Annotated in this window: 104 protein-coding genes (2 of these 104 cut by a window edge); 47 read left to right on the forward strand and 57 right to left on the reverse strand. The window is 68.9% G+C overall.

What is annotated here, in order from left to right; all coding sequences use genetic code 11:
* From ACO2Q1_RS05760 to coxB, 5 genes are all read right to left on the reverse strand, one after another.
* On the reverse strand, window positions 1-257 hold the 5' portion of the coding sequence (locus tag ACO2Q1_RS05760; protein WP_423328586.1) for a cytochrome c oxidase assembly protein. It extends 301 nt beyond the left edge of the window; the window shows 257 of its 558 coding nt (coding positions 1-257); the start codon lies at window positions 255-257; its stop codon lies beyond the left edge, outside the window.
* Complete coding sequence (locus ACO2Q1_RS05765) at window positions 254-484, reverse strand: hypothetical protein (protein WP_423328587.1); 231 nt, start codon at window positions 482-484, stop codon at window positions 254-256. The genes ACO2Q1_RS05760 and ACO2Q1_RS05765 overlap by 4 nt, the downstream gene beginning before the upstream one ends.
* A gap of 9 nt (window positions 485-493) precedes the next feature.
* Complete coding sequence (gene cyoE / locus ACO2Q1_RS05770; RefSeq protein WP_423328588.1) at window positions 494-1,465, reverse strand: heme o synthase; 972 nt, start codon at window positions 1,463-1,465, stop codon at window positions 494-496.
* Window positions 1,466-1,533: 68 nt separating this feature from the next.
* Window positions 1,534-3,222 carry a cytochrome c oxidase subunit I gene (gene ctaD, locus ACO2Q1_RS05775; RefSeq protein WP_423328589.1) on the reverse strand — a complete coding sequence of 563 codons (1,689 nt, stop codon included), beginning with the start codon at window positions 3,220-3,222 and terminating at the stop codon, window positions 1,534-1,536.
* Between the two features lie 17 nt (window positions 3,223-3,239).
* Window positions 3,240-4,220 (reverse strand): cytochrome c oxidase subunit II, encoded by a 981-nt coding sequence (coxB, locus tag ACO2Q1_RS05780; protein WP_423328590.1) that lies wholly within the window; start codon window positions 4,218-4,220, stop codon window positions 3,240-3,242.
* Between the two features lie 242 nt (window positions 4,221-4,462).
* Between coxB and ACO2Q1_RS05785 the strand changes: the two genes are divergently transcribed.
* From ACO2Q1_RS05785 to recQ, 5 genes are all read left to right on the forward strand, one after another.
* Entirely contained in the window at window positions 4,463-4,852 is a 390-nt protein-coding gene (locus ACO2Q1_RS05785; protein WP_423328591.1) for a PadR family transcriptional regulator, read from the forward strand.
* Window positions 4,849-5,460: a DUF1700 domain-containing protein gene (locus tag ACO2Q1_RS05790; RefSeq protein ID WP_423328592.1), complete on the forward strand. Its 612-nt coding sequence runs from the start codon at window positions 4,849-4,851 to the stop codon at window positions 5,458-5,460. Before ACO2Q1_RS05785 ends, ACO2Q1_RS05790 begins: the two co-directional genes overlap by 4 nt.
* Window positions 5,457-6,242 (forward strand): GIN domain-containing protein, encoded by a 786-nt coding sequence (locus ACO2Q1_RS05795; protein ID WP_423328593.1) that lies wholly within the window; start codon window positions 5,457-5,459, stop codon window positions 6,240-6,242. Before ACO2Q1_RS05790 ends, ACO2Q1_RS05795 begins: the two co-directional genes overlap by 4 nt.
* 178 nt (window positions 6,243-6,420) lie before the next feature.
* A complete protein-coding gene (locus ACO2Q1_RS05800; protein ID WP_423328594.1) occupies window positions 6,421-8,832 on the forward strand; it encodes a DNA translocase FtsK 4TM domain-containing protein in 2,412 nt (803 codons plus the stop codon).
* A 46-nt stretch (window positions 8,833-8,878) separates the two neighbouring features.
* A complete protein-coding gene (gene recQ / locus ACO2Q1_RS05805) occupies window positions 8,879-10,783 on the forward strand; it encodes a DNA helicase RecQ (RefSeq protein ID WP_423328595.1) in 1,905 nt (634 codons plus the stop codon).
* On the opposite strand, the gene ACO2Q1_RS05810 is transcribed toward recQ, so the two are convergent.
* Entirely contained in the window at window positions 10,780-11,256 is a 477-nt protein-coding gene (locus ACO2Q1_RS05810; protein ID WP_423328596.1) for a hypothetical protein, read from the reverse strand. The two genes, recQ and ACO2Q1_RS05810, sit on opposite strands and share 4 nt — an antisense overlap.
* A 101-nt stretch (window positions 11,257-11,357) precedes the next feature.
* On the opposite strand from ACO2Q1_RS05810, the gene pgi reads away from it, so the two are divergent.
* Window positions 11,358-12,971: a glucose-6-phosphate isomerase gene (gene pgi, locus ACO2Q1_RS05815; RefSeq protein ID WP_423328597.1), complete on the forward strand. Its 1,614-nt coding sequence runs from the start codon at window positions 11,358-11,360 to the stop codon at window positions 12,969-12,971.
* 58 nt (window positions 12,972-13,029) lie between these two features.
* On the opposite strand, the gene ACO2Q1_RS05820 is transcribed toward pgi, so the two are convergent.
* Entirely contained in the window at window positions 13,030-13,473 is a 444-nt protein-coding gene (locus tag ACO2Q1_RS05820; RefSeq protein ID WP_423328598.1) for a hypothetical protein, read from the reverse strand.
* Window positions 13,474-13,638: 165 nt separating this feature from the next.
* Here ACO2Q1_RS05820 and ACO2Q1_RS05825 point away from each other — a divergent pair, with 165 nt between their 5' ends.
* On the forward strand, window positions 13,639-15,078 hold the full coding sequence (locus ACO2Q1_RS05825) for a tetratricopeptide repeat protein (RefSeq protein ID WP_423328599.1): 1,440 nt from the start codon (window positions 13,639-13,641) through the stop codon (window positions 15,076-15,078).
* On the opposite strand, the gene ACO2Q1_RS05830 is transcribed toward ACO2Q1_RS05825, so the two are convergent.
* Window positions 15,047-15,484: a DUF2141 domain-containing protein gene (locus ACO2Q1_RS05830; RefSeq protein WP_423328600.1), complete on the reverse strand. Its 438-nt coding sequence runs from the start codon at window positions 15,482-15,484 to the stop codon at window positions 15,047-15,049. The genes ACO2Q1_RS05825 and ACO2Q1_RS05830 overlap by 32 nt on opposite strands.
* Window positions 15,485-15,689: 205 nt before the next feature.
* Here ACO2Q1_RS05830 and ACO2Q1_RS05835 point away from each other — a divergent pair, with 205 nt between their 5' ends.
* The 4 genes from ACO2Q1_RS05835 to xth all read left to right on the forward strand — a co-directional run bounded on the left by ACO2Q1_RS05835 (window position 15,690) and on the right by xth (window position 19,647).
* Entirely contained in the window at window positions 15,690-15,977 is a 288-nt protein-coding gene (locus tag ACO2Q1_RS05835; RefSeq protein WP_423328601.1) for a co-chaperone GroES, read from the forward strand.
* 100 nt (window positions 15,978-16,077) lie between these two features.
* Window positions 16,078-17,727 (forward strand): chaperonin GroEL, encoded by a 1,650-nt coding sequence (groL, locus tag ACO2Q1_RS05840; RefSeq protein ID WP_423328602.1) that lies wholly within the window; start codon window positions 16,078-16,080, stop codon window positions 17,725-17,727.
* Window positions 17,728-17,964: 237 nt separating this feature from the next.
* Complete coding sequence (locus ACO2Q1_RS05845; protein ID WP_423328603.1) at window positions 17,965-18,600, forward strand: LolA family protein; 636 nt, start codon at window positions 17,965-17,967, stop codon at window positions 18,598-18,600.
* A gap of 249 nt (window positions 18,601-18,849) precedes the next feature.
* Complete coding sequence (gene xth / locus ACO2Q1_RS05850; RefSeq protein ID WP_423328604.1) at window positions 18,850-19,647, forward strand: exodeoxyribonuclease III; 798 nt, start codon at window positions 18,850-18,852, stop codon at window positions 19,645-19,647.
* A gap of 6 nt (window positions 19,648-19,653) precedes the next feature.
* Here xth and ACO2Q1_RS05855 read toward each other — a convergent pair whose 3' ends face one another.
* Complete coding sequence (locus ACO2Q1_RS05855; protein WP_423328605.1) at window positions 19,654-21,063, reverse strand: SLC13 family permease; 1,410 nt, start codon at window positions 21,061-21,063, stop codon at window positions 19,654-19,656.
* Between the two features lie 87 nt (window positions 21,064-21,150).
* Between ACO2Q1_RS05855 and ACO2Q1_RS05860 the strand changes: the two genes are divergently transcribed.
* Window positions 21,151-22,020, forward strand: coding sequence for a hypothetical protein (locus ACO2Q1_RS05860; protein WP_423328606.1), 870 nt, complete (start codon window positions 21,151-21,153; stop codon window positions 22,018-22,020).
* 6 nt (window positions 22,021-22,026) lie between these two features.
* Here the strand turns inward: ACO2Q1_RS05860 and ACO2Q1_RS05865 are convergent, their stop codons facing one another.
* Entirely contained in the window at window positions 22,027-22,713 is a 687-nt protein-coding gene (locus ACO2Q1_RS05865; RefSeq protein ID WP_423328607.1) for a response regulator transcription factor, read from the reverse strand.
* 60 nt (window positions 22,714-22,773) lie between these two features.
* Window positions 22,774-23,490 (reverse strand): YggS family pyridoxal phosphate-dependent enzyme, encoded by a 717-nt coding sequence (locus ACO2Q1_RS05870; RefSeq protein ID WP_423328765.1) that lies wholly within the window; start codon window positions 23,488-23,490, stop codon window positions 22,774-22,776.
* On the opposite strand from ACO2Q1_RS05870, the gene ACO2Q1_RS05875 reads away from it, so the two are divergent.
* Entirely contained in the window at window positions 23,489-24,151 is a 663-nt protein-coding gene (locus ACO2Q1_RS05875; protein WP_423328608.1) for a thiamine phosphate synthase, read from the forward strand. The two genes, ACO2Q1_RS05870 and ACO2Q1_RS05875, sit on opposite strands and share 2 nt — an antisense overlap.
* Here the strand turns inward: ACO2Q1_RS05875 and ACO2Q1_RS05880 are convergent, their stop codons facing one another.
* Entirely contained in the window at window positions 24,152-24,454 is a 303-nt protein-coding gene (locus ACO2Q1_RS05880) for an NtrZ family periplasmic regulatory protein (RefSeq protein WP_423328609.1), read from the reverse strand.
* 470 nt (window positions 24,455-24,924) lie between these two features.
* Here ACO2Q1_RS05880 and ACO2Q1_RS05885 point away from each other — a divergent pair, with 470 nt between their 5' ends.
* The 4 genes from ACO2Q1_RS05885 (at window position 24,925) to holA (ending at window position 29,638) form a co-directional block, all read left to right on the forward strand.
* Window positions 24,925-25,416, forward strand: a complete 492-nt coding sequence (locus tag ACO2Q1_RS05885; RefSeq protein WP_423328610.1) for a DUF3576 domain-containing protein — start codon at window positions 24,925-24,927, stop codon at window positions 25,414-25,416.
* A 92-nt stretch (window positions 25,417-25,508) separates the two neighbouring features.
* Window positions 25,509-28,082: a leucine--tRNA ligase gene (leuS, locus tag ACO2Q1_RS05890; protein ID WP_423328611.1), complete on the forward strand. Its 2,574-nt coding sequence runs from the start codon at window positions 25,509-25,511 to the stop codon at window positions 28,080-28,082.
* Complete coding sequence (gene lptE, locus ACO2Q1_RS05895; protein WP_423328612.1) at window positions 28,082-28,570, forward strand: LPS assembly lipoprotein LptE; 489 nt, start codon at window positions 28,082-28,084, stop codon at window positions 28,568-28,570. Before leuS ends, lptE begins: the two co-directional genes overlap by 1 nt.
* Window positions 28,571-28,585: 15 nt before the next feature.
* The gene (holA, locus tag ACO2Q1_RS05900) at window positions 28,586-29,638 is read left to right on the forward strand and encodes a DNA polymerase III subunit delta (RefSeq protein WP_423328613.1); all 1,053 of its coding nucleotides are present in this window, start codon (window positions 28,586-28,588) and stop codon (window positions 29,636-29,638) included.
* A gap of 71 nt (window positions 29,639-29,709) precedes the next feature.
* Here the strand turns inward: holA and ACO2Q1_RS05905 are convergent, their stop codons facing one another.
* From ACO2Q1_RS05905 to hemE, 11 genes are all read right to left on the reverse strand, one after another.
* The gene (locus tag ACO2Q1_RS05905; RefSeq protein WP_423328614.1) at window positions 29,710-29,895 is read right to left on the reverse strand and encodes a hypothetical protein; all 186 of its coding nucleotides are present in this window, start codon (window positions 29,893-29,895) and stop codon (window positions 29,710-29,712) included.
* Between the two features lie 25 nt (window positions 29,896-29,920).
* Window positions 29,921-30,817, reverse strand: coding sequence for a ParB/RepB/Spo0J family partition protein (locus tag ACO2Q1_RS05910; protein ID WP_423328615.1), 897 nt, complete (start codon window positions 30,815-30,817; stop codon window positions 29,921-29,923).
* Window positions 30,818-30,851: 34 nt separating this feature from the next.
* The gene (locus ACO2Q1_RS05915; RefSeq protein WP_423328766.1) at window positions 30,852-31,661 is read right to left on the reverse strand and encodes a ParA family protein; all 810 of its coding nucleotides are present in this window, start codon (window positions 31,659-31,661) and stop codon (window positions 30,852-30,854) included.
* Window positions 31,662-31,689: 28 nt separating this feature from the next.
* A complete protein-coding gene (gene rsmG, locus ACO2Q1_RS05920; RefSeq protein ID WP_423328616.1) occupies window positions 31,690-32,301 on the reverse strand; it encodes a 16S rRNA (guanine(527)-N(7))-methyltransferase RsmG in 612 nt (203 codons plus the stop codon).
* Window positions 32,301-34,163: a tRNA uridine-5-carboxymethylaminomethyl(34) synthesis enzyme MnmG gene (mnmG, locus tag ACO2Q1_RS05925; RefSeq protein WP_423328617.1), complete on the reverse strand. Its 1,863-nt coding sequence runs from the start codon at window positions 34,161-34,163 to the stop codon at window positions 32,301-32,303. The genes rsmG and mnmG overlap by 1 nt, the downstream gene beginning before the upstream one ends.
* 70 nt (window positions 34,164-34,233) lie before the next feature.
* Window positions 34,234-35,541, reverse strand: coding sequence for a tRNA uridine-5-carboxymethylaminomethyl(34) synthesis GTPase MnmE (gene mnmE, locus ACO2Q1_RS05930; protein ID WP_423328618.1), 1,308 nt, complete (start codon window positions 35,539-35,541; stop codon window positions 34,234-34,236).
* Between the two features lie 136 nt (window positions 35,542-35,677).
* Entirely contained in the window at window positions 35,678-35,914 is a 237-nt protein-coding gene (locus ACO2Q1_RS05935) for a DUF6489 family protein (RefSeq protein ID WP_423328619.1), read from the reverse strand.
* 80 nt (window positions 35,915-35,994) lie between these two features.
* Window positions 35,995-37,395, reverse strand: a complete 1,401-nt coding sequence (gene rho / locus ACO2Q1_RS05940) for a transcription termination factor Rho (RefSeq protein ID WP_423328620.1) — start codon at window positions 37,393-37,395, stop codon at window positions 35,995-35,997.
* Window positions 37,396-37,602: 207 nt separating this feature from the next.
* Window positions 37,603-38,067, reverse strand: a complete 465-nt coding sequence (locus ACO2Q1_RS05945; RefSeq protein WP_423328621.1) for a CopD family protein — start codon at window positions 38,065-38,067, stop codon at window positions 37,603-37,605.
* Window positions 38,064-39,119, reverse strand: a complete 1,056-nt coding sequence (hemH, locus tag ACO2Q1_RS05950; RefSeq protein WP_423328622.1) for a ferrochelatase — start codon at window positions 39,117-39,119, stop codon at window positions 38,064-38,066. Before hemH ends, ACO2Q1_RS05945 begins: the two co-directional genes overlap by 4 nt.
* Window positions 39,116-40,150, reverse strand: coding sequence for a uroporphyrinogen decarboxylase (gene hemE, locus ACO2Q1_RS05955; RefSeq protein ID WP_423328623.1), 1,035 nt, complete (start codon window positions 40,148-40,150; stop codon window positions 39,116-39,118). Before hemE ends, hemH begins: the two co-directional genes overlap by 4 nt.
* Window positions 40,151-40,679: 529 nt before the next feature.
* On the opposite strand from hemE, the gene ACO2Q1_RS05960 reads away from it, so the two are divergent.
* Genes ACO2Q1_RS05960 through dnaQ form a run of 5 tightly spaced genes read left to right on the forward strand, consistent with a single transcriptional unit; the run spans window position 40,680 to window position 44,348 of the window.
* Complete coding sequence (locus ACO2Q1_RS05960) at window positions 40,680-41,549, forward strand: pyruvate, water dikinase regulatory protein (protein ID WP_423328624.1); 870 nt, start codon at window positions 40,680-40,682, stop codon at window positions 41,547-41,549.
* Complete coding sequence (locus ACO2Q1_RS05965) at window positions 41,546-42,151, forward strand: Maf family protein (RefSeq protein ID WP_423328625.1); 606 nt, start codon at window positions 41,546-41,548, stop codon at window positions 42,149-42,151. Before ACO2Q1_RS05960 ends, ACO2Q1_RS05965 begins: the two co-directional genes overlap by 4 nt.
* Entirely contained in the window at window positions 42,148-42,981 is an 834-nt protein-coding gene (locus ACO2Q1_RS05970) for a shikimate dehydrogenase family protein (protein WP_423328626.1), read from the forward strand. Before ACO2Q1_RS05965 ends, ACO2Q1_RS05970 begins: the two co-directional genes overlap by 4 nt.
* Window positions 42,978-43,610, forward strand: a complete 633-nt coding sequence (coaE, locus tag ACO2Q1_RS05975; RefSeq protein WP_423328627.1) for a dephospho-CoA kinase — start codon at window positions 42,978-42,980, stop codon at window positions 43,608-43,610. The genes ACO2Q1_RS05970 and coaE overlap by 4 nt, the downstream gene beginning before the upstream one ends.
* A gap of 6 nt (window positions 43,611-43,616) precedes the next feature.
* Window positions 43,617-44,348, forward strand: coding sequence for a DNA polymerase III subunit epsilon (gene dnaQ / locus ACO2Q1_RS05980; RefSeq protein WP_423328628.1), 732 nt, complete (start codon window positions 43,617-43,619; stop codon window positions 44,346-44,348).
* Between the two features lie 20 nt (window positions 44,349-44,368).
* Here dnaQ and secB read toward each other — a convergent pair whose 3' ends face one another.
* The gene (gene secB / locus ACO2Q1_RS05985; RefSeq protein ID WP_423328629.1) at window positions 44,369-44,881 is read right to left on the reverse strand and encodes a protein-export chaperone SecB; all 513 of its coding nucleotides are present in this window, start codon (window positions 44,879-44,881) and stop codon (window positions 44,369-44,371) included.
* 229 nt (window positions 44,882-45,110) lie between these two features.
* Between secB and timA the strand changes: the two genes are divergently transcribed.
* On the forward strand, window positions 45,111-45,725 hold the full coding sequence (gene timA / locus ACO2Q1_RS05990; protein WP_423328767.1) for a TIM44-related membrane protein TimA: 615 nt from the start codon (window positions 45,111-45,113) through the stop codon (window positions 45,723-45,725).
* On the forward strand, window positions 45,725-46,891 hold the full coding sequence (locus ACO2Q1_RS05995) for an MltA domain-containing protein (protein WP_423328630.1): 1,167 nt from the start codon (window positions 45,725-45,727) through the stop codon (window positions 46,889-46,891). The genes timA and ACO2Q1_RS05995 overlap by 1 nt, the downstream gene beginning before the upstream one ends.
* A gap of 1,024 nt (window positions 46,892-47,915) precedes the next feature.
* Here ACO2Q1_RS05995 and ACO2Q1_RS06000 read toward each other — a convergent pair.
* Window positions 47,916-48,455 carry a GNAT family N-acetyltransferase gene (locus ACO2Q1_RS06000; RefSeq protein ID WP_423328631.1) on the reverse strand — a complete coding sequence of 180 codons (540 nt, stop codon included), beginning with the start codon at window positions 48,453-48,455 and terminating at the stop codon, window positions 47,916-47,918.
* Entirely contained in the window at window positions 48,452-49,996 is a 1,545-nt protein-coding gene (locus ACO2Q1_RS06005; protein ID WP_423328632.1) for a helicase HerA-like domain-containing protein, read from the reverse strand. The genes ACO2Q1_RS06000 and ACO2Q1_RS06005 overlap by 4 nt, the downstream gene beginning before the upstream one ends.
* A gap of 126 nt (window positions 49,997-50,122) precedes the next feature.
* On the opposite strand from ACO2Q1_RS06005, the gene ACO2Q1_RS06010 reads away from it, so the two are divergent.
* From ACO2Q1_RS06010 to ACO2Q1_RS06025, 4 genes are all read left to right on the forward strand, one after another.
* Window positions 50,123-51,277, forward strand: coding sequence for an AI-2E family transporter (locus ACO2Q1_RS06010; RefSeq protein ID WP_423328633.1), 1,155 nt, complete (start codon window positions 50,123-50,125; stop codon window positions 51,275-51,277).
* A gap of 342 nt (window positions 51,278-51,619) precedes the next feature.
* Window positions 51,620-52,456 carry an outer membrane protein gene (locus ACO2Q1_RS06015; RefSeq protein ID WP_423328634.1) on the forward strand — a complete coding sequence of 279 codons (837 nt, stop codon included), beginning with the start codon at window positions 51,620-51,622 and terminating at the stop codon, window positions 52,454-52,456.
* Between the two features lie 186 nt (window positions 52,457-52,642).
* Window positions 52,643-57,538, forward strand: a complete 4,896-nt coding sequence (locus ACO2Q1_RS06020) for an NAD-glutamate dehydrogenase (RefSeq protein ID WP_423328635.1) — start codon at window positions 52,643-52,645, stop codon at window positions 57,536-57,538.
* Window positions 57,539-57,629: 91 nt separating this feature from the next.
* Window positions 57,630-58,097, forward strand: coding sequence for a universal stress protein (locus ACO2Q1_RS06025; RefSeq protein WP_423328636.1), 468 nt, complete (start codon window positions 57,630-57,632; stop codon window positions 58,095-58,097).
* Window positions 58,098-58,132: 35 nt separating this feature from the next.
* Here ACO2Q1_RS06025 and ACO2Q1_RS06030 read toward each other — a convergent pair whose 3' ends face one another.
* The 11 genes from ACO2Q1_RS06030 to ACO2Q1_RS06080 are packed head-to-tail and all read right to left on the reverse strand — an operon-like array spanning window position 58,133 to window position 67,195.
* Window positions 58,133-59,410, reverse strand: a complete 1,278-nt coding sequence (locus ACO2Q1_RS06030) for a bifunctional folylpolyglutamate synthase/dihydrofolate synthase (RefSeq protein ID WP_423328637.1) — start codon at window positions 59,408-59,410, stop codon at window positions 58,133-58,135.
* Window positions 59,411-59,446: 36 nt separating this feature from the next.
* Entirely contained in the window at window positions 59,447-60,337 is an 891-nt protein-coding gene (locus tag ACO2Q1_RS06035; protein WP_423328638.1) for an acetyl-CoA carboxylase carboxyltransferase subunit beta, read from the reverse strand.
* 9 nt (window positions 60,338-60,346) lie between these two features.
* Window positions 60,347-61,177 (reverse strand): tryptophan synthase subunit alpha, encoded by an 831-nt coding sequence (gene trpA, locus ACO2Q1_RS06040; RefSeq protein ID WP_423328639.1) that lies wholly within the window; start codon window positions 61,175-61,177, stop codon window positions 60,347-60,349.
* Window positions 61,174-61,647, reverse strand: a complete 474-nt coding sequence (locus tag ACO2Q1_RS06045; RefSeq protein ID WP_423328640.1) for a hypothetical protein — start codon at window positions 61,645-61,647, stop codon at window positions 61,174-61,176. Before ACO2Q1_RS06045 ends, trpA begins: the two co-directional genes overlap by 4 nt.
* Window positions 61,648-61,649: 2 nt before the next feature.
* Entirely contained in the window at window positions 61,650-62,867 is a 1,218-nt protein-coding gene (gene trpB, locus ACO2Q1_RS06050; RefSeq protein WP_423328641.1) for a tryptophan synthase subunit beta, read from the reverse strand.
* Window positions 62,868-62,899: 32 nt separating this feature from the next.
* A complete protein-coding gene (locus ACO2Q1_RS06055) occupies window positions 62,900-63,538 on the reverse strand; it encodes a phosphoribosylanthranilate isomerase (protein ID WP_423328642.1) in 639 nt (212 codons plus the stop codon).
* Window positions 63,535-63,948: a type II toxin-antitoxin system VapC family toxin gene (locus ACO2Q1_RS06060; protein ID WP_423328643.1), complete on the reverse strand. Its 414-nt coding sequence runs from the start codon at window positions 63,946-63,948 to the stop codon at window positions 63,535-63,537. Before ACO2Q1_RS06060 ends, ACO2Q1_RS06055 begins: the two co-directional genes overlap by 4 nt.
* Window position 63,949: 1 nt before the next feature.
* Entirely contained in the window at window positions 63,950-64,204 is a 255-nt protein-coding gene (locus ACO2Q1_RS06065; RefSeq protein WP_423328644.1) for a type II toxin-antitoxin system Phd/YefM family antitoxin, read from the reverse strand.
* A 36-nt stretch (window positions 64,205-64,240) separates the two neighbouring features.
* Window positions 64,241-65,452 carry an NAD(P)/FAD-dependent oxidoreductase gene (locus ACO2Q1_RS06070; protein WP_423328645.1) on the reverse strand — a complete coding sequence of 404 codons (1,212 nt, stop codon included), beginning with the start codon at window positions 65,450-65,452 and terminating at the stop codon, window positions 64,241-64,243.
* Window positions 65,453-65,493: 41 nt separating this feature from the next.
* Window positions 65,494-66,243: a pseudouridine synthase gene (locus ACO2Q1_RS06075; RefSeq protein ID WP_423328646.1), complete on the reverse strand. Its 750-nt coding sequence runs from the start codon at window positions 66,241-66,243 to the stop codon at window positions 65,494-65,496.
* A 34-nt stretch (window positions 66,244-66,277) separates the two neighbouring features.
* Window positions 66,278-67,195, reverse strand: a complete 918-nt coding sequence (locus tag ACO2Q1_RS06080; RefSeq protein WP_423328647.1) for a class I SAM-dependent methyltransferase — start codon at window positions 67,193-67,195, stop codon at window positions 66,278-66,280.
* Between the two features lie 46 nt (window positions 67,196-67,241).
* Between ACO2Q1_RS06080 and tldD the strand changes: the two genes are divergently transcribed.
* Together tldD and ACO2Q1_RS06090 are read left to right on the forward strand one after the other, a co-directional pair.
* On the forward strand, window positions 67,242-68,672 hold the full coding sequence (gene tldD / locus ACO2Q1_RS06085) for a metalloprotease TldD (RefSeq protein WP_423328768.1): 1,431 nt from the start codon (window positions 67,242-67,244) through the stop codon (window positions 68,670-68,672).
* 92 nt (window positions 68,673-68,764) lie between these two features.
* On the forward strand, window positions 68,765-69,307 hold the full coding sequence (locus ACO2Q1_RS06090; RefSeq protein ID WP_423328648.1) for a hypothetical protein: 543 nt from the start codon (window positions 68,765-68,767) through the stop codon (window positions 69,305-69,307).
* Here the strand turns inward: ACO2Q1_RS06090 and ACO2Q1_RS06095 are convergent.
* Window positions 69,301-70,254, reverse strand: a complete 954-nt coding sequence (locus tag ACO2Q1_RS06095; RefSeq protein WP_423328649.1) for a TraB/GumN family protein — start codon at window positions 70,252-70,254, stop codon at window positions 69,301-69,303. The genes ACO2Q1_RS06090 and ACO2Q1_RS06095 overlap by 7 nt on opposite strands.
* Before the next feature lie 148 nt (window positions 70,255-70,402).
* Between ACO2Q1_RS06095 and ACO2Q1_RS06100 the strand changes: the two genes are divergently transcribed.
* The gene (locus ACO2Q1_RS06100) at window positions 70,403-72,448 is read left to right on the forward strand and encodes a TonB-dependent receptor plug domain-containing protein (protein ID WP_423328650.1); all 2,046 of its coding nucleotides are present in this window, start codon (window positions 70,403-70,405) and stop codon (window positions 72,446-72,448) included.
* A gap of 80 nt (window positions 72,449-72,528) precedes the next feature.
* On the opposite strand, the gene ACO2Q1_RS06105 is transcribed toward ACO2Q1_RS06100, so the two are convergent.
* A complete protein-coding gene (locus tag ACO2Q1_RS06105) occupies window positions 72,529-74,451 on the reverse strand; it encodes a peptide MFS transporter (protein WP_423328651.1) in 1,923 nt (640 codons plus the stop codon).
* A gap of 289 nt (window positions 74,452-74,740) precedes the next feature.
* On the opposite strand from ACO2Q1_RS06105, the gene ACO2Q1_RS06110 reads away from it, so the two are divergent.
* Window positions 74,741-75,907 carry an N-acetyltransferase gene (locus tag ACO2Q1_RS06110; RefSeq protein ID WP_423328652.1) on the forward strand — a complete coding sequence of 389 codons (1,167 nt, stop codon included), beginning with the start codon at window positions 74,741-74,743 and terminating at the stop codon, window positions 75,905-75,907.
* On the opposite strand, the gene mscL is transcribed toward ACO2Q1_RS06110, so the two are convergent.
* The 4 genes from mscL to cmk all read right to left on the reverse strand — a co-directional run bounded on the left by mscL (window position 75,908) and on the right by cmk (window position 79,479).
* Window positions 75,908-76,321 (reverse strand): large-conductance mechanosensitive channel protein MscL, encoded by a 414-nt coding sequence (mscL, locus tag ACO2Q1_RS06115; protein ID WP_423328653.1) that lies wholly within the window; start codon window positions 76,319-76,321, stop codon window positions 75,908-75,910.
* 120 nt (window positions 76,322-76,441) lie between these two features.
* Complete coding sequence (locus tag ACO2Q1_RS06120; protein WP_423328654.1) at window positions 76,442-76,732, reverse strand: integration host factor subunit beta; 291 nt, start codon at window positions 76,730-76,732, stop codon at window positions 76,442-76,444.
* Window positions 76,733-76,971: 239 nt separating this feature from the next.
* Window positions 76,972-78,675, reverse strand: a complete 1,704-nt coding sequence (gene rpsA, locus ACO2Q1_RS06125; protein ID WP_423328655.1) for a 30S ribosomal protein S1 — start codon at window positions 78,673-78,675, stop codon at window positions 76,972-76,974.
* A 147-nt stretch (window positions 78,676-78,822) separates the two neighbouring features.
* Window positions 78,823-79,479, reverse strand: coding sequence for a (d)CMP kinase (cmk, locus tag ACO2Q1_RS06130; RefSeq protein WP_423328656.1), 657 nt, complete (start codon window positions 79,477-79,479; stop codon window positions 78,823-78,825).
* 118 nt (window positions 79,480-79,597) lie between these two features.
* Between cmk and ACO2Q1_RS06135 the strand changes: the two genes are divergently transcribed.
* On the forward strand, window positions 79,598-80,038 hold the full coding sequence (locus tag ACO2Q1_RS06135; RefSeq protein WP_423328657.1) for a TadE/TadG family type IV pilus assembly protein: 441 nt from the start codon (window positions 79,598-79,600) through the stop codon (window positions 80,036-80,038).
* 68 nt (window positions 80,039-80,106) lie between these two features.
* Entirely contained in the window at window positions 80,107-81,720 is a 1,614-nt protein-coding gene (locus tag ACO2Q1_RS06140) for a TadG family pilus assembly protein (RefSeq protein ID WP_423328658.1), read from the forward strand.
* Window positions 81,721-81,861: 141 nt separating this feature from the next.
* Here ACO2Q1_RS06140 and ACO2Q1_RS06145 read toward each other — a convergent pair whose 3' ends face one another.
* Together ACO2Q1_RS06145 and ubiG are read right to left on the reverse strand one after the other, a co-directional pair.
* Window positions 81,862-82,086, reverse strand: coding sequence for a hypothetical protein (locus ACO2Q1_RS06145; protein ID WP_423328659.1), 225 nt, complete (start codon window positions 82,084-82,086; stop codon window positions 81,862-81,864).
* A 97-nt stretch (window positions 82,087-82,183) separates the two neighbouring features.
* The gene (gene ubiG / locus ACO2Q1_RS06150; RefSeq protein ID WP_423328660.1) at window positions 82,184-82,996 is read right to left on the reverse strand and encodes a bifunctional 2-polyprenyl-6-hydroxyphenol methylase/3-demethylubiquinol 3-O-methyltransferase UbiG; all 813 of its coding nucleotides are present in this window, start codon (window positions 82,994-82,996) and stop codon (window positions 82,184-82,186) included.
* Between the two features lie 58 nt (window positions 82,997-83,054).
* Here ubiG and ACO2Q1_RS06155 point away from each other — a divergent pair, with 58 nt between their 5' ends.
* The 5 genes from ACO2Q1_RS06155 (at window position 83,055) to ispG (ending at window position 89,588) form a co-directional block, all read left to right on the forward strand.
* Window positions 83,055-84,314 (forward strand): aspartate kinase, encoded by a 1,260-nt coding sequence (locus ACO2Q1_RS06155; RefSeq protein WP_423328661.1) that lies wholly within the window; start codon window positions 83,055-83,057, stop codon window positions 84,312-84,314.
* An 11-nt stretch (window positions 84,315-84,325) separates the two neighbouring features.
* Entirely contained in the window at window positions 84,326-84,640 is a 315-nt protein-coding gene (locus ACO2Q1_RS06160) for a hypothetical protein (protein ID WP_423328662.1), read from the forward strand.
* 150 nt (window positions 84,641-84,790) lie between these two features.
* Complete coding sequence (gene ptsP, locus ACO2Q1_RS06165) at window positions 84,791-86,998, forward strand: phosphoenolpyruvate--protein phosphotransferase (protein WP_423328769.1); 2,208 nt, start codon at window positions 84,791-84,793, stop codon at window positions 86,996-86,998.
* A gap of 334 nt (window positions 86,999-87,332) precedes the next feature.
* Window positions 87,333-88,382, forward strand: coding sequence for a helix-turn-helix domain-containing protein (locus ACO2Q1_RS06170; protein WP_423328663.1), 1,050 nt, complete (start codon window positions 87,333-87,335; stop codon window positions 88,380-88,382).
* A gap of 60 nt (window positions 88,383-88,442) precedes the next feature.
* Window positions 88,443-89,588 carry a flavodoxin-dependent (E)-4-hydroxy-3-methylbut-2-enyl-diphosphate synthase gene (gene ispG, locus ACO2Q1_RS06175; RefSeq protein WP_423328664.1) on the forward strand — a complete coding sequence of 382 codons (1,146 nt, stop codon included), beginning with the start codon at window positions 88,443-88,445 and terminating at the stop codon, window positions 89,586-89,588.
* Window positions 89,589-89,592: 4 nt separating this feature from the next.
* On the opposite strand, the gene ACO2Q1_RS06180 is transcribed toward ispG, so the two are convergent.
* Both ACO2Q1_RS06180 and ACO2Q1_RS06185 read right to left on the reverse strand, forming a co-directional pair.
* A complete protein-coding gene (locus ACO2Q1_RS06180) occupies window positions 89,593-90,369 on the reverse strand; it encodes a sulfite exporter TauE/SafE family protein (RefSeq protein WP_423328665.1) in 777 nt (258 codons plus the stop codon).
* A 66-nt stretch (window positions 90,370-90,435) separates the two neighbouring features.
* On the reverse strand, window positions 90,436-91,050 hold the full coding sequence (locus ACO2Q1_RS06185) for a response regulator (protein ID WP_423328666.1): 615 nt from the start codon (window positions 91,048-91,050) through the stop codon (window positions 90,436-90,438).
* Between the two features lie 184 nt (window positions 91,051-91,234).
* Here ACO2Q1_RS06185 and prfA point away from each other — a divergent pair, with 184 nt between their 5' ends.
* Window positions 91,235-92,302 carry a peptide chain release factor 1 gene (gene prfA, locus ACO2Q1_RS06190; protein WP_423328667.1) on the forward strand — a complete coding sequence of 356 codons (1,068 nt, stop codon included), beginning with the start codon at window positions 91,235-91,237 and terminating at the stop codon, window positions 92,300-92,302.
* Between the two features lie 89 nt (window positions 92,303-92,391).
* Here prfA and ACO2Q1_RS06195 read toward each other — a convergent pair whose 3' ends face one another.
* Window positions 92,392-93,276 carry an alpha/beta fold hydrolase gene (locus ACO2Q1_RS06195; protein WP_423328668.1) on the reverse strand — a complete coding sequence of 295 codons (885 nt, stop codon included), beginning with the start codon at window positions 93,274-93,276 and terminating at the stop codon, window positions 92,392-92,394.
* Between the two features lie 70 nt (window positions 93,277-93,346).
* Window positions 93,347-93,904 carry a D-glycero-alpha-D-manno-heptose-1,7-bisphosphate 7-phosphatase gene (locus tag ACO2Q1_RS06200; RefSeq protein WP_423328669.1) on the reverse strand — a complete coding sequence of 186 codons (558 nt, stop codon included), beginning with the start codon at window positions 93,902-93,904 and terminating at the stop codon, window positions 93,347-93,349.
* Between the two features lie 202 nt (window positions 93,905-94,106).
* Here ACO2Q1_RS06200 and ACO2Q1_RS06205 point away from each other — a divergent pair, with 202 nt between their 5' ends.
* The 4 genes from ACO2Q1_RS06205 to mnmH are packed head-to-tail and all read left to right on the forward strand — an operon-like array spanning window position 94,107 to window position 98,354.
* Entirely contained in the window at window positions 94,107-95,273 is a 1,167-nt protein-coding gene (locus tag ACO2Q1_RS06205; protein WP_423328670.1) for a DegT/DnrJ/EryC1/StrS family aminotransferase, read from the forward strand.
* Between the two features lie 6 nt (window positions 95,274-95,279).
* A complete protein-coding gene (locus ACO2Q1_RS06210) occupies window positions 95,280-96,209 on the forward strand; it encodes a Gfo/Idh/MocA family protein (protein ID WP_423328671.1) in 930 nt (309 codons plus the stop codon).
* 34 nt (window positions 96,210-96,243) lie between these two features.
* A complete protein-coding gene (gene selD / locus ACO2Q1_RS06215) occupies window positions 96,244-97,296 on the forward strand; it encodes a selenide, water dikinase SelD (RefSeq protein ID WP_423328672.1) in 1,053 nt (350 codons plus the stop codon).
* Window positions 97,297-97,301: 5 nt separating this feature from the next.
* Window positions 97,302-98,354: a tRNA 2-selenouridine(34) synthase MnmH gene (gene mnmH / locus ACO2Q1_RS06220; protein ID WP_423328673.1), complete on the forward strand. Its 1,053-nt coding sequence runs from the start codon at window positions 97,302-97,304 to the stop codon at window positions 98,352-98,354.
* Between the two features lie 4 nt (window positions 98,355-98,358).
* Here the strand turns inward: mnmH and ACO2Q1_RS06225 are convergent, their stop codons facing one another.
* Together ACO2Q1_RS06225 and ACO2Q1_RS06230 are read right to left on the reverse strand one after the other, a co-directional pair.
* Entirely contained in the window at window positions 98,359-98,814 is a 456-nt protein-coding gene (locus ACO2Q1_RS06225; protein ID WP_423328674.1) for a MaoC family dehydratase, read from the reverse strand.
* 65 nt (window positions 98,815-98,879) lie between these two features.
* Window positions 98,880-99,869, reverse strand: a complete 990-nt coding sequence (locus ACO2Q1_RS06230) for a threonine ammonia-lyase (RefSeq protein ID WP_423328675.1) — start codon at window positions 99,867-99,869, stop codon at window positions 98,880-98,882.
* 135 nt (window positions 99,870-100,004) lie between these two features.
* Here ACO2Q1_RS06230 and glpK point away from each other — a divergent pair, with 135 nt between their 5' ends.
* From glpK to ACO2Q1_RS06245, 3 genes are all read left to right on the forward strand, one after another.
* Window positions 100,005-101,519: a glycerol kinase GlpK gene (gene glpK / locus ACO2Q1_RS06235; RefSeq protein WP_423328676.1), complete on the forward strand. Its 1,515-nt coding sequence runs from the start codon at window positions 100,005-100,007 to the stop codon at window positions 101,517-101,519.
* 29 nt (window positions 101,520-101,548) lie between these two features.
* A complete protein-coding gene (locus ACO2Q1_RS06240) occupies window positions 101,549-102,625 on the forward strand; it encodes a phosphotransferase family protein (protein WP_423328677.1) in 1,077 nt (358 codons plus the stop codon).
* Window positions 102,626-102,733: 108 nt separating this feature from the next.
* Entirely contained in the window at window positions 102,734-103,111 is a 378-nt protein-coding gene (locus ACO2Q1_RS06245; protein WP_423328678.1) for an endonuclease domain-containing protein, read from the forward strand.
* 27 nt (window positions 103,112-103,138) lie between these two features.
* On the opposite strand, the gene ACO2Q1_RS06250 is transcribed toward ACO2Q1_RS06245, so the two are convergent.
* The 6 genes from ACO2Q1_RS06250 to ACO2Q1_RS06275 form a co-directional block, all read right to left on the reverse strand.
* On the reverse strand, window positions 103,139-104,902 hold the full coding sequence (locus ACO2Q1_RS06250) for a CHAT domain-containing protein (RefSeq protein WP_423328679.1): 1,764 nt from the start codon (window positions 104,900-104,902) through the stop codon (window positions 103,139-103,141).
* 14 nt (window positions 104,903-104,916) lie between these two features.
* On the reverse strand, window positions 104,917-105,624 hold the full coding sequence (locus tag ACO2Q1_RS06255; RefSeq protein WP_423328680.1) for a hypothetical protein: 708 nt from the start codon (window positions 105,622-105,624) through the stop codon (window positions 104,917-104,919).
* Between the two features lie 111 nt (window positions 105,625-105,735).
* Complete coding sequence (locus tag ACO2Q1_RS06260; RefSeq protein WP_423328681.1) at window positions 105,736-106,482, reverse strand: DUF1223 domain-containing protein; 747 nt, start codon at window positions 106,480-106,482, stop codon at window positions 105,736-105,738.
* A 110-nt stretch (window positions 106,483-106,592) separates the two neighbouring features.
* A complete protein-coding gene (locus ACO2Q1_RS06265; RefSeq protein WP_423328682.1) occupies window positions 106,593-108,797 on the reverse strand; it encodes a prolyl oligopeptidase family serine peptidase in 2,205 nt (734 codons plus the stop codon).
* Between the two features lie 148 nt (window positions 108,798-108,945).
* On the reverse strand, window positions 108,946-111,117 hold the full coding sequence (locus ACO2Q1_RS06270; RefSeq protein ID WP_423328683.1) for a prolyl oligopeptidase family serine peptidase: 2,172 nt from the start codon (window positions 111,115-111,117) through the stop codon (window positions 108,946-108,948).
* 95 nt (window positions 111,118-111,212) lie between these two features.
* Window positions 111,213-111,374, reverse strand: the 3' end of a protein-coding gene (locus ACO2Q1_RS06275; protein ID WP_423328684.1) for a potassium channel family protein. Its footprint extends 654 nt past the window's final position; only the last 162 of its 816 coding nucleotides appear in the window; its start codon lies beyond the right edge, outside the window — the gene reads right to left on this strand; the stop codon is at window positions 111,213-111,215.

Raw genomic sequence — 111,374 nt, forward strand, 5'->3', positions numbered from 1 at the left:
GTCTCGCCGATCCGCACGCGCTGCGTGGTCTGTTCGGCGCGGAAAACCATCGGCAGATCGCGCACATTGGTGTCGAAACGGATCATCACCGTGCCGTCCAGCACCCGATCCGGCGCCTTGTCGGCGCGGCGCACCGTGCCGTCGAAGCCGGTGACCTGACAGAACAGCTGATACAGGGGCACGGCCGCGAAGGCCGCGCCGGTCATGAAGACCACGCCGGCCGCGCAGGCCAGGGCGATGGCGTTCTGGCGCTTCACGGCCGCGCCTCGCCGGGCTGGACGGGGGCGGCTGCCGGTGCGGGGGTCAGGGCCTGCCGCGCGGCCTTCTGATTGTGCTGCATCCGCAGGAAAGTGGTCGTGAACAGCAACACCATGAAGGCCACCAGCCCTAGGGCGATCCACACGTTGCGACGCTTGCGCGCGGCCAGCTCCTCGGGCGTCAGGCGGATATAGGCGGGGCGTTGGGTGTCGGTCGTCGGCGCCATGGCGGTTCCTCAGAAACTGAGCGGCGTCGCGCCGGTCAGGTGTTCGACCAGCAGGGCCGCGAACAGGGCCATCAGATACAGGATCGAGAAGGCGAACAGATTGCGCGCCGGTTTGGCCTCGGCGCGCACGTCATACAATGCGGCCTCGCGTCCCACAGCCTCGGCCTTGTCCGGCGCCTCGCCGGCACGCGATCGCCACAGCCGCGCCGCCAGACCCAGAAAGCCCAGACCGCCCGCGGCCGACACCGCCAGATAGATCCAGCCGCCCATGCCGACCAGGGCCGGGGCCACCGCGACCGGCACGAAGATCAGCGAATAGATCAGGATCTGCAGCCGGGTGGATTTCGCCCCCCGCGCTACAGGCATCATCGGAATGCCCGCCTTGGCGTAGTCGCCGGCCGAATACAGGGCCAGGGCCCAGCTGTGCGGCGGGGTCCACAGGAAGATGATCAGGAACAGCAGCCAGGCCTGCCACGGCGCGCCGCCCGTCGCCGCCGCCCAGCCGATGACGGGCGGCAGGGCGCCCGCCGCCCCGCCGATGACGATGTTCTGGGGCGTCCGCCGCTTCAGCAACAGGGTGTAGAAGCCGGCGTAATAGGCGATGGTCAGGGCCAGCAGGCCGCCTGCCAGCCAGTTGGTGTTCATGCCCAGCAGCATCACCGAGAACAGACTCAGGATCATGCCGAAGGCCATGGCGTCGTTCTTGCGCACGCGTCCGGCCGCGACGGGCCGGCCGCGCGTGCGTCGCATCAGGGCGTCGGTCTCGCCCTCCAACGCCATGTTCAGGGCCCCGGCGGCGCCCGCCCCCACGGCGATGCACAGGACGGCGATCGCCCCGACCAGCAGGTTCACATCCCCCGGCGCCGCCACCAGGCCGGTGAAGCCTGTGAACACCACCAGCGACATGACGCGCGGCTTCAACAGCTGGAAATAGTCCTCCGGCTGGGCGGTCGATACGAGCGGGGCGGGTTTTGCGGTCATGGGTTCAAAAGGCGAAGGCCGCCCTTCCCCACTTGGAAAGGACGGCCCCCTTTAACATGTGGCGACGATCAGTGGTGCTCGTCGTCCTGCTTGACCACCGGCAGTTCGTTGAACTGGTGGAACGGCGGCGGCGAGGGCAGGGTCCACTCCAGGGTGGTGGCGCCTTCGCCCCACGGATTGGCCTCCGCCGGACGGCGACGGATCATCGCCTCGATCAGCATCACCAGGAAGACGCCGACCCCGACCAGAGTGATGACATAACCCACCGACGAGACGTGGTTCCAGAAGGTGTAGGCCTCCGGATAGTCGATGTAGCGACGCGGCATGGCCTGCAGACCCAGGAAGTGCTGCGGGAAGAAGATCACGTTCACGCCGACGAACATGATCCAGAAATGCAGGGCGCCGAGGAACTCGTTGTACTTCACCCCGAACATCTTCTCGAACCAGTAGTAGAAGCCCGCGAAGATGGCGAAGACGGCGCCCAGCGACAGCACATAGTGGAAGTGCGCCACGACATAGTAGGTGTCGTGCAGGCTGTAATCGATGCCGGCGTTCGACAGGACCACGCCGGTCACGCCGCCCACGGTGAACAGGAAGATGAAGCCGATCGCCCACAGCATGGGCGTCTTGAAGCTGATCGAGCCGCCCCACATGGTCGCGATCCAGCTGAAGATCTTCACGCCCGTGGGCACGGCGATGATCATGGTCGCGGCCACGAAATAGGCGCGCAGATTCACGCTCATCCCGACCGTGTACATGTGGTGCGCCCACACGATGAAGCCGACGAAGCCGATGGCCACCATGGCGTAGGCCATGGCCAGATAGCCGAACACGGGCTTGCGGCTGAAGGTCGAGACGATGTGGCTGATGATGCCGAAGCCCGGCAGGATCAGGATGTAGACCTCGGGGTGCCCGAAGAACCAGAACAGGTGCTGGAACATCACCGGGTCGCCGCCGCCGGCGGGATCGAAGAAGCTGGTGCCGAAGTTGCGGTCGGCCAGCAGCATGGTGATGGCGCCGGCCAGGACCGGCAGCGACAGCAGTAGCAGGAAGGCGGTGATCAGCACCGACCAGGCGAACAGCGGCATCCGGTGCAGGGTCATGCCCGGCGCGCGCATGTTGAAGATGGTGGTGATGAAGTTGATGGCGCCGAGAATCGAGCTGGCGCCCGCGATGTGCAGCGAGAAGATGGCCAGATCCATCGCCGGGCCGGTGTGGCCGTTGGTCGAGAGCGGCGGATAGATGGTCCAGCCGCCCCCGAAGCCCTTGCCGGGCCCGCCGTCGACGAACAGCGACATGATCAGCAGCACCCAGGCCGCGACCAGCAGCCAGAAGGAGACGTTGTTCATGCGCGGGAAGGCCATGTCCGGCGCGCCGATCATCAGCGGCACGAACCAGTTGCCGAAGCCGCCGATCATGGCCGGCATGACCATGAAGAAGATCATGATCAGGGCGTGGCCGGTGACCACGACGTTATAGCCGTGCTTGGACTGCTCCACGAGGCCCAGCAGCTGGACGCCCGATCCTTCGGTGAAGATCTGGATGCCCGGCTCGGCCAGTTCCCAGCGGATCAGGCCGGACAGGGCGCCGCCCACGATGCCCGCCATGATGGCGAACAGCAGGTACAGGGTGCCGATGTCCTTGTGGTTGGTGGACAGGAACCAGCGGGTGAAGAAGCCCGGCTTGTGGTCGTGATCATGCGCGGCGTGGCCGTGATCTTCGAGAACGGCGCGTTCGGCGGTGGTGTCGGTGGCCATGGTCTTGCGGCTCGCGATTACTGGGCCGGGGCCGCGGCGGGCGCGGCGGGGGCAGGCGAAGCGGGGGCGGCCGGAGCCGCATCGGTCGGGGCCGGAGCCGCCGCGGCGGCGGCTTCGGCGGTGACCGCGGACGGCGCGGCGGCGACGGCGGCCGCTGCGGCGGCTTCATCGGCGGCCTTGGTCATGGATCCGCCCTTGGACGCGACCCAGGCGGCGAACTCGGCCTCGGTGACGACACGGACCTCGATCGGCATGAAGGCGTGATCGACGCCGCACAGTTCCGAGCACTGGCCGTAGAAGGTGCCGGTGCGCTCGGCCTTGAACCAGATGTGGTTGGTGCGGCCCGGAACGGCGTCGATCTTCACCCCGAAGGCCGGAACGGCGAAGGCGTGGATCACGTCGGCGGCGGTCACCAGGACCTGGACCGTCTTGCCGACCGGCACCACCAGCGGCTCGTCGGCAGCCAGGCGGAACGGCACGCCCCGCGCCTTGGCCTGGTCTTCCGGCAGCATGTTGGAGACGTATTCGGCGATGCCCTGATCCGGGTACTCGTAGCCCCAGTTCCACTGGTTGCCTGTCGCCTTCACCGTCAGGTCCGGCGTCGGCATGTTGTTGTAGGCGAACAGCAGGCGGAACGAGAACAGCGAGATCACCAGCAGGATCACCACCGGGGCCACGGTCCAGATCACCTCGATCGCCGTATTGTGGCTCCAGCGCGCCGGGACCGGATTGCGCTTCTTGTTGTAGCGGATGACGATCCACACCAGCAGGCCCAAGACCAGCAGGCTGATGGCCGTGATCACCGGCAGCAGGATGATGTCGTGGAACCAGGCGGCGTCATGCTTCAGCGACGACGCGCCTTCCTGCAGGCCGATCGCGCCGGGGGTCGGCTGACCCATCAGCGGTTGCGCCCAGGTCGGGGTCGCGGAAAGGACGGCGAAAGCGGCGCCGGTCATCAGCCCCCCGGCCGCTTTCAGGGCTCGTCTGCCCAGTTCCATGCGGAAATCCTCTTTTAGCCAAGGGCGTCAGGCAGTTGCGATCCGCTCGCAACTCCCGCCCGACCTGAAAAGCACATTCGCGCGGTCCATATCGGCTGTCTCGACGCTTGCCAAGCGATCAACTGGACATAACGGCCAAGGCCCCTACGGAACCGCGACGATTAAATCGCTGTCATGTTTGAACAGCTACCTTGCATTGATAAATACCTTGCCGTAGTCAGTGGCCATGCAAAGGAGGCCACATGCCGCCCGACACCATTGAAATCCAGTTGAAGAAGGGAGTGCTGGGCCTGTGTGTCCTGTCGCTCCTGAACCGCGGGGACAACTACGCCTATGAGATCGCCAGCCGCCTGTCGGACGCGATCGACATGGGCGAAGGCACCATCTACCCGCTGATGCGCCGCATGCAGACCGACGGTCTGGTGGAGACCTATCTGGTCGAAAGCACCGCCGGCCCGCCGCGCAAATACTATCGGCTGACCGACCAGGGCCGTTCGGCTCTCGAAGGCCAGACCGCCGACTGGCGCACCTTCACCGCGGCGGTCGACGCCGTGCTGGACGGCGCGCCGCCCAACAAGAACATCCCGGCCGAGGCTGCCGCCGACGCCGTTCCCGCAGGAGACGCCCAATGACCCGCGCCGAATTCATGGCCCGGCTGAGGCAAGGTCTGGTCGGACTGCCGACCGCCGTGGCCCAGGACATCCTCAACGACTATGAGGCCCATTTCGAGGACGGCGCCCAGGCGGGACGCAGCGAGGCCGAGGTCTCCGCCGCGCTCGGCGACCCCGACCGTCTGGGCCGCGAGCTCAAGGCCGAGGCCGGCGTCAAGCGCTGGCGCCAGGAACAGACCCCCTCGGCCGCGGCCGGCGCCGTCTTCGCCGTCCTGGGCCTCGGCGCCATCGACATCCTGATCCTGCTCCCCCTGCTGATGAGTGTCATCGGCGTGCTGTTCGGCCTGATGATGGCGGCGGTCGGCCTGTTCGTGGGCGGCGGCGCGGTCATGGTGGTCGGTCCCTTCGCCAGCTTTCCGGGCGGCGCCTTCGCGGCCTTCCTGGCCGGACTGGCGATGATGGCGGCCTCCGTGGCCTTCGGCGCGATCCTGGCCGTCCTGACCGTCTGGCTGGTCAACGGCCTGGTCTGGTTCGCCCGCCTCCACTACCGGCTGCTCAAGCCGGCCCTTGATCCGCAAACCCCGGCGAGCCCCTCGGCCGCCGCTCCGTTCACGGGAGATCCGGCATGATCCGCACCCTGTTCATCATCGCCGGGGCCGCCTTCGTCCTGGCCCTGGCGTCCGCCGCCGGCGCCCTGGCCCTGGGCGGGCGCGACCTGGCCCGGCACGGCTGGAACTGGACGTTCCACGACGGCGACGGCGACTCGGTTTCCTTCATCCGCACCGACGGGCGCGACGCCGGCCCCGAGGCCAGCCGCACCCTGGCCTGGTCGGGCGGCGAACGGCTGATCCTCGACCTGCCCTATGACGTCGAGTATGTGCAGGGTTCGACCTCGGGCATCAGCGTCACCGGCCCTTCGGACCGTGTCGACCTGATCCGGCTGGAGGGCGACCGCCTGACCGCCGACCGGCCCGCCGGCCCGACCCACGAACGCGTCTACTTCGGTCGCCACCGCGACGGCCGGGGCGTCTGGGTCGACGGCGACGATCTGCGCATCGTCGTCACCGCCCCCTCGGTCGCCCGCTTCGTCCTCAACGGCTCCTCGGACCTGCGCATCCGCGACTACGACCGGCCGGAACTGGCGATCGAGATCAACGGCTCCGGCGACGTGCGCGCCGACGGCCGGACCCAGCGGCTGACCCTCACCGGCTCCGGCTCGGGCGACGCCGAGCTCCAGGCGCTGGACGCCGAACAGGTCATGGCGACCCTCGACGGCTCCGGCGGCGCCCGCATCGCCCCGCGCGCCTCCGCCGACCTGACCCTGTCCGGGTCCGGCGACATCGAGCTGACCACCCGGCCCGGCTCCCTGCGCCAGTCGGTCACCGGCTCGGGCGAGGTGCATCAGGACTGACCCCCTGACCGGACCCCGGCGATCCCCCTCTTTCCCCCGGTTATCCACCGCCTCGCGCCGATCACGCCCCCTCTCCTCACCGGTGGAGGGGGCGTTTTCGTGCGCGGTAAACAGCCCCTTAACCCTGTCGCGCGACAACGGGCGGTCCGCTCGCCGCCTATCCGAAGAAGGGGTTCGCATGTCCGCCGTCCTGACCCTCGGCGCCCGCACCTGGGCCGGCGCCCGCATTCTGTGGGACGCCCCCTTCATGGTGCGCTTCCGGGGCGTGCTCCAGGTCCTGCTGGCCTTGCTTCTGATCGCGGCCCTGATCTCCTGGAACCCCGCCGACCCCAGCCTGAACGCCGCCTCCTCGGCGCCGGCGACCAACTGGCTGGGCGGCGGCGGCGCCGTCTTCGCCGACCTGGCCCTGCAGTCGATCGGCCTGGCCGCCTGGCCGGCGGCGGCCCTGGCGATCGCCTTCGGTCTGGCTACGGCGGTGGGCGAGGCCCTGCAGCAGCGCCTCCAGCCGACGCCCTTCAAGGCCCTAATCGCCGCCGGCGGCGTTCTGTGCCTTTCCGCCGCCCTCTCGACCCTGGCGGCGCCCGCCGCCTGGCCCCTGGCCGCCGGGCTGGGCGGCCTTTGGGGCGACGGCATTTCGGGACTGCTCGCGTCGGGCGTCACGGCCCTGGGCATCCCGCTCGCCGGCCTGTGGGTGGGGCTCCTGTTCGCCGGTCTCGGCCTGATCGCCTGCGGACACGCGGCCGGCCTGCGCTGGCGCGATCTGGGCGAAGGCCTCAACTGGGCCTCAGGCGCCCGTCGCAATCTTCCGCTAGGCCCCGCGCCACAGCCCGCGGCCAAGCCCAAACCCCGGCCCCGTCCTGCGCCCGCCGAACGCGCCCCGCTCGTCATGCCGGAGATCGAAGCCGACGGTCCGGCGCCGTGGGAGGACGACGCCGCGCCCACCCTGGTCCCGGCCCCGACCTCCGCGCCGTCGGCCGTGGCGCCGCGCGCCCTGGACGCCGAACCTCGTGTCGCCGCCCCCAAGGCCGCCAAGCCGAAGAAGGCCGTCGACGACGACCAGACCTCGTTCGAATTCACCCGACCGGAAGGCGCATTCGACCTTCCGCCGCTCGGCATCCTGACCAAGCCGCAGGCCCGCACCGGCGCCGTGGATGAGGCCGCCCTGAAGCAGAACGCCAAGATGCTGGAAGGCGTGCTGCAGGAATTCGGCGTGCGCGGCGCGATCGACCAGATCCGCCCCGGCCCCGTGGTCACCCTCTATGAACTGGTCCCGGCCCCCGGCGTGAAGCACGGACGGGTGGTGGCCCTGGCCGACGACATCGCCCGCTCCATGTCCGCCCGCGCCTGCCGCATCTCGGTGGTCCAGGGGCGCAACGCCATCGGCATCGAACTGCCCAACGCCAAGCGCGAAACCGTCTATCTGCGCGATCTTCTGGCCTCGACCGAGTTCGACAAGAAGGGCCACCTCTTGCCCCTGGCCCTGGGCGAGACCATCGGCGGCGAGCCCTATGTCGCCGACCTGGCGCGCATGCCCCACCTGTTGATCGCGGGCACCACCGGCTCGGGCAAATCAGTCGGGGTCAACGCCATGATCCTGTCGATCCTCTATCGGCACAGCCCGGCCGACTGCCGCTTCATCATGATCGACCCCAAGATGCTGGAGCTATCCGTCTATGACGGCATCCCGCACCTTCTGGCGCCGGTCGTCACCGATCCCAAGAAGGCGGTCGTCGCCCTGAAGTGGACGGTCAAGGAGATGGAGGACCGCTATCGCCGCATGTCCAAACTGGGCGTGCGGAACGTCGCCTCCTACAACGAGCGCGCCCGCGAGGCGCAGGCCAAGGGCGAGCATTTCGAACGCACCGTCCAGACCGGCTTCGACGAACAGGGCCGCCCGGTCTATGAGTCCGAGAAAATCCGTCCCGAGCCCATGCCCTATCTGGTCGTGGTCATGGACGAGATGGCCGACCTGATGCTGGTCGCCGGCAAGGACGTCGAAGGCGCCGTCCAGCGTCTGGCCCAGATGGCGCGCGCCGCGGGCATCCACCTGATCATGGCCACCCAGCGCCCGTCGGTGGACGTCATCACCGGCACCATCAAGGCCAACTTCCCTACGAGGATATCCTTCCAGGTCACCTCCAAGATCGACAGCCGCACCATCCTGGGCGAACAGGGCGGCGAACAGCTGCTCGGCCAGGGCGACATGCTCTATATGGCCGGCGGCGGCCGCATCACCCGCCTGCACGGCCCGTTTGTGGGCGACAACGAGGTCGAGGAGGTCTGCAAGCATCTGCGCGCCCAGGCCGAGCCCGACTATCTCGACCTGATCACCGACGATCCGGACGGAGACGCCGACGGCGGCTTCGACGAGGGCGGGAACGGCGGGCCCGGCGACGACCTCTACGATCGGGCCGTGGCCGTGGTCACCCGCGACCGCAAGGCCTCGACCTCCTACGTCCAGCGCCGCCTGCAGATCGGCTACAACCGCGCCGCCTCCCTGATCGAGCGGATGGAACAGGAAGGCGTTGTGTCTCCCGCCAACCACGCCGGCAAGCGCGACGTCCTGGCCGGCCCGCCGCCGATGGGGTGAGGCGTCAGGTCTGGCGCCTGCCGATCATCGGCGCCAGAAACCGGCCATGCCTTCCGAATCGTTCGCACCCGTCGCCGGTCCCGGCGCCGCCGGCTATGGCGGCGCGGTCGGCGGACCGGGCTTGCCGGAGGCGCGCGAACTCCTGACCCGTTTCTGGGGTCACGCCGACTTCCGGGGCCTTCAGTCCCAGGTGGTGACCGAGGTTCTAGCCGGGCGCGACGTCCTGGCCGTCCTGCCGACCGGCGGCGGAAAGTCGGTCTGCTATCAGGTCCCGGCCATCCTGCGGCCTGGCCTGGGTCTCGTCGTTTCTCCCCTGATCGCCCTGATGGCCGACCAGGTCGAGGCGTTGAAACAGCTGGGCGTGCGCGCGGCCCGGCTCGATTCCGGCCTGTCCATGGACGATCGTTCGGCGGTCTGGCGCGCCGCCCGCGCCGGGGAACTGGACCTGCTGTATGTCTCGCCCGAAGGCCTGGCCCAGCCGCATCTGATCGACCGGCTGCACGAACTCGACCTCAGTCTGATCGCCATCGACGAGGCCCACTGCGTAAGTCAGTGGGGTCATGACTTCCGTCCCGACTATCGCACCCTCGGGCGACTGGCCGAGTTCTTCCCCGGCGTGCCGCGCATCGCCGTCACCGCCACGGCCGACGCCCGCACCCGCGATGACATCCTGAAATCGCTGCGCCTGGAAGAGGCCCGCGTCTTCGTCGACAGCTTCGCCCGGCCGAACCTGCATCTGTCGGCGGTGCGCAAGGAGAACGCCTCACGCGCCCGCGCCGACGCCGCCGTCATCGACCTGGTCCGCGCCCGTCGCGACAAGTCCGGCGTCGTCTATTGCGGCAGCCGCGACGGCTGCGAGCGCATCGCCCAGGCCCTTTCAGACGCCGGGGTCAACGCCATCGCCTATCACGCCGGCATGGACGCCCGTCAGCGCGACCGCCGGCTGGAGCGGTTCCTGGCCGAGGACGGCGCCGTCATGGTGGCCACCATCGCCTTCGGCATGGGGGTGGACAAGGCCGACGTCCGCTTCGTCATCCACGCCGATCCGCCCGGCAGCCTGGAGGCCTATTGGCAGGAGATCGGCCGCGCCGGACGCGACGGCGAACCGGCCGAGGGCATCACCCTGTACGGCCCCTCCGACATCGCCTGGAGCTTGCGCCGCCTCGACGGCCGCCCGATGGACGAGGCGGTCAAGGCCGTCCAGATCCGCAAGGTGCGCCAGCTCTACGCCATGCTGGACGGCGCCGTGTGCCGCCCCCAAGCCGTGCGGCGCTATTTCGGCGAGACGGACGCCCAGCCCTGCGGCGTCTGCGACATTTGCCAGGAGCCGCCGGACCTCGACGACGCGACGGTCGAAGCCCAGAAGGCCCTGGCCGCCGTGCATCGTCTGGGCGAACGCTTCGGCCGCACCCGCGTCATCGACCATCTCACGGGACGGACTAGGGACGTGCAGCCGTGGGAGAGCGATCTGACCACCTGGGGGATCGGGCGCGAGACCTCGATCGATCGCTGGCGCGACGTCGTTGACCACCTGATGTTCGAGGGGCTGCTGGTCGAAGAGCCGAACGACGGAAAGCCGATCCTGCACCTGGGCGACGCCGAAACCGTCCGCGCCGTCTACCGTGGCGAGCGTCGCATCGAGGTGCGGCGTCGATCGGCGGCCCTGTCGTCGGGGCGGTCGCGAGGCGATCGGCCGCGCAATGATCGCAACGCCGCCGTCGAGGCCCTGGACGCCGACGTCCGCGCCAGGTTCGAGACCTTGCGGGCCTGGCGTCGTGAACGCGCGTCCGAACAGCATGTGCCGCCCTACGTCATCTTTCAGGACAAGACCCTGCTGGAGATCGCCCTTGCCGAGCCGGGAACGCTGGACGCCCTCGGCCGCATCTCCGGCGTGGGCCAGTCCAAGCTGGATCGCTACGGGGCGGCGGTGCTGGCCGCGCTAGGCGCCTAGACCTCGGGCTGCGGCGGCGAGGTGATGACCTCGACATTGTCGTTCAGCAGATATGCCAGTTCCGACAGGGCCACGGCCCGCTGCGAGGCGTTGGGCGCGGCCTCGACCGCCGCGACCTTCTTCGGCAGGTCCTCGGAAATGCCGCGCAGGATGCACTTCAGATCGTTGTCCGTGCCGCGTTCCTTCAGGATCAGGTGACCCTGCATGTCGCTTTCGGCCAAGGCTTCCGTACGGCGCTTGAAGTCCTGATAGTCGGCGCCGGCGAAGAAACCCGTCTGATCGGCGGCGCGGCTGGCGGCCCAGGCGTCGACGATGGCCTTGAGGGCGCCCGAACGCATGACGATGTCGGCGAACAGCGGTTCGGAGGCCACCGAAATCGGCGCATCGGCGGCGACCGGCGGCAAGGCGGCGGCCTCGGCGACGGCGGGATTCGACACCATCAGGGCGATGGCCAGAGCGGCTCCGCAGGACATGGTCTTATCCTTTCGCGATCACATCGGGCGACAGGCGCCGACGAACGATTGAATCGGCATACGCCTGACCCGTAAACGGAGTGTTCACCAAGGGGCCGCGCATGACCACCGAACAGACCGCCGACTGGACCGTCTTCGACACGACCGCCGCCGCCGAGGCGGACCTCCGCATCGTCGATCAGTTCACCGCCGACCCCCAGCGGCTGACTCGGATGTCGGTCGAAGCCGCCGGGCTCTATCTGGATCTGTCGAAACAGAGCTGGTCGCGCCGCGCCTTCGAAACCTGCATCGAACTGGCCTATGACGCCGGGATCAAGACCGCGATCGCCCGCCTGTTCGCCGGCGAGCCGATCAACTCCACCGAAGGCCGCGCGGTGCTACACCCGGCCCTGCGCGCACGAGCGGACGGTCAGTACGAAGCCCTGGGCGAACCCGTTTCGGCCGAGGTGGACGCCGTCCGCGCCGACATGGCCGCCTATGCGACCGCTGTCCGGTCCGGCGTCGAGACCGGCGCGACCGGAAAGCCGTTCCAGGCCATCGTCCATATCGGCATCGGCGGATCGGACCTGGGACCGCGCGTGGTCTGGGACGCCCTTCGCCCCCTGTCACCGGACATCGATCTGCGGTTCGTCGCAAATATCGATCCGCGCGACATGGCAGAGGCCCTGACCGGACTGGACCCCGAGACCACCCTGGTCATCGTCGTCTCCAAGACCTTCACCACCCAGGAAACCCTCGCCAACGCCGAGGCGGCCAGGGCGTGGCTGGCGGCCGGCCTGCCGGACGCTGGACGCGACAAGCACTTCATCGGCGTCACCGCCGCCCCGGATCGCGCCCGCGAATTCGGCTGCGCCCGCACCTTCGCCTTCCGGGATTGGGTCGGGGGGCGTTACTCCCTGTGGTCGGCGGTCAGCCTGTCCTGCGTCATCGCCCTGGGTCCCGAGGTGTTCGAGGCCCTGCTGGACGGCGCGCGCGAGATGGACGACCACTTCATCTCCGCCCCGCTGGAGGAGAATGCGCCGGTCCTTATGGCTATGGCTCAGGTCTGGAACGTCGATGGTCTGAACCGCCCGGCGCGCACGGTCGCCCCCTACGCCCACGCCCTGCGCCGCCTGCCCTCCTTCCTGCAGCAGCTGGAAATGGAGTCGAACGGCAAGCGGGTGCATCGCGACGGAACGTCCGTCGATCGCCAGACCTGCCCCGTCGTGTTCGGCGAACCCGGCACCAACGGCCAGCATGCCTTTTTCCAGCAGATCCATCAGGGACCGCAGGTCGTCCCGGCCGAATTCGTCGTGGTGCGTTCCACCCAAGATCCGGCGCCGGAAGCTCCGCTTTGGGCCAACGCCCTGGCCCAGGCCCAGGCCCTGATGATCGGCAAGACCGAGGATCAGGCCCGCGCCGAACTCCTGGCGGCCGGCGCATCCCCCGCCGAAGCGGACCGCCTCGCGCCGCACAAGACCTTTCCCGGCAACCGCCCCTCGACCACCATCGTCATGGAGCGACTGACGCCGCAGACCCTCGGCGCCCTGCTGGCGCTGTATGAGCACAAGACCTTCGTCGAGGGCGTGGTCTGGGACATCAACTCCTTCGACCAGTGGGGCGTGGAGCTGGGCAAGGTCCTGGCCAGGGCCATCCTGAAGGATGTGGCGGCGGGCGCGCCCTCGAACGATCTCGACCCGTCGACGGCCGACCTTCTGCAACGCCTGACCCCCTGACGCAGAAAGGGCGGGCTCCGTCTCCGAAGCCCGCCCTTCCGTTGAAGGCGGCTGCCGCTTACCAGCGACGCTCGTAGCGATAGTCGCGATCGGGGCGGCGATTGTCCCGACGGCCGTCATAGCGACGGTCAGGGCCATAGTATTGACGGCCGTAGTTGTAGTCGCGGCTGTTGATGCCGTGCTCGCGCTCCCAGTGACCCTGGTTCCGATAGCAGCGGCCGCCGCGATAGTATTCACAGCCAGAGCCGCGGTTGGAGGCAGAGGCCCCAAGGGCCGCGCCGGCCAGGGCGCCGCCCGCCACATAGCTGCCGTCGCCGTTGCCGATCAGGGCCCCAGCGATGCCGCCGACCACCGCGCCGAGAATGGCGTTTTGAGCGGTGTCGTCGCGCCGATCATTGTCGCGATAGCGCGACTGGGCTTCGGCCGGAGCCGCGGCCGCGAGGGAAAGGGCCAGGGCCGGAACGACGGCGCCGATGGCGAGGGTCTTGTTGAACGTCTTCATGGCTGCCTCCTCTTGGCGAGCGAAACGGCGGAACATCGCCTGTGATGTCGCTTATAGGCCTCGGCGTCTGAACGACCCTGCCCGACGCTGTTCATCCGCAGTTCATCGCGCCTGGCCTTGTGGCGAGAGGCGGGCTTGACCTACGGTGGACGACGGGAGGCGATGATGACCGTAAGGCGGCGACGCATCGGCGGGTACGGGCGAAGCATTGTCGTGACGGCGTGCGTCTTCGGCCTGTCCGCCACTCTGACGTCACCGGTCAGAGCGCAGGCGACGCCGGCGGTTCAAGCGATCGCGGATGAAATCACGACCCTTCGCGACGCTCACGCCTCGCCGATCGCGGCGTCCGACGCCCTGGCCGAGCTGGCCAGGCGTCGCTATGGCCGAGAAGACCTTCCGGGCGCCCGCGCCGCCCTGGACGCTGCGGTGGCCCTGAACGCATCGACTGAGGGCGAAGCCGATCCTCAACGGGCTCTGGCCCTGGCCCGCGCTCTCGGAACGCGCGCACGGCTGAACCATGAGGCCGGGGACTACCCCAGCGCCATCGCCGACGCCGGACGCGCTCTCGCCCTGCGACGCGCCCAGCCGGATCCCGATCCGGCGGAGATCGCCACCCTGATCTACGATCAGGGCCGCGCCCACGATGGACGGGGCGATCATGAAAAGACGGAAGCGGCCGCGCTCGAAAGCTATGAGATCCGACGCACCCATTTCGGCCAGGTTCACGAAAAGACCGCCGATTCCCTGAACCTTTACGCCAACGCCCTGGCCGCTCAGGGCCGCCATGCCGAAGCCGACCCCGCCTATCGTCAGGTTCTGGGCATGTACGAGGTGCTGTACGGTCCGAAGGACTGGCATGTCGCCATCGTCCTTTCGAACCTCGGCAACAGCCTGCGTCGAACCGGCCGGGCCTCCCAGGCGGCCCCCCTGTATCGACGCGCCGTCGCCATCGCCGAGATTTCCGGCGACAAGGTGCTGCTGGCCCAGTGCCTGAACAACTACGGCTGGTTTCTTCATCTTCAGGGCGATGGACGCAAGGCCGAGACCCAGTTCCGGCGAGCCCAGTCCCTGGTCGTTCCGCTGATCGGCGACTCCCACGCCTTTGTCGGCGTGCTTCGCGCGAATATCGGCTACGCCCTGCTGGACCAGGGGCGCGCCGCCGAGGCTGAACCTGAGTTCGCGCGGGGGCTGGCCTTGCTGGAGCAGGGCATGGGAACCGAAAGTCCCGATCTTCTCGACACCCTGGCGGGCGCCGCCTCGACCCAGGCGGCCCTCGGCCGCTTCGCAGAAGCCGAGGCGTTGCATAAACGTATCGGTCTGATCGCGGCCGCAAGGCTGACTCCCGGCCATCCCGAGGGATTGAAGGGCGGCGGCGCCTACGCCGCCTTCCTGCTGGAGCGTGATCGACCGGGGGACGCCCTCAATGAACTGCGGACGTCCCTCGGTCCTCTGACGTCGCGCACATCCGGTGGGCGAGACTGGCGGGTCGCCGTGCGCGGCGCCCGCCCCCTCTTCGCCCAGCGCGTTGAGGCCGGATGGCGGCTGGCCGCTCAGCCGGCCGCCATGTCCGCATTCAGTGGGCCGGATAGATCATCGACGCCCTGAGCGAGACGGCGCCGGACTGAGGCGCCGAAAACTTCACCTGATCGAACATCGGGGCGGCGCGGAGCGTCTCGGCGTTGAGCATGGTCCAGCCTTCAGCCGGCATTCCGCCCACCATCTTCATCTGGCGGTCTGCGTCGGCGTCGTGAAGGACGGAGATGGAATAGTCTCCAGCCGGCACATTGCGCAGCACCACCGCATGCGTTCCGGCGCGGGGGTTCTCGATGATCTGGCCATGGTCGCCGGCTGGCTTGAGGAACTGATCACGGCTCTGCAGCCCGACCAGCAATTGACCGCCCCGCGCCTGAACGCCCTCGATCGTGAGGGTCACGTCGCCCGCCAGGGCGGGTGCGGCGGCGCCGAGGGCCAGGGACAGGACGCTGGCGGCCAGGGTTTTGAAACGGGTCATCGAACATCTCCTCGCGGCATGAGCGCCGCCCGCAATGTGCTTTGCATAATAAAGTACACTACGTCAATGGCTCGCCGTCGGCCTTGCTTGACCCACCCCGTGCGTCTGCCTATCTGCGCGGCGCGTTAGCACTCGGAGGTCTTGGCTGCCAAAGCCGCTTCCGGGGCTTGCGGAACCTTTTGAAGTCCTATCGGAGAGAAATCAGATGGCGTTTCGTCCCCTCGGCGACCGCGTGCTGGTCAAGCGCGTGGAAGAAGAATCCAAGACCAAGGGCGGGATCATCATCCCCGACACCGCCAAGGAAAAGCCGCAGGAAGGCGAAGTCGTCTCCGTCGGCCCCGGCGCTCGCGATGAAGGCGGCAAGGTCAACGCCCTGGAACTGAAGGCCGGCGACCGCATCCTGTTCGGCAAGTGGTCGGGCACCGAGGTCAAGATCGACGGCGAAGACCTGATCATCATGAAGGAATCGGACGTCCTGGGCGTCCTTTCCTGAGTGAGTAGTGAGTAGTGCCAGGGAGCAGAAACTGCTCCTGGCGCCGCCAACTTCACCACTCACTATTCACTAGCACTCTTCACTGAAGGAGCAGCCGCACATGGCCGCCAAGATCGTTCATTTCAACACCGACGCCCGCGACAAGATGCTCAAGGGCGTCAATGTCCTGGCCAACGCCGTCAAGGTGACCCTGGGTCCCAAGGGCCGCAACGTCGTTATCCAGAAATCGTTCGGCGCCCCGCGCTCGACCAAGGACGGCGTTTCGGTCGCCAAGGAAATCGAGCTGGAAGACGCCTTCGAGAACATGGGCGCCCAGATGATCCGCGAAGTCGCTTCGAAGACGAACGACAAGGCGGGCGACGGCACCACCACCGCCACCGTCCTGGCCCAGGCCATCGTCCAGGAAGGCCTGAAGGCCGTGGCCGCCGGCATGAATCCGATGGACCTGAAGCGCGGCATCGACAAGGCCGTGGGCCTGGTCCTGCAGGACATAAAGGACAAGTCCAAGCCTGTCTCGAACAACTCTGAGATCGCCCAGGTCGGCACCATCTCGGCCAACGGCGACTCGGAAATCGGCGAACTGATCGCCCAGGCCATGGCCAAGGTCGGCAACGAAGGCGTCATCACCGTCGAGGAAGCCAAGACCGCCGAAACCACCGTCGACGTCGTCGAAGGCATGCAGTTCGATCGCGGCTATCTGTCGCCCTACTTCATCACCAACGCCGACAAGATGGAGGTTCAACTCGAAGAGCCGCTCATCCTGCTCCACGAAAAGAAGCTGACCTCGCTTCAGCCCATGCTGCCGATCCTGGAAGCCGTGGTTCAGTCGGGCCGTCCGCTGCTGATCATCGCCGAGGACATCGAGGGCGAGGCCCTGGCCACCCTGGTCGTCAACAAGCTGCGCGGCGGCCTGCGCGTCGCCGCCGTCAAGGCCCCGGGCTTCGGCGACCGCCGCAAGGCCATGCTGGAGGACATCGCCGTCCTGACCGGCGGCCAGGTCATCTCGGAAGACCTGGGCATCAAGCTGGAAACCGTCACCCTGGACATGCTGGGCAAGGCCAAGAAGGTCTCCATCACCAAGGAAGACACCACCATCGTCGAGGGCGTGGGTGAGAAGGCCGACATCGAAGGCCGCGTCGCCCAGATCAAGCGCCAGATCGAGGACACCACCTCGGACTACGACAAGGAGAAGCTGCAGGAACGTCTGGCCAAACTGGCCGGCGGCGTCGCCGTCCTCCGCGTCGGCGGCTCGACCGAAGTCGAAGTGAAGGAAAAGAAGGACCGCGTCGACGACGCCCTGAACGCCACGCGCGCCGCGGCTGACGAAGGCATCGTTCCCGGCGGCGGCATCGCCCTCCTGAAGGCCTCCAAGATCCTGGCCGACGTCAAGGGCGACAACGCCGACCAGAACGCCGGCATCTCCATCATCCGCCGCGCCCTGCAGGCCCCGATCCGTCAGATCGCCGAAAACTCCGGCGTCGAAGGCTCTATCGTGGTCGGCAAGGTTCTGGAAAACGCCGACGCCTCGTTCGGCTTCAACGCCCAGACGGAAGAGTACGGCGACCTGGTCAAGATGGGCGTCATCGACCCCGCCAAGGTGGTCCGCACCGCCCTGCAGGACGCCGCCTCCGTGGCCGGCATCCTGATCACGACCGAAGCCGCCGTCGCCGACGCGCCGAAGAAGGCCTCGGCCGGCGGCGCCCCCGACATGGGCGGCGGCATGGGCGGAATGGGCGGAATGGATTTCTGATCCCGCCGTTCACAGCGTGAGAGAACGAGGGGCGGGGCCGGAAACGGCTCCGCCCTTTTCTCTGCGTCGACCCGTGAACCGACGGCGGACGCGGCCGTTATCACGTCCCCAGCCGATGAACGGGACTTCATCGGAGCGCCGGAATATGGTCAGGCTTGCGTCATCCCGAGGCCGAACCGACCGGGCAAGACGGCGCCATCGACAACCCGCGACCCTACCCACGAACGGGAGACCGAAATGACTCTATCGCGCCGCGACCTCGCCTTTGGCCTGACGTCGATCGCCGCCCTGGCCGCCTTCCCGGCCCAGGCCCAAGCCAACCTGTCCGCATCCGACCGCGCCGCTCTCGCCCGCGCCCAGGGCTACCTTCAGGCTCTCACTTCCGCTCAGGGGACGTTTGTCGAATCCGGCGCCGGCGGCCAGCGTCGCCAGGGACGATTCTATCTCCAGCGGCCGGGCCGCATGCGGTTCGAGTACACCAGCCCGGCCGGCCTGCTGGTCGTGTCCGACGGGTACAACGTTAAGCGGTGGGATCCGCGACTGAACGTCTTCCGCCAGGTCCCCCTGGGCCAGACGCCGCTTTCTACCTTCCTGGCGCGCAATGTCCGTCTGGACCAGGGCGTCCGCATCGAGCGTGTGCAGCAAAGCGCCGGCGGCGGCCTGACGATCGTCGCGCGCGATCAGCGCCGACCCAATGACGGATCGGTCACCCTGGTGTTCGGCGGGTCTCCGATGCGGCTCATGGAATGGACGATCGCGGACGCCCAGGGCGCCGCGACCCGCACCCAGCTGACCCAGCTTTCCCCCGCCCAGAGCCTCAACGCCTCCCTTTTTCGCCTCAGCGACCCGACGCGCCGGCCCGGACGAAATTGATTCGCGCTGAAGGCGACTGGGTTCAAGATGTCACATTCAACTCCCGAAGTTGAGTGTTTGACTTATTTGATCGCAAGTGACACTTTAGGCACAGGGCGGCGGCGGTCGCCCATCCGCGTCGGACGTCATCCCCTCCCGATAGCGGCGTGTGAGAGAGAGAAAACCTTGAACGCCCGGCGCATTCGCGCCGGGCGTTTCTTTTGGTGCTCACGCCTTTTGCGGCTTGGCTCGACCCTCTAAGGACGAGCGATGACCCTCCGCATCTCCAGCTGGAACATCAACTCCGTCCGCCTGCGTATCGACCAGGTCGCACGGTTCGTCTCCGAGGCGGAAATCGACGTCCTGTGCCTTCAGGAGATCAAATGCCTCGAGGATCAGTTCCCCCGGAACGCCTTCATCGACATGGGGATGCCGCATCTCAAGATTTCCGGCCAGAAGGGCTGGCACGGCGTCGCCATCGCATCGCGCCTGCCGCTGGAAGCGTCGGAAACCTTTGACGCCTGCAAGCTCGGCCATGCGCGCTGCGTTTCGGCGCGGATAGCAGGCGTCGATATCCAGAACTTCTACATTCCGGCGGGGGGCGACATCCCGGATCGGGTGCTCAACCCCAAGTTCGATCACAAGATGGACTTCTACGAGCGCCTGACGGCCATCGCCGCAGACCTGGACCGATCCCGGCGGCTGCTGCTGTGTGGCGACTTCAACATCGCACCGAGCGAGTTCGACGTCTGGAACCACCGGTACATGTCAAAGGTGGTCAGCCACACGCCGATCGAGGTCGAGACACTGAACCGGCTTCAGGCCGCCGGAGACTTCCATGACGTGATCCGCGCCGCCTATCCGGAACCTCAGAAGCTGGCGTCGTGGTGGAGCTATCGGGCCCAGGACTTTCGGAAGTCGAATCGGGGCCTGCGTCTCGACCACATCTGGACGTCGCCGGGGCTGACTCCGTCCGTCGTGCCCGGCAGCGCCTTCATCCATGAGCCCGTGCGGGCCTGGGAGCAGCCCAGCGACCACTGCCCGATCACGGTCGATCTGGACCTCTGAGCCGGCTCAGAACGGGAAGAACATGGGAATGGCCACCATGGCGGCGGCCCAGGTGATCAGATTGAGCGGCACCCCGACCCTGACGAAGTCCATGTAGCTGTAACCGCCCATGTTGAAGACCAGGACATTGGTCTGGTAGCCGAACGGCGTGGCGAAGGCCGCAGAGGCCGCCATCATCACGCAGACGAGGAAGGGCCGGGGATCGACCCCCAGGCTCTCCGCCAAGGCGACCGCTACCGGAGTGATGAGTACGGCCACGGTGGCGTTCGACAGAAGTTCGGTGGCGAACAGGGTGACGCCGTATAGGACGATCAGGGCGCCCAACGGCCCAAGCGGCCGAATGACATCGATCAGCCGATCCGCGCCGGCCGCCGCCAGCCCGGTGACCTCGATAGCTGTGCCCACCACCACCATGCCCGCGATCAGCAGCAGAATCTCGGGGCGGAGCCCGGCGTAGGCCTCTTCCGGGGTGATGACCCGCATGAGGATCAGGGCCACGGCCCCCGCGAAAGCGGCTGCGGCAATGGGAACCCAGCTGAGCGCAGCCGCCGCAATGACTACCACGAAGACGCCGAGCGAAACCAGCGCCGGCCGGAGGTTGAAGGGCCGGTCAGCCGCCCCGTAAAGCTCCACATCCCCCAAGTGGGCGTCGCCTGATCCGTCAGACTGATTTCGGGATTCTCCTAGCCGCGGCAGGCCGAACGGCAGAAGTCGACGGCGTTTGCGGGAGGCCTCTTCGGCGGCGGCGCGGCGCGCCTCTTCCAGCTCGGCCAGGCGCGCCTGCTCCGCCTCATCCGCCGCTACTGCGCGACCCAGTTGTCGCGCGCCGACGAAATAGAGCCACAGCCCGCCCACCGCTGCGATCACCAGACCCACGGGCGTGATCTCGAACAGGCCGAACACCGGCTGACCCGCGTTTCGAGCCATGTCGTTCACCAGAAGGTTGGTCGAGGTCCCGATCAGGGTCAGCAACCCGCCCAGGACGGTGACGTGACTGAGCGGCATGAGAAAGCGTTTGGGCGACAGGCGCAGGGATTGGGCTACGTCGCGAATGACCGGCGCGGCGAGCACGACCACGGGCGTGTTGTTCAGAAATCCGCCGACGGAGCCGCAGAGGGCGATCACGATCCATATGCCGAGCGACCCGATACGCGCGGCCAACGCCGTGGCCTGGCGGATGAGCAGGCCGAGCAGACCAGACAGCTCGATGGCGTAGGCGATGACGAAGAGGCCGGCCAGCGCGATGACCGCCGGGCTGGCGAACGCGCCCTGCACCTCAACCGGCCGCACGACACCGAGCAAAAGCAGGATCGCCGCGCCCGTTAAGGCGACGACGTCCGAGCGAACCCGGCCGTGAATCAGCACCCCCACCACGCCGACAAGAACCGCCAAGGCGGCGATCTGATCGAATGTCATACCCCCTGCTGCCTTCCTCCGCCGCGTTCCGTCAACCTTTTCCGCAGAGACGCCCCCAGTGAGCGAACCTTGTGGTAGGCTGGTTCCATGCTCGAACCGACCACGTCGTATCGTCCGTCGGTCGTCGCGCTCGCGGCGTCCGGCCTGATCCTCGCCCTGGCCGCCTGTGAGCGGCGTGAGCCCGCCGCGCCGCCGCCCGATCCGTCTCCTGAGACCCCGACTGTCGTCATGGCGCCCCCACGCCAGATCGACCGCGCCGAACTCCTGGCCGCTGTCGATGTGGCCGCCTCCGCCTATGCCCGAGGCGTATCACCCGGAGGCGGCGACACCCTGGTCGGGCGGCGGCTGTTCGTCAGGCAGGCCTTTGGCTGTTCGCCGCAGGACCCGGCGGCTCCCGGGATCGAGACGACCGGCGGAGACGGTATCGCCCGGACCGCCTTCGGCAAGGATGGCAAGGCGCTGCAGCTCTCGCTGACCCCGGCCGACTGGACCGAGGCGCCGTTGACGGCCGGCGGAGGTGACACTTGGGAATCGATCGAAGGGTTCTGGCTGCCGCGACCCTGGATCCGCACCGACGACTGCCCCGCTCGCCTGGCGGCGGCGCCTGTCAACAATGACGTCCTGACCGCAGCGCCGGTCACCGTCGCGCCGACCTCGATCCAGACGGTCGGCTTGGCGGCGGTGTTCGAGACGGGAGGGTCCCGACTGAGTCGCCGGAACGGCCGGGCCTACGCCTTCACTGTGCGCGGCGAAGGTGATTTGCCTGCGGTTTCGTCGCCAGGAGGATACAGGCTGGTTCTGGAAGGTCGGGCGATGGCCTTCGCGAACGGCAGGGCTATTCGATGCCTTTCGGCCTCGCCGGATCAGCGCCCGACATGCGTGGTCGCCGCACAGATCGATCGGGTCGCCTTTGAGGACGCCACAGGCAAGGTTCTCAGCGAGTGGCGTCCGACCTGACCGGTCTCAGGGCTGGAGCCGATACCCGCCTGCGTCCGTCAACAGCAGGCGCGCCTGGCCCGGCTCCGGCTCGATCTTCTGGCGGAGGCGATAGATGTGGGTCTCAAGCGTGTGGGTAGTGACCCCTGCGTTGTAGCCCCAGACCTCGGTCAGCAATTCCTCGCGGGAAACCGGCTTGGCTCCTGCGCGGTAGAGATATTTCAGGATGTTGGTCTCTTTCTCCGTCAGCCGGACCTTCTTGCCCTTATCGTCCGTCAGCATCTTCCCGGCCGGGCGGAAGGTGTAGGGGCCGATGGCGAAGACCGCGTCTTCGGACTGTTCGTGGCTGCGTAGATGGGCACGAATGCGCGCCAGCAACACCGCGAACCGGAAGGGCTTGGTGACATAGTCATTGGCGCCCGCGTCCAGCCCCAGAACGGTGTCGGCGTCCGAATCCTGTGCCGTGAGCATGATGACGGGAGTGGCAACGCCATCCTTGCGCAGCAGGCGACAGGCTTCCCGGCCGTCCATGTCTGGCAGATCGACGTCCAGAAGGATCAAGTCGGCGCGGATCTCGCGCCCGAGCCGCACGCCCTCTGTGGCGGTCGACGCCTGGACGGTGCGGAACTCCTCATGCAGGGCCAGCTGCTCGGCCAACGCCTCGCGCAGGTCGTCGTCGTCGTCGATGATCAGGAGGGTCTTGGGCGTGGGCATGGACGTAGAATGGCGAGGCTTGCCCGTCCCGCCAAGGGCGAGGCGGAAAATCGAACGGTTTCAATCGTTGAGAACACGCGGAACGACGGGCCGATCCCCGAAAAGCGCCGTCCCGAGACGGACATGTGTGGCGCCGAAGCGAATCGCCGTCTCGAAATCTCCGCTCATGCCCATGGACAGGACGTCGAGACCGTTCCGCCGCGCGATCCGCGCCAGCAGCGCAAAGTGCGGCCCGGCGGCCTCAGCGGCCGGCGGAATGGACATCAGGCCTTCGACCGTCAGACCGTAGGTGTCGCGGGCGCTCGTGATCAGCGCATCGGCCTCTTCCGGCAGGACGCCGGCCTTCTGCGGCTCGGCGCCGGTGTTGATCTGGACCAAGACGCGCGGGCTCCGACCGGTCTTTGCCGAGGCCTTCGAAAGGGCTTCGGCGAGTTTCTCCCGGTCCAGGGTCTCGATCACGTCGAAAAGGGCGACGGCGTCCTCCGCCTTATTGCTTTGCAGCGGCCCGATGAGACGCAGTTCCAGGTCGGGAAAGGCTTTACGTCGTGCCGCCCAATGGGCCTGTGCTTCCTGAACCCGGTTTTCGCCGAAGACGCGCTGCCCGGCCATCAGGGCGGCGTCCAAGGCATCGTCGGATTGGGTCTTGCTGACCGCAGTGAGGATCACCGAGGACGGCCGCCGCCCTGACGCGAGGGCGGTCGCCTCGATGCGCGATCTGACGCGCGCGATCCGGTCGGCGATGGACGTCTGGCTCGAACCGGAGGATGAGGGAGCGATGTCGGTCAAGGTTCAGGACCCTGCGGAGTTGTCGGATGACGGTCGGCGCCTGTGGGATGTCGCTCAGGCTCTAGACCGGGCGTGCCCGCATGTCAGCCTCGGGCCGCGACCACCTTTGTTGTTCTTCACGGATCCGGATCGCACGCCGGAACCCTGGATCGTCGCCGGTCGCCTTCCACCAGGTTCGGGTGTGGTCTATCGCCACTTCGGACGCGATGACGCCCGGACGACCGCCAAACGCCTGCGACGGGTTACGTCTGATCGAGACGTTCGCCTGTTGATCGGCCTTGACGCGCCGCTCGCGGAAGCTGTGGCGGCGGACGGCGTTCATCTGCCGGAACGCGCCCTCCCCGACGCACCTGGCCTCCGGGCGCGATTTCCCGAGTGGATGCTGACGGGCGCATTTCATGACGGGCCACGGCCGCCGCCGGGCGTGCTGAACGCCTTGACCTGCCTGGTAGCGTCGCCGGTCTTCGCGAGCGCCAGCCCGTCCCCCAAACGCCCCCCTTTGGGCGCAGGCGGCGTCCAGCGTCTGACCGAGGATCTGGGCCTGCCGATTTACGCCCTCGGCGGCGTCAGCACTGAAACGGCGCCGCGTCTCCGGCATAGCCAGGCGTGCGGATTGGCCGGGGTCGAGGCGTTTGCCCGCGCGTTCGCCTGATCAGAACTTGAAGATGGACTCGAGCCGAATGCGCGGCTGAGCGCGACGGTCGGTCTCCGGGGCCCGAGCCGGATCCTCTTCTGTCGAGCCAAGGCCCGCCGAGGCGCCGACGCGAAGGCGCGGGTTGACGCGGTAGTAGGCGCCGGCCTGAACGTCGCCCCATTCAGCCTCACGACCGACCGGCTCGCTCATGTTGAAGTTCAGGCCCCAACGCCCGCTGTCGTACCAGCGTAATCCGCGTCGCGCCGGCGGGGCGGGCCGGCGCGCGGCGCCTTGTACGTTCTGAGCCTCGGACAGGCTCACGGCCGGAGCTCGTGATCGAGAAGGGGACGATCCGGAGGCCTGAGCCAACGCATGCGAGGACGCAAACAGCAGAGCTGTTCCGGTCAAGGCAGCGATGACAACGCCAGAACGCATTTCCAACCCTTCAAATCACCCGGCGTAAACGCCCGGCAATCGCTCGGAACCGGCGTTTTCGCCGTGAACTTCGCGATTAGACGCCTCTTTGTCTCACGGTCAACGAAACACCGCCCGAAGACCGTTGTTCCCCCGACTCTGACAGGAGTCTGTGGCCCTGACATCACGGGAAGACGGCTGTGGCGAGGCCGTGAATTTCGGGGATGTCACCCAGCTTGCATCCCTTGCAGGGCTTCGCCTTGTCATCGCCCCTTTTCGCCGTGTTATAGAGCGTCGCGTTCGCCGATCAGCCGTCGCGGCTGACCTGCGCCGCGGCAGCGTCGCTACGCAAGCCTGTTCCTATGGAGAAACTTTTGATGGCCCCCACGACCGCGACGGCGCCGAGACATCTTCTCGACTCGATTCTGCTTCGTGGCGGGACGGTCCTCGCCATCGCGACCGCTCTGACGCTGTCGGCCTGCGGCGGCGTCTCGTTGCCGTTTGGAAAGCGTGATGGCGCGGCGCAGACCGCCAACGCCCCACAGTCCATCGGCGTGAACGGCTTCCTCTGGCGCGCGAGCCTGGACACGCTGGGCTTCATGCCTCTCGCTTCAGCCGACCCCTATGGCGGGGTGATCAACTATGACTGGTACAGCGACCCGCAAACGCCGAACGAGAGGTTCAAGGCCACGGTCCTGATCCTGGACACGCGTCTGCGCGCCGATGCGCTCGATGTTCGGGTGACCAAGGAGGTCAAGGGCGCTGACGGCGGCTGGGCGCCCACCGAGGTCGCGGCTCAAACCGAGATCGACCTTGAGAACGCCATCCTGACCAAGGCGCGGCAGCTCAACCTCTCCTACACCGACTGACGCCGGCGGGCGTTCCGCGAGGTCGGACGCCGCCCCATCACGGAGCTGTCGATCAGGCGCTCCGCCTTATCGACTTATCCGGCAGCACATCCGTGGCTCGTTACGACCCCAAGATCTCCGAACCTCGCCAGCAGGCCCGCTGGGCCGCCGCTGATGCCTTTGTCGCCAAAGACACCGGTCGCCCGAAGTACTATGTGCTTGAAATGTTTCCCTATCCTTCGGGGAACATACACATGGGGCACGCACGCAACTATGTGATGGGCGATGTGGTGGCGCGATTCAAACGCGCGCGCGGCTTCGACGTCCTCCATCCGATGGGCTGGGATGCGTTCGGCATGCCGGCCGAGAATGCGGCGATGGAGCGGGGCATCCATCCCAAAGGCTGGACCTACGACAACATCGCCAACATGCGCGAACAGCTGAAGCTGCTGGGTCTGTCGCTGGACTGGTCGCGCGAGTTCGCCACCTGTGATCCCGAGTACTATGGTCAGCAACAGGCCTGGTTCCTGGAGCTCTATCGACGCGGCCTCGTCTATCGCAAGGACGGGGTGGTCAACTGGGATCCGGTCGACAACACGGTTCTGGCCAATGAGCAGGTGATCGACGGACGCGGCTGGCGTTCGGGGGCCGTGGTCGAGAAGCGCAAGCTGAATCAGTGGTTTCTGCGCATTACCGACTATGCCGACGATCTGATCGACGGTCTGGCGACGCTGGAAGGCCGTTGGCCCGACAAGGTCCGTCTGATGCAGGAGAACTGGATCGGTCGGTCCAAGGGTCTGCAGATGACCTGGGCGTGGGCGGGCGAAGCGCCTCCTTCGGCGCCCGACGGCCTGGAGATCTACACCACCCGTCCAGACACCCTGTTCGGCGCCAGCTTCATGGGCATCGCGCCCGACCATCCGATCGCCAAGGCCCTGGCCGAGACCGATCCAGGCGTGGCCGAATTCGTGGCCAGGTGCCGCGCGGGCGGCACGTCCCAGGCTGATATAGACCAGGCCGAAAAGATCGGCTGGGACACCGGCCTCAAGACGGTTCACCCGTTCACAGGGGCCGAGGTTCCGGTTTGGATCGCCAATTTCATCCTGTCGGAATACGGCACCGGCGCGATTTTCGCCTGCCCGGCTCATGATCAGCGCGATCTGGATTTCGCCCGTAAATATGGTCTTCCGGTGATCCCGGTCGTGCGGCCCGACGGCGCGAGTGCGGATTTCAATGTCGCCGACGAGGCCTACGTCGGGTCTGGTACGATCTTCCATTCCGACTTCCTCGACGGTCTCGACATCGAGGCCGCCAAGGCCGAAGCGATCCGCCGCATCGAGGCCGCCGGGATGGGCCAGGGCGCAACCATCTATCGTCTGCGGGACTGGGGCGTCAGTCGCCAACGCTACTGGGGCTGCCCGATCCCGATCATTCACTGCCCGACCTGCGGACCGGTGGAAGTCCCATCCGATCACTTGCCGGTCGTCCTGCCCGACGACGTGACCTTCGACGTCCCCGGCAATCCGCTCGACCGGCACCCCTCGTGGAAACACGTCAAATGTCCGTCCTGCGGGGCCGATGCGACGCGCGAGACCGACACGCTCGACACCTTCGTCGATTCCAGCTGGTATTTCGCCCGCTTCACAGCGCCGCGCGCGGAACAGCCGATCGACAAGGCGGCTGCCGACCACTGGCTGGCGGTCGATCAGTATATCGGCGGCGTGGAGCACGCGGTCCTGCACCTGCTCTACGCCCGGTTCATCACCCGCGCCCTGTCCGACGCCGGACTACTGTCGGTGAAGGAGCCGTTCGCCGGCCTGTTCACCCAGGGGATGGTGGTTCACGAGACCTATTTCGAAGGTCATGACGACATCGGCAAACCCCGTTGGGTCGAGCCGACCGATGTGCGGATCGAGACGGTGGACGGCAAACGCATCGCCACCCGCCTTTCGAACGGGGCGACCCTGTCGATCGGCGACATCGAAAAGATGTCCAAGTCCAAGAAGAATGTCGTCGCGCCAGCCGAGATTCTGGAAAGCCACGGCGTGGACGCCGGCCGCCTGTTCGTGCTGTCGGACAGTCCGCCGGAGCGTGACGTGCAATGGACCCCGGGCGGGGTCGAGGGCGCCAGCCGCTTCGTTCAACGGGCCTGGGCCCTGTTTGACGCCTACACGCCGGGCGATGTCGGCGAGGAGGCCCAGAACAGCGCGCTGGTGCGGGAAACTCACAAGGCGATCAAGGCCGTGACCGAGGGGGTCGAGGGCTTCCGGTTCAACTCGGCCATCGCCAAGCTTTACGCTTTCGTCGCCACGATCCGCGATCACGACAGGTCGGGCGGCCCGGCGCGTCTGGAGGCCCTGTCGGCCCTGGCGCGACTGATCGCCCCCTTCACCCCGCATCTGGCGGAAGAGGGATGGGTGCGCCTTGGACAGGACGGGATGGCGCTGGATGCGCCCTGGCCGGCCTATGATCCCGCGCTGGCGGCCGACGACGAGGTCGTCCTGCCGATCCAGATCAATGGAAAGCGGCGCGGCGAGATCTCCATGGCGCGCGGCGCGGCAGCGGCCGACGTCGAGGCGGCGGCTCTCGCCAACGAAGCCGTTCAGGCCTACCTTGCCGCCAATGGGCAATCCATCCGCAAGGTGATCGTGGTGCCGGACCGTATCGTCAATCTGGTCGCGGGCTGATGCGCCAGGCGATCGTCCTCGCCATATCGCTCGGTGTCGCCGGGGCCGTGTCAGCCTGCGGCTTCACGCCCCTGTATGGCGACAGCGGCGAGAGCCTCGGCCTGAGACGGATCGCCGTCGTGGCTCAAGACGACCGCCTGGGCTATCGGCTGCGGGAACAGCTTGAGGATGCGCTGGGGTTCGATCGCTCCGCCCCGGCTCAGCACCGGCTGACGACTGAAGTGGTCCAGAACCGACGTCCCTTGGGTCGGCGTATCGACGACACCGCCACACGCTATGAGTTGACGGTGCGAGCCGCCTGGACCTTGGCGCCTGTCTCGGGCGCTTCACCTCCCTTCACCGGCACCGAGACGGTGACCGTGACCTATGCGGCCGCCGACCAGCCCTATGCCGCCATCGCCGCCCAGCAGGACGGCGAGGACCGGGCCGCCGCCGAACTGGCGCGACTGATCCGCCTGGACCTGCTCCAGGCCCTTTCCAGCCGCTGACGCGGTACGGCCGTCGTGATTCTCGCCAAGCGGCCAGAGATCGATCGCTTTCTGAGTCGGCCGGACCCCGACGTGCGCGCGGCGGTGATCCACGGCAAGGACCGGTCAGGCGTGGCCGAACGGGCCGCTCTTCTCTGCAAGGCCATCACTCCGGACCTCAATGATCCGTTCAATGTGACCCTGCTGACGGACACGGACATCGATGCGGATGACGGCCGGCTGGAAGACGCCCTGACGGCCCTGTCCATGATCGGGGGACGGCGGCTGGTCCGGGTACGGTTGGGCGGCGAGAAGGCGTCGACCGACAAGGCCTTGGCGGCGGCGCTGAAACTCCACGCAGAGGGGGGGTTCAATCCGGACGCCATGTTCGTGATCGAGGCAGGCGCTCTCGGGCGTGACTCGGCGCTGAGGAAGGCGGCGGAAGCGTCGAAAGCCGCCGTGGGCATCGCCTGCTATGAGGATGAAACGGGCGATGTGGCGCGCATGACCCGCGAGGCCCTGGCGGCGGAGAAGGTCTCGCTCAGCGCCGAGGCCCTTGACCGGTTCGTCGGCAGACTGCCGCGTGAACGCGGTCTGATGCGGCAGGAGATCGAGCGGCTGATCCTATACATTGGACCAGGGTCAGGTGTTCAGCTGGGGCTGGACGATCTGGAAGCGCATCTGGGCGTCGAACCGGACGCGTCGCTTCAGGATGCGGCGCTGCAGGCGTTCGGCGGCAAGCCGGCGCCGGCGCAGGCGGGCCTTCGCCGGGCCTTGGCCGAAGGAGAATCGGCCGTCATGGCCGTGCGGCAGGCGGCGCTGCATCTCGGAAAGCTGCGACGGATCAACATCCTTCAATCCGCCGGTGCGGGCGCAAAGGAGGCCGCCAAGGCCGCCGGAGTGTTCTGGAAGCAGGAGGCGGAAATGCTGCGTCAGGCCCGCGCCTGGCGGCTGGACGACCTCGATCGGGTGCTGGAGAGCGTCAACACCGCCGACCTGGCCACGCGCACGACCGGCATGCCCGAAGCCCTGATCGCCGAACTTCTCCTGCTGGAGATCGCTGCTCGTGCGAGGAGAATGGGGCTTTAGTCCGCCGCTCCGAGCGGATTTTGTCGGGAGCGGAGGAGGATTTTTCGGGATCGAAACGGGAGATCCAGAGGTCACCCTCGCTTGGACGCCTTGCGGAAGGCGGGTTTGGCCAGGGCGGTGCTGCGGGCGGCGGCGGCCTTTTCCGGATGCTGGCCGGGCTTGAAGGCCGCCTTGCCCCGGCCGCTGGACGCCGCCGCCTTCTTGGCGGCGAGCACGCGTTTCAGAGCTTCAGCGGGAGTCTCAGGGTTCTCGGTCATGGCCGCCGTATAGCACAGGCCGCCGTCAGCCCCGCATCAGGCGCCGACAGAGGTCGTCCAACTGTTCCAGGTCGCGATAGGAGAGGGTTAATTCCCCCTTCCCGCCCCTGTCGTTCAGGCGAACCTGAAGGCCGAGGGCGTCCGCCAGATCCTGCTCGAGGGCGGCGGTGTCGGGCGAAACGTCGCGCGAGGACGGCTTGCCGGAGCCGGCGGGAGCGGGCTTCGGCGATTCCTGCGACCGGCGGGCCAGCGCCTCCGTCTGGCGAACATTCAAGCCATCGGAGAGCACCTGTTCGGCCAGGGCCAGGGGATCGCGCGCGGTGATCAGGGCGCGGGCGTGACCGGCCGACATGCGCCCTTCGGAGACATGGGTCAGCACCTCGGGCGGAAGCTGAAGCAGGCGCAGGGTGTTGGCGACGTGGCTGCGGCTTTTGCCCACGACACCCGCCAGGGCGTCCTGGGTGCGGCCGAAACGGTCCATAAGCTGGGCGTAGGCCTGGGCTTCTTCGACCGGGTTGAGATCAGCACGCTGGACGTTCTCGATGATGGCGACCTCGAGCACTTCGACATCGTCCATCTCGCGGACGATGATCGGCGCCTCCTTCAGCCGGGCGGCCTGCGCGGCGCGCCAGCGACGTTCCCCGGCGATGATCTGCCACTGACCTGCCTCGCCGGGCTGGGCCCGGACCAGGATGGGCTGAAGGATGCCCTTGTCGCGGATGGAGGCCGTCAGTTCGTCCAGGTCGGACTGGGCGAAGACCTTGCGGGGCTGATCCGGATTGGGCTTCAGCGTTTCGATCGGCGCCATCTGGACGCCGCCCGGCAGAGCGGCGCCGGCCGCCACGGGCACCGCTTCAGCTGCGTCTTCGCCCAGGAGAGCCGACAGACCTCGACCCAGGCCTCTTTGACGATCAGCCGCCATACCACTTCACCTTCTTTGCTTGAGCGACGACCGGTCAGGCCGCCGCCATCTCCGCGCGCTTGCGGCGCTCCCGGCCCACGACCTCGCGCGCCAGGCGCAGATAGGCCTGGCTGCCGGTGCATTTCAGATCGTAGATCAGCACCGGCTTTCCGAAGGACGGCGCCTCCGACACACGGACATTGCGGGGGATCACCGCCTCATAGACCTTTTCGCCGAAATGAGCCCGAACGTCGGCGGCCACCTGACCCGACAGGGCGTTGCGGCGATCATACATGGTCAGGACGAGGCCCTGGATCTCGAGCGTCGGATTGAGGCTCTGACGGACCATGTCGATGGTCTTCATCAGCTGTGTCAGGCCCTCCAGAGCGAAGAATTCACACTGCAGCGGCACCAGAACGCCGTCCGCCGCAGCCATGGCGTTCAGCGTCAACAGGTTGAGAGACGGCGGGCAGTCGATCAGGACGTAGTCATACCGCGTATGGCCGGGGCCGGGCTGAGCCCTCAGCGCGTCGCGCAGGCGATAGGAGCGACGATCGGCCTGGCTCAGTTCGATTTCGACGCCGGACATGTCCGCATCGGCCGGGATGATGTCGAGGCCGGGCACGGAGGTGGGGACCGCCGCTTCGCCGACCGAACGCCCGTCCACAACGACGTCGTAAATGGTCACCCGGCGTGTTTCACGTGGAACACCGAGGCCCGTGGAGGCATTGCCCTGAGGGTCCATATCAACGATCAGCACACGCTCGCCGATCGCGGCCAGAGCCGTGCCGAGATTGATCGCAGTCGTGGTCTTGCCCACGCCACCCTTCTGGTTGGAGACCGCCAGGACGCGTGTCGGGCGCACAGGGGAAACAGTCGTCTGTTCGAGACGGTCAGCCACGTCGAAGGCTCCGGACGGTGAGAAGGCGGCCGCGAGGATCGCTGCGGGAGACGGCCAGTTCCGCATCGACATGCCAGACCTTGCGGGCCTCCTGCAACTCGAGCTCGGCCTTCTCTCCCTTGAGAAACAGGCCTTGTGCACCGCGCTGGAAGTACGGCTGTGCATAACCCAGCAGCTTTTCCAGGGGCGCGACCGCGCGCGCGGTGACGACATCGACCTTGATCGCCTGAGCCTCCGCCCGGCCGTTGATGACGGTGGCGGGAAGCGCCAGATCCTCAACGAGATAACTCAGGAAACGGCAACGCTTCCCAAGACTGTCGATCAGCCAGACGTGGGCGTCCGGCGCGCCCTTCAGCAAGATCGCCAGAATCACCCCGGGGAAGCCGGCCCCTGCCCCCAGATCCGCCCAGGTGCGGGCCTCGGGGGCGATATCGAGGAGTTGGGCGGAATCCCAGGCATGACGGTTCCAGAAGTCCGGAAGGGTGTCAGGCCCGACCAGATTCATGACCTCATTGGCCTCGGTCAGATGATCGAGGAACCTCTGAAGCTCGTCCATCCGCTCCGGCGAGGCGCGGGTCAGGCGTTGGAACTCGTCGGCGGTCATCAGGCCGGGACCGGCTGCTTTTTCACGTGCGACAGGAGCGCCGTCAGGGCGCCGGGGGTCATGCCTTCGATGCGGCCGGCCTGACCCAGGGTGCGCGGCTGGATCAAGGTCAGCTTTTCGCGAACCTCGTTGGAGAGGCCGCCGATGGCCGCATAGTCGAGGTCCACCGGCAGGGCCAGCGCCTCCTCACGACGCAGGGCCTCGGCATCGGCCGCCTGGCGATCCAAATAGCCGGCGTAGCCCGCGTCGATCTCGACCTGCTCGCGCACCTGAACAGGCCAGGCGGCGATTTCGGGATGAGCGGCCTCGAACACCTTCAGATCAACGCCGGGGAAGGCCAGGAGGTCGCGGATCGACCGACGCACGCCGTCGGCGTTGACGTTCAAACCGAGGGCGTTGGCCTCTTTGGGCGTGTAGCGGGTGTCGCGCACAAGATTCAGCGCGCGCTCAAGTATCTCGGCCTTGGCTTCAAAGGCGGCGCGGCGTTCCGGGGATACGATGCCGGCCGCGATCCCGACAGGGGTCAGACGCAGGTCGGCGTTGTCGGCGCGCAGAGTCAGCCGATACTCGGCCCGGCTGGTGAACATGCGATAGGGCTCGGTCACGCCCTTCGTCACCAGGTCGTCGATCATGACCCCGATATAGGCCTGGTCGCGCCCGAGAATGACAGGCTCCGATCCGGCGGCGGCGCGGGCGGCGTTCAGTCCGGCGATCAGGCCCTGAGCCCCCGCCTCTTCATATCCGGTGGTGCCGTTGATCTGACCGGCCAGATAGAGGCCCGGGCGCTTCTTCACCTCCAGCGCGGGCGTCAGCTCGCGCGGATCGACATAATCGTATTCGATCGCATAGCCGAAGCGAAACACCTCGACCTGCTCCAGCCCCGGCATGGTGCGCAGGAAGGCCAACTGGGTGGCGTCCGACACCGAGGTGGAAATGCCGTTGGGATAGACCGTCGGGTCGTCGAGTCCCTCTGGCTCCAGAAACACCTGGTGCGAGGTCTTGTCGGCGAACCGCACCACCTTGTCCTCGATGGAGGGGCAGTACCGGGGGCCGCGTCCGGACAAGCGTCCGCCATAGACGGCGCTTTCGTCGAGGTTCTCCGCGATAATCCGGTGGGTCTCCTCGGTCGTGTGCGTGATGCCGCAAGAGATCTGAGGCACGTCGATCCGGTCGGTGAGGAAGCTGAAAGGAACCGGCGTCGCGTCGGCCTGCTGCATCTCCAGCCGGTCCCAGGCTATGGTGCGGCCGTCGAGACGGGCCGGTGTCCCGGTCTTGAGACGTCCCATCACCAGATGGGCCGCGTGAAGGTCGGCGGCCAGACCCGTGGACGGCGCCTCGCCGTGTCGACCGGCGGGAATGCGCTCTTCGCCCTTGTGGATCACGCCGTTCAGGAAGGTGCCTGTGGTCAGCACCACGGCCCCGGCCCTGAGAGCCTCGCCGGAGCTGGTCTCGATCCCGACCACGCGATCGCCGTCGAGAAGCAGCCGTTCCGCCGTGCCCGCCACCAGCGTCAGATTGGGGTAGTCCGCAAGTTCAGCCTGCATCGCCTCGCGATAGAGACGGCGGTCGATCTGGCTTCGCGGCCCCTGGACGGCGGCGCCCTTGGACCGGTTGAGCAGACGAAACTGGATGCCGGATACGTCGCCGAGCCGGCCCATCAAGCCGTCCAGGGCGTCGATCTCGCGCACCAGATGACCCTTGCCCAGTCCGCCTATGGCCGGATTGCAACTCATCTCGCCAATGGTCTCGAGCTTCTGGGTCAGCAGAACCGTGCGTGCGCCGGCGCGCGCCGCGGCCGCAGCGGCCTCGCACCCCGCGTGGCCGCCCCCGATGACGATGACATCAAAACTCGAGCCGTTCATGGCGGGGCATATAGTCCAAAGAGGGCCGCGACGCCACGCACGGCGCCGGGACCGATTTCACGTGAAACGCCTATTTGCCGATGCAGAAGGTCGCGAAGACCTCGCCCAGCACGTCTTCAACCCCGATGGCCCCAGTGACGCGGGCGAGGGCGTCGGCGGCCCGACGCAGGTCGTCCCCCGCCATTTCGGGCGCGATCGCCAGGGCGCGCCTCCCCGCCTCCACAGCCGAGCGAGCCTCGACCAGTCGGCGACGGTGACGCTCACGCGTGACGGCCGGAAAGTCCCCACCCGACAGATCGCGCGCCAGTCGCGCCGAAATCCAATCGTGCAGATCGCCGAGCCCCTGCCCCGTTTTCGTGCTGACGCCTACGGTCTCATGCCGGAGGGAGAAGACCTGGTCGCCGAGATCGGCCTTGGTTTTGACGATCAGGTCGTCCGGACGCGCGAACGCCGCCGCCGCCCCGTTCTCATCACCCGGCCCACGCACCCACAACCGCAAATCTGCCGCCTCAGCGCGCGCCCGCGCGCGGCGAACGCCCTCGGCCTCGATCGGATCATCGCTCTCGCGCAGACCGGCCGTGTCTGACAGGGTCACGGCATAGCCTCCGATCACAAGCTCGGCGTCCAGCACATCGCGCGTAGTGCCGGCGATGGGGGTGACGATGGCCGCTTCACGTGAAACAAGGGCGTTGAACAGGGAGGACTTGCCCGCATTGGTCTCCCCGATCAGGACGATGCGATAGCCGTCCCTGACCCGCCGGCCCCGATCGGCATCGGCAAGCGCCGCGTCCATGTCGCGCAGCAGACCATCCAGAACTGGCCCGGCCGTGTGCGCCAGATTGTCCGGAATTTCCTCGTCCGGGAAGTCGATCTCGGCCTCGACCAAGGCCAGGGCCTTGAGCAGGTCGCGCCGGAAACCGTTATAGGTCTTCGACAGGGCGCCGCCCAGTTGGCCGAGAGCCTGCCCGGCCTGGGCCGTGGTTTCCGCGTCGATCAGGTCGGCGATCGCCTCGGCCTGAGCAAGGTCCAGTCGGCCGTTCTCGAAGGCCCGTCGCGTGAACTCGCCCGGTTCGGCCGGTAACAGGCCGAGCGAGATCAGGGCCTCGGACACGGCCTCCACCACCGCACGACCGCCATGCAGATGCAGCTCGGCGCAATCCTCTCCGGTGTAGGAGTGGGGCGCCGGGAAGCTGAGCACCAGGGCTTCGTCGAGGATGACGTCATTCCAGGTGAGGCGGCGCAACGAGGCCATGCGCGGCTTGAGGCCGCCCGCACCGAGCGCGGTGAGAGCCGACGGGACCTCGGGGCCGGACAGCCTCAAGACGGCGATAGCCCCGCGGCCCGGCGGGGTGGCTAGGGCGAAGATGGTGGAGGTCAAACCTCTCCTCCCTGTTCGCGAAGCGAATGGGGAGGTGGCTCGTAGCGAGGCGAAGAGACGGAGCGGTTCTTACGGTGGAAACAACCCCTCCACCGCTTCGCGGTCCCCCTCCCCATTACATGGGGAGGAGAGGTCATCACGGCTTGGTCGTCGTCACGGCCGCTTCCATCAGGCGTCGGAACTGATCCTGGGCCGAGAGGCCGAAGCTGGTCCAGGATTTCATCAACTCCTCCGGCTGCATGGCCGAGACGTTGGCGTCCATGCGCTTCTTCATCTCCTCGACCAGGTGGTCGTTGAGGCCGGACACGTCCGGCAGGCCGAGGAAGGCGCGGGCCTCGGCCGGGGTGCAGTCGATCTCGATATTCATCTTCATGGCCGGCCGCCTCCGTTCGAAATTCCGTGGTCTTACCGAGGTTTCACGTGAAACACGCCTGGTACGACCCGGTTCACCGATCAGGTGTTCATGGATTGGAAGAAGTCAGAGTTGTTCTTCGACTGACGCAGCTTGTCGAGCAGGAATTCGATGGCGTCCTGCGGCCCCATCGGGTTGAGGATACGGCGCAGGACATAGGTCTTGGCCAACTGGTCCTTCGGCGTGATGAGATCTTCCTTCCGCGTACCCGACTTCAGCACGTCGATGGCAGGGAAGATGCGCTTGTCGGCGACCTTGCGATCCAAAACGATTTCCGAGTTGCCGGTTCCCTTGAACTCTTCGAAGATCACTTCGTCCATGCGGCTGCCGGTATCGATCAGGGCGGTGGCGATGATGGTCAGGGAGCCGCCCTGCTCCACATTGCGCGCAGCGCCGAAGAAGCGTTTGGGACGTTGCAGAGCGTTGGCGTCCACGCCGCCGGTCAGGACCTTGCCCGACGAGGGCACAGTGGCGTTGTAGGCGCGACCCAGGCGAGTGATCGAGTCCAGCAGGATCACCACGTCACGCTTGTGCTCGACCAGGCGTTTGGCCTTTTCGATCACCATCTCCGCGACGGCGACGTGACGGCTGGCCGGCTCATCGAACGTCGAGGCCACCACCTCGCCGCGCACGGTGCGCTGCATGTCGGTGACTTCTTCAGGCCGTTCGTCGATCAGCAGGACGATCAGGAAGACTTCGGGATGATTGGCCTCGATCGACTTGGCGATGTTCTGCAGCATCACCGTCTTGCCGACGCGCGGCGGGGCGACGATCAGGCAACGCTGGCCCTTGCCGAGCGGAGCGACGATGTCGATCACCCGCCCCGAGCGGTCCTTCAGCGTCGGATCCTGGATTTCCATGTGAAGCCGCTCTTCCGGGTAGAGGGGCGTCAGGTTGTCGAACAGAACCTTGGTCGAGACCGTCTCGGGGTCTTCGAAATTGATCGTATCGACCTTGAGCAGGGCGAAGTAACGCTCACCCTCCCGGGGACCGCGCACGGCGCCGTGGACGGTGTCGCCGTTGCGCAGACCGAAGCGTCGAATCTGCGACGGCGAGACATAGATATCGTCCGGGCCCGGAAGATAGTTGGCGTCCGGCGAACGCAGGAAGCCGAAGCCGTCCGGCAGGATTTCCAGAACCCCGGAGGCGATGATCTCCACCTCCTCGTCGGCGAGCGCCTTGAGGATGGCGAACAGCAGATCCTGTTTGCGCAGGTTGCCGGCGTTCTCGATCTCGAGCTGCTCGGCGAAGGCGACCAGGTCGGCGGGCGTCTTGTCGTTCAGTTCCTGCAGGGTGATGCGGCCGGACGGAACCACGGGCTCGCCGTCATCCTCCTCGTTCTCAGCCTCCTGATCGACCATGGGCAGATCGGCGGCGTCCATCTCGACAGCCTCTTCGGCGGGTTCGATCTCGGAGGCGTCAGTGTCGGGGGTATCGGTCATGGCGTTCGATCAGCGTCATCGCCGCCGGACGGGATCGTCAGGCGGACGGGAAAGTTCAGGAAACTTGGCCCAAAGGCCGGCAGGGAGGGCGACGGTCCTCGCGGGTCGAACCGGCGGGCGTCGCAAGAGAGGGGGACCGCCCCACATTCGGAACGGCTCGCGGCCACGGAAACCATGCGTCGCGCTTCAGGTCAAGCGCCGCGGCGATCAGGCGCCCCACTCGGTCGTGACCGAAAGGACCATGACGATGGCGATGACGAACGGAATCTCGTTGGTCATCCGCCAGAAGCGGCCTGAGTATCTTGAGGTTCCGGCCTGTATCTTCTTGCGCTGGCCCGCCAGGAAGCCGTGCCAGCCGCCGAGCAGAAGCACGCCAACGAGTTTAGCCACCATCCAGGGCTGGTGCGCGAAGGTCCAGTCGGCGCCTTCCCCACTGCGCAGCCACAGCAGCCAGACACCGAAGACGAAGGCCAGGATCATGGAGGGATTGACGATGATGCGCAGCAGCCGGGTCTGCCAGAGCCTGAGAAGCGACTGCATCTCGGTCCGCAGCGGCTCGGCCTTTGCGTTCTGTTCGGCGTCGTAGGCGTACAGTCGGGGCAGGAACAGCATGCCGGCCATCCAGGCGATCACCGCCAGAATGTGCAAACCGCGCACCAGGTCGTAGGTCATGCCGCGATCTCCTTGCGACGTCCGCAGCCCGAGGGGCAGGCCTTGAAGCCGGCGCAGCGGGCGCCCCCAGCCGGTCCTTGCGGCGCGACGCCTGGCGCCTCGAGCGTTCTGAGGGCGACGTCCGCCAGTTCCGATATGAAGGCAGGCGCCGTGCCGACCGCCGGCGCCCGAAGATAGGGCGAGCAGTTCAGTTCGTCGGCCAGATGGCGATATTCGATATCAAGTTCAACCAGGGTCTCGATATGCTCGGACACGAAGGCGACCGGCGCGACGACAACGCCCACGCGGTCGCCCGCCGCCATCCGGATAGCGTCCGGCGTCGACGGCCCAAGCCATTTCAAGGGACCGACGCGGCTCTGATAGCAGATCTGCCAATCGACCAGACCGAGACGATCAACGATCGCCTGGACCGTAGCCTCGACCTGGGCCTGGTAAGGATCGCCGGCGCGCACCAGCTTCTCAGGAATGCCGTGAGCCGAGAAGAGCACCCGCATCGGAGCATCCCCGGCCTGTTTCAACGCATCGGATATCTGCTCGGCCTGCGCCTCGATCCAGCCTGAGGCGTCCGGCCAGCAGCAGGCGACATGCAGTGCGCCTGACCCCCGATAGGCGGCCTTCCAGGCCTTGAGCGACGAAGCCGTCGTCGTGGTCGAAAACTGCGGATAGAGCGGCAGGAAAATCACGTCGTCGGGACCGAAGGCCTCGACGTCGCGCGCCGTCTCATCGGTCAGCGGGCGCCAGTAGCGCATGGCCACGAACACACGCACGTCATCCGTCGGCCGCCGATCTCGCAAGAGAGTCTGCAGCGCCTCCGCCTGTTTGCGGGTCTCGGGCAGAAGCGGCGATCCGCCGCCCATGAGGTCATAGTTCGCCTGGGCCGATGCGCGTCGGCGTGACGAGATCAGGCGGGCCAGCGGCGTGCGGATCAGCCCGGGCAGGCCGATGATCGCCGGGTCATTGAAGAGGTTGAACAGGAAGGGCTCGACCGCCTCAGGACCGTCCGGTCCGCCGAGATTGGCCAGAACGACGGCGATGCGGCGACCGGCTGTCATTGCGCCCCGATCCGCTTCAGGACCTGTTCGACATGAGCGATCGGCACATCCGGGAGAATGCCGTGACCGAGGTTGAATATCCACGGTCCATCGCCCCATGCGGCCCTCAACTCATCGACACGACGATCCAACGCGGCGCCGCCGGCCCGCAGCAGCAAGGGGTCGAGGGCGCCTTGGATGGGTTTGACGGCCTGAACCTGTCGGCCGACCTCGAGAGGACAGGCCGTGTCCAGGGCCACGGCCTGAACGTCGACGTCGCGAGCGTAGCGGACGGCGTGGGCGGCCGAGCCTCGGGGGAAGCCGATGAGCGGCGTGGTCACGCCAAGTTCACCCAGCCGCCGGACCAGACTGCGATGAGGGCGCATCACCAGTCGTTCAAAGAGATCGTCAGGCAGACCCTCGGCCCAGCTCTCGAAAATCTTCAGCGCCTGGGCGCCGCTGTCGGCCTGCATCTTCAGATAGTGGGCAGTCGCCTCGACGAGGACGTCCAGGACGGCGTCAACACCATCGGGATCCGCATAGGCGTAACTTCTCGCCGCCGCCCGCTCTCCCTTTCCGATCGTGTGCAGCCCTCCGTCCAGCATGTAGGACGCCACCGTCCAGGGCGCGCCGGCGAAACCGATCAGGGCGAGATTCTGGGGCATCGCCTCCCGAACGAGGGTCAGGGTGCGCCCGACGGACTTCAGTTCTTCCCCGGCGGAGGTGACGCGTTCGCGCATGGCTTCGACGGGCGGCATCAGGCCCAGCCGAGGCCCCTCCCCCGCCTCGAACCTGACCTCCTGACCGAGGGCCTGCGGAATGAGCAGGATGTCGGCGAAGACGATCGCGGCGTCAAAACCGAAACGCCGCAAGGGCTGCAAGGTCGCCTCGGCGGCCATCTCCGGATTGAGGCAGAACGAGACGAAGTCCGGCGCCTGGGCTCGAAGGGCCCGATACTCCGGCAGATACCTCCCGGCCTGACGCATGAACCAGACCGGAGGCCGCTCCGTGCGTTGTCCGGCCAGGGCGTCGAGGAACAGGGAAGTCGTCATCGCCTAGCCTCTAGGACCCCCGGGCCATCCGCTCAAGTGTCCGGTCTTTCCCTCCCTTCCCAATCAAATTTGAAAAAAGGGATTGAAGAGGAAGCAGGGCCGTGGGCGGCGGGGACAGGCCGCCCACGGCGCCCGGAACGAAACCAGACTTTCCAGCGAGGGAGACGCCTTTTTCCCATCCGGATCCGAGGCTGTCGAAACTGGGGAAAATCCTTAATGAAGGGTTAAAACGCCTGGAATACGGGATCCGGCGCGGCCGGGACGCCTGGGCGCCGTTTACGGTTTGTTAGGCATTTCCCCAGGGGCCGGGCGGCCGCCCCGGAGGCTGGGGACCGCTGTGGCACCGAATGCCGAACGGCGCCGTCGTGTCCCCGCTCGCACCATGAGAGAGCCCCGGCTATACCGGAGACAAGGCGACGATCCGGAGCTTCTTCCCCGCATCGCATTCGTCTCGTTCCCAGGCCGGTCCACAGGATTAGATGCATATGTCCCCCGCCGTCGTGAGCGCCTTGCCGATTGGAGCCGACGCATGAGCCCGGCCCGCAGCGCCGGCCAGCCTCGTCTGGCGACCTATTTCCATGTGCATCTGGTTTCGGATTCGACCGGCGAGACGCTCAACGCCATGGCCAAGGCGGTGACCGCTCGCTTCGACGGGGTCATCCCGATCGAGCACATCTATTCGTTGATCCGGTCCGAGCGACAGATGGAAAGGGTGCTGGCCGAGGTGGAGACAGCGCCGGGGGTGGTGCTGCACACCCTGGTGGACCGCGATCTCAGAATGCAGCTCGAAGAGGGTTGTCGCCGTCTGGACATGCCTCAGATCGGCGCCCTGGATCCCCTCGTCGGCGCCCTGTCGCGCTATCTCGGCGCCGCGTTGTCCACTCGGGTCGGCGCCCAGCACGCGCTGGACCATGACTATTTCAATCGGATCAGCGCGCTGGATTTCGCCATGGCCCATGACGACGGGCAAGGCGGCCTGGAGCAACTGGAAGGCGCGGACGTCGTCCTGTGCGGCGTCAGCCGCACGTCCAAGACGCCGACCTGCATCTATCTGGCCCATCGGGGCATACGCGCCGCGAATGTGCCGCTGGTGCCGGGACAGGAGGACGGCGAGCGTCTGACCGCCCTGAAGAATCCGCTGGTGATCGGTCTGACCGTGTCGCCGGACCGGCTGATCCAGATCCGGCGCAACCGGCTGGATGGGCTGAATGCGGATCATACGTCGGACTACGTCGATCTGGATCGCGTTCGCGAAGAGACGGTCAAGGCGCGGCGCGCCTTCGAGCGTCGGGGCTGGCCGATCATCGACGTCACCCGGCGGTCGGTCGAGGAAACGGCCGCCGCCATCACAAATCTCCTCAGCGAACGCCGCACTCATCGCCTGGGATCGACCTGGTGACCGACAGATCCGAAGCCCGGCTGATCCTCGCCTCGCGCAGCGCCGCGCGCCGCGAACTGCTGACTCAGGCCGGCGTGCCGTTCATCGCCGAAGACGCCGGTGTGGACGAGGACGCCGTCAAGGCCGCGTCCGGCCATCTGGCGCCCGCCGAACTGGCCGAGGAACTGGCGCGCGCCAAGGCCCTGGCGGTCTCGCGACGCCATCCTGACGCCTGGGTCCTGGGCGCCGATCAGACCCTCGCCTTCGACGGGGGCCTGATTTCCAAGGCCCGCAGTCTGGAGGCCGCGCGTGCGCGTCTCAGTCAGATGCGCGGCAGGCCGCACGAGCTGCACTCCGGCCTGGCCCTGGCGCGTGACGGGGCCGTCGCCTGGAGCGGCGTCGAGACGGCCCACATGCGGATGCGGGCGTTTTCGGACGCCTTCCTCGACCGGTATCTGGAGGCCGAGGGAGAGGTTCTGCTGACGGTGGTGGGGTCCTATCGCCTGGAAGGCCTGGGATCTCAGCTGTTTGGGCGTATCGATGGAGACTATTTCACGGTCCTCGGATTGCCATTGTGGCCGGTGCTGGACGAACTGCGCCGGGTCGGAGTGATCGAATCATGACCCAGGCCCGCATCACCGGCTCGGTTCGCGTCGGCGCCGTCGTCGGTCGGCCGATCGGCCACTCGCTCAGCCCGGTCATCCACAACGCCTGGATCGAGGCCCTGGGCCTCGACGCCGCATATGTCGCCTTCGCCCCGGCGGACGATGACGGTTTCCGCGCCCTGATCGACGCCGGCCGGGCCGGCTGTCTGGCGGGGTTGAACGTCACGGCGCCGTTCAAGGAACTGGCGTACCAGCTGGCCGACGAGGCCAGCCCGACCGCCCGCGCCTCGGGGTCGGCGAACCTGCTGGTCTTCAGCGAGGGACGGCTGTCGGCGGACAGCACTGACGGCGTCGGCCTGCTGCGCGGGCTGGACGAGCAGGCCCCGAAGCTGGAGCTGGCGGGACGGCCCGTGGTGCTGCTGGGCGCCGGGGGCGCGGCCCGCGCCGCAGCGGCCGCCCTGGCCGGAGCCGGCGCCGAGGTCCGGATCGTCAATCGCACCCACGACCGTGCGGTCGCCCTCGCGGAAGAGATCGGAGGCGGCGTCTCCGCCTGGACGGATCGTGAGGCGGCACTGCGGGGGGCGACCCTGCTGGTCAACGCCCTGAGCGCGCCGCCCGATCTGGATGTCGCCACGCTGGAGGCGGGCGCGACCGTCATGGACATGACCTATCGCCCCCTGACCACGCCGCTGCTGGCGGCGGCGCGGGCGCGCGGCCTGACGGCGGTTGACGGGCTCAGCATGCTGATCGGGCAGGCCGGACCGTCGTTCGCGGCCATTTTCGGCGTTCCGGCGCCGGATCTGGATGTCCGCCCCCTGTGTCTGCGGCGTCTCGGAGAGGCGGGATGATCGTTCTGGGCCTGACCGGATCGATCGGGATGGGCAAGTCGACCACCGCCCGAATGTTCGCCGACGAGGGCGCGGTGATCTGGAATGCGGATCAGGCGGTGCATGAGCTCTACGCCGAGGGCGGCGCCGCGGTCGCGCCGATCGGCGAGGCCTTTCCCGGCGTGGTCGTCGACGGCGCGGTCGATCGCAGTCGGCTGGCGGAGGCGCTCGGCCGTGACGAGACGGCGTTCCGACGGCTGGAGACGATCGTCCACCCCCTGGTCGCGGCGGGACGGCTCGACGATCTGGAGGCCGCCCGGCGACGGGGGGTCGCGCTCGCGGTGCTGGACATTCCCCTGCTTTTCGAGACCGGCGGCGACCGGGCCGTGGATGCGGTCGTTGTGGTGACCGCCGATCCGGAGGTCCAGGCGGATCGGGTCCTGGCCCGGCCGGGCATGACGCGGGAACGGTTCGAGGCCATCCTGGCGCGCCAGACGCCGGACGCCGAAAAGCGCCGCCGGGCCCATTTCATCATCGACACAGGAGGAGGTCTGGAGGCCGCCCGCGCCCAGGTGCGACGGATCGTCCACACCGTCCTGTCGCCGGACTGGGGGCGGCCTCTTCCGAAGCCGGACGAACCGCCCCATTAAGGCGTCATGGCGCGCGAGATCGTTCTGGACACCGAGACCACGGGGTTTGATCCCAAGACCGGCGACCGGCTGATCGAGGTCGGCTGTATCGAGATCGACGATCTGCTGCCGACGGGGCGCACCTTTCACCGGCTGGTCAATCCCGACCGGTTGATCCCCGAGGGCGCCATCAAGGTGCACGGGATCACCGACGACAAGGTCAAGGACGCCCCGCGCTTTCACGAGATCGTCGGGGACCTGATGGAATTCATCGGGGATGCGCCGGTGATCGCGCACAACGCGGCCTTCGACCGCAACTTCATCGACGCCGAATACGCCCTGTGCGGCCGGACTCTGATGCCCGCTGACCGCTGGATCGACACCCTGGCCCTGGCCCAGAAGCGGTTCCCGGGCATGGCCAATTCGCTCGACGCCCTGTGCAAGCGGTTCAAGATCAGCCTGGTGGAGCGGACCCTGCACGGGGCGCTGATCGACGCCCGCCTGCTGGCCGAGGTCTATCTGCAGCTCAAGGGCGGCAAGGAGCGGGTGCTGGACCTGTCGGTGGGGCGCGCCGTCGCCGGGGCAGGCCAGACGGGCGCCGCGCAGATCCTGAGGGCGGCTCGGCCGCGCCCCCTGGCGCCGCGTTCGACGCCCGAGGAGCAGGCGCGCCACCTCGCCTTCCTTCAGGCCACGCTGAAGGACCGGTCGCTGTGGGCGGCCTATGGGCTGGACGTCGAAGGCGAAACGACGCCGGCCTGAGACCGGCGTCTCCTGAAATCTCAGGCCTGGCCGGGCTGGGCGTCGGCGTTGGCGGCCATCTGGGACTGGCGCGCGATATAGATGCCGGCGAAGTCGATCGGCTCGGGCATGAAGGGCGGGTAGAAGCCGCCGTCCGCCGTGGCGCGGGTGATGATCTCGCGCGCGAACGGGAAGAGGAAGCGCGGGCATTCGATCAGCAGCAGGGGCTCGATGTCCTGGGGCTGGACGTTGAACAGCTGGAACAGGCCGCCGTAGACCAGTTCGACATGAAACACCGCCTGGTCCTCGACCGAGGCCTTGACCGACAGGCGCAGGTCCACCTCGAACAGGCCGTCGGGGCGCCCCTTGGCGTTCAGCTCGACGTTCATGTCGATGGCCGGCTTGCCCTCGACGCGCAGGCTTTCCGGCGCGCGGGGATTCTCGAACGACAGGTCGCGGACGTATTGCGTCAGGATGCGGAAGCCGCCCGGAGCGTTGGGGTCCTGGGGCGGAACGCCGGCGTCGTCGGTCGGGGTCAGGGGGGCGTCGGTCATGGGATACGGTCGCGTCGAAAGGAGGGACGAAGCGGAGCCCTCGGCCCCGGAACGAAGGCGCGGCGACTAGCATGCCCGCCGTCCTGCGGCAACGGCGCGCCCCCTCCGGGCATGCGCGGCGGCTTGTCTTGCCCTATATCCACGCCTAATCCTCGCAGCGGCCCGGTTCGGGCGCTGCCTTCGCCCCCGCCTTCGCGCCCTTCCCTCAGGACCCGTCTTGCCCATCCCGATGTCGTTCCAGATCATCTTCTTCGCGGTCATCGCCGCTCTGGTCCTGTTTCAGCTCTATAATGTCCTCGGCAAACGGGTCGGCCGTCAGCCGCAGGAAGACGCCCGCGCCCTGCCCCCGACGGCCGAGGCCGCGGCCCAGCGTCCGCCGCTCGATCCGTCGATCCTGGCGGCCATCGCCTCGCTGCGGGCCCGCGATCCGGCCTTCGATCCGGTCAAGTTCCTGGACGGGGCGCGTCAAGCCTATGAGACGATCGTGCGCGGCTACGCCGGCGGCGACCGGGCCGCGCTGACGCCGCTGCTGGCGCCCGCCGTCATGACTTCGTTCGAGGCCGGGATGGCGGCGCGCGAAGCGCGGGGCGAGACCGAGCAGGTCGAATTCCTTCATGCGCCGCGCGCCGATCTGGAAAGCGCGACGGCCGAGGGCGAGCGCGCCGTGGCCCGGGTGCGTTTCCTGGCCGAGATCCGCAGCCGCATCCTGCCCGTCGACGCGGCGGAGGACGCCGAACCGCGTATCGAGGAGCGCCGCACCGCCGAGAACTGGACCTTCGAGCGCACCCTCGGCGCCGCCGACCCCAACTGGGTCCTGGCCCGGGTCGAGGCCGCGTCGGCCTGATGTCCGGTCGCCACAGCCGCCTCGCCGGTGTTCTGGCCGGGGCGGCGCTGGCGTTGGCCGCCTGCGCCACGCCGCAAACCCCGTCCCCGGTCGGGCCAGGGATCGAACCTGCCCTTCCAGCCGGACCCGGCCCGGTCGAACCCGGACCCGTCGCAGCCGACAGCCCGGCCCGTCTGCCGGGCTGGGCGGCCGAGGACCATGTCGCCGCCTTCGAGGCCTGGCTGGCCGGATGCGGCGTGGCCCGTGACGCGGCCGCACGAGCCCAGTGCGACCGCGCCCGCCTGTTGCAGCAGACCTCGCGGCCGGTGACGCCGGCCCTGGCGCGCGCCTTCTTCGAAGACGGGTTCGCGGTGGTTCCGGCCCGCACGGCCGACGGCGGCCCCGGACTGATGACGGCCTATTTCGCGCCCGAATATGCGGCGCGCCGGACGCCGGACGCCGAGTTCGACAGCCCGGTCCTGCCCCGGCCGCGCGACCTGGAGCGTCGCGGGACGGCGGTGGTGCAGCATCGCGCGGACGGGACTACCGGCCCCTATGCGGATCGGGCCGCGATCGAGGCCCAGGCGGCGGCGACGCCAGAGACCTATGGGCCCCTGGCCTGGATGCGGGCGGAAGACCTGTTCTTTCTGCAGATTCAAGGCTCCGGCTATCTGACCTTTCCCGACGGCGGGACCGCGCGGGCCGCCTATGCCGCAGACAACGGGCGTCCGTTCACGGGCATCGCCCGCCCCATGGCCGAACGCGGCCTGCTGCCGGCCAACGGGACGTCGGGCGAGGCGATCAGCGCCTGGCTGGCGGCGCATCGGGGCCCCGAGGCGCGGGCGGTGATGGCGCTGAATCCCCGCTACATCTTCTTCACCCTGGATCCCGACGACGGCGGCCATCCGGCCGGGGCGGCCGGCGTCCCCCTGCCCCCGCGCCGCGCCATCGCCGTCGATCCGTCGCACTGGACCTATGGCGACCTGGTCTGGATCGAGGCCGACGCCGGAAACCTGCCCGGCGGGCACAACCGCTATCAGGGCCTGGTGGTGGCGCTGGACACCGGGTCGGCGATCCGGGGGGCGGTCCGGGCCGATTTCTACATGGGCCGGGGCGCGGCGGCCGGAGCCGAGGCCGGATCGGTCCGGCATCCGTTGCGGATGTGGCGGCTGGTCCCGAAGGGCTGAGCGGGCGGTTACGCCCCTTGTTTGTCTCATCCTCGGGCTTGTCCCGAGGACCCATGCGTCAGCGCGTTCGGACGTTGGATCGGGGACGCACGTCATCGCAACAGCTCGTGCGGCGTCCGGCATGGGCCCTCGGGACAAGCCCGAGGGTGACGGGATTTGGAGGATTGGGTGTGAGTTTCCCCCTCCACCGCCTTCGGCGGTCCCCCTCCCCCAGAAGGGGGAGGAGAAGGCATGCGTCGTCGGCTTCCCGGCTTGGGCCTGAAGGGTGCGGGAGGGGCGGAGCGCCGGGCCTCGCCCGGTCTGTGGATTGGGGTATTACCGCGTTCGACAAGGTCTGGTCGCTCCGCGCGAGGCCTGGACGGGAGGAGCGACGGGGGGCGCTGATTGGCGCCGGCGTCGAATAGCCCCCCGGCGGGCGGGTCGGCCGGCGCGGCCGATCCCCGGAACGGTCGGGATTTCAACCCCGACCCAGCCTCGGCTCCGAAAAGGTTCCCCTCCGCGGTCGAGGCGGCGAGGCCCGTGTGAACAGACCCCGCCCCCGCTGTCTCGCCTCCACCGCCCGCAGGTCGCCGGCCGACGGCCCTCCCGTACGGTGAAGCGGGGGTATTATGGCGGAGGTTTCACCTGCGCCCGGAAGAGGGCTGCAGGTTTCGGGGAAAGGTGAGGGAAATCAGCGGTCGGGGGTGGCGAAATGTGACGGACGACCGCCCCCTGCCAGACCTCTCCCTCTCCCGGTTGGGAGAGGGATTGAGCGCACGGCGGCGGAGCCGTCGTCCTGGCGCTCAAGGGTGAGGGGACGGACGGCGGGGTCGGCGAAGCCGCATCACTGGCGGTGCGACGGCTTGCGCCGAACTCCAAACCGTCCCCTCATCCGGCCCTGCGGGCCACCTTCTCCCAACCGGGAGAAGGAAGGAAGTGGCGACCCGTCCCGGTTGGGAGAGGGGGATTGAGCGCACGGCGGCGCAGCGTCGTCCTGGCGCTCAAGGGTGAGGCGAAGGGGAGCAGCTTCGTCATCGACCGGGTCTCAGTCCTCGCGCCTGATCAGGTAGACGACATGTTCCACTGGCCGGTCGCCCAAGACGGCTAGGTCGCGGCGGTCGGTGAGTACGGCGCCGATCCGTTCCAGGGCGAGGCGCGAGCGGCGGTTGTCCGCCCCGACCCTGAATATCGCCGCATCGAAGGCGGTGAAGGCATGGTTCAGCATGAGCCGCTTCATCTCGGGGTTGCGGCCCCCGCCCCAATATGTGCGGGCCAGGAAAGTCCAGCCGATCTCCACCTCATCCGGCCCGGCGCGTCGGGTCGAATAGCGGGACGAACCGATGACCGCGCCCGTGGCGGGATCTTCGATCGCCAGCCCCCCGCCTTCGGCCAGGGCCTCGTCGAAGAAGGCGTCGAACACCGCGGGCCTCCAGCGGTCGTGCGCCGGGTGCTGTTCCCAGATCAGGGGATCGGAGGCGACGGCGAACAGGGCCGCACGATCGCCCGGCGAGAGCGGCCGCAGCCGGACGTGTGCGCCCTCCAGTGTCGGCAAGGGGTCGAAACCGGCCGGGAAGACCTGCGTCACCGCCGTTTCAGACCGCCCAGGATGCCGCGCAGGAGTTCGCGGGTGAGGGTGGTGCCGGCGGTGCGGAGGACCGATTTGGTCAGGGCTTCGGCCGGGGTCTGGCGCGTCGAGCGGCGGGGGGCCGGGCGGGCGGCGGCGCGTTCGCGGGCGACGGCGTCCTTTTCGGCCTGTTTGCGGGCGGCGGCGTCGGCCTTTTCGCGTGCGGCGGCGGCCGCGGCGTCGGATTCGGCCTTCTCGGTCACGGCGCGGCGCGCCTCGAGGATTTCGTGGGCGCTTTCGCGGTCGACGGTCGTGTCATAGACGCCGCGCACCGGGCTGGCGGCCATGACGGCGGCCCGTTCCGCATCGGTGGCCGGGCCGAGGCGCGAATCCGGCGGCCGGATCATCGTGCGGGCGCAGACGCGCGGCGCGCCCTTTTCATCCAGCAGGGAGATGACGGCCTCGCCGGTGCCCAGGGCCTGGATGGCCTCGGCCGTGTCGAAGGCCGGATTGGCGCGGAAGCTCTGGGCGGCGGCCTTCAGACCCTTCTGTTCGGCCGGGGTGTAGGCGCGCAGGCCGTGCTGCACCCGGTTGCCCAGCTGGGCCAGGACGGTGTCGGGGATGTCGGCCGGGTTCTGGGTGATGAAATAGACGCCGACGCCCTTGGAGCGGATCAGGCGGACCACCTGTTCGATCTTCTGCAACAGGGCCTTGGGGGCGTCGTTGAACAGCAGATGGGCCTCGTCGAAGAAGAAGACCAGGCGCGGTTTGTCGGGGTCGCCGACCTCGGGCAGCTGTTCGAACAGTTCGGACATCAGCCACAGCAGGAAGGCGCCGTAGAGGCGCGGATTGTTCATCAGCCGGGTGGAATCCAGCACATTGACCTGACCCCGGCCGTCCAGACCGGTGCGGATCAGGTCTTCCAGCCTAAGCGCCGGTTCGCCGAGGAAGGCGTCGCCGCCCTGTTGCTCCAGCTGAAGCAGGGCGCGCTGGATCGAGGCGATGGAGGCCGGGGCGACATTGCCGACCTCGCGACCGATTTGCTGGGCGTTTTCGGCGACATAGGTCAGGACCGAGCGCAGGTCGTCGAGGTCCAGCAGCAGCAGGCCCTCCTTGTCGGCGACGTGGAAGGCGATGGCGAGGACGCCCTCCTGCACCTCGTTCAGGTCCAGCATGCGGGCCAGCAGCAGGGGGCCGATCTCGCTGACGGTGGCGCGGATCGGGTGGCCCTTCTGGCCGTAAAGGTCCCAGAAGACGGTCGGTGCGCCGCGCGGCTGGAGCGTCAGGTTCATCGAGGCGGCGCGGGCCAGGATCTTCTCATTGGGAGAGCCCGGTTGGCTGACGCCCGACAGGTCGCCCTTGATGTCGGCGCAGAAGACCGGGACGCCGGCGTCGGAAAAGCCCTGGGCCAGGATCTGGAGCGTCACCGTCTTGCCGGTGCCGGTCGCGCCCGCGATCACCCCGTGACGGTTGGCGCGGCCGAACAGCAGGGCCTCGGCGACGGGCGCGCCGCTGTCGGTGGTCTGGCCGACGAAAAGTCCGGAGGGGGCGGTGTCAGGCATGGATCAGGGTCTCGCGGAGGAACCGTCACGGTGTAATGCGATTTCTCGTCGGAGGCGACAGCGGGCGTCGTCGAACCCCCGCAACTGTCGATTGACGGCGTCATCGCGCGGCGGGACAAGCGAGACATGAAACTGCCCTTCGTCCTGCCCACCTCGACGGTGTCGCGCAACGCCCTGGTCTGCCTCGCGGTGGTGGCGACGGGGGCGGCGCTTTACTGGCTGCGTGACATCCTGACGCCGCTGGCCATGGCCATCTTCCTGCTGATCATGATCGACGGGGTGAAGCGGTGGATCGAGGAGAAGACCCCCCTTCCCCGTCGGTTCGCGGGGGCGGCGGCCCTGGCGCTGGTGGTGCTGGGCTTCTTCGCCTCCATCGCCATTATCATCGACGGCGCGGCGGGCTTCTTCGGCCAGGCGTCCGGCGTCTCGACCAGCATCGGGCCGCGCATCGACCAGATCATCGCCGACGTCGCCGGACTGTTCGGGATCACGACGCCGCCGACGGCCCAGGATCTGCTGAACGGCGTGGACGTGCGCGGCTATATCGGGGCGGCGGCGGTCCAGGCCCAGGGCATCGCCTCGGGGGCCTTCTTCGTCCTGGTCTATCTGGGCTTCCTGATCGCCTCCCAGAGCGGGTTCCGGCGCAAGATCGTGGCCATGTTCCCGGACCGCAAGGGACGCGACGAGGCGCTGGAGGTGTTCCAGAGGGTGCGCGGCGGGGTGGAGGGCTATCTGTGGGTCCAGACCGTCACCGGGGCGATGATCTGCGTCGTCGCCTGGATCCTGATGCGGGCGGTGGGCCTGCAGAACGCGGAGTTCTGGACCTTCGTCATCTTCGTGGTCGGCTTCATTCCGGTTCTGGGCGGGGCGGTCGCCGGCCTGGCGCCGCCGCTGTTCGCCCTGGTGCAGTTCGAGAGCTACTGGCCCGCGGCCATCCTGCTGATCGGCCTTCAGATCATCCTGTTCGTGGTCGGCAATCTGATCCAGCCGCGCATGCAGGGCGACAACCAGAATATCGATCCGGTGGTGGTGCTGCTGTCGCTGGCCCTGTGGGGCAAGATGTGGGGGGTGGTCGGCATGTTCCTGTCCACCCCGCTGGCGGTGATGGCCATGGCCATACTGGCGGAGTTCAAGGGCTCGCGCTGGATGGCGATCCTGCTGTCCGGCGACGGCGAGCCCTATGCGGAGCCCCGGAATTCGACCTCGGAGAAAGACGCCGGAAAGAGCCGCGACGTTCCGCCACGTCGGGGCCGGGGCAAGGCGTCGCCAGGGGGGTCTTGAACCTCTGAGATCCCCTCCCATCTAGCTGTCAGACGCCGTGGTCCTCTCCCCCTCCCGACCGCGGCGCATGCGCCGGCGCCCTTCCCCCCTCCCGCGCCGGCTGAAGCAGGGCCGTCGGATCGCTCCGGCGGCCCTGTCTGCGTTTAGGGGGCGGATTCAGATGTCGAATCAAGGGTCTCGGCGGCGAGATACGGCGGCCAACGCCTTGATCTGAAAAAGGTTCCTGCGCGCGACATAGGGCCGCGATCGGTGATCTGGCCTGGGACCATCTCCGTAGCCGGGGCGTTGGGGTCGGTCTGATCCCTCACCCGAGCCTTCCGCTCGTCAAACCCGGAGCCTCCGATGCGCCTTCATCGTCTCGCCCTCGCGTCCACCGCCCTTTTCCTCCTGCCGGTCGCCCAGGCGGCCCAGGCCCAGGACCGCGACTGGAACGGCCCCTATATCGGGGTCTATGGCGGCTTCACCCAGGAGAATGGCGAGGAGGACGAGCGCCTGCAGTTCGACCGGAACCTGGACGGCGCCTATGGCGACACCGTCAGCACGGCGGCCGGCGCCGACGCCTTCTCGCCCGGCTATTGCGGCGGCCGCGCCAACGGCAACTCCCAGCCCCAGGGCTGCCAGGACGACGCCGGCGGGTCCTTCGGCGGGATCCGCGCCGGTTACGACATGCAGTTCGGCCCGATCGTCGCCGGCGTGGTGGCCGATTACGGCGTGGGCAGCCAGAGCGACGCGGCGACCGGCTTCAGCACCACCCCGGCCAACTACACCTTCGTGCGCAAGCTGGAATCGGTCGCGGCCCTGCGCGCCCGCCTCGGCTACGCCTGGGGACCGGCCCTGATCTACGCCACCGGCGGCGTGGCGCGCGGCAGCCTGGAGAACAGCTTCTTCAGCTCCAACCGCGCCAACACCTTCACCCCCTCGGTCGATGACGACGAGGCGGACGGCCATCAGCTGGGCGGGGGGATCGAATATCGGCTCGCGCCCAACCTGAGCGTGACGGGCGAATATCTGTACACCTCCCTCGACGCCGGGGACTATGTGATCCGGGTCGCGCAAGGGACCGCGCCGGCGAACAACCCCTTCGTGCTGGCGCCGAACACGACCGGCACCGACATGGTCCGCAGCAACTCCAAGTTCGGCATGCATGCGGTGAACATCGGCATGAGCTACCGCTTCTGATCCGTCAGCAGACTTAATGATGATAAGTCCGGCCGGGCCCATTCCCATGGGTCCGGCCGTGCGCGTTGAGGGATCGCCGCGCAAGATGGGCACATGCTTCAGCCCATGATTGATCCGGCGTCGTAACGGCCTAGTGTGGGGCGGCATCCAGCGGCCCGAGCGGCTGCGTCAATCGAGACCCGATCCATGTCCGGCGAAAACCGCACCGTCCCTCAGGCGATCACCCTGGAGGCGCTGACGCGGGCGTTCGAAAAGGCGGCGGGAGGCGGAGGGGGCGAGATCGCCGCCTCCTACCTCGCCCAGGCCCATGAAGACTACGGCGCGGACGAGGCGCCGGAGCTGCGCGGCGAGGACCTGGCGGCCTTGCTGGCCGAGGCCTGGAACGCGGGCGCGGTGCGACAGGCGGGCGAGGCGCCCCTGGTCGCCGTCGAGCCGGTGCGCGGCGCGGACGGCCGGGCCACCGGCTATGACGCCGTGCGCATCGTGCAGGACGACCGGCCGTTCCTGGTCGACAGCGTCATGGGCGAACTGGCCGACGCCGGGGTCTCGGTCCGGGCCATGTTTCACCCGGTGGTCGCCGTGTCGCGCGACCGCGAGGGACGGCGCGTCGGGGCCGGAGCGGCCCGCGAATCCATGATCATCGTGGTCATCGACCCTCTGCCGGCCGAGCGCCGCGAGGTCGTGCGCCAGGGCCTGAACGAGGCCCTGTCCGACGTCCAGACGGCCGTGGCCGACCACGCCGCCATGACGGCCCTGATGGAAAAGGCGATTCAGGGCCTGGAAGGCGGGGACGGCGGCGCCGATCCCGAGGTGGTGGCCGAGAACCTGGCCTTCCTGCGCTGGCTGAACGACGACCATTTCGTCTTTCTGGGCGCGCGCGACTATGACTATCCGCGCACGGCCGACGGCGGTTATCAGGCCGAACAGCCGCTGGGCCTGGCCGGAGACGGCCTGGGCGTGCTGCGTGACCCGAACCGCGCGGTGCTGCGTCGCACCTCGGAGCCGGCGGTCCTGACCGCCCAGATGAAGCGCCAGATCGACCTGTCCGAACCGGTCACCGTGGCCAAGGCCAATCTGCGGTCCCGCGTGCACCGTCGCGCCTATATGGATTACATCGGGGTCAAGCGGTACGGCGCGGACGGCAAGGCGACCGGCGAGACGCGTTTCGTCGGCCTGTTCACCGCCGAGGCCTACGATAAGGCGGCCCATGCCGTGCCGCTTCTGCGACGCAAGGTGGCGGGGGCGCTGGCGCGGGCCGGCAAGGCGCCCGGGAGCCACAACGAGAAGCGTCTGAAGAACATCCTGGAGAACTATCCCCGGGACGAACTCTTCCAGATCTCGGAAGACGAGCTGCTGCCGATCGCTCTGGGCATCCTGCACCTCTATGACCGGCCGCGCATCCGCACCTTCACCCGCAAGGACCCGTTCGACCGGTTCGTCTCGATCCTGGTCTTCATTCCGCGCGAGCGGTTCGACGCCTCGGTGCGCGAGCGGATCGGCCGCATCCTGGCGGCGGCCTGGGGCGGGCGGCTGTCGGCCTGGTATCCGCAACTGTCGGACGCGCCCCTGGTCCGGGTCCACTATATCGTCGGCGTCAGCCCCGGCGACCATCCGACGCCGGACCCGGTCGCCCTGGAGGCCGCCGTGGCCGAGGCGGGACGGGGATGGATCGACCGGTTCGAGACCGCCGCGCGCGAGGCGGGCATCGACGATCTGCAGATCGGGGCGGTCAGCGCCAAATGGGCCGAGGCCTTCGGGGCCGGCTATCGCGACCGCTATGACGCGGCCGAGGCCATCGCCGACTTCACCCAGATCGACCGGCTGAACGGATCGGGTCTGGCCGACGGCGGCGAACCCGTCGCGGTGCGCGCCTTCCGGGCGGCGAACGATACGCCGCTGCAATTCCGGTTCAAACTGTATCGGCGGGGCGCGGCGGTGCCGCTGTCGGACGTCCTGCCGATCCTGGCCGACATGGGGCTGAAGACCCTGGAGGAGTGGGGACACGCCATCCGGCCGATCGGCGAGCCGGAGATCCATGTCCATGAGTTTCTGCTGGAGGATCCGCGCGGCGCGGCGCTGAGTTTCGCCGATGTGGCGGGGCCGTTCGAGGCGGCGTTCGCGGCCGTCTGGACCGGCCAGACCGAGAGCGACGGCTTCAACCGGCTGGTGCTTGAACTGGGCATCGACTGGCGCCGGGCGGCCCTGGTCCGGACCCTGGCCAAATACCGGCAGCAGACGGGGCTGGACCCCAGCCAGGCGGTGCAAGAAGAGGCGCTGCGCGACTATCCCGAGGTGGCGCGGGCCCTGCTGGACCTGTTCGCGGCCAGGTTCGATCCGGCGTCGGGCGCCGAAGCCGAGGCGCGCGAGGCCGATGTGGCGGCGCGCGGCGCGGCCATCGTCGAGAGCCTTCAGGCGGTCAAGAGCCTGGATCACGACCGGGTGCTGCGCCGGCTCTATCTGCTGATCGGCGCGGTCAAGCGGACCAACTTCTATCAGGGGGCGGCGGACGGCAGCCATCGTCCGCACATCTCGATCAAGATCGCCTCGCGCGAACTGGACGACCTGCCCCTGCCCAAGCCGTATCGCGAAATCTTCGTCTGTGCGCCGCACATCGAGGGCGTGCATCTGCGTTTCGGACCGGTGGCGCGCGGGGGCCTGCGCTGGTCCGACCGTCGCGACGACTTCCGCACCGAGGTGCTGGGTCTGGTCAAGGCGCAGCAGGTCAAGAACGCCGTGATCGTGCCGGTCGGGTCCAAGGGCGGCTTCTTCCCGAAGAAGCTGTCGGAGATCGTCCGCTCGGGCGGTGATCGCGACGCCCAGCAGGCCGAGGCCATCCGGGCCTATCGCACCTTCCTGTCGGGGCTGCTGGACATCACCGACAACATCGGGGCCGACGGCGGCGTGGTGCGCCCGGCGGCGGTGGTGGCCTGGGAGCAGGACGATCCCTATCTGGTCGTCGCCGCCGACAAGGGCACCGCGACCTTCTCCGACATCGCCAACGGCGTCTCGGCTGACTACGGCTTCTGGCTGGGCGACGCCTTCGCCTCAGGCGGGTCGATCGGCTATGACCACAAGGCCATGGGCATCACGGCGCGCGGGGCCTGGGAGGCGGTCAAGCGCCACTTCCGCGAGATGGGCAAGGATATCCAGACCGAGCCCTTCACCGTGGTCGGCGTCGGCGACATGTCCGGCGACGTGTTCGGCAACGGCATCCTGCTGTCGAAGGCCACGAAACTGGTGGCGGCGTTCGACCACCGCGACATCTTCATCGATCCGACGCCCGATCCGGCCGTCAGCTGGGTCGAGCGCAAGCGGCTGTTCGACCTGCCGCGCTCGTCCTGGCAGGACTATGACAAGGGGTTGATCTCCGAGGGCGGCGGCGTCTTCTCGCGGTCGGCCAAGTCGATCACCCTGTCGCCCCAGATCAAGGCGTTGCTGGACGTGTCCGACGACGTGCTGGACCCGGTCGGCCTGATGCGCGCCATCCTCAAGGCGCCGGCGGAGCTGCTGTATCTCGGCGGCATCGGCACCTATGTGAAGGCGGCGGCCGAGACCGACGCCCAGGTCGGCGACAAGGCCAATGACGCCCTGCGGATCAACGGCGACGAGCTGCGGGTCAGGGTCGTCGGGGAAGGGGCCAATCTGGGCCTGACCCAGGCGGGCCGTATCGCCTATGCCCAGAACGGCGGCCGCATCAACACCGACGCCATCGACAACTCGGCCGGTGTGGACACGTCCGACCACGAGGTGAACATCAAGATCCTGGTCGGGTCGGCCGTGACCAACGGCGTCCTGCCCCTGGATCAGCGCAACGGCCTGCTGGCGTCGATGACCGAGGAGGTCGGGCTGAAGGTCCTGGCCCACAACTACGACCAGACCCTGGCCCTGACCCTGCAGCAGTCCGAGGGCGTGGGCGGGCTGGACGCCCAGCAGCGGTTCATGCAGTCGCTGTCGGCCCAGGGCAAGCTGAACCGCAAGGTCGAGGGCCTGCCCGACGACGCCCGGGTCGCGGCCATGGCCGCCTCCGGCCAGGCCCTGACGCGGCCGGAGCTGGCGGTGCTGACGGCCTATTCCAAGCTGGAGCTGTCCGACGCCATCGTGGGGTCGACGGCGCCGGAGGACCCGTTCTTCGAGGAGACCCTGGTCCGCTACTTCCCCGAGCCCCTGGCGCGGTTCGAGGAGCAGATGAAGGGCCACCGGCTGCGGCGCGAGATCGTGGCGACGGTCCTGGCCAACGAGATCGTCAACATGACGGGGGCGACCTTCCCGGACCGGCTGCGGGATTCGGCGGAATGCGACACCTCGGCCCTGGTGCTGGCGTTCGAGGCGGCGCGGCGCGCCTTCCGCCTGGACGAGGCCTGGGACGCGGTCTCGGGCCTGGACCTGAAGATCTCGGCGGAGGCCCAGACGGCCCTGTACAACGAGATCGCCGTGGTGCTGCGTCGCCAGACCTTCTGGCTGGCGCGGCGCGCGGCCCGGGCCGGGGCGACGGTGCAGGGCCTGATCGACCTGTACCGTCCGGCGGCCGACGCCCTGCAGGCCGAGGGGCCGGCGGTGCTGTCCCGGTTCGAACAGGGGCGGCTGGAGGCGCGAGTGGCGAAGTTCGCGGCCCTGGGCGCGCCCGAAGCCCTGACGCGGTCCATCTCCCTGATGCGGCCCCTGGTCGCGGCGGCGGACATCGCCGATCTGGCGCGCGACGCGAACTGGCCGATGGCGGCCATGGCGCGGCTGTATCACCAGGTCGGGGCGGCGTTCGATTTCGACCGGCTGCGCGCGGCGGCGGGGTCGATCCCGTCGGCGGACCATTTCGACCGGCTGGCGGTGCGCCGTCTGATCGAGGAGCTGATGCTGGAACAGCGCGGCCTGACCCAGGCGGTGGCGGCGGCCAGCGACCCGGGCGTCGGCGTCAGCGAGGACGCGGCCGAACGGGCCGTGGACGCCTGGATCGGCTCGCGCCTGTCGACCGTCGAGGCCCTGCGCGCCTCGGTCGACGAGATCGAGGCGTCCGGCGCGGGCTGGACCTTCGCCAAGCTGACCATCGCCAACAGCGCCATTCGCGGTCTGGCGGCGTCGGCGCTCTGATTCTCGCCCGGGCGGATCGACGATTGTCGTTCCGCCCGAGATGGGTTCAATAGGCGAGGGGCCCGCAGCGGGGTTCGACCGGACACGGTTCATGCCGAGGAAGTTTCTCGTCGTCGTCGACGACAGCCCCGAGTTCGACGCGGCCCTGCGCTACGCCTCGCGGCGCGCCCGGTCGACGGGGGGGCGCGTGGTTCTGCTGCGCGTCACGCCTGACAGTTCGGACGAGCACTGGGCCGGGGTGCGCGGCGAGATCCAGCGGCAGCAGCGGGAGGAGGCCGAGATCCTGCTGGCCCGGCTGGGCGAACAGGTTATCGAACGCTCGGGCGCCCAGCCGGTCTTCCTGATCGAGGAGGGCGATCCCATCGGCGCGATCCGCAAGGTCGTCGGCCAGGATCCCGAGATCAAGATTCTGGTTCTGGCGGCGGCCGGGGGCGGCCGGTCGGCCGGACCCCTGGTGGCGGCGGTGCTGAAGCACGGGGCGGCGTTCGGGGGACGGAAGCTGCCGGTGACCATCGTCCCCGGCGAACTGTCCGAGGCGGACATCGAGGACCTGGCCTGAGAACCTGGGCCTGAGAGCCTGGGCCTGAGCTGCGGTCAGTCCGGCCAGGTGTCGGGAGACGCCCCCAGGACCTCGCCGGCCAGATAGAGCGATCCGCAGATCACCAGCCGTCCGGCGCCGAGGGACAGGGCGCGCTCGACCGCCTCGGACACCGAGGCGCAGGCCATGGCCCCCAGGCCGCGCCCGCGGGCGACGGCGGCGAGGGCCTCGGGTTCGGCCGAGGCGCCGTCGAAGCCGACGGTGAAGACCTGGGCGCCCGTGTCCTTCAGGACCTCGAAGAAGCCGCCGGCGTCCTTGTTCGCCAGCATGCCGACGATCAGGGCCAGGGGACGGGGAGCGGATCGCTGGCGATCCTCCAGCGTCCGGGCCAGGGCGCGTCCGGCGTGGGGATTGTGGCCGCCGTCCAGCCAGAGCTCGGCCTCGGCCGCCCGCGCCGCCTCGGCATAGGGGCCGGCGGTCAGCCGCTGCATGCGCGCCGGCCAGCGGACGCGTTTCAGGCCCTCGGCGATGGCGTCTTCCGGCAGGTCCAGCTCCAGGGCGACGGCGACGGCGAGGCCGGCGTTGTCGATCTGGTGCGCGCCGGGGAGGGCGGGGGCGGGCAGATCCAGGAAGCGCTCCTGATTCTGGAACACCAGGCCGCCGCGTTCAGCCCAGGCGTCGAAATCCACCCCCATGGTGGTCAGGGGCGACTGGGCGCGGGCGGCGGCGGCGTCGATGACGGCCTGGACGGCCTCCGACTGGCGGGCGATCAGGCCGCGCGCTCCGGCCTTGAGCACGCCGGCCTTCTCGCCCGCGATCCCGGCCAGGTCCGTACCGAGGAATTCGGCGTGGTCGAGATCGACGGGGGTGATGACGCTGAGCAGCGGCCGGTCGATGACGTTTGTGGCGTCCAGCGACCCGCCCAGTCCGACCTCGATGATCGCCAGATCGGCCGGGGTCTCGGCCATGGCCAGGAAGGCGGCGGCGGTGGTGGATTCGAAGACGGTGGCCTCGAGGTCGGGCAGGGCCTCTATCCGGTCCAGAACGTCGGACAGGGCCGCATCGTCGATCAGCCGTCCGGCCAGGCGGATGCGCTCATTGAACCGCACCAGATGCGGCGAGGTGTAGGCGTGGACGCGCAGCCCGGCGGCCTCGGCCATGGCCCGGATCAGGGCGACGGTCGAGCCCTTGCCGTTGGTTCCGGCGACATGGATGACGGGCGGCAGACGATCCTGGGGATCGCCCAGGGCGGCGCAGAGAGCGCGCATCCGGTCGAGACCGAGATCGATCTTCTGCGGATGACGGGCCCGCAGGCGTTCTGAAATCGGGTCCATGCCCGTTCCGATCCTCCCTGCGGCGGAGACGCGGGCTCAGGCGGCGGTGCGGCGTCCGTCCATCAGCATGCCCAGAACCTGGCCCAGCACCTTGGGGAGGTCGGCGCGGGCGACGACGCGGTCCACCATGCCCTTGGCCTGGAGATATTCGGCGCGCTGGAAGCCCTCGGGCAGCTTTTCGCGGATCGTGCTTTCGATCACGCGCGCGCCGGCGAAGCCGATCAGGGCGCCGGGTTCGGCCAGGTGGATGTCGCCCAGCATGGCGTAGCTGGCCGTCACGCCGCCGGTCGTCGGGTCGGTCAGGACCACGACATAGGGCAGGCGCGCTGCCTTCAGCTCATTCACGGCGAGGGTCGAGCGCGCCATCTGCATCAGGCTGAGGGCGCCTTCCTGCATGCGGGCCCCGCCGGCGGCGGTGAAGCAGACCAGGGGCACGCCCCGGCCGATCGCCTCGCGGGCGGCGGCGATGAAGGCCTCGCCGGCGGCCGTGCCGAGCGACCCGCCCATGAAGCTGAAGTCCTGGACGAGGACGACGGCGTACACGCCCTGGATCTCGCCATAGCCGATGGCCATGGCGTCCTTGCGGCCGGCGGCCTTGCGCGCGGCGTTCAGGCGGTCGCGGTAGGGCTTGCCGTCCGAGAATTTGAGCGGATCCTCGGGCACGTCGGGAGTTTCGATCGCGGCGTAGCGGCCCTTGTCGAAGGTCGATTTCAGGCGCTGTTCCGCATTGATCCGCATGTGACGGCCGGACGGCGTGACCCAGAGGGCGGCCTCCAGGTCGGGGCGGTACAGCATCTCGCCCGAGTCCGGGTCCTTGACCCACAGATTGTCGGGCGTGTCGTTGCGGCGGCTGACGATCTTGCGCACGCCGGGGGCGATGCGGCTGAGCCAGCCGACGCGTTTCTCGTTCGGATTCTTGTCGACCATGGCGGCTCTCTAGACCTTTTCGACCCGACGCGCACCCCGGACGGCGTCGCCGAGGGCCTTGACCGTGGCGAGGACGCGCGGGGCGGCGGGTTCTCCGGCGGCGAGGGCGGCGGCGACTTCGTCGACCAGAACCGACCCGGCGACCACGGCGTCGGCGACGCGGGCGATCTCGGCGGCGCGCTCGGGCGTCTTGACGCCGAAGCCGACGGCGACCGGAAGACCGGAGGCGGCGCGGACACGCTCGACCGCCGGCGCGACCGACCCGGCCTGGGCCTCCTTGACCCCGGTCACCCCGGCCACCGAGACATAGTAGACGAAGCCGGAGGTGCGCCGGGCGACGACCTTGAGCCGCTCATCGTCGGTCGTGGGGGTGGCCAGGCGGATCAGCGACAGGCCGTTCGCATCGAGGGCGTCGGTCAGGTCGTCGGCCTCTTCCGGCGGGCAGTCGACGACGATCAGGCCGTCGACGCCGGCCTCGGCCGCGTCGCGGGCGAAAGCGTCATAGCCATGGGTCTCGATCGGATTGAGGTAACCCATCAGGATCAGGGGCGTGTCGACGTCTCCGGCGCGGAAATCACGGGCCAGGTCGAGCGTGCCCTTGAGGGTCAGGCCGGCGGCCAGGCCGCGCTGGGCGGCGCGCTGGATCGGCGGACCTTCGGCCATGGGATCCGAGAAGGGAAAGCCCAGTTCGATGAGGTCGGCCCCGGCGGCGGGCAGGCCGCGCAGGATCTCCAGCGCCTCGTCGCGCGAAGGGTCGCCGGCCATGACATAGGCGACGAAACCGGCCCGGCCTTCGGCCTTCAGGGTCGCGAAACGGGCGTCGATGCGGGCGGTGGTCATGGGGCGGTCGGTCCCGAAGGTTGCCCGGCGCAGACATCGCCGGGGACCACGCCGAAGCCCAGAAAGCCGAGCTGGGTCGGGGTGGCGACGGCGGTGGTGTCGTAGAAGGCCTGCATCTGCAGGCCTTCGCAGGTCTGGTCGGCCTTGCGGCGGACGAAGACGACCCGGTTGGCGTCGCCGGCGGCGACCAGCCAGCCCTTGCCGCCGAGGTCGGCGATATAGGACTCGGCCAGGCCGCCGACCTGGGTCAGCAGGGCCGACACGCACCAGGCCCGGCCCTGAAGCCCGTACAGGCCGCCGCATTCGGGCGACGGCGTCGCCCCGGCCAGAACCGCGACGTCATAGGGCGGGACAGTCAGCGGCGGCAGGGCTGGGACGGGAGCCGGAACGGGGGCCGGGGCGGGGGTCGTCGTCTGCGGCGGGGCGGCGACCGTCAGGGCGGAAACGAGCGCGAGGGCGGTGAAACTCATGGTCAGATCTCCACGCCGAGGTGTTTGGCGACGGTGAAAATGTCCTTGTCGCCGCGTCCCGACATCAGCAGGACCACATCGCCGTCCTTGCCGACCTCACGCGCCACCTCGCCGACCCGCGCCAGGGCATGGGCGGGCTCGAGCGCCGGGATGATCCCCTCCAGACGCGAACAGAGCTGGAAGGCCTCCAGGGCCTCGGCGTCGGTGGCCGAGCGATATTCGGCCCGGCCGATGTCGTGCAGCCAGGCGTGTTCCGGACCGATGCCCGGATAGTCGAGACCGGCGGAGATGGAGTGGCCCTCGAGGATCTGGCCGTCGTCGTCCTGGAGCAGATAGGTCCGGTTGCCGTGCAGGACGCCCGGCCGGCCGCCCTTGAGGCTGGCGGCGTGGTCGGGGGTGTCCAGGCCGTGGCCGGCGGCCTCGACGCCGATCAGGCGCACGCCCTCGTCGCCGATGAAGGGATGGAAGGCGCCGATGGCGTTGGAGCCGCCGCCGATGCAGGCGACCACCGCATCGGGCAGGCGGCCGGTCCTGGCGACCGACTGGCGCTTGATCTCGTGACCGATCACCGACTGCAGGTCGCGCACCATGGCCGGATAGGGGTGGGGGCCGGCCGCCGTGCCGATGATGTAATAGGTGTCGCCGACGTTGGTGACCCAGTCGCGCATCGCCTCGTTCATGGCGTCCTTGAGCGTGGCCGCCCCGGCGGTGACGGGAAACACCTCGGCGCCCAGCAGGCGCATGCGGAAGACGTTGGGTTGCTGCCGTTCCACATCCACGGCGCCCATATAGACGGTGCAGGGCAGGCCGAAGCGGGCCGAGACCGTGGCCGAGGCCACGCCGTGCTGGCCGGCGCCGGTTTCGGCGATGATCCGCGTCTTGCCCATGCGGCGGGCCAGCAGGATCTGGCCCATGCAGTTGTTGATCTTGTGCGCGCCGGTGTGATTCAGGTCCTCGCGCTTGAGCCACACCCGGGCGCCGCCGAAGTGGTCGGTCAGCCGCTCGGCCAGATAGAGCGGGCTCTCGCGTCCGACATAGTCGGCCAGATAGCCGTCGAGTTCGTCCTTGAACGCCGGATCGGCCTTGGCCTCGGCCCAGGCGGCGTCCAGTTCATGGATGGCCGGCATCAGGGTTTCGGCGACGAACTGGCCGCCGAAGGGGCCGAAGCGGCCCCGCGCATCGGGCCAGTCATAGGCGTTGGGAAGGGGTTCAGCGGTCACGGCTTCAGCTTTCGCGCGGGGAGGCGTCGTAATTACGTCCGTCGCGCCGTCTGGATGAAGGCGCCGATCCGGCCGGCGTCCTTAACACCGGGCGCAGTTTCCACGCCAGAGGAGACGTCCGCCATGGGGGCCCGCGTGACGGCCAGGGCGTCGGCCAGGTTTTCGGGGGTGAGGCCGCCCGCCAGGAACCACGGGCGGGCGAATGATCGGTCCGCCAGCAGACGCCAGTCGAAGCTGTGGCCCACGCCGCCGGGCAGGGTCGAGCCCTCGGGCGGTCTGGCGTCGAACATCAGGTGGTCGGCCTGGGCCTGCCAGGCGTCGGCGGCGCCGAAGTCGGCCTCCGAGCGGATCGGCAGAGCCTTGATGACGCCGGCCCCGGTCAGGCGACGCACGGCCCGGGCGCGCTCGGGCGGCTCGTCGCCGTGGAGCTGGAGGAAATCCGGCCGCAGGGTGCGGGCGATCTCGGACAGGAGGTCGTCATCGGGATTGACCGTGACCGCCACGATCCTCGCCCGGCCGCGCGCCGCCTCGAACAGGGACGCCGCGTCCACGGGCGCGATGTGGCGGGGACTTCTGGGAAAGACCACGGCCCCGACGAAATCGGCGCCGTGATCGAGCGCCGCCGCCAGGGTGTCGGCGGTCGTCAGGCCGCAGATCTTGATCAGGGTCATGGGTTGACGACCTCAACGCCCAGTTCGCGGGCGGCGTCGCCAAGGTCCCGATCCAGGGTGGCAAGCCCATATCCGTGACGCAGGAGCAGGGCCAGGTGCAGGGCGTCGGGCGTTCGCAGACGAACGCCGTCCCGGATCAGCCGCCGGCAGCGCGCGATATCCTCCTCATCAAGGCGACAGCGCGGCTTGTCGGCCAGCCAGCCGTCGAATGTCGCCTCGACCTTGAGCCGCGAGGCGTCGTCCAGAACGCCCCGCCGCTTGCGCAGACCCAGCGCCGAGCTGAACTCGGCCTCGGCCCAGCGGCTGACGACGAGGTGCGGCGTCCGGACCAGGAAGGCGGCCGACCGCTCCGAGTGGTCATCCTCGATGAAGGCGGACACGAGGACGCTGGTGTCCAGATAGACCGCCACCCTAGTCGTCGTCGCGCATCTGGCGGACCAGATCGACGGCATTGAGGGGGTCCGTCGACTTGACCCTGACGCGCCGGAACCACTCCATGTCCATCGGACCATCGGTACGCGCGTCCGGGAAAGGGGAGGATTTAGCCGGTTCGAGACGGGCGATCGGCTTGCCGCGGCGGGTGATGGTCACCTCTTCGCCCGCCAGCATGCGGTCCAGCAGCCTGGGCAGGTTGTTCTTGGCCTCGGCGACGGAATAGCTGGACATGGCCATCCATATAGCCATCTGGCGCCGGGGCGTCCATCAGGCGCGATACAGGTCGGCGTCCGGGTCGGCGGCGCCCCGGATCGCGGCGCCGATCACCTGACTGGCGATCACCGAATAGGTGATGCCGTTGCCGCCGAAGCCCATGACCGCATGGACCCGGCCGCTGTCGTCGATGGGGCCGATCTGCGGCAGGCCGGTGTCGCTTTCGCCGAAGGCGCCGGCCCAGGCGTAGTCGACGTCGAAATAGACGTCCGGCAGCAGGGCCTTGAGCTTGGCCTCCAGGGTCCGGCATTTGCGGCGAAGTTTTGCGGGATCTTCGTGGGCCGTCGCCGAGGCTTCATCCTCGCCGCCGACGATCAGGCGGCCGTCCCGGCTCATCCGGATATAAAGATAGGGATCGGACGCCTCCCAGACCAGCATCTGTCGCAGCCAGGCGGGGATCCGTCGGCGGGGCCTGGACGCCATCGCCCAGGTCGAGACGATGCGGGCGCCCGGGGTGGGCACGCCCCTGGGGAATTCATAGCCGCAGCAGAAGACGACGTGCCGAGCCCGGATGACCGTCCCGACGTCGGTGAGCAGGGTGACGCCGTCCGGATCGACCAGAGCCTCCAGCGCCTCGACCGGCGAATAGACGCGCGCGCCGCGCGCGGCCGCACGCCGCAGCAGGCCGGCGGCCAGTCGCGCCGGGTCGCCGGTGGCGGAGCCGTCGGACAGCACGCCGCCGGTTCGATCCAGTCCGAACCGGCCTTTCAGTTCGGCGCCGGCGAGGAAATCCGAAGGGAGACCCGCCGCCCGACGCGCCTCGGCCTCGGTCTCCAGGGCGCGGCGGCCATAGGCGTCGCCGGCGAGATAGAGGGACTGTTTCGGCTTGAGACCGCAGACGATCTTCTGATCGGCCACGATCCGCTGCAGATCCGCCACGGCCCGGAACGATCGCCTATAGGCGCGGACGGCGTCGGTCTGGCCGATGCGCCGGGTCAGCTCGATCAGAGGCAGGTCGACCTCCCACTGCAGCAGGGCGGTCGAGGCGATGGTCGAGCCCATCAGCGGCGGTCGACGGTCAAGCACCGCCAAGGAATGGTCGCGCGACAGGCCGTGGGCCATGAAGGCCCCGCTGATCCCGGCGCCGACGACCGCGACATCGACCGAGACCGCCCGGGCGAGGGGGCGTACGGGAACGCCCAGCCCGGGGCTGTCGGCCCACAGCGATCGGCCGGTTCTGAGATCCCGTCTGGTCGTCGCCGCCATCAGCCGCCGCTATTCCGCCTGTCCAGCGTAGCCATAGAGCGTCAGGGGGCGGACGGTTCCGCGAAGACGGCGGCGATCTGATCGGGCGTCATCAGGCGCCACTGGCCGGGCGGGAGATCTTCCGGCAGGGCGAGGCCCCCCATGCGTTCGCGATGCAGGGCGTCCACATGGTTGCCGGCGGCGGCGAACATGCGGCGGACCTGATGATAGCGCCCCTCGGTCACCGTCAGCCGGGCCTCGGTCGGGGAGATGGGTTCGAGGACGGCGGGGGCCAGGGGCTTTTCCTCGCCCTCCAGCACCAGGGCGCCGGAGGCGAACAGGGTCGCCTCGTGGCCTTCCAGCGGCCGGGCCAGGGTCGCCCGATAGACTTTGGCCACATGGCGTTTGGGGCTGATGATCCGGTGCAGCAGGTCGCCGTCGTCGGTCAGCAGCAGCAGGCCCGTGGTCTGTTTGTCCAGTCGCCCCACCGTCGAGATGGCCGGGTCGCGCCGCCGCCAGCGGTCGGGCAGGACGTCATAGACCAGGGCGCCGTCCTCCTTGTGCGAACAGGTCATGCCCAGCGGCTTGTTCAGCAGGATGACGAGGCCGGGGACGGGATCCAGCGGTTCGCCGTCGATCTCCAGGCGGGACGGCAGGTCCGGGGTGACGGGAATGCGTTTCGACACATCGGTGAGGTCGGCGCCGTCCAGCACGACGCCGCCGACCTTGCCGAGGCGCGCGATCTCCGAGCGCGAGCCGTAGCCCATGGAGCCCAGGAGCTTGTCGACTCTACTGGTTGGAGCCTTTTTCATTGCGCTAACGCCCGTTGGGCTGCTTGAGCGCACCTCACTTCACCGCCTCGTAGAGCTTGTAGCCGGCGCCCTCGCCGTGGGGGACGACGCGGCTGAAGGCGGCGGTCAGTTCGGCTTCGTAGGGAAGGTGGCGATTGGCGACCAGCCACAGGGCGCCGCCCCGACGAAGCAGGCCGGCGGCCTTCCTGATGAAGGTCTGGCCCAGGCGACGGTCCTCGGCGCCGCCGTCGTGGAAGGGGGGATTGGTCACGGCGAAATCCAGGTCGCCGGTTTCGGCCAGGGTGCGGACGTCGGCCCAGTCGAAGGCGGCGCGCGGATCCTCGACATTGCGCCGGGCCGCCTCGACGGCGCGTCTGTCCAGGTCGACCAGGGTCAGGTCGGCGACGGCCGGCGACCGCAGCACCACCGTGGACAGGGCGCCGTAGCCGCAGCCGAGATCGACGCCGCGCCCCTTCAGCGGCGGCAGGACTTCGGCCAGGAGGGCGGTGCCGGGATCGATCCGGTCCCAGGCGAAGACGCCGGGCTGGGACCAGGCGCCGAGATGTTCGACCAGACGCAGGGCGCCGGCCGCGATCGCGGCGTCGATCGCCGTCTCCGTCTCCGGCGACAGGGTGTCGGGGCGGATGACGACGCAGCGGCGGTGGTGGGCCTTGGCGTCCTCCGAAACCTCGACGCCGAAGGCCTGAAGCTCCTTCTTCAGCCGGGAGCCGCCCTTGTCCTTGGGCGCCATGGTGGTCAGTCGACCGCCGGGCCCGAGGGCGCGCAGGGCGAGGGCCAGCGTATGACGGCGCTCCAGCACGCCGGGCGGGGCGTAGACCATGGCCGCCTCGGCCGATCCGGGCGTGATGTCCTCCAGCGGGGTCGAGCCGGGGATCAGGGGCGAGGTCTGGACGACGCCGGAACCGGGAGGATCGAAGACGGCGGGCGGGCGGCCATGGAGGAGGGCGGTCATGTCGCCGCCTATAGCCGCTGGGACCGGCCTCGCCTATCTATGCGGTATGACCGTGCATGTTCCGTCTCCCCCCATCCTCGATCTGGCCGGCGTGGACGCCGACGAGGCGACGTCGATCCTGAAGGGCGCGCTGCATGGCGCCGACGACGGAGAGTTGTTCCTGGAGCGGTCGGAGAGCGAAAGCCTGGTGTTCGACGACGGCCGGCTGAAGTCCGCCGCCTATGACGCCACCGAGGGGTTCGGACTGAGGGTGGTGGCGGGAGAAACCGCCGGCTACGCCCATTCCAACGAGATCAGCGCCGCCGCCATGCGCCGCGCGGCCGAGACGGCCTCCCTGGCCAAGCGCGGCCACGCCGCCGTCGTCGCCGAGGCGCCGCGCGCCACGAACCAGAAACTGTACGGGGAGGTCGACCCGCTGGCGGCGCCGAGCTTCTCGGACAAGATCGACCTGCTGGCCGAGATCGACGCCTTCGCCCGCGCCCGCGATCCGCGCGTGGTGCAGGTGTCGGCCTCCCTGATCGGCGAGCGGCGGATCGTCGAGATCGTACGCGCCGATGGACGGAGTCTGAGGGATGTGCGGCCGCTGGTCCGGCTGAACGTCTCGGTCACCGTCGAGAAGGACGGACGGCGCGAGAGCGCCGGTTCCGGCGCCGGGGGCCGGGCGGGGTTCGAGACCTGGATTTCGCCGGACCGCTGGCAGGGGCAGGTGGACGAGGCCATGCGTCAGGCCCTGGTCAATCTGGAGGCGATCGACTGTCCGGCGGGCGAGATGGACGTGGTGCTGGCCGCAGGCTGGCCGGGCGTGCTGCTGCATGAGGCGGTCGGTCACGGCTTCGAGGGCGATTTCCACCGCAAGGGCTCGTCGGTGTTCAACGGCATGATGGGCAAGCGGGTGGCGGCGCCGGGGGTCACGGTGGTGGACGACGGGTCGATCGCCGGGCGGCGCGGCTCGCTGAGCATCGACGACGAGGGGACGCCGACCTCGCGCACGGTGTTGATCGAGGACGGAATCATGGTCGGGCTGATGCACGACCGGCTGTCGGCGCGGCAGATGGGTCAGGCGGCGACCGGAAACGGACGGCGCCAGTCCTTCGCCCACATGCCCATGCCGCGCATGACCAACACCTTCATGGAGGGCGGGCGCGACAGCCGCGCCGACATGATCGCCAATACGAAACGGGGTCTGTACGCCGCCAATTTCGGCGGCGGCCAGGTGGACATCACCAACGGCAAGTTCGTGTTCCAGTGCACCGAGGCCTATCTGATCGAGGACGGGCGGATCACCGCGCCGGTGCGCGGCGCCACCCTGATCGGGGACGGGGCGACGGCCCTGACCAATATCTCGATGATCGGCGACGACTTCGAATTCGATCCGGGCGTGGGCGTCTGCGGCAAGGCGGGGCAGGGGGTGCCGGTCGGCATCGGCCAGCCGAGCCTGAAGATCGGCGGGCTGACCGTCGGCGGAACGGCGGTCTGAGCGGAACACCGGTCCGGCCGGAACGGGGGCGGTCAGCGCACGTTCATCGGGGATCGCGAGGATGCGGGCTTCATCGTTGGGGAGATGACGACATGGCCAGACAGCTGATCGAAATCGCCCGCCGCAGGCCGCTCGCCGTCGGCGGCGGAGTTGTGGGCGTCGTCGTGGCCATCGGCGTGGCCGCCTTCGCCCTGGGCGGGGGCGCGTCCGGCGACCTCGCCACGGGGCCGGCGCTGGGCATCGCCGTCGTCGCGCCCGAGGAGCCGGACGTCCAGCCGGGCGAACGGATGGGGGTCGGGCGGCTGGTCGACGATTTCGACGCCGCCGCCCTGGCCCAGGCCTCGGCGGTGACGCCGCCCGAAGATTTCGCCGACGACGGCGTCCAGCCGGGCTGGGTCGGCGACGACTATCCGCCGGTGCGGCCGTCCTACGAAGACCGCGCCTACGCTGATCGGCCCGAGCCGCGCGGCGGCGGGGAGTGGCGGACGATCGAGCGCCCCGGCGACCGGCGGGGGATCGGATTCGACGGGCCGAGGCCCGAGACCGGCGCGGAGCGCGAGGCGCGGATGGCGCCGCCGGTCGAGCGCCCGTCGCGTCCGCGCCCGAGCGGTGATCCCAGCGCCGCCTTCTACTGATCCGACCTCCACGGCGGGCCGGCCGGGTCCAGGCCCGCGGCCTCCAGCTGATCCAGAACGCCGCCCGGCTCGGCGAGCAGGCGCAGCGGCGCGACCGCCAGGGTGACGCCCGGTTCGGCCACGGCGGCCTGAACGGCCTCGGTCCAGTGACGGCGGAGCTCCGGGGCGATCTCGGGATCGCCTGACGGCCAGCAGAGGTTGAGGGCCTGATCGAGCGGGGCGGCGACCACGTCGGGCACCCGCAGGCTGCGCCAGGCGTCGAGCCGCGCCGCCGCGCCGTCCGGGCCGATCTCTGCGGCGGCCACCGAAGCGGCGATGCAGGGCACATAGGCGGCCGGTGGGGCGGAGATCAGGCTCTCGACCATTTCATCGCCGCGCACGAAGCCGACGGGGCGGCCGTCCACCCGAGCCTCTCGCGCCGCGCGACGCACGGCGTCCACGGCGCCGCGTCCGCCCCGCTCCAGGCCGGCCTTTTCGGTCAGGTCGAACCCGAGGCCGACGAGGCTCTGGGTGCGCCATCGGTCGCTGCGTTCGTCGGCCATGACCCGCTCCAGCCGCGCCTGAAGCTCCGGCGGCAGGACGTCGGCGGTGGTCTGGCCCCGAGGCAGGCGGGCGATGGTGCGGATGCGCCAGAGCAGGCGGAGAATGTCGCTGAAGGAGGCGCGGCCCTCGGTGGGATAGAGGATGCGCTGCGAACGCCGCGTCGCCGCCTCGAGCGCCTCGGGCCGCCAGGCGTAGTCGCGGGGAACCCCGGCGATGGCGCCGACCAGGATGACGGTCGATCCACCGCGTTCGACCGTCCACATCGGCGCGCCGGCGCGGCGGGCGACGACGACCACCTCATCCACCGTATCGACCGGTGGTTCCTGCGCCAGAGCCGGAGCGGGCAGCAGAACCAGGGCCCCGGCGACGAATAGAGAACAATACTTTGGAGCGGCAGAGAACATGCCCGACATTTGACTTACAGATTACAGAAAAGCCACATGAATTCCGTGTAATGATGTCCGCGATTTAATCCACCTGTCCGGCTTGTAACTGGATTGAAAGGCGGCAAGCGGCGACACCGTCATCACCAACGAGGGGAACCCCACGGCGATGACCAAGACCATTCTACTGGCCTCTACGGCCCTGCTGCTGGCCGGACAGGCCGCCGCCCAGACCGCGCCCGAACCGGCCCCGGCCCAGACCGCGCCCACGGCCGAGGCCGACCAGCAGGGCGTGCTGGTGTTCCAGCCCGACTTCTTCACCACCTATCGCCCGGCCACGGCTCTGGACATGGTGGGGCGGCTGCCGGGCTTCTCGATCCAGGACGGATCGGGGGCGCGCGGCTTCGAGGGCGCGGTGGGCAACATCCTGATCAACGGCGCGCGGCCCGCCTCCAAGAACGACACGGGATCGAACGTCCTGTCACGCACGACGGCGGCCCAGGTCGAGCGCATCGAACTGGTCCGGGGCGGCGCGCCGGGCATCGACATGCAGGGCTATTCGGTGGTGGCCAACGTCATCCTGAAGTCCACGTCGAGCCGCCAGTCGATCCTGCAATGGGACGGAATCTTCTTCGACGGCGGCCGGGACATTCACGGGGCCAGCTATCGCTTCACCGCGCGTGAGGGGGAACACAGCTGGGGCTTCACCCTGTCGGACGGCATGGGGATGAGCGACTCCAACGGCTCGGGCCCCAGCATCCGCCGCGACGCCGCCGGGAACGTGATCCGCGAGGACCGGTTCGAGAACGACGGCGGCGGCGGCGGCCAGGCGGGTCGGGTCAACTACGCCGGGCCCCTGTTCGGCGGGAAGATCGACGCCACGGCGCGGTACGGGACCAACGACTATTCCAGCTGGCAGACGCTGGAATCCGACACCGCCCTGCGGCGCAGCGACTATGCCGAGGACGGGACCTACGGCGAGGCCGGCCTGACCTGGACGCGGCCGCTGAACCCGCGCTGGACGCTGGAAGCCCGGCTGATGCACGAGTTCGGCCAGTTCGACAGTGTGTCCCTGTCCAACGCCCGCCTCAACGGCGTGGTCGATCCGGAACAGCGGTTCGAGTCCGCCGGCGACAACTCCGAGACCATCCTGCGCGCCCTGGTGCGCAACGAACGGTCGCCGTCGCTGACGTTCGAGGTCGGGGCCGAGATGGCCTACAACATGCTGGACGTGACCCAGGCCTATAGCGTCGGCGGGGTGGCGGTTCCCCTGCCCAGCGCCTCGGTCAAGGTCGAGGAGACGCGCGGCGAGGCCTTCTCCAAGGCGACTTGGCGGCTGCGGCCCAATCTGACGCTGGAGGGCGGGCTGCGGCTGGAGGCCTCGACCATCAGCCAGTCGGGCGACGCCAATCTGGAGAAGAGCTTCTTCTACGCCAAGCCGCGCCTGCTCGCGACCTGGACGCCGATGCCGAACAACCAGCTGCGGTTCCGTTTCGAGCGGGAGCTGGGCCAGCTGGACTTCGGCGACTTCGCCGCCTCGGCCGAGCTGAGCGAGGAGAACGTCTATGGCGGCAACGTCGATCTGGAGCCGGAACAGCGCTGGATCTCGGAACTGACCTATGAGCGCCGGTTCCTGGGCGACGGCGTCCTGTCGGTCGGCTATCGCCACGACGAGATCATCGGGGTGATCGACCGCCTGCCCCTGCCGGACGGCCTGTCGGCGACGGGCAATATCGGTGACGGGACGCTGGACCAGCTGGCGGTCAACCTGACCCTGCCGCTGGACAAGACCGGCTTCTCGGGCGGCAAGTTCGGTTTCCGCAACACCTGGAACTCGGCGCGGGTGACCGATCCGACCACCGGGGAGGAGCGCCGCATCTCGGGCGTGCGGGCCAGTCAGGCGGTGGTCAGCCTGAGCCAGGACATCGCCAGTTGGAAGACCAACTGGAGCATCGCCTGGCTGCCGCGTCTGGGGCAGGGCAGCTATGATCCCGACCAGACCTTCATCTGGCGCGGCTCGGACTATTGGGAGCTGGCCGCCGAGTACAAGCCGACCGCGACCCTGTCGATCCGCGCCCAGCTGAACCTGTGGGATGACTTCAACACCCGTCGCACCGTCTACGCCAACCGCACGACCCGGCCGGTGGCCTATGTCGAGGAACGGTTCATCGACCCGCGCACCTTCTTCCAGATCCGGCTGCGCAAGACCTTCTGACTTTCAGGAACCTGCCAACTGAAAGCCCCGGCGGATCGCTCCGCCGGGGCTCTTTTTGTCCGGAAGGGACGTTCAGCGGATCAGGTCGTCGCCTCGGGGCGGGCGACGTTGCCGTCCTCGCGACCGGAGTCCGTCAGGGCCGGACCGGGGTGGTTGCCGGCGTCATTGGCCCCGTGGGACCACTTCGAGATGAAGAAGCTGACGACGATGAAGCCGACGCCGATGCCCACGCCCCACAGACCGATCAGGTTGAAGGTCTCGAGCGAGGACTGAAGCGCGGCCGCCGGGTCGGTGACCTCGCCGCCGACGGTCTCGGTGCCGACGCGCTTGGCGATCTCGCCGCCGATGAAGTGGGCGATGGCCGAGGCCATGAACCAGACAGCCATCATGAAGCTGACCATAGAGGCGACCGACAGCTTGGTGATCTCCGACAGGCCGACCGGCGACAGGAACAGCTCGCCCGTGGTGTGCAGCATGTAGAGGAGGGCCAGCAGCACCAGGGGGGTGCGGAAGGCGTCGCTGATCATGCCCGAGTTGGCGCCCCAGACCACGACCAGGAAGCCGAGGCCGACCTGGATGATGCCCAGGCCGAACTTGACGACCGGGTTCGGGTCCATCTTGCGCGAGCCGAGGAAGGCCCAGAGGGCCGCGAAGATCGGGGCGAAGATCAGGATGAAGCCGGCGTTAAACGACTGGGTCTGGGCGGCGGTCAGGGAGGTGTCGATCCACAGGCCGGTGGTGGACAGGCCCGCCGCCGCCATCTGGGCCGGGGTGCCGTAGGGAATGCCGAGGAAGGTTCCGGCGGCGCCGGTGACGGAGAGATCGACGTTGCGGTCGGCGAACAGGTTGAGCGAGGAGCCGGCCTGTTCGAACAGGGTGAAGAAGACCGCCGAACCGAAGATCAGCACCATGGCCAACATCATCCGCTCACGCGCGACCTTGTCGCCCTTGAGTTTGAAGATGATGAACCAGGCGATGAAGCCGAGGGCGGCGATGGTCGAGATCAACAGGCCCTGACCGACCAGGGCGTGGTTCGGGACGATGAAGAACAGCGCCCCGACGCCGACGAAGGCGAGGATGTAGATCAGCCACTCGCGGTTGATCGGTCCGGCCAGGGGCTGCTTGATGAGCTCCGGGAAGGGGCTTTCGCCCTTGCCTTGCAGCAGGGGCTTGCCCAACCAGAAGACGACCAGACCGAGGGCCATGCCGATGCCGGCGAGGCCGAAGCCCCAGCCCCAGCCGAAGTTCTGACCCAGATAGCCGCAGAGGACGGCGGCCCAGAAGGCCCCCAGATTGATGCCGTAGTAGTAGAGGGTGAAGCCCGAATCCCGGCGCGGATCGCCCTGCGGATACAGTTGGCCGACCAGGGTGGAGATGTTCGGCTTCAGGAAGCCCACGCCCATGATGATGAGCGACAGGGCGAGGAAGAACCAGTTCTGGCCGGTGGACTTGACCACGTCGGTGCGCAGCTCGGTGGTCGCCAGGGGCGAGGTCGCCGGCAGGCCCGCGACGACGGCCTGGCCGTTCTCGCCGACGGTGTAGTCATAGGCCTGGCCCTCGATCGTGACCTGGCTGACCTTCTGGTCGCCGCGATCGACGAGCTGGACCGCATAGGTCTGGTCGCCGGCGCGCAGCACCTGGCGAGCCGGGCTGCCTTCGACGGCCATCAGGCCGTGACCCATGACCAGCAGGATGGCGCCGAACATGATGGCCTTGCGCGTGCCGATATAGCGGTCGGCGACGATGCCGCCGATCAGGGGCAGCAGATAAACCAGCGAGCCGTAGGTGCCGTACTGGCCCGAGGCCGCGCTGTCGGAAAACAGGAAGTGCTGGGTCAGATAGAAGATCAGCAGACCGCGCATGCCGTAGAAGGAGAACCGCTCCCACATCTCGGCGAAGAAGCAGATGATCAGTCCTCTGGGGTGGTTCTTGAGGATCTGGAGCAGGACCGGAATGCCGGTCGCGAGGGTGATGACCACCCCCAGAAGAATGACGATGTTCATGCTTACCCTTTGATGCGGTCCCGCCGCGTCCGACCCCGAGGCGGCCCCAGGGGCCTTCGGTCGCCGGCGACGCGGCCCCTTTCGACGCGATCCCCATTGAGGGTCGCGCCCCCGTTTTGCGATGACGGATAGGACCACCGGCCGTCAGGGTTTACAAGCCGTAACGCGACGTGCGCGGACGGATCGCCGTTCCGGCCGCGAGACGACCCGGTCCAGCGCCCGGTTCTGGCCCGCTCCCTGCACGCCTGGAAGGCGAATTTCGTCTTCTGTCCCGGTTCGGGAAAGCGCCATGATCCTTCGACCCTTCACCCCTGCCGACCGTGATGCGGTCAACGACCTGCACCAGCAGGTGTGGTGGCCGGCGCGGTCGGAGGCGGGGTGGGCGTGGCTGGACGCCAATCCGGCGCGTCACGACCTCGGCGCGCCCGCCGGATGGGTCGTGGCCGACGCAGACGACCGGCCGGTCGCTTTCGTCGGCAATCTGGTGCAGCGGCTGTGGTCGGGCGAGCGTCGCCTGCACGGCGCCACCGGCTTTTCGATCATCGTGTCGGAGGCGGCGCGGGGGCGGGCGCGCGGGTTGATCCAGGCGGTGATGCGCCAGCCCGACGTCTTCGCCGCCTATACGCTGAACGCCAATCCCAGCGCGGCGCGGCTGTATCCGCGCCAAGGCCTGTCGCCGTGGCCGCCGCGCACCCATGATCTGAAACTGTCCTGGGTGGTCGATCCGCTGGAGCTGGCCCAAGGGCGGCTGCTGCGGGCGTTGCTGGAACGGGCGCCGCGACTGGCGGACCCGCATCGCGAGCACTTCATGAACCGGCGTCTGCGTCGTCGCCCCGCAGCGGCGGCCATGGCGGCGACGGCGGCGGACCAGGTCGAGGTTCTGGGCGATCTGTCGGACGTTTCGGACTATGCGGGGTTCTGGACCGCCCTGCGCGCGGAGGGCCGGATGGTCGCGGACCGCAGTCCGGAGATCCTGCGCTGGCGGCTGGCCGACCCCGACCGCACCGATCCGCCGATCCTGCTGGCCTATCGCCGCGACGGTCGCATCGGCGGCTACGCCATGGCGGTGCTGGCCAAGGCCAATCCGATCGAGCCGGCCTCGCTGGAGATCATCGACCTGATCGCGCTGGAGGACGAACCCCAGGCCATCCCGGCGCTGATGGCCGAACTGATGCGCCGCGCCCGCGGTCTGGGGGCAGCCAAGCTTCGGCTGCAGGTGGTGGCGGAGGACATGGTGCGCCGTCTGGGCGGCTGGTCCCGACGCGCCCGCCGCGAAGGCGGATGGGGGCATTGCTGGGCGCGGATGGACCCGGCCGGGCCGGCGACCTACAGCTGGCAGCCGACCCCGTTCGACGGCGATTACGGCGTATGCCAGCGGCCGACGCCGCTGGGGGACCGGGGCGCCGCCTTTGTGACGGCGCGCGGCGTCAGCCCGGACCGGGGTCTGAACGCCTGATCAGCGGCCGGTCTTCAGCTGGTCGCGGATTTCCATGAGCAGGGCCTCGGTCGTCGTCGGCGCGGCCGGTTCGGCGGGCGCCTCGGCCTCCTTGCGGCGCAGGCTGTTGATCGCCTTGACCATCATGAAGATGACGAAGGCGACGATGACGAACTGGATCAGGACGTTCAGGAAGGCGCCGTACTGGATCGAGACCTTTTCGATCACCTCGGTGGCGGGGTCCTCGGGCTTCAGCACCCACTCCAGCTTGGAGAAGTCGATGCCGCCGGTCAGCAGGCCGATCGGGGGCATGACCACCTGATCGACGAGGCTGGTGACGATCTTGCCGAAGGCCGCACCGACGATGACGCCGACTGCCAGGTCCACGACGTTGCCCTTGACCGCGAACTCGCGGAATTCCGAGATCAAACCCATCAGCGGCCTCTCTTGTCTCATTGAGGGCGCGGCGAACGGCCGCAGTCCCTAAGAGCGGGCATTGGGAAGCTGATTTTCCTAGAATTTCAACCCGTGCGGCGCCGGGGCCTTGAACAGGGATCAGGCGTCGCCCGAGGCGTTCAGGCGCTCGCGCAGCTCCTTGCCGCTCTTGAAGAAGGGCACGGACTTGGCGGGAACGTCCACCGTCTCGCCGGTGCGGGGGTTGCGGCCGGCCCGGGCGGGACGCGACCGGACCGAAAAGGCGCCGAAGCCGCGCAGTTCGACCCGTCCGCCGTCCGACAGGGATTCGGTCATACGGCCCAGCACGACATTGACCACCCGTTCGACCTCGGCGTGGGTCATGTGGGTGTTCTCGGCGGCCAGTTTCTCGATCAGTTCGGACTTGATCACGCGACGCCCCCTTCGCGCCCGGCGTCAGCGCGGGCAGAGATTCCGGCGTGGGGCCCGAGGGTTCGTCGCCGCTGCGGCGCGTCTCTGGGTCCTGCCGACCGACACCCTAGCCTTCCCGCGCCGGGCGAAAAAGACCCCTTGGGTCGAATCCGGCGCCTGACCCCGATTCCGGCTGCGGACGACAAAAAGGCGGCCGGATCGCTCCGGCCGCCTGATCGTGTGTCGAAAGCGCGGAGGACTTAGTCCTTGCCGGCCTTCTCGCGCAGGGCGGCGCCCAGGATGTCGCCCAGCGACGCGCCCGAGTCGGACGAGCCGAACTGTTCGATCGCTTCCTGTTCGTCCTTCATCTCAAGCGCCTTGACGGACACCGAGATGCGACGCGAGGCCTTGTCCACCGAGGTGATCATGGCGTCGATGCGATCGCCGACGGCGAAACGCTCGGGGCGCTGCTCGTTGCGGTCGCGCGACAGGTCCGACTTGCGCACGAAGCTGGTGACCGGCGCGTCGTCATCGCCGAACTTCACTTCCACGCCGCCGCTTTCGATCGCCGTGACGGTGACGGTGACCTGCTGGCCCTTCTTGTAGGTGTCGCTGTCGCCGATCGGATCACCGCCCAGCTGCTTGATGCCCAGCGAGACGCGTTCCTTTTCGACGTCGACGTCCAGGACCTTGGCCTTGACCATTTCGCCCTTGCGGTAACGCTGGATGGCTTCCTCACCCGAGACGTTCCAGTCGAGGTCGGACAGGTGGACCATGCCGTCGATGTCGTTGTCCAGGCCGATGAACAGGCCGAACTCGGTGGCGTTCTTGACCTCGCCCTCGACGGTCGAGCCGATCGGGTGGTTGGCGACGAAGGCGTCCCACGGATTGTCCTGGGCCTGCTTCAGGCCCAGCGAGATGCGGCGCTTGGACGAATCGACGTCCAGCACGACCACGTCGACTTCCTGCGAGGTCGAGACGATCTTGCCGGGGTGGACGTTCTTCTTGGTCCAGGACATTTCCGAGACGTGGACCAGGCCCTCGACCCCGGCTTCCAGCTCCACGAAGGCGCCGTAGTCGGTGATGTTGGTGATGCGGCCCGTGTACTTGGCGCCGACCGGGTACTTGGCTTCCACGCCGTCCCACGGGTCCGACTGCAGCTGCTTCATGCCCAGGGAGATGCGCTGGGTGTCCGGGTTGATCTTGACGATCTGGACCTTGACGGTGTCGCCCACGGCCAGGACCTGCGACGGGTGCGACACGCGCTTCCACGACATGTCGGTGACGTGCAGCAGGCCGTCGATGCCGCCCAGGTCGACGAAGGCGCCGTAGTCGGTGATGTTCTTGACGACGCCGTCGCGGATTTCACCTTCCTGCAGCTGGCCGACCAGCTCGGTGCGCTGTTCGGCGCGGGCCTCTTCCAGGATGGCGCGGCGCGAGACGACGATGTTGCCGCGCGGACGGTCCATCTTGAGGATGGCGAAGGGCTGTTCCTTGCCCATCAGCGGGGCGACGTCGCGCACCGGACGGATGTCGACCTGCGAGCCCGGCAGGAAGGCCGAGGCGCCGCCCAGATCGACGGTGAAGCCGCCCTTGACGCGGCCGACGATGATGCCGTTGACCGGCTGGCCGTCGGCGAAGACCACTTCCAGACGGGTCCAGGCTTCCTCGCGGCGGGCCTTGTCGCGGCTGATGACCGCTTCGCCGAGGGCGTTCTCGACGCGCTCCAGATAGACCTCGACGTCGTCGCCGACGGTCGGGATCTTGGCGCCGTCGCCGATGCCGAACTCGCGGGCCGGGATGCGGCCTTCGGTCTTCAGGCCGACGTCGATGATGATGATGTCTTTTTCCACGCCGACGACGCGGCCGTGGACGACCTGGCCTTCGCCGAGGTCACGGCCGCCGAGGCTCTGGTCGAGAAGCGCGGCGAAATCGTCGCGGGTGGGGTTGAGGGTGTCGGTCATACAATCCGAAAGCGTTGGGGCGCGCGGACGAACGGTCCTCGCGCGGGTTGAGATTTTGGGGTTCGGGACGTCGGTCGTGGGATGCGAGGCCGAAAGCCAGGACGCCCGCGGAAGCCGAGGTTGGGAGCGTTGGATTTGTCCGCCGGACTAAAGGCCGTGTCGGACGCGCGCCGCCTCGACGATACGGCGGGCCGCATCGAAGGCGGCCTCTATATCCAGATCGGTCGTATCCAGCAAGACCGCGTCTTCGGCCTGGACCATCGGGGCGGCGCCGCGTCCGGCGTCGCGCTCGTCGCGCACGCGGATGTCGGCCAGCATGTCCTCGAGGGCGATGTCGAAGCCCCGCGCGGTCAGCTGTTTCCAGCGGCGGGTCGCACGGGTTTCGGGCGTGGCGGTGATGAAGAGCTTGGCCGGCGCCTGCGGCGCGATGACGGTGCCGATGTCGCGGCCGTCCAGCACCGCCCCGCCGGGCTGGGCGGCGAAGGCCTGCTGCAGTTCCAGCAGTGCGGCGCGCACCGAGGCGAACCCGGCCACGCGGCTGGCCGCCTCTCCGGCCTCTCCGGTGGTCAGTCGCTCGTCTTCGGCCAGACCGGCCGGGACCAGGGACCAGGCCGCCGCCTCGGCCGCCGCCTCGTCGTCCAGGGCGTGGCCGTCGCCGAGCACCTTCACGCCCACGGCGCGATACAGCAGGCCCGTGTCGAGATGCGGCAGGCCGTAGGTCCGCGCCAGGCGCGCGGCGATGGTGCCCTTTCCGGAGGCGGCCGGGCCGTCGACGGCGATGATGAGGGCCCTGGGCGGCGTCATGGGGTGCGTCGTATGGCCATCGCGCGACTTCGCCAAGCGTCTTGTCCGTTCGCCGTCCCTTGAGTTGAACCCTGGCGCGGAAACCAAATCTTCATTCAGCCTATGGTTGTATCGTCGCATGACGACGGAATTGTCGAAATCATCGTCGCAAAGCGACGTCAGGCGTGGAGGCCGGACCGGCGCGGCGGCGGTCGAGTTCGCGCTCGTCGCGCCCCTGTTGATCGTCCTGTTGCTGGGGGTGGTGGTCTATGGGGGATGGTTCTGGCTGTCCCATTCGGTGCAGTCGCTGGCCTCGGAAAGCGCGCGGGCGGCTCTGGGCGGGCTGGACGCCGACGAGCAGCGGAGCCTGGCGGAGGGATTCGTCCAGAGACACGGCGGGCCGGAACTGGGGCTCGATCCGGCCCTGACCACCGTCGCCTTCGCCAGCGACCCGGACGCCCTGACGGTGAGCGTGACCTATGAGGCGTCCGGTCATCCGTTGATGTTGCTGGCGGGACCGCTGCCGCGTCCGCCGTCGAGGATCCGTCGAACCGCCGTCGTGCGGACCGGGGGCTACTGAGATGGGCGGGGTCTGACATATCGTTCCGTGGCCTTGTGGGGAGGCTGTACGGAGATCAGCGGGGCGGGGTGGCGGTCCTCGCCGCCGCCGCCGGCGCCCTGATCTGCGTCATGGCGGCGGTCGCGGTCGATGTCGGCGGCCTGGCGCTGCACGGGCGGCGGCTGCAGGGCGCGGCGGACCTCGCCGCCCTGGCGGCGGCGGCGGATCTGGACCGGGCTGACGCCGCCGGCCGGGCCACGGCGGAGGCCAATATGGGGCCCGGCGTCCGGACCGAGGTATGGCGCGGCCGCTATGTCGCCGATCCGGCCCGCGACCCCGAGGCCCGCTTCACGGCGACCGAGCTGGAGCCGGATGCGGCCCGGGTGACGCTGAGCGACCGCGCCCCGATCCATTTCGGCCGTCTGATCCTGGGCCGGGACACGGTGACGCTGAGGCGCAGCGCCACGGCGGCGGCGGCCGATCAGCGGCCCCGCGCCATGTTCTCGATCGGGTCGCGGCTGGCGGCGCTGGACGGGGGCGTGGCCAATCAGCTGTTGTCGGCGCTGACGGGCGGCGCCGTGTCCCTGAACCTGATGGACTATGAGGCGCTGGCCACGACGCAGGTCAATCTGCTGACCTGGTTCGACGCCCTGGCCGTCGACGCCGGGGTGAGGGCGGGCGACTATGACGCCCTGCTGGCGCATCGGCTGGACGCCGGTCGGGCGCTGGCGGTTCTGGAGGGGCTGGCCGGCGATCGGGCCGACAGCGCCCTGTCGAAACTATCGAGCGCGGCGCTCGGCCTGGAACTGCGGCTGGATCGGCTGGTGGGCGTCGAGGCGGGGGCGGCGCGCGGACTGGCGCAGGGACTGGACGCCGAGGTCTCGGCGCTGGATCTGGTCATGGCGACGCTGGAGACCGGCGGCGACCGGCAGGTGTCGCTGGCGCTCGGCGCCTCTCCGGGTCTGGCGGATGTTCAGGCCATGCTGGCGGTCGGAGAGCGCCCGAACCGCTCGCCCTGGCTGACGGTGACGGACCACGGCGACCCGATCATTCGGACGGCCCAGGCCCGGCTCTATCTGAAGGCGCGGACGGCGCAGAAGCTGTCCGGACTGGCCCAGGTGAACCTGCCCGTCCTCGTGGAACTGGCCGCCGCCGAGGCGCGGCTGAAACGGATCGCGTGCGGACGAGGGCCCGACGATCCGGCCGCCGAGGTGCAGGTCGAGGCGCGGCCGGGTCTGGTCACGGCCAGCATCGGCGTCATCGATGAAGACCGGCTGGGCGATTTCAAAAGCCCGCTCTCGCCCGCGCCCGCGACCCTGCTCTCGCTCGCGGGGCTGGTGCGGGTGACGGCGCAGGCCCGGGTGGAGGCGGCCGACCCGAGCTTCACCGGTCTGACCTTCAGCCGTGACGACATCGACGCCCGACGGCGGCGTTCCGTGCATTCGACCGGTCTGGTCCAGGGCCTGGTCGCCAGCCTGGTGCGGGACATGCGGATCGACGTCCAGGTTCCGGGGCTGGGGCTGGGCCTCGGCGATCTCGTCTCGGCCGCAGGCGTGCTGCTGACGCCGCTGGCGCCCGTGCTGGACGGGCTGATCAACGGCGTGCTCGGTGTGGCGGGCCTGAGGTTGGGCGAGGCCGACCTGATCGTCCACGGCCTGAGCTGTCCGGCCGCCGGAAGCGGCCGGCCCGCCCTGGTGGGATGAGGCCAGAGCCCGGGTCCTAGAGCCTGATCGGTTGAGGTGGAATCGCTCCGCGATTCCGCCGATGCCGTGAATCAGGCTCCAGGGATGGCTGGACCGAAATCTGAGCTGAGTTGGACGCAGTCCAACTCAGCCGATTTCGGTCTAGTTCCGGGTCCAGCCCTTGTCGGCCATGCAGTCGCGGAAGGCGTCGGACCGCTGGCCCTGACGGGTCTGGGCGCGGCATTCGCTGCGGGCGCTGTCGAACGGTTGGGCGTTCTCGCCCGACCAGGCGACGGCGTCATGGCCGTCGGCGTCGATGATGGTGACGCACGCTGAGGCGCCCAGGGCGGCGGCGGAGACGGCGGTGAGGATCAGAAGGCGTTTCATCGGGTTCACTCCGGTTGCGAGGCCCGATCCTTTTCACGGGGCCGCCGCCGGGTCCCGTTACAAGACTGAAAACTGGATGAATTCGCCGTAAGGCGGGTCAGTCGCGACAGGCGGTCATCATGTAGTTGATGTCGGCGTCGCCCTCGCCCCACCGGCCGGTCAGGGGGTCGAGCGCCAGGCCGAAAGGGCCGTCCACCCTCAGCGGCGCATCGGCCAGCATGGCGCGGATCTCGTCCGGCTTCAGGAACCGGCGCCAGTCATGGGTCCCGGCGGGGACCCAGCGCAGGACGTATTCGGCGGCGAACTTGCCGAGCAGCAGGCCCTTGAGCGTGCGGTTGAGGGTCGCCACGACCATCATGCCGCCCGGCTTCACGAGGGCGGCGCAGGACTTGAGAAAACCCCCCGGGTCGGCGACGTGCTCGATCACCTCCATGGTCAGGACCACGTCGAACGGCCCGGCGCCCTCGGCGACCATCTGCTCCACGGTCGCGGCGCGATAGGCGATGTCGAGGCCGACCTGTTCGGCATGGGCGCGGGCCGTGCCGATGTTCTCGCTGGAGGCGTCGATTGCGGTGACTGCAAATCCCAGCCGCCGCATCGGTTCGGCCAGCAGGCCGCCGCCGCAGCCGACGTCGATCAGGCTGAGGCCCTGGAAGGCGGCGCGACCCCGGATATCCCGGCCGAACCGTTCGGCGGCGCGGTCGCGCACGAAGGTCAGTCGCGCAGGATTGAGCCGGTGCAGCGGGGCGAAGGGCCCGTCCAGGCGCCACCATTCCTCGGCCTGGGCCGAGAACCGGGCGACGTCGGCGGGGTCGATCGAGGGGCCTGCGGCCGTTTCTGCCCCGGAAACGCCAAATCCCTCCTGAGATTGGGGTTTGCGCGAAACAGGCGTGTCGTTAGAAGCGGGCATGGGATGGGAATTGAACGTCCCGACCGATCCACGCAAGCGAGGGATGTGAAAGCCGCCAATGACACGGCTGGTGATGAAGTTCGGCGGCACCTCCATGGCCGACCTGGAGCGCATCCGGCGCGCGGCGCGCATCGTCGCGGCCGAGGTGAAGGCGGGCAAACAGGTGGCGGTGGTCGTCTCGGCCATGGCGGGCAAGACCAATGAGTTGGTCGCCTGGACCGACGGCGTGGGTGCGGCCGCAGCCGGACTGCCGCTGTCGGACGATGAATACGACGTGGTGGTGGCCTCGGGTGAACAGGTGACGGCGGGGCTGCTGGCCCTGACCCTGCGCAACATGGGGCTGAACGCCGAGAGCGTCATGGGCTGGCAGGTGCCGATCACGACGGACGAGGCTCACGCCCGCGCCCGCATCGAGTCGGTGGGCTCCGAACGGCTGGACGAAATTCTGGGCGCCGGCGGCGTGGCGGTGGTTCCGGGCTTTCAGGGGGTGACGCCGGGCGGGCGGATCACCACCCTGGGCCGGGGCGGCTCGGACACCTCGGCGGTGGCGGTGGCGGCGGCGCTGGACTGTCCGTGCGACATCTACACCGACGTGGACGGGGTCTATACGACCGACCCGCGCATCGTGCCCAAGGCGCGCAAGCTGGGCCGCGTCTCCTATGAGGAGATGCTGGAGATGGCCTCGCTGGGGGCCAAGGTGCTGCAGACCCGGTCGGTGGAGCTGGCCATGGCCAAGCGGGTGCCGGTGCGGGTCCTGTCCAGCTTCGTCGAGCCCGACGACAACGGAAATCTGCCGGCCGAGGCCGGAACCCTGATCTGCGACGAGGAGGAGATCGTGGAAAAACGCATCGTGTCCGGCGTGACCATGAGCCGTGACGAGGCCCGGATCACCTTGCTGGGCCTGTCGGACCGCACCGACGCCCCGGCCGACGTCTTCACCCGGCTGGCGGAGGCGAACGTCAATGTGGACATGATCGTCCAGTCGCAGGCGCGCAGCGAGGGGGCGGTCAACCTGACCTTCACCACCGGCCGCCGCGACGCCCAGCGCGCCGCCGACCTGATGCAGGCGGCCCAGAAGGAGATCCAGTTCGAGGAGATCCGCATCGACGCCGACGTGGCCAAGGTCTCGGTCATCGGCGTCGGCATGCGCAGCCACGCGGGCGTCGCCCAGACCATGTTCAAGGCCCTGGCCGACAAGGGCATCAAGTTCCAGGCGATCTCGACGTCCGAGATCAAGATCAGCGTCCTGATCGAGGACGCCTATGCCGAACTGGCCGTGCGGGCCCTGCATTCGGCCTATGGCCTGGAAGCGGTATAGGCGGGTTCGATTTGCCGGATCACCAAGGACATGGCCGTTATCTGATCCTTGATGGCAGCGAGTCCTACGACCGGGCGGCGTTCGAGTATCCCTCAGGCGTCGTGGTCCGGCCGACCGGCCGGGTGATCGATCGACGCGGGCTGGAACTTCGCGAACTCGCTCTCGAAGAGGGAGAAATAAGAACCCTCGATGGGCGGGTCGCTGACCATCTCTACTTCCGCCCACGGCATGTCGGCGGCGAAATCCATAGCGACAGCATCGTTGTCTATGTCGATGTGGGCGCAATGGAAGCCAACCTCGGGTGGTTCAATGTCGAACCCATCTGAAGGCGCATTCGGCATACAGAACGGATGCGCTATAGAAGGCGCAGTTGAGCGATCCTATCTGGGAGCCGCAACACGGGAGGCGGAATGCCGGTAGGCGGCGGATTGACGACGAGGGGGCCACGCAACCTCCTGCGCCAGATCCGCGAGGCCATGGCCGGCGGGGGGCCTGCGCAGGAGCGGCTGGATCGCGTCGTCCGCATCATCGCCCAGTCGATGGTGGCCGAGGTCTGCTCCATCTATCTGCGGCGCGCCTCGGGCGAGCTGGAGCTGTTCGCCACCGAGGGCCTGAACCGCGAGGCCGTGCACAACACCCGCCTGCGGCCCGGCGAGGGCCTGGTCGGCGAGGTGGCGCGTCTGGCCCAGCCGGTCAGCCTGTCGGATGCGCCCAGCCATCCGTCCTTCGCCTATCGCCCGGAGACGGGGGAGGATCCCTATCACGCCTTCCTCGGGGCGCCCCTGCTGCGCGGCGGCCGGGCCATAGGCGTGCTGGTCGTCCAGAACCGGGCCGAGCGTCGCTATGACGAGGACGAGGTCGAGGACATCCAGACCATCGCCATGGTCCTGGCCGAGACGGTGGCCTCGGGCGAACTGCTGGCCGAGGAGGAGCTGCGCGACGTCGAGCTGGCGCCGCACCGGCCCGAACGGATCAAGGGCCAGCGGTTCGCCGAAGGCCTGGCGATCGGCCATGTGATCCTGCACGAGGCGCCGCTGGCGCCCGAGAAGCTGCTGGCCAATGACGTCGTCGAGGAGGAGATCCGCCTCAACCGGGGGCTGGCCGACCTGAAGGCCGGCATCGACGCCATGCTGGACGGCGGCCAGGGCAAGCTGTCGGGCCAGTCGTTCGAGGTGCTGGAAACCTATCGGATGTTCGCCGACGACCGGGGCTGGAACCGGTCGCTGATCGAGGCGGTGCGGTCGGGGCTGACGGCCGACGCCGCCGTGGACCGGGTGCGCAACGAACACCGGGCGCGGTTCGCCCAGGCCCGCGACCCCTATATCCGCGAGCGACTGCACGACTTCGAGGACCTGGCCAACCGGCTGCTGCGCGTTCTGGCGGGGGAGAGCCCCGGCCATCGCGAGATGCCCGAGGACGCGGTCCTGGTGGCGCGCAACCTCGGCCCGGCGGACCTGCTGGAATATCCGCGCGACCGTTTGCGCGGCCTGCTGATCGAAGAGGGTTCGGCGGCCAGTCACGCGGCCATCGTGGCGCGCGCCCTGGGCATTCCCTGCGTCGGCCGTCTGCTGGGCATCCGCGACCGGCTGTCGGAGGGCGACCAGGTCATCGTCGACGGCGAGACGGGCGAGGCGCATCTGCGGCCCCGGCCGGACATGCTGGACTCGGCGCGGTCCCGCATGGCCGTGCGCAGCCAGCGTCAGGCCGAGTTCGCCAAGCTGCGCGACGTGCCGGCCGTCACGGTGGACGGGCAACGCATCACCCTGCTGACCAACGCCGGCCTGGCCGTCGATCTGGAAAACATGAACGAGACGGGGGCCGAGGGCATCGGCCTGTTCCGCACCGAGTTCCAGTTCATGGTGGCCGAGGAGCTGCCGCGCCTGAACAGCCAGACGGCCCTCTACAAACTGGTGCTGGACGCGGCCGGCGACCGGCCCGTCACCTTCCGGACGCTGGACATCGGGGGGGACAAGGTCCTGCCCTATATGGAGACGACCGAGCGGGAGGAGAATCCGGCCCTGGGGCGTCGCGCCGTGCGCCTGGGACTGGACCGGCCGTCGTTGCTGAGGCTGCAGCTGCGGGCCCTGCTGGCGGCCGGGGCCGGACGCGAACTGCGGGTCATGTTCCCGATGATCGCCACGGTGGACGAGTTCCGCGCCGCGCGGGAACTGGTCGATGTCGAGTGCGACTGGGCGCGGCGACGGGGGCGGCCCCTGCCGGCCATGCTGCGGGTCGGGGCGATGATCGAATGCCCCAGCCTGCTGTGGCATCTGGACGCCCTTCTGCCCCTGACCGATTTCGTGTCGGTGGGGTCGAATGACCTGTTTCAGTACATGTATGCGGCGGACCGGACCAATCCGCTGGTGTCGGACCGGTACGATCCGCTGTCGCCGCCCGCCTTGAGAGCCTTGCAGGCGATCCAGACCGCCTGTGCGGAGACCGGGACGCCGGTGTCGGTGTGCGGCGAACTGGCGGGCCGTCCGCTGGAGGCCTTCGCCCTGATCTGCCTGGGCTTCACGCGCCTGTCGGCCCCGGCGGGCGGGGTCGGGCCGGTGAAGCGGATGATCCTGTCCGCCGATCTGACCGCCGCGCGCCGGGCGATGACGACCTTCCTGGGCAGTTCGGCCGGATCGGTCCGTAACGAGATCGAATCCCTGGCCCGGAAATTGAACGTCTCCGTCTGACGCCGCGTTTTGACGCTTCGGGCCGCCCGTGAGGGGAGTTCGCGGCGCAGGTTCGCCTGGCGCGGGAATGCGTCGCCCCGGCTTGCAGAGCGTTGATCGTCCAATGAAAAGCGTTTATCCACAGCGGTGCGTTCGATGGTCCTCGGGGGAGGGCGCGGGCGGGGCGTTCGGTATGGTATCCAGGGGTTGCATGCGGCGCGCGGCGTTGCAGTTCCGCCCTGGGATCGAACGGTTCGGTTCCGGGACGGACGCGTGAGTATTGAGGTCGGCCGCGATGGCGCTGGATACGGGGAGTCTCCCCGATGACTTGCGAGACGCCGTGGGGTGGACGGACATGACGTCCGCCATCATCGACGCGCCGAGCCTGGGCGCCGGCCTTCGCGCGGCGCGCAAGGCGTCCGGCCGCACGCTCAACGACCTGTCGCGCATGACCAAGGTGCATCCGCGCTATCTTTCGGCGCTGGAGGAGGGCGATTTCTCGGCCCTGCCGTCGCGGGTGTTCGCCATCGGCTATGTCCGGGCCTACGCCGGCGCCCTGGGGTTGGACGAGCAGCTGGCGGTCGAGCGGTTCAAGCGCGAAAGCCCCGATCTGTCGGCCCCGCTGCAGCCGCCGGTCGGGGTGGCCTTCCAGGACGTGCGTCGTCGGTCCCAGCCGGTGCTGGTCGCCGTGGCCGTGGTGGCGGTCGCGGTGGTGGGATGGAATGTGTTCCAGCGCGTCAGCCTGATGCGCGCCCCGCAGCCGTCGGACATTGCCTCGGTGCCGGAAAGCTGGACCCTGGGGGCCGTGCCCGGCCAGACCGGCGCGCCGATCGCCATCACGGCGTCGCAGCCGGCGCCGCCGGATCAGACGACCCCGGTGCTCTACATCACCCCCGGACTGGAAGAGCAGCTGGCGGGTGCCCAGAGCCAGGAACAGCTGGCCGCCGCCGCCTATCAGAACGCCCTGCCGGTCCAGGCCGCCTTCAACCCGCGCGGCGCGGTCTATGGCGCGGCGGCGACGGCGTCCCAGGTCGTGCTTCAGGCCAAGAAGGCCGCCGCCCTGGTGGTGCGCCAGGCGGACGGTCAGGTGATCTTCGCCCGCCAGCTGGCCGCCGGCGAGGCCTGGCGGGCGCCGATGGGGATCTCGGCCACGGTCGATGTCTCGGATCCGGCCGCCTTCGACGTCTATGTCAACGGCGAGCACGGGGGTGCCCTGACGGGCCTGCTGACGCCGCTCAGCCAGCTGAACGCCCGGGCCGAAGCCATGGCGCGCCAGGCTGCGGCCCAGGCGCAGGCGGCGGCCCAGGCCGCGTCCCAGGCCGCCGCCCGGCGCACCGCCGCGGTCGGCCAGGGGCTGAATCAGGGTCTCAATCAGGGCCTGAACGGCGCCGTGCCCCGGCCCTGAGGCGATCTGAGGCCTGGCGTCATGGCCACGCCATGATGAAGCGCCTATCTTGTCGGCGACATGAGCGACCACAGCACTGAACTCGGCCACGTCCGGCCCTGGCGCCACATCGAGCGCCGCAAGAGCCGCCAGATCCGCGTCGGCCCGGTCCTGGTCGGCGGCGACGCCCCGATCACCGTCCAGTCGATGACCAATACGCCGACGTCGGACGCGGCGGCGACGATCGACCAGATCCGCCAGCTGGAGGAGGCCGGGGCCGATATCGTGCGGGTGTCGTGCCCGGACGAGGAGTCCACGGCCGCCTTCCGGACGATTGCGCGTGAGGCGAAGGTTCCGCTGGTCGCCGACATCCATTTCCATTACCGGCGCGGGATCGAGGCCGCCGAGGCCGGAGCCGCCTGCCTGCGCATCAATCCGGGCAACATCGGCAATGCGGCGCGGGTGAAGGAGGTCGTCCAGGCCGCCAAGGACCATGGCTGCTCCATGCGGATCGGCGTCAACGCCGGAAGCCTTGAAAAGGAGCTGCTGGAGAAATACGGCGAGCCCTGCCCCGACGCCATGGTCGAGAGCGCCCTGAACCACGCCCGCATCCTTCAGGATCACGATTTCCACGAGTTCAAGATCTCGGTGAAGGCGTCGGACCCGTTCCTGACCGTGGCGGCCTATCATCAGCTGGCCGAGGCGATCGACTGTCCCCTGCATGTCGGGGTCACCGAGGCGGGGCCGCTGCGGACCGGCACGATAAAGTCGTCGATCGCCATGGGCAATCTGCTGTGGGCCGGAATCGGCGACACGATCCGGGTGTCGCTGGCCGCCGATCCCGTCGAGGAGATCAAGGTCGGGTTCGACATCCTGAAGTCCCTGGGTCTGCGCCACCGGGGCGTGAACATCATCGCCTGCCCGTCCTGCGCCCGTCAGGGGTTCAACGTCATCGAGACGGTGGGCGTGCTGGAGGAGCGGCTGGCCCATGTGACGACGCCGATGTCGCTGTCCATCATCGGCTGCGTGGTCAACGGTCCCGGAGAGGCGCTGTACACCGACGTGGGCTTCACCGGCGGGGGCGCGGGGGCGGGCATGCTGTATCTGAACGGCAAGATCGCCCACAAACAGGCCAATGACGGCATGATCGACGAGATCGTCGAACAGGTGGAGCGCAAGGCCGCCGAGCTGGACGCCGCCCGGGCGGCGGCGCTGGCGGCGGAGTGACCGGCTACAGGACGCCGGCCAGCTGGAGCCCCTGGAACAGGGCCAGACTGATCAGCAGGACGCCGACGGCGTAGTTCAGGACCCGGCGCGGCACCTTCTTGACGATCAGGCCGGCGAAGGGCGCGGCGATCAGGCCGCCGACCACCAGACCCGCCACGGCGGCGAAATGCTGTTGCAGGGCGCCGGCCTCCTGCCAGTGACCGGTGACCAGGGCCCAGACGAAGGTGGCGGAGATGGCGACCGTCAGGAAGAATTCGGCGGTGTTGACCGTGCCGATGGCGCGGCGGGGCTCCTGACCGGCGCCGACCATGGCGGACGAGACCGTCGGGCCCCAGCCGCCGCCGCCGATGGCGTCCAGGAAGCCGCCGATCACGCCGAGGGGCGAAACGATCCAGGTCGGGATTCGTCGCGGCTTCATGTCATGACCGGCGCGCCACAGGATCCAGACGCCGACCAGGGCCAGATAGGCGACGATGAAGGGTTTGATGACGTCGCCGTCGATGCCGCTCAGCACATAGGCGCCCAGAACCCCGCCGATCACCCCGGCGACGGCCAGGGGGAAGAACAGCCGCCATTCGACATTGCGATGCCAGGCGTGGCTGCCGGCGGAGGCGGCGGTGGTGAACACCTCGGCCGCATGGACGCTGGCCGAGGCCGTCGCGGGCGGTACGCCGAGCGCCAGGAGAACCGAGGATGAGATGACGCCGTAGGCCATGCCCAGGGCGCCGTCGACCGACTGGGCCAGCAGGCCCACCAAAAGAAAGAGGAGAAAGGTCTCCATGGGGCTCCGGGCGGACGCGGCCCCTGCCGGGCCGACGATGAGAATGCACGATCGACGACGGCGATCCTAGCCGTTGAGGCGCGCCACGGCCTCCAGCACCTCCTTGCGGCCGTACGGCTTGGCGACGAGGACGGCGGCGAGGTCCGCATGGCGCGCCGCCGAGGCGATGTCGCCCGACAGGAAGACGATCGGCACGCCCCAGCGGCCTTTCAGCCGGCCCGCGAGCTGGGCGCCGGTGGTGGGTCCCGACAGGTTGATGTCGAGCAGGGCGCCGTCGAGGTTGTGCAGACCGGCCGCGGCCTCGGCGGCGTCGGCGTCGTGGAAGGGACCCACCACGCTGTGTCCGGCCTCGATCAGGGTTTCGGTCAGGTCCTGGGCCATCTCGGGGTCGTCCTCGACCACGAGCAGGGTCAGGGTTTCAACGGTCGCCGCCACGGCGTTGGAAGAAGCTTCCAGGCCGGTTTGCCGGGTCAGGACGCCGCGCAGGTCGCGCCACACCGCCGCGTGGGGGCGGTCCGTGTCGATGTCATAGATGGCGGCCAGGGCGACCAGGTCGCGCGTGGCTTCATCGGAGAGGCCGCGACCTTCGGTCAGAAGGCTGTCGTAACGGGCGCACAGTCGTTCCAGGTCGGCGGCGGACGCCGAAAGTTCGGGCTTCGAGTCATGGGGGCGGTCGAACATGGGAGGATCCGGTCTTGACGTCTTTTCGCCACATAGTCGCAGGCAGGCGCAGGCGTCAGGGGGTCTGACGCCATCGTGACCCCGGATCACAAGCCGGTCAGCGCCGGGAGCGGTGCGCATCGACAGGCGCCGGGTTGTCGGAGTAAGAGCGCGCCTCCGCCCGTTCGTCCTTCAGAGCCCTCGATTGCGACTTCCCCAGGCCCGTCTTGACCAGGCGCTCGACCGTTTCCATGAGGTCGAGGCGCGGATGTCCGCCGCCACGGAAGGCGCCGAGATCGTGCGCCTGTCCAAGGAGCACGCCGAGCTGAAGCCGGTGGCCGACGCCGTTCAGACCCTGGCGCGCGCGCGGGCGGAGATGGCCGAGCTGGAGGTCATGGCCGCCGATCCCGAGATGGCCGAAATGGCCGCCGAGGAGATGCAGGCCGTGAAGGAGCGCCTGCCGGACCTGGAGCGGGAGGTGGCGCTGTTGCTGGCGCCGCGCGACGCCGACGAGAACGCCTCGGCCGTTCTGGAGGTCCGTGCGGGAACGGGCGGGGACGAGGCGGCCCTGTTCGCCGGCGATCTGTTCCGGATGTATTCGCGCTATGCGGCCACGCGCGGCTGGCGGGTCGAGCTGGATTCGGCGACCGAGGGCGAGGCCGGGGGCTACAAGGAGATCATCGCCACGGTCACCGGCGACGGGGTGTTCGGCCGGCTGAAGTTCGAGAGCGGCGTGCACCGGGTGCAGCGGGTGCCAGTCACCGAGGCCGGGGGACGCATCCACACCTCGGCCGCGACCGTCGCCGTCCTGCCCGAGGTGGAAGATGTGGAGATCGAGATCCGCGACCAGGACCTGCGCATCGACACCTATCGATCGTCCGGCGCGGGGGGGCAGCACGTCAACAAGACCGATTCCGCCGTTCGCATCACCCACCTGCCGACCGGCATCGTGGTGACGAGTTCCGAAAAGTCGCAGCATGTGAACCGCGACAAGGCGATGAAGAACCTGCGGGTGCGGCTGTATGACATGCAGCGCCAGGCCAAGGACGCGGCCCGGTCGGATGCGCGCAAGTCCCAGGTCGGATCCGGCGACCGGTCCGAGCGCATCCGCACCTACAACTTTCCGCAGGGCCGGGTGACCGATCATCGCATCGGCCTGACGCTGCACAGCCTGCCGCAGATTCTTGAAGGCGAGCTCGACCCCGTGCTGGACGCCTTGATCGCCGAGGATCAGGCCGCGCGCCTGGCCGATCTGGAGGCGGAGTTCGGCTGAGGTTCCGGGTTCCAGGGGAGAAGTTGGAGGGCTAACCCCTGATCCCCAGCCCCTGGAACCTCGCCCCTGCCTTCACTCCACCCCTGCCTTCACTCCACCCCTGCCAGAAACTCGAAGATCGCCGCCTTGGACTCGGTCTCGTCGAGCATGGGGGCGTGGCCGACGCCGGGGACTTCGGCGTAGTCCATGCCGGGCGCGGCCTTTTTCATGCGCTCGGCGATGTCGGCGCCGAGAAGGTCGGACGTTGCGCCGCGGATCAGCAGGGTCGGGCGCTTGCGGGCCAGGGATCGGAACATGGGCCAGAGGTTGGGAACGAGGGCCTTGGCCCCCGCCGCGCGGATCGGCACGGCGATGTCGGGGTCATAGTCGAGCACGGGCGAGCCCTCCGTTCCTTGCCGGAAGATTCGCCGGGCGAAGGCGTCCCAGTCGGCGTCCGTGTAGTGAGGAAAGGCGACCGCGTTGATGCGGCGGGCGTAGGCGGCCGCCTCGGCCCAGGTCGGGGTGTCGACCGGCTGGCCCGAATAGGCGGCGATGCGGGCCAGACCCTCGGGCGAGACCTCGGGACCGATGTCGTTGAGAATCGCCGCCGCCACCCGTTTCGACGCCTGACCGGCCAGGGTCATGGTGATCAGCCCCCCCATCGAGGTGCCGAGGAAGACCGCGCGGGCGAGGCCCAGCTGGTCCATCAGGGCCTGGACGTCGCGGGCGTAGACGTCCGGCGTATAGGTCATGGGATCGGTCGCCCGGTCCGACAGGCCCCGCCCGCGCACGTCGAGCGCGAGGGTGCGTCGTCCGCTGAGGGCGATCAGGGGGGCGACGGCGCCGAAATCGGCGCTGTTGCGGGTGAGGCCGTGGATGGCGATGACCGGCAGGCGGGCCGGTCCGGGGCCGGGGGCGTAGTCCCTGGCGAACAGGGTCAGGCCGTCGGCGGTCGTCCAGCGACGCTCGGCGAAGGCGGGCGATACGGTGGTCATGGCGCGTCCTCCCGACGGGATTTTCCCTGACGATAATTCATCGTCCGGGGAAATGCGACGCGAAAGGCGATCAGACGCCCAGCAGATCGGCGACGAAGAGGTTCAGGTCCGGGCCCTGGAACAGGAAGCCGGGGATGCCGGCGCGGCGCGCGGCCTCCATGTCGCTGGGCCGGTCCCCGATCATGAAGGAGCGGGCGAGGTCCAGCCGATGGTCGGCCGCCGCCCGCAGGATCATGCCGGGATTGGGCTTGCGGTCCGGATGGTCGGCATGTCGCCAGCGATCCTCGATCGCCGACGAATGGTAGGGACAGGCGTAGACGGCGCCGATCACCGCCCCCTGGACCTGAAGCCGTCGCACCAGCAGGGCGTTGAAGGCGTTCATCTGGTCCAGGTCGAACATGCCGCGCGCCACGCCCGACTGGTTGGTGACGATGACGGTGAAGAAGCCGTGCCGGTTGAGCAGGCGGACGGCCTCTGCCGCGCCGGAAATCAGCTCCAGGTCCTGCTCCCGATGCGGATAGCCCACGTCGCGGTTCAGCACGCCGTCGCGATCGAGAAAGGCGGCGGGGACGAGGGGCCCGGAAGCGGGCGGGGCAGGCGGTGTTCGGGCCGGGTCGGCGTCGGTCATGGGGCGTCCGCTCTATCGGCCCCGGTTGCAAAGGGCAACGCGAAGTGACCCCATGGGCGACGTCAGACGTTTGCCGTCAGGAACCGTCATGTCTAGAAGCCCCGTCCAGACCGGTCGCCGCCCCTCGCGCGACCCTTGCCGCCGTTCGTGACCGGGGCCGCCAAGCGCCGCCCAAAAGGTCCGTCCCCGAGAGGTCCGTTTCATGTCCATTCCCTTCATCGACCTTCAGGCCCAGCGACTGCGTCTCGGTGGCCGGATCGAGGCCGCCGTCCAGGAGGCCGTCGTCGGCGGGGCCTGGGTGATGGGGCCGCAGGTGCGCCGGTTCGAGGCCGACCTGGCCGCCTTCGGCCAGGCGAAACACGCCCTGGGCTGCGCCAACGGCACCGACGCCCTGGCCCTGCCGCTGATGGCCTGGGGGATCGGGCGGGGCGACGCCGTCTTCGTGCCCAGCTTCACCTTCACCGCCACCGCAGAGATCGTGCCCTGGTTCGACGCCGAGCCGGTGTTCGTCGATGTCGATCCGGTCACCTACAACATGGACCCGGCAAAGCTTGAGGCCGCCATCGAGGGGATCAAGGCCGAGGGTCGGCTGACCCCGCGCGTGGTCATCGCCGTGGACCTGTTCGGCCAGCCCGCCGACTATCCTGCGATCAAGGCGATCTGCGACGCCCACGGGCTGAAGCTGATCTCGGATTCGGCCCAGGGCTTCGGCTGCACGATCAACGGCGAGCATCCGATCAAATGGGCGGATGTGACGACCACCAGCTTCTTCCCGGCCAAGCCGCTGGGCTGCTACGGCGACGGCGGCGCCCTGCTGACCAATGACGACGATCTGGCGCAGGAGCTGGATTCCTATCGGGTCCACGGCAAGGTCGTGGCCAAGGATCTGGAAGCCGGGGCCGCCGCCTTCGACCACGACCCGAAATATCTGGCCATGCGGATCGGCATGAACTCGCGTCTGGACACCATCCAGGCCGCCGTCCTGATCGAGAAGCTGAAGGTGTTCGGCGAGGAGATCGAATGGCGCAACCGCATCGCCTCCCGATACAACGACGGCCTGCGCCCGCACGTCGGGGCCGTGCCGGACGTGCCGGAAGGCAATGTCTCCAACTGGGCCCAGTACACGATCGAGCATGACGACCGGGACGGGCTGATCGCCCATCTGAAAGAACAAGGCGTGCCGACCGCCGTCTATTATCCGGTGCCGATGCACCTGCAGCCGGCCTATGCGCGGTTCCCGAAAGGCGAAGGTGGTCTGCCGGTCACCGAGCGTCTGAAGGACCGGGTCCTGAGCCTGCCGATGCATTCGGATCTGGACGCGGCGACCCAGGACCGCATCATCGCCGCCGTCGCGTCTTTCAAGGGCTGAATCGCAATGTCGACCGTCACCCCCCTCCGTCTCGGCGTCGCCGGCGTCGGCGTCATGGGCCGCAACCATGCGCGCGTCGCGGCCGACACGCGCGAGTTCGACCTGACCGCAGTGTTCGACCCGGACGGTCCGACCGCCCAGGGCGTGGCCGAGGTCTATGGAGCGGCCGCCTTTACCTCGGCGGCGGACTTCGTCGCCTCGGGCCTGGATGCGGCGGTGGTGGCCACGCCCAACCGGTTCCATGCCGACACAGGCGTGGCCCTGCTGGAAGCCGGGGTGCATGTGCTGGTCGAAAAGCCGATCGCGGCCACGGTCGAGGACGCCCAGCGCCTGATCGACGCCGCGAAGGCCAATGACCGGATGTTGATGGTCGGTCAGGTCGAGCGCTTCAATCCGGCGGTCGAGGCGGTCAAGCGCGCCATCGCCGGCGAACAGGTGATCTCCATCCAGATCACCCGCGTCGGCCCCTTCCCGCCGCGCATGGGCGAGGTCGGGGTGGTCATCGACCTGGCGGTCCACGACATCGACATCATCCGCCACCTGACCGAGAGCGAGATCGTCGAGGTCCAGCCCCAGCTGGCGCGAACCCGGGCCGAGCGCGAGGACACGGCCCTGCTGCAGTTCCGGCTGGACAACGGGGCGATCGCCCACATCACCACCAACTGGGTGACTCCGTACAAGACCCGCACCTTGCAGGTCGCCACCCACAACAAGTTCGTCGTCGCCGACCTGATGACGCGCCAGGTGACGGAGTATTTCGGCCAACAGCCGGACGGCTCCTATTCCACGCGCGGGGTGATGAGCTGGCCCAACGAGCCGCTGAAGAAGGAGCTGGAGGCCTTCGCCCACGCCATCCGCACCGGCGAAACCCCGGCGGTGACCGGCGAGGACGGCCTGCGGAATCTGGAAGTGGCGCTGAGGTGCCTGGGGGAGTAGTGATCGGCGCCGGGGTCTGGGCTAAACCTCGACCATGACCGACGCCGTCGAACCCCGCCTGACCAGCCTTGCCCATGGGGGAGGCTGCGGCTGCAAGATGTCGCCGGAGCGCCTGCGAAATATCCTGGCTGCGACCCCGGCCGCCGGCGCCTTCGCCGAGCTGATGGTCGGGACGGAGACGTCCGACGATGCGGCCGTCTGGCGGCTGAACGACGATCAGGCCCTGGTCGCGACCACCGACTTCTTCATGCCCATGGTCGATGATCCGTTCGATTTCGGGCGCATCGCCGCCGCCAACGCCCTGTCGGACGTCTACGCCATGGGCGGGCGGCCGATCCTGGCCCTGGCCGTGCTGGGCATGCCGATCGCCCGGCTGTCGGACCACACCATCGGCCGGGTTCTGGCCGGCGGCGCCGCCGTCTGCGCCGAGGCGGGCGTGCCTGTGGCGGGCGGGCATTCGATCGATTCGGTCGAGCCGATCTATGGACTGGTGGCGCTCGGCCTGGTGAATCCGAAGCGGGTCCTGACCAATCGTGGGGCGAAGGCCGGAGACCGGCTGATCCTGACCAAGGGTCTGGGCGTCGGCGTCCTGGGCGGGGCGTTCAAGCGGGGCGAGCTGTCGCCCGCCGGTTATCACGCCCTGATCGGCTCGACGACCCTGCTGAACACCCTCGGGGCGCGGCTGCCGGACATCGCGGGCGTCCACGCCGTGACCGATGTGACGGGGTTCGGCCTGGCCGGCCATGCGCTGGAGATGGCGCGCGGCGGCGGAGTGACCGTCGAGATCGCGGCCGACCGGCTGCCGCTGCTGGATGAGGTGCGGGGCCTGGCCGAGGCGGGCCGGTTCACGGGCGCGTCGGGGCGCAACTGGGCCAGCTATGGGGCCGAGGTCGTCCTGCTCGAAGCCGGGCCCGGCTGGCTGCGGGACCTGGTTACCGATCCCCAGACCAGCGGGGGCCTGCTGATCTCGGTCGCCGAGGATCAGGCTGAGGCGGTTCTGGCCCTGGCCCGGACGGAGGGCTTTGCGGCCGCCGCCGAGATCGGGCGGGTGACGGCCGGGCCGCCCAAGCTGATCGTCAAGGCCTGAGGGGGATGACGCGCGAGACTGACGCCCTGTCGCCCGCCGCGCGCGCGGCCTTCGACGCGATCATCGACGTTCGCAGCCCGTCGGAGTTCGCCGAAGACCACATACCGGGCGCGATCAACCTGCCGGTTCTGGACGACCGGGAGCGGGCCGAGATCGGAACCCTGTATGTCCAGGTGTCGAAGTTTCTGGCGCGGCGGCGCGGTGCGGCGCTGGTCGCCCGCAACATCGCCGCCCATCTGGACGGCCCCCTGTCGGACCGGCCGGGCGGGTTTCGACCGCTGGTCTATTGCTGGCGCGGCGGCCAGAGGTCCGGGGCCATGGTCACGGTGATGGATCAGGTCGGCTGGCCGGTGACGCGGCTGGACGGCGGGTATCGTCGCTGGCGTCGGCGGGTGCTGAATCTGCTGCACGACGTCGCCAGGCCCCTGCCGTACCGGCTGGTGCTGCTGGACGGGCCGACCGGATCGGGCAAGACCGAGACCCTGGCGCTGTTGCACAACCATGGAATCCAGAGTCTGGACCTGGAGGCGCTGGCGGCGCATCGCGGCTCCCTGTTCGGCGGGACGGCGCCGTCACAGCCGCCGCAGAAGCTGTTCGAAAGCCGGCTGGCGGCGGCCCTGGAGGCGCTGGATCCCGATCGGCCTGTGGTGGTGGAGGCCGAGTCGAGCCGGATCGGCGCCCGCGTCGTGCCCGCGCGGCTGTGGGCGGCGATGAAGGCGGCGCCGCGAGTGGCGCTGGAGGCTTCGCTCGAGCAGAGGGCCGACTACAGCCTGGGCGCCTATGCGGATCATGCGGAGGACCCGGCGCGACTGGACAGGCTGCTGACGCGCCTGCCGCCCCGCCACGGCCGGGCCGCCGTCGAGAGGTGGCGAGCGATGGCGGCGCGGGGGGAGCTGGCCGAGCTGACGCGCGACCTGCTGGAGGTCCACTATGACCCGGCCTATCGCGGCGTTTCGGCCCGGTTCGGGGCGCCGATCGCGGTCCTGCCCGCCCCGGTGTTCGCCCCTGACCGTTCGGCGGCCCTGACGGCCCTGACCGCCGCGATCCGGTCGGCCTGAGCGATCAGGCCGGGACGAATTGCATCCCCAGCCATTCGGCGATCAGGGCGGGTTTGTCCAAACCGTCGATCTCGACGGTGACCTCGTGCTTGATCAGCCAGCGTCCGCCGCCCTTGTCCTCGGCGGACAGCAGCTTGAAGCGGCCGCGCACCTTCGAGCCGACCGGCACGGGGGCGATGAAGCGCAGTTTGTCGAAGCCGTAGTTGACCCCCATGGTCACGCCCTCCAGGGCGCCCACGGCGTCATAGCTCATGGCCGACATCAGGCTGAGGGTCAGGAAGCCGTGGGCGATGGTGCCGCCGAAGGGGGTCTGTTTCGCCGCCTCGGGATCGACGTGGATGAACTGCCAGTCCTCGGTGCAGTCGGCGAAGGCGTTGATCCGCGCCTGATCGATCTCGATCCATTTCGACAGACCGACCTCCTGGCCGATCAGCCCCGCCAGTTCGCTGGCCTTGGTCATGTGCGTTTCCCCTTTTGTTGCCGGACCAAACTAGCCGCCTTCCCAAGCGTCAGGCCAGCAGGAATTCAGCCGGCGAACCGGCCCTCGATGATCTCGGCGAACAGGGACAGGTCGATATTGCCGCCCGACAGGACGACGGCGGTGGTCAGGCCCGCGGTCTCGACCTTGCCGGCGAGCAGGGCGGCGAGGGAGACGGCGCCGCCCGGCTCGACCACCAGTTTCAGGGTGCGGAAGGCGTAGCGCACCGCCTCGGCGGCCTCGGCGTCGGTGACGGTGACGACGCGATCCAGCCGTCGGTTGATCGGGAAGGTCAGTTCGCCCGGCCGATCACTCATCAGGGCGTCGCAGATCGAGGGCGACTGGGGCGGGGCGTAGGTCAGCCGTTCGCCCGCCGCGAGGGACAGTTCGGTATCGTTGTACTCCCGGGGCTCCACCCCGATGACGCGGGTCGAGGGCGAGCGGGCGGCCATCGACAGATTTATGCCGGCGATCAGGCCCCCGCCCGACGCCCCGCACAGCAACTGGTCCAGGTCGGCGCCGACGGCCCCGGCCTGTTCGACGATCTCCAGTCCGGTCGTGCCCTGGCCCTCGATGACGAAGGGGTCGTCGAAGGGGCGCACCAGGACCGAGCCGCGCGTGGCCGCAATCTCCTCGCCGATGGCTTCGCGGCTTTCGGTGTAGCGGTCGTAGAAGCGAACCTCGCCGCCGAATTCGATGACGCCCTCGACCTTCACCTTCGGGCTGTCGGCCGGCATGACGATGACGGCGCTCGTCCCGACCATGCGGGCGGCGGCGGCCACGGCCTGGGCGTGGTTGCCGGAGGAATAGGCGACCACGCCGCGGGTCTTCTCTTCCTCCGTCAGGCGGCTGATGCGGTTGTAGGCGCCGCGGAACTTGAAGGCCCCGGCCCGTTGCAGGGTCTCGGCCTTCAGCAGGACGCGGCCGCCCAGGCGTTCGTTCAGAGCCGGGCTTTCGATCAGGGGGGTGCGGACAGCGGCCCCGGCGATCTGGCGGGCGGCGTCGAGGACGCCGTCGAAGGAGGCGGTGTGGGTCATGGGTTGCGTGTAGCGCGGCTGAGTGGCGAGTGGCGAGTGGCGAGTGGATTCGATGTGCCGTGCAGTCTCAAGCCGGATTGAGGCGCCTCCTACTCCCGCTTGCCTCGCCACTCGCCACTCGCCACTCTCCACTGCATGAGCCTAATTCTCGCCATCGACCAGGGCACGACCTCGACGCGGGCGATCGCGTTCGAGCTGAACGACAAGGGGGCGCTCAGTCCGGTGGCGGTCAGCCAGATCGAGCTGGCGCAGCATTTCCCGGCCTCGGGCTGGGTCGAGCATGATGCGGCCGAGATCTGGACGGCCGTGGTCCAGACCTGTCGCGAGGTCATCCGCAAGGCCGGGGGCGTGGGCCGGTTCGCCGCCGTCGGCATCACCAACCAGAGGGAGACTTCGGTCATCTGGGACGCCGCGACGGGCGAGCCCCTGCACCGGGCCATCGTCTGGCAGGACCGGCGCACGGCCGATGTGGCGGCGCGGCTGGCGGCGGCGGGACACGAGGCGGCGGTTCAGGCGGCGACCGGCCTGATCCTCGACCCCTATTTTTCGGCGACCAAATACGCCTGGCTGCTGGATGCGGTCCCGGGCGCCCGCGATCGAGCCGGGCGCGGCGAGGTGAAGCTGGGCACCATCGAGAGCTGGCTGGTGTGGAAGCTGACCGGAGGCGCGCGCCACGTCACCGACGCCACCAACGCCAGCCGCACCTCCCTGATGGATCTGGAGACCCTGAACTGGCGGGACGACCTGTGCGCCCTGTTTGACGTGCCGCGCGCCGCCCTGCCCGAGATCGCCGGCTGCGCCGGGGAGATGGGGCGGTGCGATCCGGCCCTGTTCGGGCGCGACCTGCCCATCGCCGGATCGGCCGGGGACCAGCAGGCGGCCCTGGTCGGCCATGGGGCGCTGAAGGCGGGCGAGGCCAAGATCACCTACGGCACCGGGGCCTTTCTGGTGGCCAACGTCGGCGACAGGCCGGTGGCGTCGAAGAGCCGTCTGCTGGGCACTTTGGGGTTCAGCCTGGAGTCCGCGCCGAAGCCGGGTAGGATTGCATATGCATTAGAGGGGTCGATCTTCTCCGCCGGGTCGGCGATCCAGTGGTTGCGGGACGGAGCGAGGCTGATTTCGGAGTCTCGCCAGTCCGAGGCCCTGGCCCAGTCCCTGCCGGACAACGGCGGGGTCTATCTGGTGCCCGCCTTCACCGGTCTGGGGGCGCCTTGGTGGGACCCGGAGGCGCGCGGGACGATCACCGGCCTGACCCGCGACAGCGGTCCGGCCCATTTCGTCCGGGCGGCGCTGGAAAGCCTGGCCTATCAGACGCGGGACCTGCTGGACGCCCTGGCGGCGGACGGGGCGCCGCCGCTGAAGACGCTGAAGGTGGACGGCGGGGTGACGGCCAACGCCTTCGCCATGCAGTTCGTCGCCGACATCTGCGGTCTGGCGGTCGAGCGGCCCGCGTTTCAGGAGATGACGGCTCTCGGCGCGGCGCGTCTGGCGGCCCTGGGGGGCGGGCTGATCGACGATCTGGAGAGCCGTGCGACGGACGCGCCGGCCGTCTGGGCCCCGGCCATGTCGGACGATCGGCGTGAGACCCTGCATCAGGGCTGGCGTCGCGCGGTCAAGGCAGCCATTATTGCAGCGCAACAGAACGGCTGAAGCCGTCGATCGCCTCAGGGGGAAACCAGATGACCGATCAGCATGCAGACGCTCAAGCGGCCTTTGGCGGGACGCGCGAGGTCGATCCCCGCTATGTGCTGGACGAGGCGCGGCTGACCGAATGGCTGGCGGCCCATGTGCCCGGCTTTTCCGGCCCTCTGACCATTCGCCAGTTCAAGGGCGGCCAGTCGAACCCGACCTATGAGCTGACGACGCCGACGGCCGCCTATGTGCTGCGTCGCAAGCCGCCGGGGCAGCTGCTGGCCTCGGCCCATGCGGTGGACCGCGAGTTCCGGGTGATCTCGGCCCTGGGCGCACAGGGCTTCCCCGTCGCCCGCGCCTACGCCCTGTGCGAGGACGAAAGCGTGACCGGCTCCATGTTCTACGTCATGGAGAAGGTCGAGGGCCGGGTGTTCTGGGACCTGAAGCTGCCGGGACTGGAGCCCGCAGAGCGCCGGGCGATCTATGAGGCCCAGACCGACGCCCTGGCGCGCCTGCACGCCTATGACCCCGAGGCGATCGGCCTGGGCGATTATGGCCGGCCGGGCAACTATTTCGCGCGTCAGGTCGGGCGCTGGACGAAACAGTATCACGCCTCCGAGACGCACGGGATCGAGGCCATGGACCGGCTGATCGCCTTCCTGCCCGACAGCCTGCCGGCCGAGGGTCCGACGCGCATCGTCCATGGCGACTTCCGTCTGGACAATATGATCATCGCGCCGGACCGGGCCGAGGTGAAGGCGGTGCTGGACTGGGAGCTGTCGACCCTGGGCGATCCGATGGCCGATTTCTCGTATGTGCTGATCGGCTGGGTCCTGCCGGCCAGCCAGAGGAACGGCATCGGCGGGTCGGACCTGAAGGCGCTGGGCATTCCGTCGATCGAGGAGACGGTGGAGCGCTACGCCGACAAGGCCGGGGTGGCCAAACCCACCAATCTGGACTGGCTGCTGGCCTACAACCTGTTCCGCCTAGCCGCCATCTGTCAGGGCATCGGCGGCCGCGTCCGCGACGGCACCGCCGCCAGCGCCCACGCCGTCTCCATGGCCGCCCAGGTCGAACCCCTGTCCGCCGCCGCCTGGGACTTCGCCAGGAAGGCGGGGGCCTAGGATAATCCTCCCCCAGAGGGGGAGGGGGACCGCCGAAGGCGGTGGAGGGGGCCTGACCCGGACAGGGTTTCAAGCCATAGTCTTCCGATGGAAGCGCCGAAGCTTACGGTGAAACGCGCTCGCGAACTGAGGCGCAAGATGACCTTGCCGGAAGTGCTTCTCTGGCAGGCCATCGGGGGCGAGCGGCTGGATGGCGCGCGTTTCCGGCGTCAACATTCCATCGGCCCCTACATCCTCGACTTCTACTCGGACGCGGCGAAGCTGGCGGTGGAGATCGACGGAGTGGTCCACGACCATCCGGACCAGGTGGCGCACGACGATGCGCGGAGCCGTTGGCTCGCGCTTCGAGGCATCAAAGTCTATCGGATCGCCGCCAGGGATGTGCTCGGAAACCTTCAGGGGGTGTTGGCCAGCCTCAGACAGAGGTTGTGCGGCCAACCTCCTCCACCGCTTCGCGGTCCCCCTCCCCCAGAGGGGGAGGATTAGCGGCGCGCCAGCGCCCAGAGCCCTGCCTCAGCGCGGTTCGCCGACCAGGGTGAAGGGCGCCCAGAAGGCGGGGTGGCGCCATTCGCGGTTCGCGCGGACGGCCTTCATGCCGTGCTGGAGAGCGCGCGCACGGTCGCCGACGTCGGCGCCGGGGGCGTCGAGGGCGGCGAAGGTGTCGGAGATCAGGGCGGTTGTGGCGCTGTCAGACACCTCCCAGTGCGAGACCAGAACCGAACGCGCGCCTGCGTAGAAGAAGGCCCGGGCCAGGCCCGACAGGCCCTCGCCGCCCGGCCGGCCGTCAGAGGCTGCGGTGTTGCAGGCCGAAAGGACCACGAACTCGGCGTTCAGCCGCAGCTGGGCCGCCTCGGACGCCGTCAGATAGCCGTCATCGGCCTCGGTCGCCTGTTCCGGCGGAGTCAGGACCAGACCCGGCTCGGCGAAGCTGGACCCGGCCATCAGGCCATGGGTGGAGAAGACCACGAACCGGGCCCGCGACAGGGCGGCGGCGTCCGTGCCGCGCACGGCCGTCTCGGTGGCCTGGGCGCCGGTGCGGACCAGAGCCTGGGGATAGCGGCGCTTGAGCGCGTCCAGCTCGGCCTTGGAGCCGGGCAGATAGGGCAGGGCCTTGAGCTTGGCGACGTCGGCCAGACGTCCCTCGCCCAGGACGGCGTCGGCCGCCGGCGCCCCGCGGGAGACGCCGAGGGTCGGCGCCCCGGTCAGGATCGGCGCCCCGAAGGCGGCCAGGCTGAAGCCGCGACGCGCGGGCTGGGCGGCGCGGACAGGCGCGGCGGCGGTCGGCAGGGCCGGGCAGCCGGCGCTGCGGCGGGCGGGATCGGCGACCAGATGGCAGCGCAGGGCCTTGAGGCTGGACACCGACGGCAGGGTGGCCAGGGCGTAGCGATCGATCAGCCAGGGGGCCGTGTCCAGGGCCTCCGGGCCGGTGTCTGGACCCTGGGGCGGGGCGGTGGTCAGGACGGCCAGGGGCAGGGTGGTCAAGGCGCCGGTGGTGACGGTGACCAGGGTCGTCTTGCCCTCGAACACCGCCTCGACCGGGCGGACCAGTTCCGAATAGAGCCGCCAGGCAAGGGCGCGGTCGAAGGCCGGGGTCGGGCGGCCGGTCAGCAGGGCCGGGTCCAGCCAGTCGCCGTCGTCGCCGCGCGAACTGGCCGCCGCCGTGGTCAGTGAGGCGCGCAGGATCGCCACCGCCTCGGTCATGGCGGTCTCGTTCAGGTCGGCGGCCCGAGCCCATTCGACCCGATCGCGCGTCAGGCCCCAGACATAGGTCGCGTCCGGATTGACCAGGATCAGCAGCAGGCCCTCGTTGGGCCGCAGCAGGGCCTGGGTCTCGGCCACCGTCAGGGCGCGCGGACTGGTCAGTTCGGCATAGGCGGGGAAGCGGGCCTCGACGTCGGCGTCGACGACGCGGAGCCGCTGGATCACGGCCTCATAGTCGGTGCGGACCGCCGTGCGGCGCGCCGAGACGTCGGCGTCGGTGGCGGCGTAGAGACGCTCCAGCTCCCGCTCCAGGCCGTCGCGGCGGCTGATCAGGGTCTCGCGCTCCTCGGCCAGACGACCGAGGGCGTCGTCGCCCTGGGCGAAGCGGGCCGAGACCTTGGCCAGGGCGTCGGCGGCGTCGGAGGCGATGGCCCACTGGGCCGCCTCGAAGGCCTCGGCGCGCAGCGATTCCGGGGTGTCGACGGCGGCCCCGGCCGGAGCCCCGGCCCAGGCCGACGCGCCGGTCGCCAGCATCAGGGCGACGCCCGCCGTCACCGCCGCCCATGCCCGCGCCATGCCGTGCTCCCGTCCTAGTTGCTGAGGATCTGGACCTTGGTCCAGACCTGACCGCGATTGACGATGTCGATCCGCATCTTGCCGCCCTGGGGCCGGACGACGGTGCAGACCGGATAGTGATCGCCGCGTCCGTCCTGACAGACCAGGGTCCCGCCGGCGTCGCGGATGGTCAGGTCGATGTTGGAATCGCCGTCGCCGATGGCCGCGACGCGCAGCACCCCGCCGCGCGCCTCCAGTTCGAAGACATAGGTCTCGCGGGCCTTGATCTCGCGCACCTGGAAGATCGGGCCCTGGCCGAAGGGCGAGGACCGGACGCCGCGCGTGGTGTTGCGGACGCGGGCCACGGCGTCGCGGACGCCCTGATTGTCGGGCGCCATCCGTTCGGCCTCTGTCAGCAGGCTCTCCCAGGTCAGGAAGGGCTGGGCGTCGTCGTCGGCGGGCCGCAGCGGCGTCTCGGCCATCATGCGGGCGGCCATGATCAGGGGGCCGGGTTCGCCCCGGCGGCGACCCCAGTCGGCCAGATGGGCGGCGGTGACGATCTGGGTCACGGCGGCGGCCTCGGGCGATGCCGCGTCGGCCGCAGCGGGGTCCTGGGCGGCGTTCTGGGAAGGCACGGCCGCGACGGCGCTCGGCGGCGTGGTCAGGGCGGCGCAGGCGGCGGTGAGGACGGCCAGGCTGACGCCGACGACAAGGGCCGTTCCGCGTCCGTGCAATCTGTCCATGCGCCCGTGTCTCCCCCTTGATCCGCGCCCGACGGGACGCGGCGGCCAAGGATAATCACTGTCGGGCCGGTCTTGGCAAACTGACCGAACATGATGACGCGGCGGGACGCCTCAGAGGGTGGCGGCGGTGAGGATGCGACGGTCCTCGCGGCCCTGGACCAGGACGGCGACCGCCTCGCCCGTCTCGACGCGGCGTGGCAGGGGGTAGAGGGCCGGGCGGCCGGTCCAGGCCCCCAGCTTGGTCAGGCCGCGCACGACATTGACGTGGCGCACGGCCTGGCCGCGATTGTCGCCGCCGTTGACGGTCACGGTCTGGGGGCCGGGGGTGTAGAGCACGGCCCAGACCTCCGCCCCGCCGGCGGGCGGGCGACCGGAGCCGACGCCGACGCGGTCGCCGGTCGCGCGGAACTCGATCTGGGGCGGAGGCACGCGATCGGTCGAAGCCTCGTCGACGGCCTTCTGCAGCGCCGGTCCCGCGCCGCCGGGCAGCTGGAGCCGGCCGTCGATCACCACCTGGGGCGTATAGACATTGCGGATCCTGAGGGCGGCGCGATAGGCGTTCTGGCGCTGGGCGAACTCGGGCCGGGCGAAGGTGTCGGGCCAGCCGAGATAGTCCCAGTAGTCGACGGCGTAGGTCAGGGCCAGGACGCCAGGTTCATCGGCCAGGGCCTCGACCGCGAGATTGGCCTCGGGGCAGCCGGAACAGCCCTGGGCGGTGAACAGCTCGACCACGACCGGCTCGGCCGGCGCGGCCTGGCGCGCAACGCGATGCGTCCGCGACGGCTGCGCCGCCGAGCCGACGGCGCTCGCGACCAGGACGGCCGACGCCCCGGCGATGACCAGTCCCCTGAACCTCATGCCCGCAACCCTAGCGCCGCTGTGCGTTCACGGCCGGTCATATTCGCGTGAGGGACGTGCTCAAGCAGCGAGAGACGGCGTCGCGAGCGGTAGCGCGCTCCAAAAAGTCCTCAATCCATCAGCTGCTGCGCCAGATAGACATAGTGGCGGGCCCAGCGGCGGGCGTTGGCGACGGGATCGGCGTCGTTGGAGTGACCGCCCGCCGTTTCCTCGTAGTAGAGGCGGTCATAGCCCATGTCGCCGAGGCGCGCGGCGAACTTGCGGGCGTGGCCGGGGTGGACGCGGTCGTCGCGCGTGTTGGTGGTGATGTAGGCGCGCGGATAGTTCGCCCCGTTGCGCAGGTTCTGATAGCCGGAATAGGGGGCGATCCAGGCGGCCTCGTCCGGGAGGCGCGGGTCGCCGTATTCGCCGATCCAGGAGGCGCCGGCCGGCAGGTAGGGATAGCGCAGCATGTCCACCAGCGGGCTTTCGATGACCACGGCGTTGAACAGCTCCGGGTGCTGGGTCATCGACACGGAGGTCAGGACGCCGCCGTTCGATCGGCCGTAGATGCCCAGACGCCGCGCGGACGTGATCCTGCGTTCGGCCAGGTCGCGCGCCACGGCGGCGAAATCGTCGAAGGCGCGCTGACGGTTCTCGTTCAGGGCGGCCTGGTGCCAGGCGGGGCCGAACTCTCCGCCGCCGCGGATATTGGCCACCACATAGGCGCCCCCCTTCTCGAGCCACAGCTTGCCCAGTTCGGGCTTGTAGACGGGCGGGAAGGAGACCTGGAACCCGCCGTAGCCGAACAGCATGGTCGGGGTGGAGCCGTCCATCGGCGCGTCCTTGGGCCTGACCACGAAATAGGGAACCTGGGTCCCGTCGGTCGAGGCGACCTGGAACTGCTCCACCACATGGGTCGAGGCGTCGAACCGGGCCGGCGCCTGTTTGACGCGGTCCGCTGAGCTGCGGTTCAGATCGACCAGGGCCAGGGTCTGGGGCGTCAGGAAGCCCTCGAAATCATAGAAGAGCCGGCCGGACTTGCGGCTGGAAGCGCCCAGGTGGACGGCGGCGTTCTCGGCGGCGGGCAGGACGGTGCGGGTCCAGGGCGAGGAGCCGGCGGCGTTGAAGGCGACGATATGGCCGACGACGTTGTCGTAGATGGTGGCCACGACCCGGCCGTCGAAGACGCGCACGCCCTCGATCGACTGGCGCGCGGTCGGGCTGACGATGACGTCGGCCTCGGTCGACAGGCGGATGTCGCCCGAGGGGGTGCGCGGGCGCAGGGTGTTTAGGCTGACGGCCATCAGGGAGCCGGCGCGACGCTCGCCGTTGCCGTACAGCAGGCCGGTGCGGGTCCAGGCCTCCTCGATGGTGAAGATCAGCCGACCGTCCATGACCCCGTGGACGGACGTCCGCTCGGGGATGGCGAGACGCACCAGGGTCGTGCCGTCCAGCCACCAGGTCTCGGCGCGGAAGGTGTCGAGCGGCCGGTTGAAGATGACCGCCTCGATCCGGCCGTCGCCGTCGCGATAGACAGAGGGGCTGACGCCGTAGCCGCCGTCCGCCGCATCGCCACGGAACAGTTCGACGGCCGTTTCCAGCGTCCCACGCCGCTTCAGCGCCTTGACGATGAAGGGATAGCCGGACTCGGTCAGGGTCGGCTTGCCGTTCTCGGGGCCGAAATCGGTGGCGACCAGCAGGGTGTCCTCGTCCAGCCATTCGATCCGGTGCTTGCCTTCCGGCAGGACGAAGCCGCCCTCGACGAAGGCCCTGGTCGCGGTGTCGAACTCGCGCACCGTCACCGCGTCCTTGCCGCCGTCCGACAGCATGATCAGGCAACGGCGGTCGTCGGGCGCCAGGCAGTCGGCGCCCTTGAACACCCAGTCGCGCCCCTCGGCCCTGGCCAGGGCGTCGACGTCGAGCAGGGTCTCCCACTCCGGCGTCGCGGTGCGATAGCTGTCCAGGGACGTGCGACGCCAGACCCCCTTGGGATTGGCGGCGTCCTGCCAGAAGTTGCCGATGCCGTCGCCGAGGAAGGCGGGGCGCGGAATGCGGTCCGTCGCGGTCAGGATGGCCTCGGCCTCGGCCCGCAGCGGCTCGTAGCGAGGATCTTCCGTCAGGGCCTTGAGCGATTTTTCGTTCTCGGCCGCGACGAAGGCCAACGCCTCTGCGCCCTCGACCTCCTCCAGCGCCAGATGTTCGTCAGCGGCGCGTACGCCCTCCGGCGACAGGTCGCGCGGCATGTGGGGGGGCGTGGACTGGGCCCAGGCGGAACCGGCGAGTGCCGATGTCGCCATCAGGCCGGCGACGGCCGCGAGCATCACTTGGCGCATCTCAACACACTCCGCTTCATCATTCCTCCCCCACAGGGGGAAGGGGACCGCCGTCAGGCGGTGGTGGGGCGGGCCAGACGTGTGTCGGGATTTACCCCCTCCACCACTTCGTGGTCCCCCTCCCCCTGTGGGGGAGGATAGTCAGCGTTTACTGCTGCGCCGGTTCGTCCATCAGTCGGCGCGTCAGATAGGTGTACTCCAGCGCCAGGCGGCGGGCCGTTTCACGCAGATTCGCCCCGGCGGCGTGTCCGCCGTCGGTGTTTTCGTAGAACAGCACCGGATAGCCGAGCTCTTCCATCCGCGCGGCGGCCTTGCGGGCGTGGCCGGGATGGACGCGGTCGTCCTTGGTCGAGGTGTGGATGAAGACCTCGGGATAGGGCTGGCCCGCGCGCAGGTTCTGATAGGGCGAATAGGCTTGGATCCAGGCGCGCTGTTCCGGAATGTCGGGGTCGCCGTATTCGGCGATCCAGCTGGCGCCGGCCAGCAGCTTGTGGAAGCGCAGCATGTCGAACAGGGGCACCTGGATGACGGCGGCGTTGATCAGGTCCGGCCGCTGGGTCAGCATCGCTCCCATGAACAGGCCACCCTGGGAGCCGCCCATGATCCCCAGATGCGGCTGGCTGGTGATGCCGCGCGCGATCAGGTCCAGGGCCACGGCCTGGAAGTCCTCGTGGGCCTTGTGGCGGTTTTCCTGCAAAGCCGCCTCGTGCCAGCGCGGGCCGAACTCGCCGCCACCGCGCGTGTTGGCGATGACATAGACGCCGCCACGCTCCAGCCACAGCTTGCCCACCGTGGCCGAATAGCCCGGCAGCAGGGAGTTCTCGAAACCGCCGTAACCGTAGAGCAGGGTCGGGTTGGAGCCGTCGTTGGGCGCGCTTTCGCGATGGACGACGAAATAGGGAATCATCGTGCCGTCGGCCGAACGGGCTTCGAACTGGTCGACCTTCAGGCCCGTGGCGTCGAACTTGGCCGGCAGGGACTTGATCTGGGCGGTCTGGCCGGTGGCCGCATCCGCCAGCCAAAGGCTGGAGGGATTGAGGTAGCCGGCGACGCTGACGAAGACCTTGTCGTCCTGCTCGGACGCCGAACCCACGCCGACGGTGACGTTCTGGGGCAGGTCCAGACGTGTGCGGCTCCAGTCGGCCGGGTCATAGACATAGACCGAGCCGCGCACGTTCTCGTACAGGGCCACGACCAGACGGTTGCGGGTGGCGTTGATCGCCTCCACCGCCTCGCGGTCGCCCGGACGGATGACGATTTCAGCCGGCAGCTTCGGGTCGGCGAGCCAGGCCTGCAGCGGCCAGGCGATGACGTCGCCGGACTTGAGCGCCTGGCCGGACGGGGCGGTCCAGTCCTGTTTCAGCGACACGATCAGCTTGCCGCCGACCAGGCCGGAGATGTTGGACCGCGAGGGCAACTCCAGCCGGGTCGTGGAGCCGTCGGCGTTCAGGCGGAACAGCTCGTTGTCCCAGAAGCCGACGCCGCGATTGATCAGGGTGGCCTGGATGACGCCGTCGGCGTCGCGCAGGGTGAAGGCGTTGACCGAGACGTCGGTCTTCTGGCCCTCGAAGATGGTCGGGGCCTGGTCGAGCGACTGGCCGCGCTTCAGCAGGCGGATAGTGCGGGCGTAGCCGGAGTCGGTCAGGGAGCCCTCGCCGAAGTCACGGAACACCAGCAGGGTGTCGCGATCGATCCAGGTCGCGCCGCCCTTGGATTCGGGCAGGACGATGCCGCCCTCGACGAACCTACGTTCGACCGTGTCGTATTCGCGGACCGTGACCGCGTCCTTGCCGCCGTTCGACAGGCTGATCAGGCAGTAGCGTTCTTCGGGCTGGAGGCAGGAGGAGCCCTTGTAGACCCAGTTGGCGTTTTCGGCCGTGGACAGGGCGTCGATGTCGAGGATGGTCTCCCACTGCGGCTCGGCCGAGCGATAGCTGTCCAGGGTCGTGCGGCGCCAGATGCCGCGCACGTGCTGGGCGTCCTGCCAGAAGTTGTCGATCGTGCCGTCGCGGTTGAAGCCGGGCGAGGGGATGCGGTCGCGCGACTGGACGATGGCCAGGGCCTGGTCGTGCAGGGTCTGGTAGCGCGGGTCGCCCTGCAGCAAGCCGAGGGAGGTTTCGTTGTGGGCCTTGACCCAGTCCATGGCCCTGTCGCCCTCGACCTCCTCCAGCCAGATGTAGGGGTCGGTCGCATCGGAAGTGGCGAAGCCGGAAGCGGCGCTGGGAGAGGCGGCGGAGGCAGGCGCGGTCTGGGCCATGGCGGCGACGTGGAGTCCTGAGGCGAGAAGCAGGGCGGCGGCCGAAACCAGCGGGCGGATCATGGACAGACTCCGGAAAAAGGGCGGCCGAACCTTGGCGAGGCGGGGGGCGCCCGGCAAGCCCGGGAACCTTACGGATTTGTCATGTGGCGGGAGGGTCAGTCCTCGTCCGGAATGCACAGGATCTGGCCGCAGGCCTTGCAGTGGACGGCGTCCGGATCGTGGGTCTGCAGGCCGCAGCGATCACAGGGATGACGCACCTTGTGCGGCTTGATCAGGGCCTGGGCCAGCCGCAGGAACAGGGTGATGCCGCTGAGCAT

The sequence above is a fragment of the Brevundimonas sp. VNH65 genome (assembly GCF_049445955.1).
GTDB lineage: Bacteria > Pseudomonadota > Alphaproteobacteria > Caulobacterales > Caulobacteraceae > Brevundimonas.

What these genes read in the sequence shown, in the direction of transcription:
- ACO2Q1_RS05860 (WP_423328606.1), top strand. Translation starts at nt 21,151, where the DNA reads ATGCTCGAACCGACCACGTCGTATCGTCCGTCGGTCGTCGCGCTCGCG.
- ACO2Q1_RS06100 (WP_423328650.1), top strand. Translation starts at nt 70,403, where the DNA reads ATGACCAAGACCATTCTACTGGCCTCTACGGCCCTGCTGCTGGCCGGA.
- rpsA (WP_423328655.1), bottom strand. Translation starts at nt 78,675, where the DNA reads ATGACCGACACCCTCAACCCCACCCGCGACGATTTCGCCGCGCTTCTC.
- ACO2Q1_RS06195 (WP_423328668.1), bottom strand. Translation starts at nt 93,276, where the DNA reads ATGACCACCGTATCGCCCGCCTTCGCCGAGCGTCGCTGGACGACCGCC.
- ACO2Q1_RS06135 (WP_423328657.1), top strand. Translation starts at nt 79,598, where the DNA reads ATGACGACGGAATTGTCGAAATCATCGTCGCAAAGCGACGTCAGGCGT.
- ACO2Q1_RS06260 (WP_423328681.1), bottom strand. Translation starts at nt 106,482, where the DNA reads ATGAGGTTCAGGGGACTGGTCATCGCCGGGGCGTCGGCCGTCCTGGTC.
- ispG (WP_423328664.1), top strand. Translation starts at nt 88,443, where the DNA reads ATGAGCGACCACAGCACTGAACTCGGCCACGTCCGGCCCTGGCGCCAC.
- ACO2Q1_RS05865 (WP_423328607.1), bottom strand. Translation starts at nt 22,713, where the DNA reads ATGCCCACGCCCAAGACCCTCCTGATCATCGACGACGACGACGACCTG.
- ACO2Q1_RS05945 (WP_423328621.1), bottom strand. Translation starts at nt 38,067, where the DNA reads ATGACCTACGACCTGGTGCGCGGTTTGCACATTCTGGCGGTGATCGCC.
- rsmG (WP_423328616.1), bottom strand. Translation starts at nt 32,301, where the DNA reads ATGACCGCCGACGAGTTCCAACGCCTGACCCGCGCCTCGCCGGAGCGG.
- ACO2Q1_RS05820 (WP_423328598.1), bottom strand. Translation starts at nt 13,473, where the DNA reads ATGAAGACGTTCAACAAGACCCTCGCCATCGGCGCCGTCGTTCCGGCC.
- ACO2Q1_RS06145 (WP_423328659.1), bottom strand. Translation starts at nt 82,086, where the DNA reads ATGAAACGCCTTCTGATCCTCACCGCCGTCTCCGCCGCCGCCCTGGGC.
- ACO2Q1_RS05830 (WP_423328600.1), bottom strand. Translation starts at nt 15,484, where the DNA reads ATGACCCGTTTCAAAACCCTGGCCGCCAGCGTCCTGTCCCTGGCCCTC.
- secB (WP_423328629.1), bottom strand. Translation starts at nt 44,881, where the DNA reads ATGACCGACGCCCCCCTGACCCCGACCGACGACGCCGGCGTTCCGCCC.
- mnmH (WP_423328673.1), top strand. Translation starts at nt 97,302, where the DNA reads ATGACGCGCGAGACTGACGCCCTGTCGCCCGCCGCGCGCGCGGCCTTC.
- ACO2Q1_RS05910 (WP_423328615.1), bottom strand. Translation starts at nt 30,817, where the DNA reads ATGGCGGCTGATCGTCAAAGAGGCCTGGGTCGAGGTCTGTCGGCTCTC.
- ACO2Q1_RS06210 (WP_423328671.1), top strand. Translation starts at nt 95,280, where the DNA reads ATGTCGACCGTCACCCCCCTCCGTCTCGGCGTCGCCGGCGTCGGCGTC.
- ACO2Q1_RS06090 (WP_423328648.1), top strand. Translation starts at nt 68,765, where the DNA reads ATGGCCAGACAGCTGATCGAAATCGCCCGCCGCAGGCCGCTCGCCGTC.
- ACO2Q1_RS05835 (WP_423328601.1), top strand. Translation starts at nt 15,690, where the DNA reads ATGGCGTTTCGTCCCCTCGGCGACCGCGTGCTGGTCAAGCGCGTGGAA.
- ACO2Q1_RS05825 (WP_423328599.1), top strand. Translation starts at nt 13,639, where the DNA reads ATGACCGTAAGGCGGCGACGCATCGGCGGGTACGGGCGAAGCATTGTC.
- ACO2Q1_RS06240 (WP_423328677.1), top strand. Translation starts at nt 101,549, where the DNA reads ATGACCGATCAGCATGCAGACGCTCAAGCGGCCTTTGGCGGGACGCGC.
- tldD (WP_423328768.1), top strand. Translation starts at nt 67,242, where the DNA reads ATGACCGTGCATGTTCCGTCTCCCCCCATCCTCGATCTGGCCGGCGTG.
- ACO2Q1_RS06005 (WP_423328632.1), bottom strand. Translation starts at nt 49,996, where the DNA reads ATGCCTGACACCGCCCCCTCCGGACTTTTCGTCGGCCAGACCACCGAC.
- ACO2Q1_RS06055 (WP_423328642.1), bottom strand. Translation starts at nt 63,538, where the DNA reads ATGACCCTGATCAAGATCTGCGGCCTGACGACCGCCGACACCCTGGCG.
- ctaD (WP_423328589.1), bottom strand. Translation starts at nt 3,222, where the DNA reads ATGGCCACCGACACCACCGCCGAACGCGCCGTTCTCGAAGATCACGGC.
- ACO2Q1_RS06010 (WP_423328633.1), top strand. Translation starts at nt 50,123, where the DNA reads ATGAAACTGCCCTTCGTCCTGCCCACCTCGACGGTGTCGCGCAACGCC.
- dnaQ (WP_423328628.1), top strand. Translation starts at nt 43,617, where the DNA reads ATGGCGCGCGAGATCGTTCTGGACACCGAGACCACGGGGTTTGATCCC.
- ACO2Q1_RS05795 (WP_423328593.1), top strand. Translation starts at nt 5,457, where the DNA reads ATGATCCGCACCCTGTTCATCATCGCCGGGGCCGCCTTCGTCCTGGCC.
- ACO2Q1_RS05765 (WP_423328587.1), bottom strand. Translation starts at nt 484, where the DNA reads ATGGCGCCGACGACCGACACCCAACGCCCCGCCTATATCCGCCTGACG.
- lptE (WP_423328612.1), top strand. Translation starts at nt 28,082, where the DNA reads ATGCGCCAGGCGATCGTCCTCGCCATATCGCTCGGTGTCGCCGGGGCC.
- ACO2Q1_RS06110 (WP_423328652.1), top strand. Translation starts at nt 74,741, where the DNA reads ATGATCCTTCGACCCTTCACCCCTGCCGACCGTGATGCGGTCAACGAC.
- ACO2Q1_RS05810 (WP_423328596.1), bottom strand. Translation starts at nt 11,256, where the DNA reads ATGTCCTGCGGAGCCGCTCTGGCCATCGCCCTGATGGTGTCGAATCCC.
- ACO2Q1_RS06080 (WP_423328647.1), bottom strand. Translation starts at nt 67,195, where the DNA reads ATGACCGCCCTCCTCCATGGCCGCCCGCCCGCCGTCTTCGATCCTCCC.
- mnmG (WP_423328617.1), bottom strand. Translation starts at nt 34,163, where the DNA reads ATGAACGGCTCGAGTTTTGATGTCATCGTCATCGGGGGCGGCCACGCG.
- ACO2Q1_RS06265 (WP_423328682.1), bottom strand. Translation starts at nt 108,797, where the DNA reads ATGCGCCAAGTGATGCTCGCGGCCGTCGCCGGCCTGATGGCGACATCG.
- ACO2Q1_RS05855 (WP_423328605.1), bottom strand. Translation starts at nt 21,063, where the DNA reads ATGACATTCGATCAGATCGCCGCCTTGGCGGTTCTTGTCGGCGTGGTG.
- ACO2Q1_RS06070 (WP_423328645.1), bottom strand. Translation starts at nt 65,452, where the DNA reads ATGGCGGCGACGACCAGACGGGATCTCAGAACCGGCCGATCGCTGTGG.
- ACO2Q1_RS06105 (WP_423328651.1), bottom strand. Translation starts at nt 74,451, where the DNA reads ATGAACATCGTCATTCTTCTGGGGGTGGTCATCACCCTCGCGACCGGC.
- ACO2Q1_RS05885 (WP_423328610.1), top strand. Translation starts at nt 24,925, where the DNA reads ATGGCCCCCACGACCGCGACGGCGCCGAGACATCTTCTCGACTCGATT.
- coxB (WP_423328590.1), bottom strand. Translation starts at nt 4,220, where the DNA reads ATGGAACTGGGCAGACGAGCCCTGAAAGCGGCCGGGGGGCTGATGACC.
- ACO2Q1_RS05790 (WP_423328592.1), top strand. Translation starts at nt 4,849, where the DNA reads ATGACCCGCGCCGAATTCATGGCCCGGCTGAGGCAAGGTCTGGTCGGA.
- ACO2Q1_RS06065 (WP_423328644.1), bottom strand. Translation starts at nt 64,204, where the DNA reads ATGTCCAGCTATTCCGTCGCCGAGGCCAAGAACAACCTGCCCAGGCTG.
- ACO2Q1_RS06045 (WP_423328640.1), bottom strand. Translation starts at nt 61,647, where the DNA reads ATGAGTTTCACCGCCCTCGCGCTCGTTTCCGCCCTGACGGTCGCCGCC.
- hemE (WP_423328623.1), bottom strand. Translation starts at nt 40,150, where the DNA reads ATGACGACTTCCCTGTTCCTCGACGCCCTGGCCGGACAACGCACGGAG.
- ACO2Q1_RS05785 (WP_423328591.1), top strand. Translation starts at nt 4,463, where the DNA reads ATGCCGCCCGACACCATTGAAATCCAGTTGAAGAAGGGAGTGCTGGGC.
- ACO2Q1_RS05995 (WP_423328630.1), top strand. Translation starts at nt 45,725, where the DNA reads ATGTCCGGTCGCCACAGCCGCCTCGCCGGTGTTCTGGCCGGGGCGGCG.
- ACO2Q1_RS05970 (WP_423328626.1), top strand. Translation starts at nt 42,148, where the DNA reads ATGACCCAGGCCCGCATCACCGGCTCGGTTCGCGTCGGCGCCGTCGTC.
- ACO2Q1_RS06155 (WP_423328661.1), top strand. Translation starts at nt 83,055, where the DNA reads ATGACACGGCTGGTGATGAAGTTCGGCGGCACCTCCATGGCCGACCTG.
- ACO2Q1_RS05875 (WP_423328608.1), top strand. Translation starts at nt 23,489, where the DNA reads ATGTCGGTCAAGGTTCAGGACCCTGCGGAGTTGTCGGATGACGGTCGG.
- ACO2Q1_RS05800 (WP_423328594.1), top strand. Translation starts at nt 6,421, where the DNA reads ATGTCCGCCGTCCTGACCCTCGGCGCCCGCACCTGGGCCGGCGCCCGC.
- ACO2Q1_RS06015 (WP_423328634.1), top strand. Translation starts at nt 51,620, where the DNA reads ATGCGCCTTCATCGTCTCGCCCTCGCGTCCACCGCCCTTTTCCTCCTG.
- ACO2Q1_RS05905 (WP_423328614.1), bottom strand. Translation starts at nt 29,895, where the DNA reads ATGACCGAGAACCCTGAGACTCCCGCTGAAGCTCTGAAACGCGTGCTC.
- ACO2Q1_RS06020 (WP_423328635.1), top strand. Translation starts at nt 52,643, where the DNA reads ATGTCCGGCGAAAACCGCACCGTCCCTCAGGCGATCACCCTGGAGGCG.
- ACO2Q1_RS06180 (WP_423328665.1), bottom strand. Translation starts at nt 90,369, where the DNA reads ATGGAGACCTTTCTCCTCTTTCTTTTGGTGGGCCTGCTGGCCCAGTCG.
- rho (WP_423328620.1), bottom strand. Translation starts at nt 37,395, where the DNA reads ATGACCGATACCCCCGACACTGACGCCTCCGAGATCGAACCCGCCGAA.
- ACO2Q1_RS06025 (WP_423328636.1), top strand. Translation starts at nt 57,630, where the DNA reads ATGCCGAGGAAGTTTCTCGTCGTCGTCGACGACAGCCCCGAGTTCGAC.
- ACO2Q1_RS06255 (WP_423328680.1), bottom strand. Translation starts at nt 105,624, where the DNA reads ATGGACAGATTGCACGGACGCGGAACGGCCCTTGTCGTCGGCGTCAGC.
- ACO2Q1_RS06205 (WP_423328670.1), top strand. Translation starts at nt 94,107, where the DNA reads ATGTCCATTCCCTTCATCGACCTTCAGGCCCAGCGACTGCGTCTCGGT.
- trpA (WP_423328639.1), bottom strand. Translation starts at nt 61,177, where the DNA reads ATGACCACCGCCCGCATCGACGCCCGTTTCGCGACCCTGAAGGCCGAA.
- timA (WP_423328767.1), top strand. Translation starts at nt 45,111, where the DNA reads ATGTCGTTCCAGATCATCTTCTTCGCGGTCATCGCCGCTCTGGTCCTG.
- ACO2Q1_RS06075 (WP_423328646.1), bottom strand. Translation starts at nt 66,243, where the DNA reads ATGAAAAAGGCTCCAACCAGTAGAGTCGACAAGCTCCTGGGCTCCATG.
- ACO2Q1_RS06185 (WP_423328666.1), bottom strand. Translation starts at nt 91,050, where the DNA reads ATGTTCGACCGCCCCCATGACTCGAAGCCCGAACTTTCGGCGTCCGCC.
- cmk (WP_423328656.1), bottom strand. Translation starts at nt 79,479, where the DNA reads ATGACGCCGCCCAGGGCCCTCATCATCGCCGTCGACGGCCCGGCCGCC.
- ACO2Q1_RS06170 (WP_423328663.1), top strand. Translation starts at nt 87,333, where the DNA reads ATGACGTCCGCCATCATCGACGCGCCGAGCCTGGGCGCCGGCCTTCGC.
- pgi (WP_423328597.1), top strand. Translation starts at nt 11,358, where the DNA reads ATGACCACCGAACAGACCGCCGACTGGACCGTCTTCGACACGACCGCC.
- ACO2Q1_RS06200 (WP_423328669.1), bottom strand. Translation starts at nt 93,904, where the DNA reads ATGACCGACGCCGACCCGGCCCGAACACCGCCTGCCCCGCCCGCTTCC.
- ACO2Q1_RS06030 (WP_423328637.1), bottom strand. Translation starts at nt 59,410, where the DNA reads ATGGACCCGATTTCAGAACGCCTGCGGGCCCGTCATCCGCAGAAGATC.
- mscL (WP_423328653.1), bottom strand. Translation starts at nt 76,321, where the DNA reads ATGGGTTTGATCTCGGAATTCCGCGAGTTCGCGGTCAAGGGCAACGTC.
- ACO2Q1_RS06095 (WP_423328649.1), bottom strand. Translation starts at nt 70,254, where the DNA reads ATGTTCTCTGCCGCTCCAAAGTATTGTTCTCTATTCGTCGCCGGGGCC.
- selD (WP_423328672.1), top strand. Translation starts at nt 96,244, where the DNA reads ATGACCGACGCCGTCGAACCCCGCCTGACCAGCCTTGCCCATGGGGGA.
- xth (WP_423328604.1), top strand. Translation starts at nt 18,850, where the DNA reads ATGACCCTCCGCATCTCCAGCTGGAACATCAACTCCGTCCGCCTGCGT.
- ubiG (WP_423328660.1), bottom strand. Translation starts at nt 82,996, where the DNA reads ATGCCCGCTTCTAACGACACGCCTGTTTCGCGCAAACCCCAATCTCAG.
- ACO2Q1_RS06225 (WP_423328674.1), bottom strand. Translation starts at nt 98,814, where the DNA reads ATGACCAAGGCCAGCGAACTGGCGGGGCTGATCGGCCAGGAGGTCGGT.
- ACO2Q1_RS06230 (WP_423328675.1), bottom strand. Translation starts at nt 99,869, where the DNA reads ATGACCCACACCGCCTCCTTCGACGGCGTCCTCGACGCCGCCCGCCAG.
- coaE (WP_423328627.1), top strand. Translation starts at nt 42,978, where the DNA reads ATGATCGTTCTGGGCCTGACCGGATCGATCGGGATGGGCAAGTCGACC.
- glpK (WP_423328676.1), top strand. Translation starts at nt 100,005, where the DNA reads ATGAGCCTAATTCTCGCCATCGACCAGGGCACGACCTCGACGCGGGCG.
- ACO2Q1_RS05960 (WP_423328624.1), top strand. Translation starts at nt 40,680, where the DNA reads ATGAGCCCGGCCCGCAGCGCCGGCCAGCCTCGTCTGGCGACCTATTTC.
- ptsP (WP_423328769.1), top strand. Translation starts at nt 84,791, where the DNA reads ATGGCCGGCGGGGGGCCTGCGCAGGAGCGGCTGGATCGCGTCGTCCGC.
- ACO2Q1_RS06035 (WP_423328638.1), bottom strand. Translation starts at nt 60,337, where the DNA reads ATGGTCGACAAGAATCCGAACGAGAAACGCGTCGGCTGGCTCAGCCGC.
- ACO2Q1_RS05845 (WP_423328603.1), top strand. Translation starts at nt 17,965, where the DNA reads ATGACTCTATCGCGCCGCGACCTCGCCTTTGGCCTGACGTCGATCGCC.
- hemH (WP_423328622.1), bottom strand. Translation starts at nt 39,119, where the DNA reads ATGACAGCCGGTCGCCGCATCGCCGTCGTTCTGGCCAATCTCGGCGGA.
- cyoE (WP_423328588.1), bottom strand. Translation starts at nt 1,465, where the DNA reads ATGACCGCAAAACCCGCCCCGCTCGTATCGACCGCCCAGCCGGAGGAC.
- recQ (WP_423328595.1), top strand. Translation starts at nt 8,879, where the DNA reads ATGCCTTCCGAATCGTTCGCACCCGTCGCCGGTCCCGGCGCCGCCGGC.
- groL (WP_423328602.1), top strand. Translation starts at nt 16,078, where the DNA reads ATGGCCGCCAAGATCGTTCATTTCAACACCGACGCCCGCGACAAGATG.
- ACO2Q1_RS05935 (WP_423328619.1), bottom strand. Translation starts at nt 35,914, where the DNA reads ATGAAGATGAATATCGAGATCGACTGCACCCCGGCCGAGGCCCGCGCC.
- ACO2Q1_RS06270 (WP_423328683.1), bottom strand. Translation starts at nt 111,117, where the DNA reads ATGATCCGCCCGCTGGTTTCGGCCGCCGCCCTGCTTCTCGCCTCAGGA.
- ACO2Q1_RS06250 (WP_423328679.1), bottom strand. Translation starts at nt 104,902, where the DNA reads ATGGCGCGGGCATGGGCGGCGGTGACGGCGGGCGTCGCCCTGATGCTG.